Source organism: Halococcoides cellulosivorans (genome assembly GCF_003058365.1).
GTDB classification, from domain to species: Archaea; Halobacteriota; Halobacteria; order Halobacteriales; family Haloarculaceae; genus Halococcoides; species Halococcoides cellulosivorans.
Window position 1 is genome coordinate 1,455,055 of sequence record NZ_CP028858.1, and the last position, 110,619, is coordinate 1,565,673.

A 110,619-nucleotide genomic window follows, 5' to 3' on the forward strand; every position below is an offset into this window, starting at 1 on the left:
CGATCGATCCCCTCGCGAATCTCGGTCTGAACCGCTGGATCGTCGGCCCACCAGGGCGTCTCCCAGAACGACGCGCCGATCACCGCCGATCGGTCGGCATCGATCCTGTCCATGGCGTTGTCGTTCACGTCGAGCAGCGTGCCGTCGGGAGCGAGGACCGCCGCGAGGAGGTTCGGATCGTCGAACACCGCTTCGAAGCGGCGCGCGTAGCGATCACGCTCTCGCTCCGTGGCCTGCCGAGCGGTGACGTCTCGACCGATACCGGCGGCCACAGCCGTCCCGTCTGGCGCTTCGAGTCGGTTCACGACCCACTCGTACGGGATCGACTCGCCGTCGGCCGTCTGAAGCGGGGCCTCGATCCGCACGGAGCCGTCCTCGAACACCCGATCGAGCGCCGCCGCGACCGTTTCTCGGGTGTCGCCCTCGAAGTACCGCAGCGGGTGATGCCCCTCGATCTCGTCGTGATCGTACCCCGTCACGTCTTCGAACGACTGGTTCCATCGACAGTGTCCACCGTCCCGGTCGAGTACGTAAAACACGTCGTCGATCGCGTCGAGCAGGTCCTCGGTGTAGCCGATCTCGGCGTCGGTCTCGGCCTCTCGGGCTGCGAGCCGGTCGGTCATCTCGTCGAGCGCGTCGGCGAGTTGGCCCACCTCGTCGTCGCGGTCGAGGTCGAACGTGACGTCGTAGTCGCCCTCGGTGATCTGCTCGACGCGCTCGATCAGCGCGTCGAGGTCACTCCAGTTGGCGGTCGCGCCCAACAGTACCGGGCCGACGATCGCGAGCGGTGCCACGCTGGTAATCTCGCCGCCCGCGTGGACGCCGAGTGAGAGCCAGCCGAGTCCGACCACGAGACCGACGGCGATAGAGACCCACCGAGCGATCGAGCGCTGTGGGAGGCTGTCCCGCCCGGTCGTCTCGGTCGGCGTCGAACGCAGTCGTTCCATGTCACGCCCTCACGTAACGAGACCTCATTACAGTACGACACGCTTCACTCACAGTAGGCGATGCATTCTCTATCACACCACCGACCGGACGCGCGGTCCAGCCACGGCGGCCGTCCGGCCGCCAGACCGGGGCCGAAATCGGTCCGACCGGCCTGTGTGACCCTGAGACACGCCTGTGTGCTGTCTGAATAGATATAGCCCGACCACGACCGCCCCCCAATACACGTACGAGACACACCGATCCACCTGTATTGCGAACAGAGACATAGAGATGGCAATGGTAGAACGCACTGAACACGACGCCCAGACGTCGCATAGCGACGGACGTGCCGCCGACGAACGCGCAGGTTTCGAGTCCCCCAGCCTCGACCTGGTGTACGCGATTGCGGAGTTCACGGGTTCGGACCCGAAGACGATGCCGCCCCTGTACGATGCGGTCGACACGGACGCCCTGGACACGCTGCTGAACTCCGAGACGCCCATCGAGATCAGCTTCGAGTACGAGGGCCACACGGTCGCGGTCACCGGCGACAGCGATGTTCGGGTCGACGGACGGACCGCCCGTTCGGAGTGAGTCCCACCGAGTACGGCCCCCGTCGACGAGGACGCGTGGATCCGAGACGATCCAACGCGATTCGCTAGCCCGACCCTTTGGGCCCGCCCCGTCGAGTCCGATCGCGAGACTCGCTGAAAGCGATCGCTACGGCTGACAGCGAAGAGATCGACGTCTATCGCGACGGGTTCGAGCAGCCGAAATCCGTGTGACCGTCTCCACGGCGGTCAGGGCGCGTACGTTCCCTCGATCGTGGCCGTCGCAAGCGTCCGCCCCTCCACGGCCGCGCGAAGCGCATCGGCGTCCGCGTCGCGCAGATCGAGATCGCCGTCGACGGCGTACGCCTCGAACCGATAGGTGTGTTCGCCGTCCGGTGGGTTCGGACCGCCGTAGCCGCGTTCGCCGTAGTCGTTGGGCCCCTCCGAGGCCTGTGCGAGCGAGGCGTCTTCTGGGACACCCCCGCGCTCGGCAGGCAGGTTCCAGACCACCCAGTGGTCCCAGATTTTGTCCGCCGGCTCGACCGCGTCGGGGTCGTCCATCACGAGCGCGACGGTGTCGGTTCCGTCCGGCACGCCGGTCCACTCCAGGGGCGGGTTGACGTTGCGCGCGGTGTAGCCGTACTCCCGCGGAATCGGGTCGCCGTCGTCGAACGCTGGACTGTGGAGTTCGAAAGGCACGCTGATCGGCGTCGGGAGACGCCAGCGAACCAACGAGCGCCGTCCCCAAAGGCGTTCACCCGCCGACGATGGCATCCAGAAAGTCGACCCACCGGCGACTGCTCTCGATGGAGTGCTCGCGGTCGGCCTCCGCGATGTCGGGTTCGCGGAGGTTCTTCAGCGCCGCGATCGCGCGGTCGATGCCGACGATTTCGTCTGCAATGCGCTCGGCCTCCTCGACCGAGAGCTCCTCGCTCCGAAGGCGATTCACCATCGCGTCGCGCTTGCTCGTGAGACTCGCTCGTACCGACCGGACGCGGTCGCGCTGGTCGGGCGGAACGACACCCTGGCGTTTGGTCTCCCAGACGAACTCCTTGAGCGCCAACTCGGTGCCGTCGATGGTCACCGTCCGGGGGATCGACTGCCCGATCGTCGATCCGCGGCGCTGAACGCGGTCGATCAGTTCCGATCGTCGGTCGTCGTCCAGTGGCTCACCTGACACAGATCGCGATGAGGCCGGCACCGTCCCGAACCTTTCGGTTCGGGTGAGCGATCGACCGCGCTGAGCCAGCTTTAGGTAGGCGCTGGTGTTTGGGCGGGTATGGACGTTCGACTGCTGGAGGCCACCGACGACCCCGACGACCTGATCTGTCGGGCCGCACGGAACGACTACGCTGCCGACTTCGTCGTCGACGAGGAGTTCGCGACCGTGATGGACGACATCGACGGCGCGACCGTCGCGGAAAAACGCCGGAATCTCATCACACACCTCCTCGATCACGGCCACTTCGGCCCGTTCGAGCACCCCCACGCGACGTTCGGCATCGAGGGGATCAGCCGCTCGTGTATGGCCCAACTCACCAGGCATCGTCACGTGAGCTTCGACGTCCAGTCGATGCGGTACGTCGCCTTCGACGACGTGGATCCGAGTTCGGTCGGCTCGGGCGAACTCGTCGTCGTGCCGCCCTCGACGACCGATCCCGACTGGGTCGGGCGCAATCAGGACGCCGGATCGGTCGACGAGGAGACAATCGAGCACCGTAGCGCAGTCTTCGCTGAGGCCGTCGAACAGTCGGTCACGGCGTATCAGGACCTCCTGGAGTCGGGCATGGCCCCCGAAGACGCGCGCTTCGTCCTCCCCATCGGGACGAAAGTCAACGTCGTCATGACGATGAACGCCCGCATGCTGATGCACGTCGGAGACATGCGCGCGGCAGGCGACGCCCAGTGGGAGATCCGTGAGATGACCGAGCAGATCCTCGAACTCGCCCGCGAGTGGGCCCCAATCTCCTTCGAACACTACATGGAAGAGCTCCACGGACGGAAGAACCGCCTCGCGCCGTAGCGCGTCGCGCCGATCGGCCCACCGATCCGTTCTCCCGTCCGTCGAGGACCGCCCCCAGCCCAGTGTGAACTCACCGCCCGGACAGCCCACGCGGCATATATATCCACATAACTTATCGATCACCAATGGTGAACCACCACAGGATGTCGACAGTGGCGACAGATGGTATCGTTAAAATCCCTGGAAAACACTTATGGGGATTACCCCGTTAGAAAAAAGTGTGAGACGTATGGACTACTACGACCTCGTCCTCGTGGCGATTCCGGTGACGATGATCGGCCTCACGGGGGCGCTCGCCGTGGCTGGCCTCCCCTTCGAGGTCGCACTCGCGGTCGCCTCGGCGCTCGCTGCAGGCGTCGTCGGCCACGCGCTGTTCGTCAGAGCCCCCGTCGCGAGTCACGACGATCGGGCCGGGACAGAACAGTCCCTCTCCTGACCAGTCCATCCCACCCGCGGCCCCGATTGTGGGTCCGATGGGCGAGTCACACGCTCGTCACACCGAGTGCGACGAGCAGATCCACACCGACCGCGAGCGACGCGAGCAGATAGCCCGCGATCGCACCGCCGTTGAGCATCGGGAGGCCCGCGTGGGCCCGCCCGGCCAGGACCATCCGCACGAGGACGGCGAGGCCGACGAACGTCCCGAGCATCGCTCCCAGCGCGGGCACGGTGTACGGCAGGCCACCGATCGTCGAGACGGCGACCCCACCGGGCGTGAACGCCACTGCACTCGCGACCAGCACCGTCGGCATCACCGCGTCACCGAGGCCGATGAAGAGCGCCCCACGATCGAGGGGGTCGCTGTCCGTGGCCGCTTCGCCACTCGCGTCCGCGTCACTGGCCGTCGGGCTCTGCTCGACCGTCGTGTCGCGGTCGTGTGACTCCTCACCGCCGTCGGTGTCTGCGGTATCGTCCCCGATCGACGGGCCGTCCTCCAGAAACGAGTAGCCCCGTTCGATCGGGATGACGAGCACGACCGGGATCCGGAGATCCATAACACCCTCTGCGAGCGTGAGCATGTGCTCGGTCCGGTAGACGCTGATCGCGTCGTAGACGGCCAGCGCGACGAGCAACACGATTGCGGGCAAGACCCCGAAGCTGATGCCAAAGAGGCCCGCCGCGCCCGCGCCCATGAGAACTCCTGCAGCATCGATGACGTACCACTCCGGGTGGACCCACAGCCCCACGGCGATAGCGAGCGCGATCACGCCACCCGCGGCGCTCCCGATCGTCGGCGGGACGCCGAGCAGGCCCCCGAACGCATCGAGGACGAGCCACGCGAAGTAGGCTCCCGTCGCGACGACGACCACCCGAATGACCCAGGTCAACTCGAACTTGATCGCCGCGAGCATAAAGAGCGTCACGACGAGCAACAGGCCGACGTACAGCGCGCTGTTCGTCGGATCCTGAGGGTCCTCGACAGCCTGGAGACCCGCCTCACGGAACGGCTCGACCAGCGCGAGCGCACCGAGTTGCACCAACAGGAAAATCGCAGCGATCCCGCCCGCGGCGACGAGGGCCCGACGATCGATCATGTCCGGTCGTCGGGGTCGACCGAGAAAAGCCACGGGGTTCGATCCGACGCGCAGTCCCCCGCGCCGGGCAGGCGAATCGAACGAAGCCCACGCTCAGCGCCAGTAGAGTCGCTGACCCACCAGTTCGGGCGGGTGGACCCCGTCGGCCGGCGAAATCGCGAGGTAGGGTCGCTCGACCGGGCCGAACACGTCGACCACGCGGCCGATGTCGTCGAGACTGTCGGTGAGGGCAGTCGTCCCGATATCGGGGTGATCGGCGTCGGGGGCGCGACAGACCGCGACGCCGTTGGCGATGGATTCGACGGTGCCAATTCGCTGCATCGCTACGCTCGCAGCGCTCCGACGTAGGCCGCGACGGCCCCGAGCAGGTCGGACTTCCCGGCGTCGTCGGCCTGGGTCACGACCACACGGCCACGCGTCTCGATCTCTCGGGGGTAGGTTTTGTGGCGTTCGATCACCGCGTCGTAGCCCACCTGTCGGACCGCCTCCGCGATCTCGTCGACCGTCGGCTCGGGCACCGCCAGGTCCTGTGGGACGCGGCGGCCCTCCGAGCGGGTACACTGCGCGTCGAGGCCCGCGGGCCAGATGACCTTCTCGACCATGCCGATCCGTCGTCGTCGGGCTCCAAAGGCCTTCCGAGGGCGGGCGACGGAGAGGGCGTCTGGGGCGTCCAAAAGACGACCGTGACGACCGTTCACTCGTCACCGATGTTCTCTGCAAATGAGTCGTTCAACCGCTCGTGGGTGTCCTGCATACTCTCTTCGATCCCAGCGCTCGCGAACCCACCGAGCGACTCGACATCGCGGTCTCGGCGGGCGAATCGGGCGAGGAAAGCGTCCCAGGTCTCGCCATCGTCCTTCAGGTCGGCGAGCGTGGCCTTCGTGTCCTCGGAGACCGGGATCGTGGGGCTCACGCGCGTCAATTGGCCGCCGATCGGTGTAATCGTATCGGCGAGGGGTGACGATCGATCCGACACGCTCGAAGGCCGTGGATCGCCGTTCGAGAACTCGCCCACACCACGATGGCGACCACACCCGAGTACAATCCCGACGCGCCCGACCCGGATCTCGACGCGATCGCGGACACCTACCTCGACGGCGCTGACTTCCTGGTCGGTCGTACGGCGGGCAACATCGTCGCGATGGGGGCCTACCGCCCTCCATCAGACCTCCTCGACGACGTGCTCGACCCATCGCCAGCGACGCAAGAACTCGGATGCCTGCGCGTCCACCCCGACCACCCTCGCGAGGGCCACGTCGAGGCGATCACCGACGAACTCGTCACCCGCACCCGCGAGCGCGACATCAGGGCGTTCGTTCTCGAAACTGGCGCCGAGAACGCCGCCGCGCGCGTTCTACGAGGCCCAGGCGTTCGCGCTGGTCACCGAGCGATCGGTCACCTTCGAGGGGCAAGCGGTGGAGTTGGCGATCTATCGGCGGGACCTCTGAGCGGCCGACGCCACGTCGAGCGCGTCGATCACGCCACGCCCCCGGAGGAGATCGGCGGCGCGGTCGATCGGGGCGCGCGCCGCCCGATCGCGGGCGGCGTCGTGGCCCGCGGCGTCGAGAAACGCCCGCCGAATCCCGTCGTGCTCGAAGACCCCGTGCAGGTAGGTGCCGAGCACGCGATCGGTCGCGACGCTCGCGGGATCGAGCGGCGCGGGGCGATCGCCGGTCGTCGTCTGCCCCGCGTGGATCTCGTAGCCCGCGACGGTGCCGCTGGCGCCCGAAATCGGGCCCCGAGCGTCGATCGAATACCGAGCGCGGCGGATCGTCTTTGCCGCCGCGAACGTCGTCTCGACGGCGAGCAGTCCGAGGCCGGCGACCGATCGGGGCGATCCCCCGGTCTCGCGATCCGCGCGGTGGAGACGCTCACCGAGAATCTGATACCCGCCACAGAGCCCGACGATCGGGCCGGAAAACGTCGCGAGACGATCGCCGAGACCGGCCTCGCGGGCCGCACGCGCGGCCGCGACGGTATTTTTCGTGCCGGGCAGGACGACCGCGTCTGTCGACTCGGTGAGCGCACGGTCGAGTGGCCGGATCACCACCTCGACGCCGGGCATCGTCGCCAGCGGGTCGAGATCGGCAACGTTGGACAACCGCGGGAGTTGGGGCACGACGATCCGGGTCGCTCGGACGTCGGCAGCGGTCGAATCGCCGGCACCGCCACGGTAGACGCCGTCCGTGGGCACGGAGAGGCTGTCTTCGTCGGGCAACCCCGGATCGTCGTGTGGGAGGACCGCGAGGACGGGCACGTCCGTCCGGCGCTCGATGGCGTCGATCCCCGGATCGAGGAGGCTGCGATCGCCGCGAAATTTCGTGACGATCGCACCGACGACCTGATCGCGAACGTCCTCCGGCAGGAGTTCGAGCGTGCCGTAGAGCGCGGCGAACGCCCCGCCACGCTCGATATCGACGACGAGCAGGATCTGCGCGTCGGTCGCCCGTGCGAATTCGACGTTGGGGAGGTCTCGATCGTGGAGGTTGATCTCCGCGATCGACCCCGCGCCTTCCGCGACGACGACGTCCGCCCGGTCGTCGAGGCGGTCGTACGCCGCGAGAGCGGTCTCGCGGGCACGCTCCCAGTACTGCCCGTAGAACGCCGCCGTGTCGGCGTGGGCCACGGGCCGCCCGTCGAGCAGGAGTTGGCTCTCGCTATCCCCCCGGGGTTTGAGCAAGACCGGGTTGTGATCGGTCGAGGGCGGGACGCCCGCCGCGCGCGCCTGGGTGTGCTGGGCGACGCCGATCTCGCCGTACAGCGGGTCGTCGGTCTCTCGAACGGCCTCGGGGCGCACGGCGACGCGCGCGTTGGTCGACATGTTCTGGGCCTTGAACGGCTCGACGTCGAGGCCCCGATCGGCCAGCAGGCGGGCGAGCCCCGTCGCGACGGTCGACTTGCCGACGTGGCTGGCCGTCCCGGCGACGAGGATCGCAGCCATCAGAACTCGGTCCCGAGACGGGCGGAAATCCCCGCGTCGAAGGGATGGGCTTCCTTTGCGATGTGGCTCACGAGGTCGGCCCGGTCGGCGATCGCGTCGGGGCGATCGTGCCCACCGGTCGCGACGACTTCCAGATCGTCGGGCCGGTCGTCGAGAAACCCAGCGACCGCGTCGGCGTCGATCAGCGACCGGTTGAGGGCGTATCCGATCTCGTCGAGGACGAGCATGTGGACGCCGTCGTCGGCCGGCGCATCGAGCGGTCGAGGGCCGTCGGCGGCGTCGATCTCACGCGTTCGATCGAGGGCGGCGCGCGCTTGCGCGGCGTGTTCGTCGTCGCGGCCACCGCGATGCCAGCCCTGCGCCCCTGTCGGTTCGACCGACAGGCCGGAAATCGCAGCCATCGCAGCGTACTCGCCGCGCTCGATGCCGACGCTTCGCGCACCGCCTTTCATGAACTGGAGGACGTGCACGCGATAGCCGCGTCCGGCGGCCCGCATCGCCATCCCGAGCGCGGCGGTGGTCTTGCCCTTTCCGGGGCCGTACCAGCACTGCAGGAGGCCGAACTCCTCGGGCGCGCTCGGCGTGATCGCACTCGTGTCGGCGGCCGGCGGAACGGGGTCGGGGCGGTCGTCGGTCGATGCGTCGGACGTGGAAGCTGTGTCGTCGGTCATGAGTGTGACTCAGATCGTGCGGCGTCGAGAAGTGAATCGAACACGCCGCTCGCCGCGTGGAGGTGGGCGTACGTGCCGACGGTGCTGTACTCGGTGAGGCCGTCGCAGCCGTCGAGACCAGTCCCGTCGGTGTCGAAGGTGTACCGGGCGTCCCGGGCCGTCGCCGTCGAGTAGTGAAACTCGTGGCCCTGGATCGTCGTGTCGGGGGATGCGATCGGTGAGTCGCGTCGTGCGGACAGTTCGACGTGCCCGATCGCCTGTGGCCGGTCGGTCATCCGCACGTCGGCGGGGAGCACGCCCGCCATCGCGTGGCGCTGGCCGTCGACGGTGAGCGATTCCGCGAGGGCAATCAACCCGCCGCACTCTCCGAAGACCGGCAGGCCCTCACTGGCCCGTCGGGCGAGGTCCGCGAGTGCCGGGCTGTCGGCCAGTTCGGGCGCGAACCGCTCGGGATAGCCGCCAGGGAGATACACCGCGTCGGCTGGTGGCAGCGGATCACCACGGGTCGGAGCGAACGGACGGACGTTGGCGCGACGGCCGAGACGTTCCCGGACGCCGGGATAGCAAAAGGTGAACGCGCGATCGCGCGCGACGGCGATCGTCGGGCGGTCGTCTTTCGAGAGGAGCGTCCGCGCAGAGCGGTCGTCGACGCCGCCGCTGGCTCGCGGGCGACGCGCGAGCGCTCGAATCCGATCGAGGCGGAGGTCTTCGGCAGCGCGAGCGAGCGCGTCGCGATCGATCGTCGTCTCCGTGCCCTGGTACAGACCGAGGTGGCGATCCGGAATCGCGAGCGCGTCGTCCGGAGAGATTCGCCCGCAGTCGACGATCCCGTCGGGCAACGCCGCCCTGACCCGATCGAGGTGTGGGCCGTCGCGCGCCCGCTGGAAGATCACGCCGGCGACCTCTGGCGACGCGGGCGCGCGGTCCGCGAAGCGTCGAAACCCCTCGACGGTCGCAGCGATCGACCGGCCGGCGCCGCTCGCGTCGACGACGAGTACGACCGGGAGGCCGAGCGTCGCGGCGACGCTCGCAGTGCTCGCCCGCGTGCCGTCGTACAGCCCCATCACGCCCTCGACGACACACAGGTCGCCCGATCCGCGCGCGTAGTTCGCGAGACAGCCCCGGGGGCCAGAGAGCCAGGGGTCGAGCGTGCGCGAGGGGCGATCGGCGATCGCGGTGTGTTGACTCGGGTCGACGTAGTCCGGCCCGGCTTTCGCGGGCTGGACGGTCACGCCCTGCTCGCGAAAGCCCGCGAGGGCGGCGAGCGTCGTGACGGTCTTGCCGACGCTCGATCCCGTCCCGGCGAGGACGACCCCCGGGATCACGGGTCGAACACCTCCGCGCGGCGATCGGTCCGCGCGCCGGCGTCGGCGGTCGCGACCGAGGCGGGCGGGTCGCGATCGCCCGCCGCGAGCGCCGCGCGAACGGCCTCCCGGACGCAGGCCCGCGCGGCGTCACCGACCGGCGTCGCCGCGCCCGCGAACGCCGCGTCGGGGCCCGAACGATCCGAACCGATGGCGACCGCGTCACTGGTCGTCCCAGTGAAGCCCGTCAGTGCGTGCAGCGTTGCCGTCTTGGCCTCGACCACCGTCGCGAGCAGTGTGGCCTGCGTGCCCCCCGCGAGCGCGCGGTCGGTCGTGACGACCAGGTTGACTGTCCCGGGGTGGAACGGCGTCTTCTCGTCGGTCGCGCCGACGTCGTCGACCTGGCCGGGTGGATCGTCCGCCTCGCTCGGATCGAGCGGGAGCGCCGCGGGGTTGGTCAGCCCCGCGGTCGCGATCACACAGACGCCGTCGAGGCGCGCGCCACGCGCGGTCGCTACGTCGACCGCAGTGAACAGTGTCGGCACGTGATCGAACCCCGCCCGAGCGAGGCGGGCGCGAGCGGCGCGGTCCAGGTCACGCGCCGACCAGTCCGCTGGCACCGACACGATCGCCGCGCCGTCGGCCGCCTGCTGCCCGCCGAGCGGCCCGGTGACAAGCCACGACCCCTCGTGAGCGACCCGGCAGACGCCGTCCCGGATCGCGATCTCAGGCATGGATCGCCTCCAGGAAGCGGTCGTTCTCGGCGGGCGTCCGAATCGCGATCCGGACGTGCGAGTCGAGGCCGTCGAACGTGCGGGCGTCGCGGAGCACGACACCGCGCTCGCGACAGTTCGCGAGGAGGTCGTCGACGGACCCTGGAACCTCGACGAGCACGAACGGAGCGTCCGAGGGTCGAACGTCGAAGCGGTCGTCGAGGGCGTCCGCCAGACGCGCGCGTTCGGCCCGAACGCGCTCGCGCGTCTGAGCGACGAAGGTGCGCTGGCCGAGACAGTGGGCCCCGACGGCGAGCGCGGGCACACCGACGTTCCAGGGCCGGCGCGCACTCGCGAGTGCGTCCCGCCAGTCGTCGGTCGCGACGGCATAGCCCGCTCGCAACCCGGGGAGCCCGTACAGCTTGGTCAGCGACCGGAGCACGACGGTCCCGGGCGTGCCAGCGAGCGTCGGCCGGTCGGTGTAGCCGAGAAACGCCTCGTCGACGACCAGAAGCGTCCCCGCCGCCCGACAGCGCTCGGCGAACGATCGCAGCCGATCGCGCTCTGGACACCAGCCCGTCGGGTTGTTCGGCCGACAGACCACGGCGACGGCGAACGGCCCCGGATCCGCATCGAGCACGGCGCGCGGGTCGCGGGTCCTCACCCGACCGCCCTGGAGTCGAACCTCGCGGGCGTACTCGCCGAAACTCGGCGCTGGGACGAGCGCGCGATCGCCCGCCTCGACGGCGAGTGCGAGCGTCAGGCGAAGCGCCGCGAGGCCACCCGGCGTGGGAATCACCTGCGCGGGTTGAACGTCGACCGCCCGGGCGGCGGCCTGGCGAAAGCGCGCGGGTGGCTCCGGCGGGTACGATCGCGAGCGCTCCAGCGCACGTCGGAAAACCGCCTCGACGCCAGGTGGCGTCCGTGGGTTGACGTTCGCGCTGAAGTCGATCACGTCGGCGGTCGACCCACCGTGCGTGACGCGGTCCAGATCGAGCGCCCGATCGCGGTTCATCGCGCTCCCCCCGGATTCGTGAGATCGGTCGGCGGGGTGAGGACCAGACCGCACTGTGTCACGCCCGACGGCGTCACGCGTACCCCTCCGCGAGCGCGCGGTCACCGGGGCGGTCGACCTCGATCGCGAGCGCCGAATCGTCCCAGACCAGCCACTCGGTCTCGCTCCCATCGACCAGTCCCAGGCCGGTCGGCACGACCGTTCGCCCGTCGATCTCGCGGGTGCGATCGACACTCACGCCGATCGCGCGAACGAGCGCGAGCGGGACCGCGACCGCGAGACCGCGATCGTCGTGGGCCAACCGGAGCCGGCGGACGTGAGCGGCGTCGAGGAAAGGGAGGTCCGCAGTCGCCGTCACGACCGGTCGGACGACCCGATCGAGCGCATAGGAGAGGTCCTCGACGTAGCCCGCGCCGGGCGCGTCGATGATCGGCGGATCGAGCGCCGCACGGGTCTCGGGCGTGGCAGGCGAGGTGACCGCGTAGACGGTCTCCAGGACCGCGTCGAGGGCGTCACGGACGCGCTCGACCATCGGGACGCCGTCGATCTCGACGAGTGGTTTCTCGCAATCAGCGTCGAGGCGCTCGCCCCGTCCGCCACACATCACGAGACCGTCCACACGATCACCCCCGCGTGGACCGCACAGATTCGGGCCGTAGCGTGACTCGCCCCGAGAACGTCGCCGGTCAGTCCACCGAGCGTCCGTCGCGCCCAGGTCCAGACCGCGAGCGCGGCGAGTGTGCCACCAGCGCCGACCGCGACCGGGACGAGCGGGCCCGCGAGGGCCGCTGCGGCGACGAGTGGCGTGCCGATGAGGCCCGCGATCAGAGCGTCGATCCCGCCCGCAGGCTCGATCACCGTCGCGCCCAATCCGTCGGTCGCTGCGGACCCGCCGACCGCGAGCGCGACCATCGCGACACTCGCCGTCGCCTCGCTCGCGAGGACGATCCCCGCCGCCTGGACTGCAGGCCCGTTCGCGAGTGTGAGGCCGGCGGCGACCAGCGCCGCGACGCTGCCGGCGATCGCGAGCGTGCCGCCGACGCCGATCGCGGTGTCGGCCACGATCGCGCGGCGCTCGGCGGGCGAACCGTGGGCGGCCGCCCCGTCCGCACAGTCCGCGAGGCCGTCGAGATGGGTGATCCCGCCGACGGCGACGAGCGCGAGCAGGTACGCGATCGCGACGGTCGCAGACGGTCCAGGCAGTACGACCGCGAGCGCGCCGGCGAGTCCGGTCGGGACCGCCGCGAGGACGAGCACGCCCGGGCGATCGGTGAGCGCAGTCCAGGCGTCGTCGTCGACGCCGACGGGCAAGCGCGTGCCGAACCCGATCGCACCGACGACCGCGGGAATCATCCCACGCCTCCAAGGACGTGACTCCCACGCTGCAGAGCCAGCGGGGCGAGCGCCACCAGAAGCGCCGTCACGAGAATCGCGAGCCAGGCCGCCCGATCGACGACCGTGATCGCGCTCTCGACCTCTCTGGTCGTGGGGAGCGACCCGCTCCCGACGCGGTAGGCCCCGGGCTTCTCGACGGTGACGCCGAGCACCGCAGCGAGCGTCGCCATCGGCCATCCGGCGTTCGGTGAGGCGGGGCGGCGCGCCGTCGAACGCGCCCGCCAGACGGCACCCGGATCGACCGCGGCGAGAGCGATCGCGAGCGCTGCCAGGCGAGCGGGCACGAACGCGACGACGTCGTCGGTCCGCGCGCTCGCCCAGCCGAGCGGCCGGTCGGGATAGCCGATCGTCGCGTCGAGCGCGTCGATCGCGGTGACCGCCGCGGTGCCCGCGGCGGCCGCTGCGGGCGAGTGGACCGATCCGAGCAGAAAGCCCGCGAGCGGGGCGACCAGTCCGTCGGCCAGGTTCTCCGCGACGCTCTCTGCGATCGCGGAGCGGCGCCGAGCGGGGTCGAGATCGTCGGTCGAGCGCCCGACGAGCGCGGCGAGGTCTCCGGACCGATCCAGACACTCGCGTGCGACCGCGAGCAAACGGCGGCGACTCATCGACAGCCAGAGAACCACGCCCGCGACAGCGACGCCGAGCGGAGCGGCGATCGTCTCTGCGACCGCCGTCACACCGCCCGCAAGACCCGCGGCGAGCGCGACGATGACGGCGACGACGCCGACGCCCGCGAATCGAGGGGCCGGCCAGTCACGATCGAGCGTCTCGATCGCCCGGCCGAGCCACGCGACGGGGTGCAATCGGTCGGGGGGCTCACCGAACAGGGTATCGAGCGCGACCGCGAGGACGACCGCCGTCGCGGCCATCATCGACGGCGCCGGACGAGTCCCGCGCCAGCGACGAGCGCGATCGCCCCCGCGGCGGGGCCGAACCCGGGGCCGCCAGCGTCGGTCGGTGCCGCGGGCGTCTGGGTCGTGGTCGTCGCCATCGCCGCGTCGCTATCGCCGGTCGTCGTCTCGGTGCCGTTCACCGTGATCGATGCGTTCGCAGTGCCGTTCGTCGTGAACGATGCGGACGCGCCGTGGAGGTGTCGGGCGATCCGTTCCAGTGGGTTCGTGACGCGCGGGCCGGCCTGGTGGAGGTAATCGCGATTCACGCGGACGATCTGCTCGTCACGAACGGCCGTCGTGTTCGCGAGCGCGGTGCTGTCGATGTCGGTGCCCTCGGGCGCGACGATCCAGTCGGGATCCTCGCGGGCGAGCACTTCGGCGCTGATCTGGCCGTACTCGCTGATGTTCGCGCGGGCCGCGACGTTCTCGCCGCCCGCCGTGGCGATCACGTCACCGATGAACGTGTCGGGACCGGCGGTCCAGCCGCCACCCATCGCGTAGTACACCAGCGGGCGGTCACGGTCGGCGGTCCCCTCGCGCACGTCCGAGACGCGCGTCTCGGTGTCGGAACTCACCGTCGCGGCGGCCTCACAGGCTCCGATCAGGCGACCGGTCGTCCGGGTCTTCTCGGAGACGCCCGCCAACGATCCGACCTGCCGGAAGTGATAGACGGTCAGCCCCGAACTACGGAGGGTCTCGACGGTCTCGGGATCGGTGACGTTCGGGGCCAGGACGAGGTCTGGCTCCTGGGCGACGACGGTTTCGATCTTCGGTTGGCCGGTTTCAGTGACGACGTTGGTGACGCCGTCAGTGCCGTTCAGGTAGGTCGCGTGATACTCACGGGGCATCCCGACGACACGATCCTGAGCGCCGAGCGCCCAGACGGTCTGGGCCGCACTCGGCGCGAGAACGACGATCCGGTCGGGAGACTCCTCGACGGTCACGGTCGTTCCGGTCGCGTCGGTCCGTTCGTGTGGGAACTCACACTCCGCCGCCGTGTCGGCCACCCCGAGCGGCGGGACGGCGGCGACGGCGATCAGGAGAACCGCGACGATGACGATCGGTGTGCGTGTTCGCATCGGCCACCGGTTCCGGCCAGTCCAATAAATACTTACCTAATGCAAGTCGAGTTGCCTTCGATGAACAGGGTCGTCCGGACCGTCCGCTGGAGCGGTGGGCTCGTCGCCGCGCTCGTCGTCGCGACCGTCCTCGCGGCGACGATCGGCCCGGTCGCGCTGGACGCTCAGACGGTCGTTCGAGCGGTGCTCTCGGGGATCGCAGTGCCCGTGCCGCAGTTCGTCGACGGGCGTCTCGCGATCGCATCGACGCCGCTGGCGAGCGCGCCCGAGGGGTCGACGGTCACGATCGTCCGGTCGATCCGACTCCCACGGATCGCGCTCGCCGCGGTCGTCGGCGCGGCGCTCGCGGCGGCGGGGACGATCATGCAGGGCCTCTTTCGGAATCCGATGGCCGACCCCTCGATCGTCGGCGTCTCCGCAGGCGCCGCGGTCGGGGCCGTCGGGGTGATCGTCCTGCCCGCCGCGATCCCGTTCGGCCTGCAGACGGCCGCGTTCACCGGCGCGCTCGTGACGGCGTTCGGCGTCTACCTGCTCGCGACCAGGGGCGGGCGCACACCCGTCGCGACGCTGTTGCTCGCGGGCGTCGCCGTCCAGACGCTGCTCGGCGCGGCGCTGTCCGTCCTCCTCCTCCACGCGGGCCACGACCTCGAACGGGCGATGTACTGGCTGATGGGTGATCTGCGCAACGCCACCTGGGGCGAGGTCGGCGTCACCCTCGCGATCACCCTGTTCGCGGTCGCCGCTCTCCTTCCGTACGCGCGATCGCTGAACGTCCTGTTGCTGGGCGAAGGTGACGCCGCGACGCTGGGCATTCCCGTCGAGCGGACGAAGCGGATCCTCCTCGCGCTGTCGGCAGTCGTCACGGGCGGCGCGGTCGCGGTCGCGGGCGTCATCGGCTTCGTCGGGTTGATCGTCCCCCACGTCATGCGCCTGCTGGTCGGCCCGGATCACCGCATTCTGTTGCCCACGAGTACGCTACTCGGGGCGACCTTCCTCGTCGCCGCCGATACCCTCGCGCGGTCGGGGCCCGCCGAACTCCCGGTCGGCATCGTCACCGCCGCAGTCGGCGCCCCGTTCTTTCTGGCGCTGCTCCGCCGCCGGGAGGTGTCGGACCTGTGAGTCGGTGTCGCGTCGCGGACCTCGTCGTCGACCGTGGCGAGCGGCGCGTCCTCGACGGCCTCTCCCTGTCGCTCGATCCCGGCGAGATCGTCGCGCTCGTCGGCCCGAACGGCGCGGGCAAGACGACGCTGCTGGAGGCGATCACGGGCGTCGTCGACCGCGACGCGGGCCAGATCCACCTCGACGACGACTCGATCGACGAACTGGGCCGACGCGATATCGCCCGGCGGGTCGCGAGCGTCCCGCAGAATGGTGCGGTCGGCTTCGATCTGACGGTCGAAGACCTCGTCGGAATGGGCCGAACGCCATACCGATCGCGGTTCGAACTGTCGATGGGGGCGAGCGATCGCAATGCGGTCGGCGCGGCCATCGATCGGTTGGGCCTCGAATCGCTGGCCGATCGTCCGTTGACGACCCTGAGCGGTGGGCAGCGTCGGCGTGCGTACCTCGCGCGCGCACTCGCCCAGGACGCCCCGGTACTCGCACTCGACGAACCGACCGCGAGTCTCGACATCGCGCACACCCGCGAGATCTTCGAAGCGGTCGTGGATCTGGCAGGCGCGGGGCGCACGGTGATCGCGGCGATCCACGACCTGAGCGTCGCCGCGCGGTACGCCGACCGGATCCTCGTGCTCGCGGACGGTGACATCCGCGCCCGTGGGCGGCCCGCGACGGTTCTCGACTCCGACGCCGTCGAGACTGCCTTTGGAACGTCGGTCGGCGTCGCGACCGACCCGATCACGGGAACGCCCACGATTCGGCCCGTCAGCGATGCGGGCAGCGAACGGATTCACGTCGTCGGCGGCGGCCCAGTCGCGGCCGGAGTGATCGGCCGACTCGCTGACGCCGGGCGAGTGGTCTCGGTCGGCCCGGTCCGAGAGGGCGATGTCGCCGCAGAGGCCGCCGCTGCGCGGGATATGACCAGTATTCGAGTCTCACGAGCGGGCCCGATCGACGAGCGAGCGATCGAACGCACCCGAAGAGTCGTCACCGAGGCCGGGACACTCGTCGTGGCCGGTGTCGCCGCGGGCCACCGCACGATCGCCCAGCGCCTCGCGGCGGCTGCCGATCGATGTGTCGTGGTTGACGACCGGTCCGAGACGGAATCGATCGCTGCCCTGCTCGACGCCTCGGTAGAGACGGCCACGCCGGACGAGATCATCGACCGTCTGTGCGGTGCCCCGACGGATCGAGCCGACCCAGAGCGAGAGCACGGGAGTCCACCGACCGCCGACGATCCGGCACGATCGGGTCAGTTCGTCTCGGAGTCGCGGTGAACCAGGACGAGCCCCGTCATCGAAAGCACAGTTCGGCCCTCGACGGTCGTCTCAACGTCCAGCGCGACCCGTCCCCGCCGGTCGTCGTAGTCTTCACGCGCGGCGACCTCGACGGTCGTGACCAGTCGATCGCCCGGTCGGACCGGCGTCGGCCACCGCAACTGGTCGACGCCGAGACCCACATCGACGGCGACCTCGGAGAGCCAGCACTCGACCATCGCGTCCATCGTGACGGCTGCGGTATGCCACCCACTCGCGATCGGATCGTCGGCATCGCAGTGCATCGGCTGCGGGTCGAACTGTGCCCCGAAGGAGACGATGTCGTCTTCGGTGACTGTCCGGGGCTCGGCCCGGCGACGTTCACCGACCGACAGCGCCGAAAACGTTCGCATACCAGTCCAACGAGGGCCGTCGCGGAGAACCTGTCGGTCGCGAGGTCACTCAGAAACGCAGTCCACCGGCGCGCTCGGCAGCCTCGAGCAGATCAGCGATCGAATCGTCCGGCCCGAGGTCCATCCGGGAGAGCGTCGTCCGGAGCCCCTCGGTCGGATAGGTGATCGGAACTGTCATTTCGAGCAGCAAAATCCCCAGAATCTCGTCGATCGGGGTGTCCCGGTCGAGATGGCGAGCGTACCAGAGCACGAGGTTCTCGAAGACCGCCGTCACGTCGTCGGAGGTCATCTCCCGGCGCTCGACACGTTCGTCGAAGGTGCCAGTGACGTGAAAGCCGTACCGGGCGCTCGTCTCGCCCATGTGCTGTTCGAGAAACTCCTCGACGGCCCCACGGTCGATCACGGGGTCGGGGGCCGACTCCTCACGGGGTTCCGGGGCTCGTTGGGCCGTCGTCGACGGTTTGGACACGTCGAGGTCACCGATCGGATCGTGCGGGGAGACGACGTATCGGCCCTCCTCGATCTCTGCGACGTGTTCGTCGTCGGTGATGTCGAGCTCCTCGGGGGCGAGCACACCGCCCTCGTCGTCCTCGTCGTCTGGGCCCCCTGGCATTGTATACCGTAGGCTACGGGAGAATGCCACATAACTCCGTCGCCGCCGCTCGACGGTCGGGGAACGCGAAAAAGAAAGGACGGCGCTTACAGTTCGACGGACTCTTTGCCAGACAGCGAGTCCGGGACGTTCAGCGTGACGGTCGTCTGCCCACCGGAGCGGGTGTTGACCTGCATGGTGACGGTGTCACCGCTGTCGAGGTTAGAGAGACCCGACTGATTCAGGTCGACCGTGACGATCGCCCGGTCGACCGGGTCGTTCAGCGTCTGATCGTCGAGGATCGATCCGTCGTTGTCACGGAGGGTCGTCCAGCTAAACGTCGCGAACGACGGCGAACTGATCTGATCGGAGACCAGTTGCGTACTCCCGCTGGCCGTAATCCACTGGATCGTCGTGTCGTTGAGGTTCACGTCGGCCGACCCCGGTGCGAGGCGAACGGTCATGTTGGCCTCGTTGATCTGGCCACTATTCACGTTCCCGACCGTACTCACTTCGACGAGTCGGTTGGTGACCTGCTCGGCGGCCTGCTGGCCACTCTGTTCGGCACTACTCTGGAGGAATCCAGCCGTGTTGATCAATACGCCCGCTGCGATCGCCGCGACCAGCACCATCGCGATGAACACGATGAGTGTGCCGATCCCGACCTGACCGCGGTCGTCGGTATCCGTTGTGATTCGTTCGAACATGGTTGATTGCCTGCTTCAGGCGGTACAGATCAGTTACCGCCTAACCCCATTAATACTGACCCCCCTATTATCAGAGTTGAGTATTACGTTCCATCGGAGAGAACAGCGGTATCAGAAGAGAATATCGACCGACGCAGACGGGTTCAGCCTACAGTTCGACGGACTCCTTGCCGGACAGCGAGTCCGGGACGTTCAGCGTGACGGTCGTCTGCCCACCGGAGCGGGTGTTGACCTGTAGCGTCACGGTGTTGCCGCTGTCGAGGTAGTTGAGTTCCGCCTGGCTCAGGTCGATCGTGATGATCGCCCGGTCGACGGGGTCGTTGAGGGTGTTGTCGTCGGTGATAGACCCGTCGTTGTCACGGAGCGTCGTCCAGTTGAACGTCGCGAACGACGTCCCGCTGACCTGGTCAGAGACCAGTTGCGTACTCCCGCTGGCCGTGATCCACTGCATCGTCGTGTCGTTGAGGTTCACGTCGGCCGACCCCGGCGCGAGCCGGACGGTCATGTTGGCTTCGACGATCTGTGAACCATTCACCTCGCCGACCGTGCTCACTTCGACGAGTCGGTTGGTGACCTGCTCGGCGGCCTGCTGGCCACTCTGTTCGGCACTACTCTGGAGGAATCCAGCCGTGTTGATCAGTACGCCCGCTGCGATCGCCGCGACCAGCACCATCGCGATGAACACGATCAGCGTGCCAATCCCGACCTGTCCGCGGTCGTCCGTATCCGTTGTGATTCGTTCGAACATGGGTACTCGTCCGGACGAACCGGACGTTACCTCAGAGTAGTCGAACATTCTACTTAACCGATTCCCCCCTATTATCGATCACGATAACTTATTACCCGAGGTCAGATTGGTTGATCTCAGCAGTGATAGAATGGAACCGAGCCGACACAGACGAGGACAGAACCGCGAACGACACACGACACGAGCGGCGACACCCTCGTCAGGAGCGATACGTGATGAGACTGTAGATGACGAACAGATACCCGAAGGTCGTGAGTCCGCTGTTGACGAGCAACAGCGATCGCGCCCCTTCGAAGTTCGTGATGAACGCGCTAATCATCGTAGCCGATGCACCGGCGACGGCGAGGGCGAAGCCCAGCGAGAGGTGGAGCATCGCCTTCCGTGATGTCTCCGCGTACGCGCGCATCGCCATGCCCACCATGGTGAGCCCAGCGACGACGAAAATCAGCGTGAGGACGGCGTACAGAAGTTCAATCATCGATACATATTCATAGCACTCACCCCCCCATAAATCTCCTCACAAAAATACAGCCAGTGATAATCGGCTCTCAGACGCTGAACGGTCAGCTCTCGGAGAGGGTGCGCCAGGCCTCGTCGAGTTTGTTCGCGACCTCCGAGCGTTCTTCGACGACGATCGACAGCGAGTCGTCGAAGTCGACACGGACCTCGTCGACGTTCCGCCGGTACACCTTGATCCGGCGACGGTCCTCGGAGAGCACGCTGTCGTGGAGTTCGAGGAGATTGTGGTCCGTGAGTTCGTCGATCCGGCGGTACGTGGTCGCGATCGGAATGTCGAGTTCGTCGCTCAGGTCCTGGGCCGATCGCGGTTCGTCGGTGGCATCAAGGATCTCCGCACTGTACTTGTTCCCCAGAGTCCGAAGAAGATCGACCGAGGCCATTTGTTATCAATAGTTGAATTTGTGGGGGCTTAAATCTACTGGGAATCAACCGTGATAGCACCCGGACAGACGATGTGGCAATATCGGCATCGAGAGGACTCAAATAACCCGAAATCGGCCGTTATCAGGGTTGAATCGGGGCGGAGTTTCGGTGAGCCTGGATCGTTCAGAGCGGGTATTCGTCCTCGTTCATCATCGAGAACGCACTGGCGTTCTTGTGGACCTTGATGCCGCCCTGTTCGATCTCGATCGGGAAGATGTCGGTATCGATTTTCTGCTTGCGCATCTTCGCGACCCAGACGTACCGATTGACCCCAGACTCGGTCGGCGTCTGGAGCAAGTAGATGTTGCCGTCGGTCAGGTAGTTCTCCAGGCCGATATCCGATTTGGGGAACACCGCGCCCTGCTCGTTGGTCATCAACGTGGTCAGCCCGTTCTCTTTGAGGATATCGGTGAATTTGAGGAGGTAGGTCCGGCGTTCTTTCTCGTCGTCGAAAAAGAGCTCGAACATCGCGAGCGAGTCCAGCACGACACGCTCGAATTCACTGTCCTTGCAGTCGTCGAGGATCAGATCGAGAGAGGTCGAGAACTCGTTGTCGCTGAGCAGTTCACGCTTGTCGTAGATCCTGATCTGGTCGGAATCGACGTATTCGGCCCAGCGGTCCAGCCCGATCGACTCGGCGGCCTCGCGCAAGTCCTCCTGGTTTTCCTCGAACGAGAGGAAGATGCCCTTCTCGTCGAACTGGTCGACACCGTTGTAGATGAACTGGAGCCCGAAAATCGTCTTCCCGGCCCCGGGGTTTCCGCTGACGAGCGTCGTCGAGTTCTTCACGATGCCCCCGTTGAGAATCGAATCGAGACCGTCGATACCGGTTTTGGTGAGTTCGATCATCTGTGTGTGGGTTCCTTGTCTCGAAAATCTTATCCGAGTGGTCAAAAAACCTTGTTCCTCGATCGGGGGCGATCCACCGCCATCGCCGGGACGTTTATCTTCATCTCTCCGCTACGTGGTCACATGGACGTTGACATTGTACCGATCGGCAACATATCCGGGCCCGTCAAGCGGGAAGCGTCGCGGGCACTCCGATCGGTGTTCGATTTCGACGTTTTCGTTCGCGATACGGAGCCCATCCCGGACTCGGCGTACGACGCCTCACGCGATCAGTACCGGGCCGAATCGCTGATCGATCTGGTCAGCACGGCTGGCCGGGCAGAGAAGAATCTGGGGCTGACCGAGGCCGATCTGTTCTACTCACAACGGAACTTCGTGTTCGGACTCGCCTACCTCCGTGGAGCGGCCGGCATCGTCTCGACGAACCGACTCCGCATGCAATCGGACGGCGGCTTTTCGAACCGATCGGACGACGACGTGTTTGCCGACCGGGTTCGCACCGAAGTCACCCACGAAATCGGCCACACGCTCGGACTCGAACACTGCGACGACGAACGCTGTGTGATGCACTTCTCACCGACGGTCAGAGACGTCGACCAGAAAGACGAACACCTCTGTGGGACCTGCGCGAAGTCACTCGACCCGCTCTGATCGGTGATGGCCGCGGATCCGATGGACCGATACCGCGCGTCCGATCGAACGCGACTCAGCGATCGGTTCTGACGACAGCGCCGGGGTCGGTACGCGCCCCGGATTCGAGAACGCTCCCCGCGTCGATCGACGTGTCGATCCCCGTTTTTACGTCGTCACCCGTGACGACGCCGAACTTCCGGCGGTCCGTCGAGACGCGTTCGCCGTCGATCGCGACCTCGACGGAGGTCTCGTCGTGACGGAGGTTCGCGACGGTCGTCCCCGCGCCGAAATTGCAGTTCCGGCCGATGACGCTGTCACCGACGTAGGAGAGATGCGCGACGCTCGTCCCGGCCCGCACGATCGAGTTTTTGATCTCCACGCTTTGGCCGCCGAGCGAGGCGTCCGGCCCGATCACTGTCTTCCCGCGGATGTAGGCGTTCGGCCCGACCTCCGCCCCCGAGCGGACGATGACCGGGCCTTCGATCACGGTGCGTGCGTCGACGGTCGCGCCCGATTCGACGACGACTGGCCCGCGGAGAGTCGCGTCCTCGTGGACCGAGCCCTCGATCCGGCGGTCGAGGTCGTCGAGCGCGCGCTCGGTCGCGGCCAACAGGTCCCAGGGGCGACCGACGTCGAGCCAGCGATCGAACTCGACGGCCTGCACGTCGTGACTGTCGATCACGCGCTCGAGCACGTCGGTGAGTTCGTACTCACCACGCTGACTCTGGGGAACGTCGAGACAGTCGAGGGCCGCCCCGGGGAACACGTACGCGCCCGCGTTGACGGTGTAGGACTCGGGCGCTGACGGTTTCTCTCGAATGCGGGTCGCGACGCCGTCCGTGACGGTGATCACCCCGTACTCCCGGGGGTCCTCGACGCGCGTGACGCCGACGGCAGGGCCACCGTCGAACAGCGCGGCGAGGTCGTCGGGATCGTACCAGTTGTCGCCGTTGAGGACGGCGAAGGGCCCGTCGAGGCGGTCGCGCGCGGTCCGGACAGCGTCGGCCGTCCCCAGGCGCTCGGGTTGGTGGGCGAACGTCACCGGCACGCCGCGATAGGCCGACCCGAAATACGACCGGATCGCCTCGGCCTCGTAGCCCACGACGACGATCAGTTCGGTCGCTCCAGCGGCGACCGCCGCGTCGGCCACGTGCGCGACGAGCGGGCGGTCACCGACGGGGAGCATGGGTTTGGGCGTCGCGTCGGTCAACGGGCCCATCCGCGTCCCCTCACCCGCCGCGAGCACGACGGTCTGCATACACATCAGTCGGGGATCACGCCCAATAGGGGTGACGAAACGGGCCAGGTCGACGGACGCGGTCCTCCGGGCCGAGAGAACTGATCGCCAGAACCACCGAAGAGTGCTCGGTCCGGGATTCGAACCCAGGTCATCGGCTCGAAAGGCCGATATGATTGGCCGGACTACACCAACCGAGCGCCATCAGACGATTGCGTGCAGGGGCACTTAAACTCGTCTTTCCAGTCCCGCCGTCGGTCCGCCGGCCGTCACTCCAGGATGGCCGCGGCCCGGTCCTGCCAGCGACCGACTCGCGTCTCCGAGAGGTCGGTCGAATCGGCCAGCGACGCCGTATCGGCCTCGACGAGCGCATCGACCGACGACACCCCCGCGTCGATCAGCCGTTGTTCGTAGGCCGGGCCGATCCCCTTGATGTCGGTCAGATCGGGGCCAGTCGAACTGGTGTCGGCGTCGGCCTCGTCCGACTCTGCCTCTTCGATCGGCGTGCTCGAAGACGTGACAGCGTCGCCTCCTCGCTGATCGTCGCCCCGACTCGCCGTCGTGGTGTCCGTCGAGACCGGGTCACTCTCGGCGGTGGCCTCGGCCTCCTCGATGCCGACCGCCGTGGAACTGCCCGCCCCGCCCGAAGCGCCGTCCGATCGGGTGGCACTGCCAGCCCCGCTTCCGGCGGTATCGTCCAGATCAGTTCCAGCGGTGTCGTCGCTGTCGTCTCGACCGACCGCGGAGTCGGCCTCGGTCTCGTGGTCTCCCGGCCCCTGGGCGTCTGCGAAGGCCTCGGGGCCGGCCTGAACGTCGGACTCGTCACCGTCGTATCCCGGGGGGACACCCCATTCTTCTGGGTCCTCTGTCTCCATCGTGGTCCCGCCCTCGCCGCCGTCGGTCGTGTGATCGGGTGGCGAGTCGTCGACAGCCACGTCCACGTCGCTGTTCGTCGATTCCGACCGCGTCGATCCGAGTCCGAGAAGCGATTTGATCCGATCCAGCAGCGTCATGGTCCCAAATACCGGCCGCCCCTACATAAAATCGATCGCCGTGAGACACGAATTCACCGGGCGGCAGTGCCGATCGTCACGATTGCACACCTCCTTCGAGTCAATTCTCCGTGAGGTCCGCCCGGAGGGCCTGCCTCATCGCGTCGACGGGTGGGTCGGCGCCCGTCCAGTGTTCGAACGCGGCCACGCCCTGATACAACAGCATCCACCCGCCGTCGACGGTCGTCGCGCCCGCCGCGGCCGCGTCGGAGAGCAATTGGGTCTCCAGTGGCTGATAGACGGCGTCGAGGACGGTCAGATCGGCGTGAAGGTGCTTGGCCGGCACCGGCGTCTCCGAACTCTCCATCCCGACGCTGGTCGCGTTGACCAACACGCTGGCCTCCGGGACGAGCGAACCGAGAGCGTCGAGGCCGTGCCCGCGCGCATCATCGACGAGGGCAGCGACCTCGTGGGCGCGCTCGACGGTGCGATTGACCACGTCGACCGACAGGCCCGCGTCCGCGAGGCCGACCGTGATCGCCCGGCCCGCACCGCCCGCGCCGACGACGACGGCGTTCCCCGAGAGCGCCCCAGCGTGATCGCGAAGCGCCCGGACCGCCCCGGTGGCGTCGGTGTTGTACCCGACGGGGCGGCCGTCCTCGAAGGCGACGGTGTTGACCGCGCCGATGCGTTCGGCCAGCGGGTCCGGATCGACGACGTCGAGGACGCTCTCTTTGAACGGAATCGTGACGTTCAGTCCGTCCAGGCCGAGTGTCGCCGCTGCCTCGACGGCGCGGGCCCCATCCGATGGGTCGGGTTCGAAGGTGACGTAGCGTGCGTCCATGTCGAGGGCCTCGTAGGCCGCTTCGTGCATCGGTGGGGACAGCGAGTGCTCGATCGGCGTGCCGATCAGCCCGTAGACGTCCATGAACGGGCAACGAACGAGCGACAAAAAACGGCGGCGATCGGACCCACGGCCCCAGGGGATCGAGGCCACCGGCGGGTCGACGGTGTGAATCGAGCGCCGCTCAGATCAGTTCGAACAGCGCGAGGACGTCATCGAGGTCGACCCCGCCGTCACCGTTGAAGTCGTAGAACTCCAGGTTGCCCTGTTGGCTCGCCGTGTCCGTGTTCTGGAACAGCGTGTTCACGTCGGGGAAGTCGACCTTCCCGTTCCCGTTGACGTCTTCGTACTTGCCGTCGCCGTCGGGGTCGGTCGCCGCCGGGTTGGTCGGCCAGTCCGGTTCGTCGGGCGTCGGCTCCGGATCCGCCTCGGGCGGCACGGCCGTGATGCCGTCGACCTCCGCGAGCGCACCGAACAGTGGTGCGCTGTAGTTGATCGCCCACTCGTTGGTCGCGAACGAACAGTGCTGATCGACGTAGGACAAGGCGTTCGGCGTGTCGAGGCCGGCTTCTTCCTCGGTACAGTCACCCTCGATACCTGCGACGTTGTTGTGCGGACCGCCCACGAGCATGCCAGGGATGAGCGTCTCGGTGCTCTGGATCATGCGGTCGTGCGGGGCCTGGGTCGAGGTGCTCCCCCAGTCGGTGACGTACGAATAGCCCGTCGCAGACCGACCGAGCGCGTGGTGGAGCGGCGACATGATCCACTCCGCGCCGTCGGCGTCCGGACCGACGTAGTTGACCGTCGAGGTGTCGAAGCCCCAGCGCCCCTGAACCGCACGGGAGACGCCCGACTTGACACAGCCCCAGTAGTAGTCGTACAGGCCCGTCGTGTAGGCGTCGTTGTAGTCAACCTGCGTGTTGTTGGGATTGTATCGCTGCTGGATCCAGAACTGTTTCTGGAGCGCGGTTCGCGCCGCGGTCACGGCGGAATCGCTGACGTTGTTCTCGATGCCGTACATCCCGTAGGCGTACTGGCCGAGCGAGACGGCGTCGGGCCAGTCGACCGGCTGGGTCGCCGTCTCCGCGGGCAGCGAGACCGACCCGTTGTAGGTCTCGTAGTCCGGGAGGTTGCCGATGGCGTCCGCGTACGTGCTGTCTCCGGTCGTCCGGAGGAGTTCGGCATACGCCCAGTAGCGGTCGCCGGTGTCCGTCTCGTTGCGGGTGTAGCCACCGGACCCGCCGTCCTGGTTGACCGACTTCTCCCAGACGACGTCGGGGTTGTTCTGGAGCCACTCGGCACCAGCCTTCGCCGCGTCGAGCATGTCGCTGGCGAGTTGATCGTCGACACCCTCGAACACGCGAGCGGCGACCGCGAAGGCACCGACACCCTGGGCCGTCCCGGCCGACGAGAGGCCGTACACTTTCCGTGTGAGGTCGGTGTCCTCTTCCGGCGGCACCTCGGGCGACCAGTCGTCAGCGGCGACCTTGAAGTACAGCGCGCCGTCCGAGCGCTGCATTTTCGCGAGGAAGCGCAGCCCCCAGGCGGCCTCCGCGAGCACGTCGGGCATGTCGCCGGCGTGCGGGTCGTCGATACTGTCCGGGATCGCGAAGTCACCGACACCGAACGCGTCGGGGTTGCGCTCGTAGGCGAGCATCAACTGCGCGGCGGTGATACCCGTCGTGATGACGTACTTGCCGTAGTCACCTGCGTCGTACCAGCCGCCGGTGACGTCGATCGTGTCACCGGGGCTGTCGTCGACGAGGAAATCCGACGTTGCGGGCTCGGGGATCACGGCTTCTTGGTCTTGCATGTGGCCCGGCCCGATGTCGAGGCCCGTGACGGGGTCGGTGATGTCGGCGTTCGCGCGTTTGAGCGTATACACGCGCCCGACGTCCGAGAGCACCCGGCCGTAGACCTCTTTGGCCGATCCGACTTCGAACTCGTGGGACTCGTAGCTGCCGGCGACGACCTTGTAGGTACCGCTGGTCGTCAGGCCGGTGAAGTCGGCGTATTTGACGCTGTGGCCCGAACTCTCGACGCCCTCGTAGAACGTGTCCTCGACGGCATCACTGAGCGTCCCACTCTCGACGGCGTCGCCGGTCTCGACGTCGACGACCTCGAACGAGGAGACGCTCGCGAGGTCGGCCTGACCGGAGGAGACGATCGCGACTTTCTGCATGTCGGTGGCATAGCCCACCTGATTCACGCGAATCGCCTTGCTCTCGTCCCACGATGGCGCTGCGAGGGCCGTCCCCGCGCTCGTCCCCAAAACGCCTGCCGCCGTCAGTCCCCCGACTGACTTGAGTACTGTCCGTCTGTTCTGTGGCTGCATATCAACCATACGAATGAATTAACACGGTCCGCGCATAAAAATTTATCTCATTAATCGTTCAAAGTTCTCCCGGAGGGTCGGCGTCGATCGATCACAGCGTCCGGATCGGCGTGGCCAATCGTCGCGTTCCGATCGGCGTCAGCCGACGAGTTCGGCGTGGAGGCCCGAGCGAGGCGTCAGTCCGAGAGTTCGGTCCGCAGCGTCCCGACCGTCGCTTCGCGTTCGGCGTGGGCGTCGTGCTGGTGAATAGATTCTTCGTTGGTTTGAATCATTCGAACGACGGCGTCGTCGGCGAGGTCCGGAAACGTCTCGACGACGCCCTCGGCCATCGCGCGAACGCAGTCCTCGACGAACTTCGCGTCGGCGTGGGCCTCGCGGGTCATGTGGTCCTCGTCGGGTCGTTTCGCCATGTTGTAGATCCGGGCGCTCATCGCGTCGCGAGCCACGTCGATGAGGTCGTTGAGATCGACCGGTGGCGCACCGTCGGCCTCGACCGACAGACGGGCGCGGCCACGCTGGGAGTGACCCGCCTGCGGGACGGCCTCCAGGAACTCGTCGACGACGCTGTCCTCGACACCCAGATCGGACAGGGTCTCGCGGGCGTGCGCGGCGGACATCCCCTGCGAACACGGACAGACGGTCATCCCGGTGACCTCGGCGCCGATCGACTCGCGCGTCCCCGCGTCGTCGGCGGTCGCTGACGCGTGGATGCGTGCGGTCGCCTGTGTCGGTCGATCGGTCGCGGGCGTCTGCTCGCGCATCATGTAGTCGGCTTCCATCTGCACCTCGGCACGTTCCGTGTAGTCGTGTTTGTCGAGGAGGCGCTCCGCGGCGTCGCCACAGACGTCTTCGACGCGATAGGCCGTCCCGGCGACGGCGTCTTCGAGGATCTCGTCGATCACCTCCATGTTGCGGCTCATGTCCGCACCCTTCCTGGAGCTCGGCAGGTCGACGTACACCGAAAACTCCGCCATCAGGACGATCGGCCGGCGATCGGCCCGGCCGAGTTTGACGAGTTTTTCGACGCCGGTGACGCCGACCCGCGTCAGGCCGACCCGTACGTCCGGATCGGTCGCCTGCACGTCCGGCAAGTTCGTACCCATGTGATCGGAGTTCGGTCGAACCCCGGGTAGGGCTTACGGTGGGGGCGACGCTGGCCGCTCGGTGGTCGGCGGGCCACGAATCACGGGTCGTTTTAAGCCCCGCACACGAACCCCCTCTCGATGAAGTCCATCGACGAACTCATCGAGGGTGCGGGCGACCTCGCCGGACGGGGCCTCTCCCGGGGCGAGGTCGCGGACGAACTCAACGTCTCGCGCGAGACCGCCGAGTGGCTGATCGCGCGCAGCGACGCCGGTGAGACGACCGCCGCCCAGCGGTCCGGTCCGAGTCCGACCGACGTCCACGTCGACTGGAGCACGCTCGGCAGTGACAGCGAACGCCTCCACTACATCGGCGCGGCGATGGCCGACGTGATCAGGGATTCGGTCGACGCCGAATCGGTCGACATCACCGTCGGCATCGGGAAATCGGGCGGCCCGCTGGCGACGACCATCTCCGAGACGCTGGAGACCGATCTCGGCGTCTACATGCCGAGTAAGTACTACCACGACGAGGAGGGTCGCACGGGCACGTTCTCGCGGAACTTCGGCGGCGTCGACGACGCGACCTGCGTGATCGTCGACGACAACATCGACACTGGTCAGACGATGACCGAAACCGTCGACGAGATCCGCGCCCGCGGGGGCGACCCCGTCGCGGCCATCGTGCTGACCGACAAGCGGGGCGACGACGCCATTTCGGGCGTCCCGGTCTACTCGATGATCGACATCCTGAACGTCAGCGAGTAACGCGGCTGAGGCCGCGACCGCTCGACCGCCCCAGGCGTGACCGACACGTTTCTCGACGAACCCACCGCAGGACCGAGCGTCGGCTGTGGGCCGAATCGGCGTCGACACCGCCAGTGCGGGCGAGTCCGGACCAGTATATAGCGGTATAGTCGGGTCAGAGCGATCAGAGTCGTCTATAGGGCTCCGCCCCACAATATATCAATCATAGTAGGTGTTTAATGCGTACCTGGCCTCGTCTCGGTCGATGGCGCCCGACTCAGAGCGTCTGTCCGACGTCGTATCGCGCCGCAAGTTCCTCGTCTCGTCAGCGTCCGCCGGGGCGGTCGGTCTCGCCGGGTGTCTTTCGAACAACGAGCAGAGCAGCGACGGAAACAGCAACGACGGCAACGGCGACGATGGCAGCAACGACGACAGCACCGCCGAGAGCGGTGGGGCCGGCGACCTTGCAGGCGACATTCGAATCTCCGGCAGCAGTACCGTGTATCCGGTCGCCCAGGAGGTCAGTCGTCGGTTCCAGGATCCGGAGTTCGAAGGACACGAACAGGTCAGCTTCAACCTCACCCGAGACGGCAGCGGTGGCGGGTTCGAGAACGTCTTCATCCCCGGCGACAGCGACATGAACAACGCGAGCCGGCCGATCAAAGACGAAGAGCTCCAGCGCTGCCGGGACAACGGCATCGAACCGGTCCAGTTCTTCCTCGCCCAGGACGCGCTCACCGTCGTCGTCAACAACGACGCCGACTGGCTCGACTCGATCTCGCTCGAAGACCTCGGGACAATCTGGTCGCCCGACACCGAACCCGAGACGTGGGCCGACGTCAATTCGGACTGGCCCGACGAGCCGTTCGATCTGTACGGCCCGGCGAGCACCTCGGGAACGTACGACTACTTCACCGAGACCGTCATCGGAGAGACCGAGGCCGACCAGCCGATCCGCAGCGACTTCGAGGGCACTGAAGAGGACAACCTGATCGCCCAGGGTGTCCAGGGCAACGAGTACGCGCTCGGGTACCTGCCCTTTGCGTACTACGTGAACAACACAGACCAGGTCAAAGCCCTCAGCCTCGTCGAGGACGGGAGCGACCCGGTCGAACCGAGCCTCGAAGGCGCGAAAAGCGGGAACTACCCGCTCGCCCGGCCGCTGTTCACCTACGGCCACATGGGCAAGATCCAGGAGAAGACCCACCTCCAGGAGTTCATCCGCTACTACATCAACCAATCCGACGAGGACTACATCGCAGAGGACATCGGCTACGTCCCGGCCAACGACCAGATGGTCGAGGACAACCTCGCGAACCTCGACGCCGCCATCGCTGGCGATTACGAGTTCAGCCGGTAATCTCTCGGATCACCGTTTCGCCAGACCCATCGCTGAACCAGTAAATTCATGAGTTCTCGCACATCGTCGGCCCCCGAGTCGCTCCAGCGCGACGCGTTCGTCGCTCGGAAAGAACAGCTCTACGGTTGGTTGATCACGATGAGCGCGGCGTTCACCGTGTTCGTGACGCTCGGAATCGTCCTCACACTCGCCTGGCACGCTGCCTCCTTCTTCACGGAGGTCCCGCTGCTCGACTTTTTGACCGGCACGACCTGGAGTCCGAAGATCAGTGGGGACTTCGGCGTGTTGCCGCTCGTGAGTGGCACGCTGATCGTCACCGTCGGCTCGGCCGCCATCGCGTTGCCCGTCGGCCTGGCCGCTGCGATCTATCTCAGCGAATACGCGAGCGAGCGCGCTCGGTCCGTGTTGAAACCGGCGCTGGAGATTCTCGCCGGCGTCCCCACGGTCATCTACGGGTTTATGGCGCTCGTCTATCTGACGCCGCTGATCGATAGCGTCCTCCCGATCGCCGTGCCAGTGATCCCCGCCGGCCTCCCGGTCCCGGAGTTCACGTTCGTCGTCCCGTCACTGCGGACGTTCAACGCCCTGTCTGCGAGCATCGTCGTCGGCATCATGATCATCCCGATGGTCTCCTCGATCAGCGAGGACGCGCTGCGTGCCGTCCCCGATAGCCTGCGCGAGGCGGCGTACGGACTCGGATCGACGAAGTTCGACGTCTCGACGAAAGTCGTCGTCCCCTCGGCAACCTCGGGGATCGTCGCCTCGTACGTGCTCGCGCTCTCCCGAGCGATCGGAGAGACGATGGCCGTGACGATGGCGATGGGGATGAGCCCACAGATGCCGTACTTCCCGAACGTCCTCCGCAATCTGGCCGAGTCGAGTCAGACGATGACGGCCGCGATGATCCAGATCTCCAGTGCCGACTCGCTCGGCGGCGTCTCGTACGACGCGCTGTTCGCGATCGGGATCGCGTTGTTCGCGATCACGCTCGCGATGAACCTCCTGGCCGAACTCGTCCGGCGACACTTCCGGGAGGCCTACGAGTGATGGCCACCGACAGTGACCACCGCGGGACGCTGTTCGAGGCGTCCGGGACGTGGCGTCGCCGGTTCACAGACCTGGCCTTCGAGGCGTCACTGCTCGGCGCGACGCTGATCGGGATCGTTTCGTTGCTCGTGCTGTTCGGCTACATCGTCTTCGACGCGTTCCAGCCCCTGAGTGCGTCGCTCCAGTGGTATCTGCTCTACGTCGTCACGCTCGTGGCGCCCACCGCCGCGTTCACGCTGTTCGCGAGACGCCATCCGGCCGTCCGGGCCGCGAACGCGACCGCGTTCGCCGTCGTCTTCGGCGCGCTGATCGTGAGTCTGCTCACCTACGTCGTCGTGGACGCGGTCAGCCCCTACGACGTCCTCATCTACCTGGTCTGTGGCACGGTCCCGCCGCTCGTGATCGCTCTCGGGGCCCGCACGACCGCGGATCGAACGTACGCCGGCCCGGCGATACCGGTCGCGGCGGTCGTCGGCATCGCCCTCGGCGCACTCCTCTACGGGGCCGTCCGCCCGATCGTCGGGCTCCTGGCGGAGTGGGTCGCCTTCGTCGGTGTCGTGACGGTCCCCGTCGCCACACTCGTCGGCGTCCTCGTGGCACACCGAGAGACGCCTCGCCGCGGCGCGATCACCGCGACGGCCGTCGTCGTGGGCACACTCGTCCTCGGGGGCGGCCTGCTCTCGGTCGGCGTCGATCCGTCCGTCTGGATCGTCCTCGTCTCGGCGTTCGTGATTCCGGTGGGATACGTCGTCGGCAGGGAGTGCCTGGAGAACCCCGAGGGCCGGATCGGCGTTCTCGGCCCGTTCGTCCTCATCGGAGGCGTCCTCGCCGGATCCACACTCGAACGCACGTTCTCGATCCAGGGCCCGGAGAGCTATCTGACGCCGACGCTGTTGACCAACTCCTGGGACGGCCTGACCGCGAGCAACGCGGGCGTCTACCCCCAGATCGTCGGATCGGTCGTGATCGTCGCGTTCATGGCAGTGCTCGCCTTCCCGCTGGGTGTCAGTGCGGCCGTCTACCTCGAAGAGTACGCGCCGACGACGGGGTGGGGCGGGCGGATCGCCTCCCTGATCGAGGTGAACATCGCGAACCTCGCGGGCGTCCCCTCGGTCGTCTACGGCCTTCTGGGACTCGCGCTGTTCCGGAACACGCTGGGCTTTGGCACCGGGATCGTCGTCTCGGCGTCGGGGACGCTCGGACTCCTCATCCTCCCGATCGTCATCGTCTCGGCCCAGGAAGCGATCCGGTCGGTCCCCGACTCGATCACCGACGCCTCCTACGGCATGGGCGCCAGTCGCTGGCAGACGCTGCGGACCGTCGTCCTCCCCGAGGCCGTCCCCGGGGTGCTCACGGGAACGATCCTCGCGATGGCGCGCGCGATCGGTGAGACCGCCCCGCTGGTGATCATCGCCGTCGCGACGACGACCTACACCGCCCCCGAGGGCCTGTTCTCGGCGGCGACGGCGCTCCCGCTCCAGATCTTCGCCGCACGGAGCAACGTCGATCCCGCGTTCCGCCACGGAATCGTTCCGGCGACCGCCGTCGTCCTGTTGGTGCTCATGCTGGCGATGAACGCGACGGCCGTCCTCATCCGGAATCGCTACGAACGAGACCCCCGATAGAGCAATGTCACACCACGACTCACCGACGATCGAAACGGCTGTCGAGACCAGTGAACCACCGACCACTCGGCCCGAGACGGCCGACCGTACGGCCATCGAAGCGCGTGGCCTGAGTGTCAGCTACGGCGACGAACAGGCACTGCAGGCCGTCGACCTCGAAATCCCCGACCAGCGTGTCACGGCGATCATCGGCCCATCGGGCTGTGGGAAATCCACGTTCCTCCGGTGTCTCAACCGAATGAACGACCTCGTCGAGACGGCGACCGTCGGGGGCGAACTCCTGTTCGACGGGACGGACGTCTACGGGGAAGCGATCGATCCGGTCGCGCTCCGGCGGCAGATCGGGATGGTGTTTCAACATCCCAACCCGTTCCCGAAGTCGATCTACGACAACGTCGCCTACGGCCTGCGGATTCAGGGCCAGACCGACGACCTCGACGGTCGCGTTCGAGAGGCGCTCGAACGGGCGGCGCTCTGGGACGAAGTCGAGGGCCAGTTGGACAAGAGCGCGCTCGATCTCTCGGGCGGGCAACAACAACGCCTCTGTATCGCGCGGGCGATCGCGGTCGATCCGGACGTCCTCTTGATGGACGAACCGGCCTCGGCGCTCGATCCGATCGCGACCGGGAAAATCGAGGACCTCATCGAGGAACTCGCCGCAGACTATACGGTCATCATCGTCACCCACAACATGCAACAGGCCGCACGCATCTCCGATCGGACCGCCGTCTTTCTCACCGGCGGCGAACTCGTCGAGTACGGCGACACCGAACAGATCTTCGAGGACCCCGCGAGTCAGCGCGTCGAGGACTACATCACCGGGAAGTTCGGGTGATACCATGCCACGTCGTGAGTACCAGAAGTCCCTCGACGACCTCCGTGCCGACGTGCGAGCGCTCGCTGACCTGGTCGTGTCCAGACTCGATCAAAGTCTCGATGCCCTCGAAGGCGGCAATCGCGAGGCGGCGCGGGCCGTCATCGACGGCGACGACGAGATCAACGACCGATATCTCGACCTCGAAGCGGACTGTATCGATCTGTTCGCGCTCCAGCAACCCGTGGCAAGCGACCTGCGATTCGTCGCGGCGTCGTTCAAGATCTGCACTGACCTCGAACGCATCGGTGATCTCGTCGCGAACCTGGGCCAGTACGCCCTCGCCGCGGACGGCACGATAGCGGCGGTCGATCTGGGGACGATCGGGCGCGAGGCCCACGCGATGGTCACCGACGCGATCACCGCCTACGACACCGAGGACGTCGCCGCCTGTCGGCAGATCGCAGCGCGCGACGACGAGATCGACGCGCTCTGTCAGCGCGCGAGCGAGCGGGTCGTTCGTGACCTGATCGAGCGGCAGGCGACCGCCGACGGGACGCCGTGGGACGTCGAGCGAGCGCTCGACGACGTCTCGCGCGTGTTACTCACGATCCGTGATCTCGAACGGATCGCTGATCACGCTGTCAACGTCACCGCGCGGACGCTCTTTCTCGTCGAGAGCGATCCGGAGTTGATCTACTGATGGAGACCAGAAAGATCCAGCAGGTCGGCAGCGGAACGTTCACCGTCTCCATCCCCGCGGACTGGGCGGCCGCCCACGACATCGAGGCGGGATCGACGGCCTACCTGTACACCCATCGCGACGGGTCGCTCGTGGTGCGCTGGAACGAACGAGACCAGAGCGACCTCGCGACGACCGACATCGAGGCGAGTGGCCTGGATCCGGCCGCGACCGCACGCACGCTCGTCACCGCGTATGGAGCGGGCTTCTCGACGATTCGACTCCACGCTCCGGGGGGCCTCTCCGACGCCCAGCGGCGTGCGGTCCACACCCGGGCCCGCGATCTCACCGGGGTCGAGGTCACCGACGAATCCGCTGAGGCCGTCGTCGTCCGCGGCCTGTTGAACACCGGCGACGTCTCCGTCCGCCAATCCACGATTCAGTTGCAGTACGTCACGCTCTCGATGTTCGAGTCGGCGCTGGACTGTCTCACGGGCGAGACACCCTCACAGCACGTCGTCGACCGCGACGACGACGCCGATCGGCTGTTCTGGCTGCTCGCCCGGCATTTCAATCGATCGCTCCAGAACATGATCGAACTCGATCGACTCGGCCTCACCCGCTCGGAACTGTTCACGTATTTCGCGACGGCGCGGCAGTTCGAACGGATCGCTGATCACGCCGTCACGATCGCACGGTCCGTCGACCACCGCGATCACAGCGTCTCCGAGGCGCTGGCGACCGAGACCAGAGCGCTCGGGATGGACGCCCGCCAGGTCGTCGAGACGGCCTCGAAGGCGATCGTCGACGATCGGGCGTCGGGACCGCACGACTCGATCGAGGCCGCCGAGCGGGTCGTTCGAGCAGCGCGACGGCTCGACGACACGCTGATCGATCGGGCCCCTCGCGACGCGTCTCTCGTGGCGCGCGTGCTCGATAGCGTGATTCGCACGGCGGAGTGTGGCGCCAATATCGCCGCGCTGGCACTCCGACGGTCGCTGGCCGAAGACTCGGGCCCCAGATCGTGATCGCCGCGCCGCCCGGGCAACTGCGCTGCCCCGAGCAGTCCCAGCCCCGGGCGGCGAGACCTACTCGTGGGCCCAGAACTCGTCGGTGACGGTGACTTCCCGTTTGAACAGCGGCACCTCGTCTTTCAGTCGGTCGATGCCGTCCTCGACGGTCTCGAACGCTTCCCGGCGGTGGTCGGCCAACACGACGACGTAGACGACGTCCTCTCCGGCGTCGACGACGCCAGTCTCGTGGTGGAGGAAGACCTCGTAGACGCCGTCGCGGGCGGTCAACTCCTCGCGAATCGCGGCCATTCGCTCGTCAGCGACCGTCTCGTAGCGCTCGAACTCCAGCCACTCCGTCGGGTCGTCGTCGGCGTCGTCGAGCGTCCGGACTCGGCCGGTGAACGTCGCGATTGCGCCCGCCCGGTCCGCGTCCGGCGACGCCTTCGCGCGGGCGACCAGCGATTCGAGTGTCTCGTACGGGTCGACCGCCTCGGTGGCGTCGATCACGGCGTCGAGGTCGACGTCGTCGGCGGTCTCGCCCGCGGCGATCACGGTCTCGGCGTCGGCGTCACCCAGGGCGACCGTCGGCAGTGTCGCCGTCCCGTACCCCTCGACGAGCGCGTACCGACAGTCGACGGCGAGGCGATCCAGCGCCTCGGTCAGCGACAGTTCCTCGCCGGTGGCGAACCAGTCGCCGTCGTCCGTCAGCCCGTAGGTTTCGGCCGCGCCGGCCGTCCGGTGGCGGGCCGTGTCTGTCCCGTCGGTGTCGAGAGTCGGTTCACACGCGATGTGTTTCACCGTCCCGACCCGGCCCAGGTCGGCAAGGCAGTCGGCCAGACGCTCGATCAGCGTCGTCTTGCCCGCGTCCGACGGGCCGACGACACGGATGACCTTCATCGGCGGCGGTTCGACCGGGAGCCATTTGGGGCTACTGAAGCCCGAAGAGGTAGCCTCTTTTCGCCGGCCGTCCAGGCGGAGACATGGCTCGCCGCGAGTTTCGCACGCTCGACCCGCCCGAGAGCGCCCACGACGCACTCGCCGCACTGGATCTGACCACCGGGATCGAGTCGGTACCGCTCGCTGACGCGCACGGGCGAGTCCTCGCAGAGCGCGTCGACGCGCCCCTCGACGTCCCGGGGTTCGACCGGGCGGCGATGGACGGCTACGCGGTCCAGGCCGCCGCGACGTTCGGCGCGAGCGAGGCCGACCCCGCGACGCTGTCGATCGCCGGCGCGGTCCGGGCCGGGGAGGCCCCCGACGTGACGGTCGCGTCCGAGACGGCCGTCCAGGTGGCGACCGGGGCGGTGCTCCCGCCCGGCGCCGACGCCGTCGTCCCCGTCGAGCGAACCGTCGAGAGTGAGTCGACCGTCGAGGTCGTCACGGGCGTCGCGCCCGGCGACAGCGTCACGTATCGCGGCGCCGACATCGCCGCCGGCGATCGCGCGCTCGGGCCCGGAACGGTCCTCGGGCCGCGACACGTGGGCCTGCTCGCCGCGCTCGGCCGCGAGCGGGTGCCCGTCCGGGGCCGTCTCGACGTGGCCGTCGTCTCGACCGGCGAGGAACTGGTGCAACCGGGGGCGACCCCCGACCACGCCGCCGGCCAGATCTACGACGTGAACGGCCACGCGATCGGTGCCGCCGTGAGCGCGGCCGGTAGCCGGCCGACACACGTTCCACGCCCCTCCGACGACCCGGACCGACTCGAAGACGCGCTCGCTGACGCGGCGAGCGAGGCCGACCTCGTCGTCACCTCGGGATCGACGAGTGCGGGGACCGCGGACCGCCTCTACGGACTCGTCGAGGACCACGGCGAGGTGCTCGTCCACGGCGTCGCGATCAAGCCCGGCCGACCGCTGTTGATCGGGCGCGTGTTCGGGACGCCGTACGTCGGCTTGCCGGGCTATCCGGTCTCGGCGCTGTCGGTGTTCCGCACGTTCGTCGCGCCGGCGCTGCGCGCGGCGACCGGCCGACCCACGCCCGAGACGGCGACACGCGAGGCGACGCTCGCGACGCGGGTCCGGTACGACGGCGGTCGGCGCCGCCTCGTCGCCGTCGGGGTGGTCCCCGACGGTGCGGGCGGCCACGTCGCCTACGCCCCCGCGAAAGGCAGCGGTGCCACGACGACGCTCGTCGAGACCGACGGCGTCGTGGTCATGCCCGCCGAGACGTCCCTGCTCGCGGCCGGCGAGACGGTCACCGTCGACCTGTTCGACGAGACACCGGTCCCCGCGGTGCTCGGCGTGGGCGACACCGATCCCGCGTTCGGGGCGCTGTTCGACGAGGCCTCGACCGGCCGGTTTCTCGCCCGGAGTGTCGACGACGCCGTCCGGTGGTTCGAAGACGACGTTCCGGACCTCCTGGTCGCGCCGACCGACGCCCTCGACGCGGTGGCCCCCGACCCCGTCGATCGCTGGGCGCGGACGTGGGGGCTGATCGTCCCGGCCGGATCGCCCGCCGAAATCGACGGCCTCGCCGCTCTCACCGACGTGCGATTCGCCAACCTCGCGGAGTCGCTGTCGCTCCGGGAGGCTCTCGACGCCCGCCTCGCCGACGCTGTCGAGGCCCCCGAGCGCGCCATCGACGGCTATCACCGCGGACTGCCGGGCATCGAATCGCCGGCCCGCAGCGTCGCAGCGGGCCGGGCCGACGCCGGTCTCGGCCTGCGGGCGACGGCCGAGCGCCTCGGTCTCGGATTCGTCCCGATCGGCACCCAGACGCTCGGCGTCGCCGTGAATCCCGATCGAGCGGGCAAATCGAGCGTCGAGCGGGTCACCGATCGACTGGCCGATCGCCTCCCGGACCTGCTGGCCGAGCGGCCCGGCTACGACCCCGTCGAGTGAGCGCTCACCGACCGCGGTGGGACGCCGCAGTCGGCACCCGACCGCCGACTCAGCGTTTGATCTTCTCGACGACGCGGACGTCGTCGATCGACGTCTCGGGGTACTGTCCATCGGCGTCTTTCTCGGCGGCCTTGACCATGTCCCAGACGACGTCGAGCCCCGTCGTCACCCCCTCCAGGGCCTCCATCTCACAGCCGGTCGGGCCGACCGTCTCGACGGCGACCGTGAGTTCGACGGCCCGGTCCGCGAGGTCGAACGCGACGTCGACGTTCGTGATCGGAATCTGGTGACAGAGCGGGATCGTCTCCCAGGTGTGCTTGACGGCCTGGATCGCGCCGACGCGAGCGGTCGCGAGGACGTCGCCTTTCTCGATGTCGTGCTCGCGAATCGCATCGACGGTCGCGGCCTGGAGGGTGAGTCGCCCGCGGGCGACCGCGCGGCGCTCGCTGTCGGCTTTCGATCCGACGTCGACCATCTGGGCGGCCCCCTCGTCGTCGACGTGGGTGAGATCGCCGGCGTCGATAGCTCCGTCGTCGGGACGGTGAACGTGCCCGTCCGCACCCGCGTCGTGGTCGTCGCCCGCTGCCAGACCGACGACGTGGCCGACGACGGGGACGACGAGGTCGCTGGTCCCGAGGTGCGCGGCGTTCTCGCTGCCGGGCAGGCAAAACACGGGCGTCCGATCGACGATGCCGGCCGTCGCCCGCGTGAGCATCCCGTGAGGACCGACCTCGTCGACCGATCGCGCGCGGAACTGCTCGCCGAACCCCGGAATCGACCGATCGAAGCGGGGTTCGAGCGCCTCGGGGGTCACGTCGTCTGCGGTGAGTCCCGTCCCGCCCGTCGTGACGACGGCGTCGACGCCGTCGAGGAGGGCCGCGACGCGCTCGCGGATCGCAGTCACGTCGTCGGTGACGATGTCACGCCGCCCCACGGTGTGGCCGGCCGATTCGAGCGCCGCCACGACGGCGTCGCCGCTGGCGTCGGTCTCGGGCGTCCGCGTCGAGGAGACGGTCAGGACGCCGACGGCGATCGTCTCGCGGTCGGCCGCGTGGTGGTCGTTCGAGTCCGCCCCGGAGTCGTCGGTCATGACTACGGGGTCGGCGGCAGTGGTGAAAACAGGTCGGATCGCCTCAGTCGTCGTCCGCGACGACCCGCTCGACGTAGCGGTCGTTCCGCACCCACTCGCCCTCGGATTCGACCATGTACTCGCCGTAGAACGGCACGCGATTGGCGACGGTCTCGCGGAACGCCGCCTCGATCTCCGCGCGTGTCATTCCGCCGGTCGATCGGTGGTCGTCGTGGCGGTTGAGACAGCCCTTGAACTGGCCGTCGTGTGTGACGCGAACGCGGTGGCAGTTGGCACAGAAATCGGTGTTCTCGACGGGATCGACGACTTCGACCATCCCCTCACCCGAGGCCGGCGCGTCGGGGCCGGCCGATTCGATCGACGGCGGGGCCGCCTCCTCGCGCTCGGTGACGTAGTACCGACGCCGGCCGTGCATCTCCCGGCGCTCGACGCGTGTCGCGCGGTCGGCCAGCCAGTCGTGGACCCTCGCGATGTCGATTGCCCACTCGGGGTGGCCCGCGATTTCGGGCATGTACTCGATGAGTTGGAGTTGGAGGCCGTCGGTGGCGGCGACGAAATCGACCATCTCCGGGACGTACCCGGCCGTCGGCTCCATCACGACCATGTTGAGTTTGACCGGCGCGAGGCCGGCGTCGAGCGCCGCTTCGACGCCCTCGATGACAGTGTCGTACGCGCCGCTCTGGGTCAACTCCGCGAACGCCTCCCGGTCGAGCGCGTCCTGTGAGACGTTGACGCGTTCGAGGCCCGCGTCCGCGAGCGCCGCGGCCCGCCCGGGCAGGAAGCTTCCGTTGGTCGTGACCGAGACGTCCATCTCCTCGGGGACGCGCCGGACGATCTCAGCGAGGTCGTCGCGGAGCATCGGCTCCCCGCCGGTGAACTTCACGGTCTCGACACCGAACGCCCGCACCACGTCGAGCAGGCGGATCACCTCGTCGGCAGTCATCTCGTCGTCCTGGGGCTCCATCGGTCCGCGCGTGTCACCCAACCCCTCGTTGTGGCAGTACTGACAGTCGAAGTTACATCGGTCTGTCAGCGACACGCGGATGCCGGTGACCGACCGCCCGTGGTCGTCGTCGAGGGGCACGGCTCAGCGTTCCGTCCGTACGGTGTTAAGGGTTGGTCCACCACCGATCGCTGCCGGGCGTCGCTCGGTCCGCCGCTCCGGGTCGTCCAGAGAGCGGGGGCTTCTTGCCCGGGGTGGCCCCAGTCGAGCCATGAGCGACGGTGGCTTCCACGACGTGATGGCCCTCTCGGACGCGCGCCAGCGCCTTCTGGAGCGATGTCAGCCACATTCCCGACGCGACCAGATGGCCGTCGAAGACGCCGACGGCCACGTCCTCGCGGAGGCCGTGCGGGCGGCCCGGGCGGTCCCCCACTACGATCGAGCGGCGATGGACGGGTTCGCGGTCCGGGCGGCCGACACCTTCGGCGCGAGCGAGCGGTCTCCCGTGACGCTCTCGCTGGCGGACGGCCGGGTCGAAGACGGCGAAGCCGTCCAGGTCCACACGGGGAGTGCGATGCCCACGGGGGCCGACGCGGTCGTGATGGTCGAGCAGACCGAGCGGCGCGAGGGCACGCTGCTGGTCTCCGACGCGGTCGCCGCCGAAGAAAACGTCGCCCCGACCGGCGAGGACGTCGCCCGAGACGCGCGACTGTTTGCGGCCGGCCATCGACTCTCGCCCTCGGATCTCGCCTTGCTCAGGACGACGGGTCACGACACCGTGTCCGTCGTCGATCCGCCCCGGGTGAGCGTGGTGCCGACGGGCGAGGAGGTCGTCCCGGCCGGGAGCGATCCGGCGCCGGGCGAGGTCGTCGAGACGAACGGACTGCTGGTCTCGACGCTGGCCGAGCGGTGGGGGGCCACCGCGACCCATCGCGACGTCGTCACCGACGACGAGACCGCGCTGCGGCGGGCGATCGAGGCCGACACCGATCACGACGTGATCGTGACGACCGGCGGATCGTCGGTCGGTGAGCGCGATCTCGTCGCGGACGTCGTCGAAACGGCCGGGTCCGTCCTGGTCCACGGCGTGGCGATCCACCCCGGCCACCCGGTCGGGGTCGGCGTCGTCGACGAGACGGTCGTCGTCATCTGTCCCGGCTATCCGGTCTCCTGTCTGGTCGCGGCCGTCCAGTTCCTGCGCCCCGCGATCGCCGCCCTGGAAGGGGTCGAACCGCGACCGCACCCCACGACCCGCGGTCGATTGGGCGCGAAGATCCGCAGTCGGCCGGGCCGGCGGACGTTCGCTCGCGTTCGAGTCACCGATCGGTCGGCGGACGACCTGCCCACCGTCGAACCGATCCGGACCGGCGGTGCCGGCGTGCTGTCGAGTGTCACGACGGCCGACGGCTGGGTCGTCGTCCCCGAATCGCGCGAGGGGATCCCCGCCGAGGAACGGGTCGCCGTCCAGGAGTGGGAGCGCGTCCCGACGCGCCCACGGTCGGAGTGACGGACGACGGCGACTGATCTTGGGACCGTGACGACCGACGGCGACGGATCTGGGGGCGGCCGTTCGAGGGGGACGCGTCGGTTGTCGGCCCACCAGAGCGCTTTTCTCCGCCAGCGACGACCGCTGTCGTGTGAGTGGACTGGACCTCGACGCCGCGGCGCTCGACCGGTACTCCCGGCAGATCATCATGGACGAGATCGGGGTCGAGGGCCAGGCGGCGCTGTGTGAGGCGTCCGTGCTGGTGGTCGGGGCCGGCGGCCTCGGATCGCCGGCGATCGCGTACCTCGCGGGCGCGGGCGTCGGTCGACTCGGGATCGTCGACGACGACGTCGTCGAGCGCTCGAACCTCCACCGGCAGGTGATCCACACCGAGGCGGACCTCGACCGGCCGAAAGTCGAGAGCGCCCGCGCGTTCGTCGCCGCGCGGGCCCCCGAGGTGACCGTCGAGACCCACGAGACGCGCCTCGACCGAGACGCCGTCGCGGCCCTCGTGGCCGAGTACGACCTCGTCGTCGACGGGTCGGACAACTTCGCGACGCGATTCCTCCTCAACGACGCCTGCACGCTCGCAGACACCCCCGTCTCCCACGGTGCCGTCTACCGTTTCGAGGGGCAGGTCACGACCGTCGACGGCGGCGCGCCGTGTTACCGCTGTCTGTTCGAGGAGGCACCCCCGGCGGACGCGGTCCCCGACTGTGCGACGGCGGGCGTGCTGGGCGTCCTCCCGGGAACGATCGGCACGATTCAGGCGACCGAGGCGATCAAACTCCTCCTCGACTACGGCGAGTCGCTCGCGGGGCGGATGATCGCGTACGACGCCGAGCGGTTGTCGTTCGACGAGATTCCGTTCGCGCCGAACCCCGACTGTCCGGTCTGTGGCGCCGACGCAGTCGACAGTCTCGACGAGATCAGCTACACCGATCGCTACGGCATCGAGACCACCGACACCCCGTGTTGAGAACGGCGACTGCCGACCGTCAGCCCCCGCTCACGGGGGGCAAGAGTGCGAGTTCGTCGCCGTCTGCGACCGGTTCGTCGAGGCCGTCGCCGGTCGCGACGTCCGTGCCGTTGACGAGCACGCTGACGTGGTCAGCGACGGTCGACCCGTCGAGGACTCGCTCGCGGAGGGCCGGCCGACTCGCGACCAGCGCGTCGAGCGCGTCGTCGACGGTCGCCCCGTCGTCGAGTGTGATCGTCACCTCACGCTCGCCGGCAACGTCCGCGAGGTCAGCGAACAGTCGCCATTCCATATGCGCGATCGGGGCGCGATCGGAAAGACCGTTCCGGTCGTGTCGGTCTCGACACCCGTCCGCCGTCGGCAACGCCGCGTGTGCCGGCGCCCGTCCGCCGTCGGAGGCGCCGCGTGTTCCGTGACTCGTCGACTCGGTCGACGGCCGGCCAGTCCAGCCCCGACGCCGAGAGATATTGTCGCGACAATTCAATTGTCTCTGTCAGAGATTACCCAGATAAACCGTTATAGACCGCTCGAACGGCGATCGAGCGGCAGTCCCCGGTATTCTTCGACAGCCTTAATTGAGTGTCTATTCAAGTCTTCGTCGATGAATCACGCGACGGATCGACTCCGGCGATACATGGAGGACGAACTGGGCGAGTGCCGGGACGACGACGTGGAGGCGCGTCTCGAAGAACTCGGATCGCTGGAACGGGCCATCGGAGACCAGCTATCGAGCGACCTCGACGTCCTCTCGGCGCTCGCGAGCGAGACCCGCTATACGCTCGTGCGGGCGCTCGTCGCCGCCCGCGAGGAGTTGTGCGTCTGTGAACTCCAGGGGCTGGTCGATGTCAGCGAGAGCGGGTTGAGTCACGCGCTCTCCGAACTCGTCGAGGCGGGACTACTCACCGGTCGGAAGGACGGCCGCTGGAAGAAGTATCGGGCGACGAACCGGGCGATCGCGATCGTGACCGTCCTCGACGGGAGCGTCGGGTCGGACGCGACCGCCACGGAGGACCAGCGATGAGCGCGGTCGAGCACGACCACGGGCCCGACTGTGGCTGTCCGGACTGTGGCGACCCACGGTCGATGGATTTCCTCGACAAGTACCTCACCGTCTGGATTTTCGGCGCGATGGCGATCGGGGTCGGCCTGGGCTATATCGCCCCGGGCGTCACGGGACCCATCCAGGAGTTCCACCTCGTCGAGATCGGGTTGATCGCGATGATGTACCCGCCGCTGGCGAAGGTCAACTACGGGCAGTTGCCACGCGTGTTCGCCCAGTGGCGCGTCCTGGGCCTGAGCCTGATCCAGAACTGGCTGATCGGCCCGACGCTGATGGTGGGGCTCGCACTGATCTTCTTCGGTGGGATCGTGCCCGGACTGCCCGCGCGCCCCGACTTTTTCCTCGGGCTGGTCTTCATCGGGATGGCGCGGTGTATCGCGATGGTGCTGGTCTGGAACGACCTCGCTGATGGATCGAGCGAGTACGCCGCAGGACTGGTCGCGTTCAACAGCGTCTTCCAGATCCTGACCTACGGGGTGTACATCACCGTCTTCGCGCTCGTGTTGCCCGAAGTGCTCGGGCTGGAGACACTGACCGCGGGGATCGACGCGTTCGAGATCACGGCCAGACAGGTCTTCGAGGCGATCGCGATCTTCCTGGGGATCCCCTTCGCCGCGGGGATCGCCTCGCGGGTCGTTGGCACCCGCACGAAAGGCACCGAGTGGTACGACGAGTCGTTCGTGCCGACGGTCGATCCGCTCACGCTGATCGCGTTGCTCTTTACGGTGATCGTGATGTTCGCGATGCAGGGCGAGCGCATCGTCGGCCAGCCGACCGACGTACTGTTGATCGCCGTGCCGTTGACGATCTACTTTATCGTGATGTTCGTCGTGAGCTTCGCGATGGGCCACCGGATCGGTGCGGACTACTCCACGACGACGGCGATCGGGTTCACCGCCGCCTCGAACAACTTCGAGTTGGCCATCGCCGTCGCCGTCGCGGTGTTCGGCGTCGGATCGAGCGTCGCCTTCACGACCGTCATCGGCCCGCTGATCGAAGTGCCGGTCCTGCTATCCTTGGTCTACGTCGCGCTGTGGCTTCAGCGGACCATCGACTGGCGCGGGCACACGACTGGACAACTCGATAGCACGACACCGACGAGCGCTGCGGACGACACCGACCCCGACACGGAGGACGACTAACATGACAGAAGCGGCTGATCCAACGGATACGACTCGAATCGCCTTCGTTTGCGTCCAGAACGCCGGTCGTTCGCAGATGTCGACGGCGTTTGCCGAACGCGAGCGCGCAGAGCGCGGCCTCGAGGATCGCGTCGAGATCCTGACCGGTGGGACTCATCCGGCCGACGCAGTCCACGACGAGGTGGTCGCCGTGATGGACGAACGCGGAATCGACCTCTCGGATCGGACGCCACGGGCGGTGACGACCGACGAACTCAGTTCGTGTGACGTCGTCGCGACGATGGGCTGTTCGACGCTCGACGTGAGCGCGGTCAGTGACGACGTGGACGTTCGGGACTGGGCCCTGGCCGATCCGGACGGCGAGGACCTCGATCGCGTCCGCGAGATCCGCGACGAGATCGAACGGCGGGTCGGCGCGCTGTTCGACGAACTCAGCGCCGAATAGGGGCCCGCCGGCCGAGAACGTCGTCCGGATCGGCGTGGCGATCGATCGCTCGTCGGTCGGGAGTCACCGTCGAGCAAACCACCCGAGATGTCCGATCGTTTGCAGTCAATATTCGGGTGGGACAGCCATGTTATATACTCGATGCACATATAATATTTATTATGGATGAGCGCGCCCGTTCGACTCTCGACACAGACGATCACGTCGACACGCCCCCACAGACGACGCGACGCGCGGTCCTCACGGCGGGTGGGACGATCGCACTCGGGGGTCTCGCCGGCTGTGTTGCGGTCGATGGGCTTTGGGATCGAGCCAGTGAGCGAGCGATCGGGACCACGTCGGCGTCGCCAGCCAGTTTCTACAGCGGTGGCGCAATCGACGACGTGACGGCGTACAGAAGCGGTCCGATCGACGTCCGGTTCGTCCCACCGACGCTGCGAGCCGAGTCGCGACGGATCGACATCGACGGCTGGAGCACCAGCGCGGCCACGAACGCACAGGACTACAACTCCTCGCGGTCGAACAAGCCGCGGACGACCTACTGGCCCGATCCCGATTCGGACGGCGACGGAATCTCGACGCTCGTGACCGTCCTCGACATCGAGCGGTCGCTGGTGGTCTATGCCGACGCCGCCATCGGGGCCATCGAAGAGCGGTCGGCCGACGACGCGACGGCAGCCCTCGACGCGTTCGTCGACGCGACGACGGCGGTCCAGGCGGCCCTCGACGGCTGTCCGACCGAGCTTTGCAGGACTGTTTCCGACCACGCGGACGGCCGGAAAGATCTCGCCCGGGACGCGACCGACGCCGTGAGCGCGGGCAGGTGGGACAGCGCGCGGCGATCGATCCAGCAGGCCCGGCGGATCGTCCAGAGCGATATCGACCGCATCCACGACGACCTCGACAGCGATGGCGACGGACTCCCGGACGCCACGAAGTCCCTCTACGAGTACCTCGACGGAGAGCCGACGATCGCAGAGCAGTTCGTCGTCAGTCTCCCGGACACCCGCGTTCCCGACGGCCCGGCGCTCGAATCGGAACTCACGCCCAAGCGCGTGCTCGAATATTTCACCGGCGACCGCAACGCCGAGGGCTGTGCCGACAGCGACAGGGCCGCCGCGGTCCATCGGGACCTGGCCTGTCGTGACCTCCTCACCGCGACGATCGCACTCGATGGGGGCGACCTCGACCAGCATCGAGACATCGACACGAAAGACATCCGACGCGGCGTCGCTGCCTTCGGAACCACGAGCGGTGTCGTCGTCACCGGCGCGTCGCCAGCGGCCGCGGTCGCCGAGCCGATGGCCCGGGTCACGAGTGACTGCTGTGCGGCGGACACCTGCTGTTTCGATTACGATTCCTGGGGCGAGGAGATCACCGCCGGAGCGGCGACCGTGACCCCAACCTTCGTCGTCCCCGTGGTCGCGACGCCGCCAGACTGCCCGTCTCCGATCCCCGCGCTCTTGTACGTGCGCCGGATCCGCCACGACGACCAACTGCTCTACGTCGGCGGGTGGCACATCGACGACGGCGCGCTCTACGAGAACAGCGCGACGCTACTGGTCGCCGACGGCCCGAACGTCGTCGCCGGCGTCACGCGCTCGGACATCGAAGACGGCGCTATCGACCTCGTGAAAATGGCAAGCGACGACAGAGTCGTTCGGAAAAAGCCCGGGCGGACGAAATACGCGACCGCGACGGTGACCGGCCGGTACGACCCGGACGCCGAGTACCTTCCGGCAGGGGCTCACTCGGTGTGTCGATCCGACGGAGACCTCTACTGCTGGGGCGTGCAGTCTCGGGAAGCACTCGCGACCCACGACACGACCGACTGCGACGACCGGGACCCCGACGTCCGCCCGTCGGCCGTCACGACGGCGCTCGACGCTCCGGTCCTCCACCTCGTCGAGGCTGGGGACGCATCGAACGACGTGAAGTTCAAAGCGGGGGCCGAGCTGTCGAAATCGGTCAATTAGGGTCAGGCCCGCTCAGCGCGTCGGTTTCCGCGCCTCGATCGTCGCAGAACGGATATACTCGCTCGGATCGTGGTCGTCGTCCCACTCGCTGATAAAGGCCGCACTGTCCGCGTTCGGCTCGACCCGAATATCGACGAATCCAGCGTCCGCGAGCAGGTCCTCGACGGTTTCGACGGTCGAGGCCCCGGCGACACAGGCCGCCAGCGAATCCGGATCAGAGGCGATGTCCTCGGGCAGCGGCGCGGTCTTCACCACATCGGAGACGGCAAGTCGACCGCCGGGGGCAAGTGCGCGAAACGCCTCCGCGAACACCTGGTCTTTGGCCGGCGAGAGATTGATCACACAGTTCGAGATAACGACGTCGACGCTCGCGTCAGCCACCGGTAGGTGCTCGATCTCGCCCAGTCGGAATGCGACGTTCTCCCCGTCGGTGTCTTCGGCGTTGGCCCGGGCTTTCTCGACCATCTCGGGAGTCATGTCGACGCCGATGACCTGGCCCTCCGGCCCGACTTCCCGGGCGGCGAGAAAGCAGTCGAAGCCCGCCCCCGAGCCCAGGTCGAGCACCCGCTCGCCCGCCGACAGATCCGCGATCGCTTTCGGGTTCCCACAGCCGAGACCGAGATCCGCACCGTCCGTGACCGCCGCGATGTCTTCGGGGGAATACCCGAGTCGTTCGCTGTCCGTGCCAGTCGTGTCCTCACAGCACGCGTCGTCGCTCGTCGCCCCCGTCCCCGAACAGCAGGACCCACCGTCGTCGCTCGCGACCTCGGCGTAGCGGTCCCGGACGAGACGGCGCTGGGCGTCTGCATCACGATTCTCGGCCGATCGCTCCGACGGTGTGTCACTCATTGATGTCGAAGTGCGTCGAGGCAGTCGAGAAGCTGTTCGGCGTCGTCAGTCACACCGTAGTATCGCCAGGACCCCTCCTTTCGACGGGTGAGAAGTCCGGCCGCGGACAATCGTGAGAGTGCCTGGCTGACCCCGCTCTGAGAGATCCCGACCGCCGATTCGAGATCGCAGACACACACGTCGCCGTCGGCCGCGCGAATGCGACGGACGAGTTCGTACCGCGTGTCGTTGCCCAGTGCCGAGAGCATCTGGACGTCTGCGTCGATCGTGTCCGTATCGACCGCAGGAACGGTCGTACAACACGCCTCGCCGCCTGTATCGGCATCGTCGGGGCGGACCCCAGCCTCGCTCGTTTCGGAACTCATAGTAGCATATGATGATATAAGCAGATGTAAATATATCGATTGCGATCGTGGACGCCGTCTCGATCACCAGCAGCAGGGTTGGCTTCCATCGCGACCTCCGTCGTTCACGACCATTTCTATTTCAACCCGTTTTGAAACCGATGCGTATATGAGCAGCGGTGTTTTAGATTAGTTTGAAATGGTGGTGACGCAGTGACCGCAGTCGAACTACTCGTCCAAGTACTCCGGGCAGGTGTCGACGAGACGCTGTCCTACCTGACGTTGCACGTCGTCACGTGCCTGGTGCCGGCCTTCTTCATCGCGGGAGGGATCTCAGCGATCCTCTCGGATCACTTCGTGACCAAGTACCTCAGCGCGGACGCCCCGAAACTCCACGCCTACACGCTCGCGTCGGTGTCGGGCATCGCGCTCGCGGTGTGTAGCTGTACGATCCTCCCGATGTTCGCCGGCCTGTACAAGAAGGGTGCGGGAATCGGCCCCGCGACGGCCTTCCTGTTCTCGGGGCCGGCGATCAACGTGCTGGCCGTCGTGTTCACCGCGAGTGCACTGAGTCTCCCGCTCGGTGGGGCAAGGGCCTTTTTCGCCGTGACGATGGCCGGTGCGATTGGCCTGACGATGGCCGCGGTCTTCGGGGAACCCGAAGGCGAGAGTCCGGACGGACGGCCCGTCGCCACCGACGGGGGAGTCGTCACCGAACGCGACCGGCCGCTCTGGGTGACGGGCGGCTTTTTCGGCAGCCAGGTCGCGATCCTATTGATCGCCGCGACGGGACTGCTGACCTGGACGGTCAAAGCGCCGCTGCTCGCGCCGCTGTTCGCTGTCCTCGGATACTTGCTCTGGACCCAGTTCGATCGGAGCGAGATCGACGCGTGGCTCGAAGAGACGTGGTTTTTCACGAAGACGATCTTCCCACTGCTGATCGCCGGAACCTTCGTGATCGGGATCATCGGTGCGATCGCGGCGATCGCCCAGGGGATGGGGCCCCTGGCGACGGTCACGACCGACGCTGGCGAGACGTTCGCGGCCCACCAGGTCGCGCCGGGCCTACTCACTCAGGGGATCTTCGGTGAGACGACCGTCCTCTCGACCGCGCTCGGGGCGGTCATCGGCGCAATCCTCTACATGCCGACGCTGCTCGAAGTGCCGATCATCGGCTCGCTGTTCGGGTACACCAACGGCCTGATGGCCGACGGGCCCGCACTCGCACTCCTGCTCGCGGGCCCGTCGCTGTCGCTCCCGAACATGCTGGTGATCTGGAAGACCATCGGCACGAAACGGACGGCGCTGTACGTCGCGCTCGTCGCCAGCGCGGCCACGATTGCAGGCCTAATCTGGGGCCTGATCATCGCCCCCATTTGACATATCGCTCTCGAACACCCACGGAAACCACACCACACGACTCCACACGACACACCACAACCCATGAACATCGAAGTCATCGGCCCCGGGTGTCCCCGGTGCCAGAAAACCGCGACGCGTGTCGAACAGGCAATCGAGCGACTCGATCGTGACGCCTCGATCGAGAAAGTCGAGGATCAGATGGCCATCATCGACCGTGGCGTGATGCACACGCCCGCCGTCGCCGTCGACGGTGAAATCGAAATCGAAGGCGAGATTCCCGCCGTCGACGAGTTGGTCGAGGTGTTCCAGTCGGCGTAGCACCGCACTCCCGATTGTGGACGCGAACGTGGTCAGCGGCCACTCAGCGGACGGCCTCGGTCGCGGCCCGCATCGCTTCGAGTGCCTCTTTGATCGACTCGACGTCGGTCGCATACGAGATGCGCGCGTGGCCCGCGCCGCTCGGCCCGAACGCCTCGCCGGGCACGACGATCACGTCGCGTTCGAGGACGGCCTCGACCCAGCCCTCGGGGACTTCTGGCATCGCGTAGAACGCCCCCTCGGGCGTCGGTGTGCGCAACCCCATATCCGAGAGCCCATCGAGGACGACGTCACGACGGCGTTCGAACGCCGCGACCATCTCGTCGACGGCGTCCTGAGTCCCGGTCAGCGCCGCCTCGGCGGCGAACTGGGCGGGCGCACTCGCACACGCCTGGACGTACTGGTGGGCACGAAGCATGCGCTCGATACGGTCGTGGTCTGCGGCGACCCACCCGAGTCGCCACCCCGTCATCGAGTACGTTTTCGAACAGGCGTTGACCATCACGACGTTCTCGCCGTCCGCCATCGGTGAGTGGTGATCGACGCCGTAGCGGATGCGCTCGTAGACCTCGTCGGTGAGACAGACAATATCGTGTTCGTCTGCGATCCGGGCGAATGCCTGCATATCGGCCTCGCTCTGGACCGCTCCCGTCGGGTTCGCGGGGCTGTTGACGACGAACATCGCCGTCTCCGGGGTGATCGCATCCTCGACGGCGGCGGGGTCGAGCGAGAGGTCGTCCCGGACGGGGACCGTTCGGGGCGTGGCGTCCGCGAGTCGCGTCAACGCTTCGTAGGAGACGAATCCCGGATCGGGGATCAGCACCTCCTCGCCCGGGTCGACGTGCGCGGCGATCGCGAGATAGAGTGCTTCCGACCCCCCGGCAGTGACGATGAGATTCTCGGGGTCGACCGCGAGATCGTGTTCACGGTCGTGATAGTCGGCGATCGCCTCGCGGAGTTCGGGCCGGCCCTTGTTCGAGGTGTAGGCGTCGGCCTCGCCCGCTCGAATCGCGTCGCTGGCGGCCTCGTGGACGTGATCGGGCGCCGGGAAGTCTGGCTGACCGAGTCCGAGGTTGATCGAGTCCTCGCTGGCGGCCTCGAACACCTCACGAATCCCCGAGATCGACACCTGCTCGACGCGGGTCGCGAATCTGGACATGACCGTCGATCGGCGTCGATCCGGCATAGGGTTGGTGATCGGTGACGGCGAGAGACGGCGTCGAGACGACAGCGAGGAGAGCGACGATCGAGTGGCGATCGAATAGCGGTCGAATGACGATCGAGTGGCGATCTGACGATTAGCGCCGCTCACGGGCGCGATCGACGACACGTTCGAGTCGATCCAGATCCGGTTCGTAGTCCTCCGGGAGTCGAACCGGCAGATCGTCAGTGTCCCGCTCGGCGAGCAATCGAGCGAGCCGTCCGGGATGCTGTTCGGCGATCTCCCCACGATCGAGGTCGGTCGCGGCGAGCACCGCTGCGTCGTCTGCGGTGGCGCCCAGCACCATCATGCGGGCCCGCTCGACGAGGTGGTCCGTTCGATCAGGCGGCAAATCGACGCGTCTGGCGAGTCGTCGCGGATCGGCGTCGGCCAGATCGCCGACGCGCTCGACGTCGCCGTCCGCGAGGCGTTCCTGGAGACGATCACCGACGCCCTTGACCGCGTGAACGGGTTTGCGCGACCACTCCGTGGGCTCACGCTCGGGTCGCTCGTCGTCCGTCCGCCCGTCGTCGGTATTCGAGTCACCGTGGCTCGGCCCATCCCCGTCGTCTTCGGGCAACAGGATCGGATGCTCGTAGGTCTGGCCGTCGGGCCCACTCGACGCTCCAGACTGATCGTCCGAGCCCTGAGACTCCTCGATGGGGGGCAGATCGCCCGCATCGACGGCGTCCTGGAGGCTCTCGACGACCGACGGGTCGAGTCTGGCCCCGAGGTCGTCCCAGGTCAGTCCCGGCACCGGACTGGCCGCCGCGGGGGAGTCCTCGCCGCCGTCACCGGTGCGAGTCGGCAGTTTCCCACCAGGGGACAGCTGTAGGCGGAAGCTCCCGCCCGTTCCGCCGGGGACGATCGAAAGCTGGTCGGATCCGTCGCCCGACGCGCCGGTGTCACCGAGGGTTGGGAGGTTTCCGAGTCCGCCGCCGAGCCCTCCGCCACCTGGACTATCACCGCTCTGTCCACCCTGACTGTCGTCGGACTCTTCGGGAGTTTCGACGCCGAACGGGACCTCGACTTCGACATCGGCGACCCTGAGCGACGGCTGGTCGTCGGGGCGCTCGTCGTTGCGGGCTTCGATCTCGTCGACCGCCTGCTGGAGGTCGCGCTGTACCAGATTCATGACCGCACCGATTCGTGGCATGTTACTTGAAGTGCATACTCGTCGAGAGTTCGCCGACGGCGTCGCCGTTCAGCCCCGCCGGCGGGGCAGCGGCGTCGATCACCGACGCGTCGAGCTGATCGTCGAACGCGACTTTCACGTCGAGGTCGATGTCCTCGACGACCGGTTCGGGCACGCCACCGCTGGCGACCCGCTGGAGGGCGTCTTTCCGTGGCTGACCGATCTCGGTCGCGATCGCCTCGCGGACACGCTCGACCGCGGCCTCGGTGAGAAAGGCCAGCCCGTTACGGACCTCCAGAGTCGCCTCGCGATCGGCCAGCAGGTCGACGCCCAGCTCCGCGAGGGCGTCGTAGCTCCGGGCTCGATCCGGAGGGACGAACTCGGGATGGAGAAAGACCTCGTTCGGTCGGATCGCAGAGTGACCGGGCTGCCAGGTCTCGAGATAGCGATCGAGCGCGTCGCCCGAGAGCGCGTCGCCCAGGAGATCGCGCGGCGGTTCGTCGAGCGGCGGACATCGCTCGGCCAGCACGGCCCGCACCTCACGCTCGTCGGCGAACGCCGCGGGCGGATCGTCGAGTCGGGCTTCGAGGTCCGCGAGGCTGGCCGCCGTGCGGCGCTCGCCCGCGAGTGCGCCCGCCGCGCCGTCCTCGACGAGCCGTGAGAGCACCGTCGAGAGTCGCCCCATCGATCACTCGCTCTCGCCGAAGCCACCGCCTTCGTTCGGGCGGAGTGGCTGGTAATCGCCGCGGATGTTGATCTCGACGCGGCCCATGATGTCGACCGAGGCCTCACTGCTCGACATCTCGCGTTTGGTCATCGTCGAGACCGACGTGTTGTGGTGGTTGGCGTACCCACCGACGTTGAACGACCCGAGCGAGAGCCCGGCGTTGGCTCCCGCACTGGTCGACGAGCGGTCGTACTCCGTGTCGGTCTGGCGGGTGTACTCCGAAGCGTTGGTATTGAAGTTCAGCTTCGTCTCGATCGTCCCGTCGTCGACGACGACACGGACGATGCCCTGCGAGACGAGGTCTTTCAGGGCTTCGAGGCGCGGGCCGGCGATGTCACGGCGGACGCACTTGCGGATCGTGGTCACCTGTTCGCCACTCAACTCCAGGGTCGGCTCCTCGCCCTCGGAGCCGCTCGCGTCGTCGGGAGCGGGAAGCGTCAGATTGAGTTCCTCGGCCTCGTCGCCGAGTTTTCGGTTCAGAATCTCGAGATCGGTCTTCGTCAACGTTCCGGGCTCGTCGGTCGTGCCGACCGCCGTCGTGCCGGATTCCTCGCCGGGGAACTTGCCGATCAGCCAGTCGGTGACGTCGCGATCGATCACCGCCTCCTGTTCGAACTCCGAGACCGACATCGACACCTTCTCCACCAGATCGGCGTACGCCTCCTGCTGGCGAATCATCGAGGTGACGATGGCGTTGAAGGTGTCCTCGATCAGTTTCGAGGTGAACTCGGGGAACTCGATTTCGTCGAGGCGCGTGGCGTTGTCGACCGCGTCGGATGCTGGTGGCATGAACTGTTCCTCGAACGACCACTCGACGGGCGGTCTTATAGGTATAGACGTATCGGCAATTTCGGCAAAGGCTGCCGACGCGCGTGCCGGTCGCAGGATGCGGGCCCCACGACCGACGAGACGGCGACGACGGTCGAATCGACAGGCCGACGAGGCCAGCGAGACGAGGAAGACGGCCGATATATGGGGTGCAATTTTACAGTGGAGTGGAGACTCACATCTCGTGTGACACGAACTCTCCTGAGCCGGATATCGACCGGCGGACTGATCGTCCTCGTCGGACTGGCACTGCTCGCTCGAACGACCGAACTGTTCGACGCGGGACTGGTCTGGACGTGGCTGCCCGCGCTGTTCGTCGTGCTTGGCGTGTGGGCACTTCTCGCCAGCCAGTTCCGCAACCTGACCGGGCCGGTGATGGTGATTGCCGTCGCCGGGGCGGTTCTCGCGCGGAATCTCGACGTGATCAGCGACGCCACGCTCGGTCGGTGGTGGCCACTGCTCGTCGTCCTCTTCGGCGTCTTGCTCGTCGTCGGCCGCTCTCGGCGCCGTCGGTCGAGCCCCGGGGCCACGACCGGCGAGGTGAGCGTGCTGAGCGTTCTCGGCGGGAGCGAACGCCGGATCGGCCCGACGTTCACTGGCGCAGAAGTCCTCTCGGTGTTCGGGGGGTCGGAACTCGATCTGCGGGAGACGGACGTGCCGACCCCGCCGGCAGTTCTCGACACGATCACGCTCTTTGGCGGAACCGAACTCCGCGTGCCCAGCGACTGGGTGGTTCAGATCGACGCGCTCGCGCTGTTCGGCGGGATCGAAGACGATCGACAGGCTCCGAGCGACGGCCCCGCGAGGACCGAGGAGGGCCCCGACCTCGTGATTACGGGGCTCGTGCTGTTCGGCGGCCTCGAAATCTCTCACTGAGCACTCACTCGTTTTCGAGCTTTTCGACGGCCTCTTCGAGGTTGTTGACCATCTGAGCTTGCTCTTCGTTGGCGGCGTAGATATTCTGAGTTTCGCTGGCGACGCGTTCGGCCTGATCGGCCACCTGATCGACGACAGAAGCGACCTCTTCGGCGCTGGCGGCCTGATCGTCGGTCGCCTCTGCGACCTCTTCGATGCCCCGAGAGGCTTCTTCGATCGCCTCGACGATTTCGTCGAGGGCAGACATCGTCGCTTCGGCCTGGTCGATCCCGGCGTCGACCTGTTCGCGCGCCTGATCGAGACTCGTGACGGTCTCGGTCGTATCGGTCTGAATCCCTTCGATCATCGACTCGATCGTCGAGGCGTTGTCCTGGGCGTCTTCGGCCAGGTTCTTCACCTCGTCGGCCACGACGGCGAACCGCTCGCCCTGCCCGCCGGCCTGAGCGGCTTCGATGTTGGCGTTCAAAGCGAGCATGTTGGTCTGATCCGCGATGTCGTTGATCACCTCGACAATTTCGTCGATTTCGTCGACACGTCCCTTTAGATTGTCGAGGTCGTCGGCCAGGTCGACGAACGCGGAATCGATGTTCTCCATCTCGTCGATCGCCGCGTCGGCCGTCTCGGATCCATCGCGAGCGCGCTCTTGGGCAGAGTCACTCGTCGCGGCGACCTCCTCGGCGCTAGAGGCAACTTCCTCGATCGACGCGCTCAGAGTGCTGATCTCGTTGGCGACCTCGTCCATCGAGTCGGTCATCTCCTGTGCGCCCGAACTGATCTCGTCGGAACTGGAGGCCACGTCGTCGGCGTTCTGGCTGAGTTCACCGATCGAGTTCGACACTTCATCGGCGGCGGCTTTGACGTGCGAGATGTCTTTGAAACTCTCGGTGATGCCGACGACCTCGCCGCGATCGTCGGTGATCGCCTCACTGACGAGCAGCGTCTGTCTGGTCTCGCCGTTGGGCAGTTCCTTCTCGACTTCGACCTCGACGCGGCGTTCGTTTCCCTCCATGATCTGGCGCATCGTGCAGTTTTCGGTGCCACAGAACGCGCCCGACATCTGATTCATGCACTTGAGATCCTGACGATCGCAGTCGACGCCAGTCCACTCGGTCATCACGCGATTCTGTTTGACGACGTTCAGATCGCCGTCGATGACGCGCTGGGCCGATCCAGAGGTATCGTACAGTTGGTCGGGATCCTCTTCGAGGACGATTTCGACGTCGGGGAGGTCTTCCTCGACGGGGCCGGCCGGGTCGTTCGGAACGGAAGCCATCTGAGTCCCACCGTCGGACTCGATAGAAGTCGACCCGTCGGGCGATGGCGATTCGTCGGGGTTCTCGGTGTCGGGACGTTCGGGACGGGTTTCGGACGTGTCGGCCGGAGTGCCGACGGCGTCGAGAATCGATTGGAGGGACAGTCGGGGGACCATGAATACTCGATCGAGATATACGACAGACCGACAGAAGGGTGCGCTCGCTAAACTGTAAGGGGGTCTCGAACGTCGACCCTCAATAGTTAGGTTCCAGACTCGTCGGGGCTCGACACGCCGTCGTCGAAAACCGCATCGAGAACGGTCCCGAGAGCCTGGCGGAGGTGCTGGTGGAACGTCGGTCCGGCGATCTGAAGATCCTCGGCCACCTGTTCGCCACTCGCCTCCCGGGGCCACTCGAAGTAGCCACGGCTGTAGGCGATTGCGAGCACCTCTCGCTGTCTGTCGGTGAGGTCGGCGAGGAGGTGGTCCGGTGGGTCGCGCTGGACGTCAGAGCGCTGGGCGAGGACATCGACGTCGGCGAGGCGATCGGCAAGAGCGTCGATCACCGTCTCGATTCGATCGGCACTGGGCACGTGCAGGCTGATCGCGACCTGCTTCCCGATCGGATCGAAACCAGCGATCGCCACGTCGTGGTCCCGACAGACATCGAGCAGTGGTGACGAATCGACGACGAGTTCGATATTCGAGCCGTCATCCGTCCCCTCACCCGATCCAAGGTGCGTTACCCGATCGACCATCGGAAGGTCCCACTCATCGAGCGCAGTCTCGGGGTCGTCGGTCCGCCCGATCAACCGATAGCCCCCCGACGGGCGCTCGACGACCGTCGAGAGGGAAATTTCGCGGTCGATCAGGCGATCGAACAGCGGATCACCCGCGACGGCGACCGACAGTTCGACCCGACCACCGGATCGAAACGCGCGCCGCCGCTCGACACAATCGATGGCGTACGCGACGACGTGTCCGAGATCGGTCAGCATCGCCTGCTCGTCGGCGTGGAACTGATTCGGTCGCCGACCGTAAACCTCCAGAACACCGCGGCGGGAGTTCTCGTGAGTCAGGGGGACGCAGGCGATCGACTGATAGCCCGCCTCGATGACACCCTGCCGCCAGTCGTGTGGCCCGTCGGCGTCGAGGACGGTCGAGGTGACGACGACCGTATCGTCCTCGATCGCGCGCTGACACGGTGGCCCGCCCGCCAGGTCGGCACCGACAGCCGAGTCGCCATGGCACGCCAGATCACCGCTTTCTGGATCACGATCGACGACGGCGGCCGACCAGTCCTCGACGGCGGAGAGTCGATCGACGACGGCCGATTCGATCGCTCGGCGCGTGGACGCGCCGAGGATCGCCTCGAGGACGTCTCTGATCACGGTTTCGATGCGTTCGATACGATCGAGACGGTCGTGGGCCCGATCCAGATCGGCCGTCGTTCGTTGGAACGAGTCACGAAGGCTGGCGATCTCGATCGCCCGATCGACGTGACGCACCAGCGTGTTCAGGAGCGTCTCTTCGAATGCGATCGGCGCGAACGACGCTGGCCGAACCGAGACGATGGCCCCGAACCCGGCGATCGGAACGACGATCTGGATACAGTCGTCGTCGATCCACGGCGATCCTCGCACTCCAGCGGCGGCCGTCCGATTCTCGCTGGCCAGAAACCCCTCCCAGACCGGATCCGATCCCGATCCGATCCGGGCGGGTGGATCGGCCATACCGCACTCGATACCAGTCCGTGCCGCGCGGAACAGTGCGCCCGCCGACTCGTCCCATCGATACACCACGACCGAGGGGCCGTCACGGATGGATTCGAGCGCCGAGATGATCCGGCGGGGCACGTCCCCGACATCCTCGGCATCGAACAGCGATCGCGACACATCGTACAGGGCGACGAGTCGATCCCGCTGATGGCGCTGGCTGAGGAGATAGCCGATTTCCTGACCCAGAAGCCGTGCGAACGATCGTTCGCGTTCGCTCACGGGCCGATCGCGGGCGACTGGACTGCCGAAACAGACCGTTCCCCACAGGTGACCCTGGAGGACGACCGGCGCGCCGACGTAAGCCTCCAGCCCCGTCGCCTCGACCGCCGGATCGTCCCCCAGTCCGAGCGCCCCGACGTCGTGAATCGCGACGACGCCACCACTCGACTCAACGTTCCGACAGAACGTTGCATCGATCGGCAGGCGTGACCCCCGTTCGAACGCTGCGTCCCCAGAGAGGTGTCGCACCTCGACGGTCGACTCGCCAACGTCGGCCACGAACCCGACATCCAGTCCCAATCGCTCGCGACCGATATCGAGCAATCGTTCGATGGTCTCCTCGAAGGGCTGATGAAGATCCGTCACGGCCTCGTTGACCGCCCGAAGCGCCTCCTCGTTCCGTTCGATTTCGGTTTCTCGATCGACGACGCTACTCACGTCCTGAATCGCGCCCCGGACGTGCGTGACGGTCCCGTCAGATTCGACCGGTTCACCCACGGTCCGAACCCATCGATCGGTCTCCTCGCTCTCGATGCGGGCCTGCAGGTCGAAGCCGACTCCCTGCTCGGTCGCCCACTCCAGCGCCCGTTCGATCCGGTGGCGATCCGCAGTGTGAAACGTATCGAGCGCTTCCTCGAAAGACGGATTTTCGTCGTCCGTGCGTCCGTGCAGTCGGTACTTCTGGTCGGTCCAGTGAACGCGCCGGTCGCTCACGTCGTACTCCCAGGCCCCCACGTCGAGCAGTCGGTGAGACAGCTCGTAGAGATCCGTCCGCCGACCCGGTCCGGGCGGTCCGTCGGGACCGTCCGATCGATCGCGCGCTCGATCGAGACAGCGGTCCAGCCGGTGGGCGAACAGGTCATCGCGATCCGGATCGGTCCAGTCGAGTACCGCCGTCGCCCCCGCATCGATGGCCGCACTGGCCCCACCGTCGTGGACGATGGCGAGAACCGGAACAGCGCCGACCGAATCGATCGTCGAACAGTGGTCGTCTGCGGGGCAGTCCACGACAGCAGCGTCGACCCGCTCGGCGGACAGCCCCGTCTCCGGATCCGCGCCCGTCTCGACAATCGTGGCTGTGGACTCGACGAGGTCGGAGATTTCGCCCGCCCGAGACGAATCGGGGCTGAGCACAGCGACACGACCCCGAGGGCGGGGTTCTTTCGGCGGTCGTTCGGGAGACACACCGGACCCAAACGATGCCGGACGGTTAACAGTTACCTATTTTTCAAGTATTTCTGATATTCAGGTCATTCGCCAGTCACGTCGGCCAACCCATCGATCGGCCGATCGGGCGTCAACTCGTCGAGTTCCGGTGGTGCGCCGAGTTGAGCGTCGAAGTCCTCCGGATCGCGGAGTTTGGTCCGCCCTCGATGGACCGCGATCTCGTCGTTCAGATGGAGTTTGATCGCTTCGAGCAACGCTTCGGCCTCCAGGGGTTGGCCACGACGTTCGAGGTCTTCGACCTCGGCATCGGGCGGCACGTTGAACGCGCGCTGGCAGATGATCGGGCCCTGATCGAGATCGGTCGTCACGTAGTGGGCCGTCACGCCCGCGATCCGGACGCCGTCCTCGATGGCCTGCAGATACGCACTCGCGCCCGGGAAGGAAGGCAACAGCGACGGGTGGACGTTGATGATCCGAGACTCGTACCGGAAGACGACTTCCGGCGAGAGGATGCGCATGTAGCGTGCGAGGACGATCAGGTCCACGTCGTACTCTGCGAGGAGGTCGAGGATCTCGCTCTCGTCGGGCGTGCCTTTCTCGTCGCCCACGTCGTGAAAGGGCACGTCGTACTGGTCGGCGAGTCCTTCGAGATCGCTGTGATTGCCGATGACCACCTCGACGTCCGCGCCCAACTCCCCGTCGGCCCAGGCGTCGAAGATGGCCTCCAGACAGTGCGATTCTTTCGTGACGAGCACGGCGATGCGCTGGGTCTCCCGTTCTTCGGGGAAGCGAACGGTGATGTCGACACCCAAATCGTCGGCCAACGCCTGGATGTCCTCCCGGAGCGTGGCCTCCGTACAGACCATCTCCCGGGTGTCGACCAGCATCGTCATCCGGAACAGTCCCTCACGGACGGCCTGGTCGAGGTCCTCGATGTTGGCCCCGCGCTCAAAGAGTAGCGAGGTCACCTCAGCGATCAGTCCGGTGTCGTCGTCACCGACCACCGTGATTTCGGTGAACTGGTCGGTCACGATTGGGCCCCCACGCGTCGGTACATGCCACCGAGTTGTGGGTAACCGGCACAAAGGGTTTCGCTTTCGGGTGGCCCCGATCGTGGGTGGGCCAACCGACGTCCGCTCTCGATCGGGTCTCGATCAGTACGACTGGACGTCGAGGCCCTCGACGCGGTCGAAGTGATCGACGTTTCGGGTCAGCACTGGTTCGTCTTCAGCCATGGCTGTGGCGGCAATGAGACAGTCTTCGCGATCGATTCGCTCGCCGCGATTCACGAGCTGGCCGGACAATTTTCCGGCCTTCCGCGCGATGGCCTGATCGGCGTCGACCACGTGTTTCGAATCGAGAACGTCGAGAATCCGCTGTTCGGAGCCATTCGCCGTCGAGCGGACGACGCCCTCGTACAGTTCGAGCACCGTGATCGCGGCGACCTTCTGTGGGCGTGACTCGGCTTCGATCAGCTCCAGTCGGCGGAGGGCGTCTTCGTCACCACGGAGCACGTCGACGACGAAGGATGTATCCTGGATCATTCGAACTCCTCGGCGAGTCGGTCGCGTCGCTCGCGCGATTGCGCTCGACCCTCCTCGATTGTGTCTTCGATGTCGGTCGCCTCCTCCTCGGAGAGGATTCCGGCGACCTCGGTCCAGGATCGCTCGCCCGCGAGTCGCTTGACCGTGTCGCTGAAACTCTCGCCCGCTTTCTTCTGAGCCTTGAGTCGCTCGTAGGCTTCCTCGTCGAGCGAGATGGTCTTGGTCGCCATCGTAATACACAGTACTGTATGCACAGGTATAAATGTCGAGGACCGATCGGAGGGCGGTGGAGTACTCTGAGCGCCGCCGACTCCAGCGTCAGTCACGCCCGAGAACCGCCCGGAACCGCTCGCCTGCGGGGTCGTCGCGCTCGATGGCGTCGAGAATCGGGTCGCTCAACCACTCCGAATCGACGTATCGATCGTGGACCGGGAGCCGCTCGTCGAGCGAGACGCCCCCGGCGTCGGCGATGGCCCGAAGTCGGTCGACCGCCGGCCACGCGTGGTCGGGGTTGACGTGGTCGTCGGTGACCGGCGAGACGCCGCCGAGGTCGTCGATCCCACAGTCGAGCAGTTCTTCGGCCGGGAGCAGATTCGGCGGGACCTGCACGCTCACGTCCTCCGACAGCGCGACACGCGCCATCGCGACGACGCGGCGCATGGTCTCGCTATTTGGCGTCGCACCCGACCAGCGGTCGTTCTCCCGCACGGGTTGGACGATCACTTCTTGAATGTGGCCGTGGCGGTCGTGCATGGCGGCGATGGCGGCAAGCGATCGCGCTCGATCGCGCCAGTCCTCACCGATGCCCACCAAAATGCCAGTCGTGAACGGAACCCCCATCTCGCCCGCGAGATCGATCGTGCCGAGGCGACGTGCGGGGACCTTCCCGCGCGGACCGTCGTGAGCGCGGATTCGGGCGGTCGTTTCGAGCATGACGCCCATCGAGGCGTTCAGATCGGCGACCGCCGCGAGTTCCGCACGGGTCTGATCGCCGGGGTTCGCGTGCGGGAGCAAGCCCTCGTCGAGGGCGATTGCACAGGCCCGCCGGAGGTAGTCGTGGATCGTCTCGTACCCCCAGGAGTCGAGCGTGGCGTGGAGGTCCCCATACCGCTCGTCGGGATCGTCACCGAACGTGAACAGCGCCTCCGTACAGCCAGCCTCGGCCCCCTGCCGGCAGATCTCGCGAATGTCCGATTCGTCGAGCAGCGTCGCCTGGCCCGGCGGGTCGTAGAACGTACAGTACGTACAGGTGTACCGACACGCCGTCGTCAGCGGGACGAACACGTTGCGCGCGAAGGTGAGCCGATCCGCCGGGGCGACGTCGTCGGGACTGACCGCACAGAGCGCGTCGACGGTCCGATCGTCGACCAGTCGCTCGGGATCGATGCGTGGACCCGGACGCGTCGCTGGCATGGATCGTCGTTCGCCCGAACGGGCGAAAAGCTGTCCGTCCCGGCCCGACCTGTCGCGATCGCGGTCAGTCCTCGACGATCGGTTCGAAGCGATCGTCCGTCTCCCTTTCAGCGTCGGTCTCCGCCGTCGTCTCGTCGCCAGTGTCGCTCACTCCGGTCCCACGGGCATCGCCGTCTCGCCAGGTGCCGCGGCTGAACCAGCCCAGTGCGATCACCGCGCCGACGACGTTCGAGACGACGAACGCGATCCAGATGCCCGTCTCTTCGAGCGGCGTCATCGCGAGGACGGCCGCGACCGGGAGGCGCACCCCGGCGAGGACGCCCACCGCGATGATCGCCGCGATCACGGTCTTGCCCGCGCCACGGAACCCACCGCCAAAGGCTCGCATGATCCCGATACAGCCGAAAGAGAGCGCAGTCACGCGCAGGAAATCCGTCCCGACGTCGACGACGGCGGGGTCGTCGGTGAACACCGCGACGATCGGGCGGGGGACCAGAAAGATCGCAACACCGACCGCCGAGAGCACGGCAAAGAGCCCACCCGCCGCGAGGTAGTTCGCCCGGGCCGCCCGATCTGGCTGCCCCGCACCGATGTTCTGGCCCGTCATCGTCTCGACGCCACGGGCGACCGCGACCGCAGGCAGGAAGATGACCGAGAACACCCGCGTGCCGATCCCGTATCCCGCGACGACTTCCGTCGAGAACAGGCCGACGACCACGAGCAAGAGGTTGACCGAGACCGCTCGGCCGGTGCCCTCGATCGACGCCGGAATCCCGAGACGGAGGATCGTCCGGAGATAGGACAGATCGGGGATCATGTCGCGCGCCCGGATGCGGACGCCACGCCACCCCGAGGCCATGATCGCGATGCCGACGAGCATCGCGAGACTCCGCGAGAACACCGTCGCCACCGCCGCGCCCTGGATGCCCATCTCGGGGAACGCGACCGTCCCCACGAGCGGGGCGGCCTCCACGAGCGTCCAGCCGTTGATGAGAAACGGGTCGAGCGCGACGTTGAGCACGACCGTCCCGAACATCACGATCATCGGTGTGATCGTGTCGCCGACCCCGCGCATCAGGGAGATGAACACGAAGAAGCCGAACATGAACGGCAGGCCGAGCGCGATCACCTGCATGTACGCGGTCGCGCCAGGCAAGACCGTGGGCGACGCACCGAGGAGATCGAGGTAGGGTCCGACGAACGGATAGCCGACCAGTCCGACGACCGCAGAGACGCCGATCGCGAAGGTCACCGTCTGAGACGCGGCGTACTCGGCCTCGCGTGGCTCGTCGGCCCCGGTATGCTGGGCGACCAGGATCGATCCCGCGACGGCCAGGCCCATCCCCAGCGAGATGAGCAAAAACACCATCGGAAACGCAAACGAGATCGCCGCGAGTGCCTCCGTGGAGTACTGGCCGAGCCAGTAGGTGTCCGCGAGGTTGTACGCCGTCTGGAGCAGGTTCGTCACGACGATCGGTGCCGACAGCACGACCAGCGGTTTGAGAATGCCGCCCTCGGTGAGATCGACCTGCCCGAACGTCGACTGACTCATCGATCGCCCCCGGGCGTCCAGTCGAGTCGATCCGCGAGATCGACCTCGATCGTCGCTCGCGTCGTCGCGGGATCCTCGTCGAGTGCGACCGCGCGAACGAGTGCGCCGTCGATCGCCGTTACGACGCTCCGCGCGACGGTATCGGGGTCGGCCGCCGCGAACTCCCCGGCGTCGACCCCCTCCCGAACGGCCCCGGCGACCGCCTCGTGAAGGCGGTCGTCGAGGGCGCGAAATCGCCGTCGATAGTCGGGTTCGTAGGGGGCCCGCGCCTTGAGTTCGACCAGTGCCGTGCCGAACCCACCGTCCGGGCCGCCCGCCGGGTCGAAGACGGCGTCCAGAACGCCCTCCAGACGGCGCTCGGGCGGCGCGTCGGCGTCGGGAAGCCTGGCTTCGAAACGGTCGATTCGATCGTCGAGAAACGCGGCCAGCAGTGCGGCTTTCGTGTCGTAGTGGTAGTGGATCGCCGCCGAGGACACCGCGGCCTCGTCGGCGATATCCTCGACCGTGAGATCCGCGAGGCCGTGCTCACAGAGAGCCCGGCAGGTCGCCTTCATGATCTCGTCGTCCGGGTCGTCCATATCGAACTTACTGACTGGTCAGTCAAAAGCCCGGCGCGAGAGGCCGTCTCGTGACAGTCGACCCCACGCACACTCAGTCAGGAACGCTCGACGGTGACGCGTCCGCCGTCGGCGCGGAGGGTGACGCCGTGAGTGCGGAGCCACTCGTGGACCCGACCGCTGCCGTGCAGCAGGACTTCCACCAGATCGCTCGGTTCGTCGATATCGGTCGCGAGACGCATCGAATCGACCGTCGTAGTGGACGCGCCGACCGCCCGAGCGGCCGCGCGGTGGTCCCGGCAGGAGACACCGTGGTAGTCGACCCGAACGTCCGGTTCTCGCACGAGCAGCGCGTTCGTCCCACCGCCGCGTCCGGGGGCGACCACCACGTCGCCCGACGTCGCGCGGAAGCGATCGAGTGCGTTGGGCGTGAGAATCCCGAGATCGGCCATCACGATCGCACACGGGCGTTCCCAGTCGTCGAGGACGCTATTTACCGCCGCCGACAGCGAGCGGTCGTCGACGCGGACGGTCGCGTCCGACCGATCGACCGGTGCGGTCGCGAGCACCGTCGGCTCGAAGCCCGCCGCGTGGAGCGCCTCGACGACGTGATCGAGCATGACGTCCGCAAACGCGCGGCGCTCGTCGGCGTCGAACAGCACGGACAAACGGGTTTTCGGGTCGCGAGCGTCGAACGGAACGATTGCGCGCATCCGCTAGCCGAGACGGTCGTAGTCGTCTTGCTGGGAGCGCCAGTAGTAGATGCCGCCCACGAGTGCGAAGATCACGAGGAGCGCGACGACCCCGATCGCGACGTTGCGCATCATCTGGCCCTGTTGGGCCCCGCTCCGTGCGCTGTCCGCCAGGCTCTGGGCGTTCTCGAAGTTCGCGTTCTCGAACGACGAGACCGCACCCTGGAAGTCGCTGCCAGCGGCGCCGGCATCGGCGGCAGCGTCGATCGCGTCGCGCGCATCCGAACTCTCGGCGGTGTAGTGGTGGATCTCGTCGGCGTACAGTTCGTTCTCGTTCTGGCCGGTGACCGAGGTCAACTCGATCGCGGTGAACGTCTGGGCCGGATCGTAGCTGTACTCCTCGACCGCGGGAACGGTCCCGGTGATCGAGACGATCACGCGCTCGTAGTTCTGATCGCCCGCGATCTCGGCCTCGAAGGACTGACTCCCCTCGACGAACGAGGTGTCACTCTCGCCGCTGGGTTTGACCATCTCGATGTCCCAGCCGGTGACGTTTTCGAGTTCGGTCGTCCCGTTGAGCGTCCAGCTGGTCGAATCGGAGTACAGCTCCGTGATCTCGTATTCGATCGTGACTTCAGTCCCGACTTCGGCCTCGTCGGGGCCCTGTGACTCTTCGATGGTGACCGCCGCGGCGGTTCCGACCGCGGACAGCGCGACGATCACGACCGCCAGCAGGGCGAGCCCTTCAGAACAACGGATCGAGTTCATCATCGTCGTCTTCCACCAGTTGTTCCAAGTGCTCTTCGCTTTCGGCCCGGATCTCGTCGATGTTGTCCTGGGCCTCGATCGCCACCTGCTGGAGTTCCTTGATCCGCGGAACGTTGTGAACGCCGCTCAGCAGGATGACCGACGCGACGAATCCCGAGTCCGAGACGGGGTAGTCGCCACCGCGGACCTCCATCGATCCGGTCTGCTCTTCGAGCCATTTGCGCCCGCGCTCGATCCCCTTCCGATTGAGGTGCCTGGGTGGGCCAGAGAGGACGAGCAGCGCACGCTCGGCCCCGGTGATCTCACAGGGCAGCGTCAACCGACCGAGCGCGGCCTTCCGGACGAGCGACGTGATGCGATTCGTCGTGTTCGCCGAATCCATGCTGTCCTCGCCCTCGCCGGTGATCTTCGAGAGCAGGCCGTTGGAACTCTGAGCCTCGACTTCCTCGGCGGCGTAGCCGACCGTCGAGACGCCACCGCTCGCGAGGGTGTTGATGATCTCACTGCTGTCGACGACGCTCTCTGCGACTTCACCGTGAGATTCCACCTCGCCCGCACCGAACAGGATGCCGAAGCGTGTCACGATCTCGTCGTTGATCTGTTCGTAGCCCGATTCGACGGACTCGCCAGTCTTGCGCCAGGCGTCGTTGTCGAACACGAGGAGGTTGTCGACCTCACGGACGAACGTCTGGAACGATCGGGCGGCGTTGAGAGTGTAGATCCCACCTTCGTCGCTGCCCGGGAGCACGCCGAGTCCGTAGACGGGTTCGGTGTAGATCCGCTTGAGGTGTTTCGCCAGCACGGGCGACCCACCCGATCCCGTCCCGCCGCCGAGACCGGCGACGATCATGAACGCGTCGACCTCGTGGACCGGAATGTTGTCGACCGCGCCCTGGATCTCGTCGATGTCCTCCTCAGCGATCTCCGCGCCGAGTTCGTTGTCCGCGCCGACGCCGTGCCCCTTTACGCGGGCCTGCCCGATGAGGACGCGATTCTCCTCGGGAACGCGTTCTAACCCCATCAGGTCGGCTTTGGCCGTGTTGACCGCGACGGCCGAGCGGACGATGTTGCTCCCAGTTCGCTCGTCGTATTCGAGGAACTTGTCGACGATCTTCCCGCCGGCCTGGCCGAAGCCGATCATCGCCAGTTTCATGCTAGATGCTCACGTTCCAAGACACAAGTATTCAGCGCATAAATTTTGTGTCCCTCCTCTCAGACCTGAAAACTGGGATCGGTCACCGTCCTGCGGTGGTCTCGCGACGAATAGACGAGCGTCTGGGGATGCCGTACGTGAGTGGCCGTCGAATTCCCGCCGCCTCAGTCGGGCAATCGATCACGGATCGCCGCCAGATCCGGCGGACTGGCGTGTTCTGCGACCCGGTATCCGGCGAGCCCGACGAGCATGAAGGTGGCCCACGCTGCGGGCTGGAGGACGGGCGCGAACTGATAGAGGGTCTCCGCCCCCAGGTATCCCCCGTCTGGCTGGGTCGTCAGCTCCACGACGTACCGGTGGATGTGAACGAAAAACACCGAGAGCACGGGAATCCAGGCGACCCCGTCGGGGCGATCGAGTTCGTTCGCGAGCAGCACGATCGCCGGAACGATCAGGACGATGAGGTCCTGACTCTCCGATTTCGGGGCCAACAACGGGATCGCCGCGACGCCGAGTGCGAACGTGGCGTGCCGCGCGCTGACGGCATCGGCGTCGCGAGCCGCGAGCGTCAGCCCGATCACCGAGAGGATACCCAGGATCTTGACGTGGAGGGCGTACCCACCGAGCAGATACATCGGAGCGTAGGCCGCCGAGGCGTCCCAGGCGTACGGCGGCATGCCCTCGCCCCATCCCTTCCCCCACGTGATCACGTCGAGATACTGGAGGTTCTGATCGATGCCGAACAGAGTCAGCGACAGCAGACCCAGGGCCACGCCGGCCGTCATCGCCCCTGCGAAGCGCTCCCGATCGCGGAGCAGATGGGCCCCAGAGGTCGCGAAAAACAGCTTGAGACTGCTTCCAAGCGTCGTGAACGCACCGCTGGCGAACTTGAACCAGTCTCGCGTCCGCTCGCTCACCGCGCGGTCCTCGTACAGCGACCGATCGGTCTCGGCGCGCTCCTGGAAATAGAAGGCGAAGGCGAGAAACGCGGTGACGAACGTGGCCGTCTGGGCCCACCGGAAGTTTCGGATCGCCGGCTGGAACGCGAAGATCGCGATCAACAGTGCGAACCGCTCCCAGATCCGGAGCCGATAGCCGAGCGTGCGGGCCATCGCCTCGACCCCGACCCACAGGAAGACGATCGACGTGGCCCCGAACAGCATGGCGCCCGGTGTGAACCCCGTGGTCGCGAACGGCAGAAAGTACAGTGCCGTCACCGGCGGATAGAGGAACTCTCCGAAGTAGCCGCCGTCGTCCTGAGGGACGTACATGATCTGGCCCGACTGCCAGCGATCCAACGCCGTCGTATAGGCGCTGAAGTCGTTGAACGTGTAGGGAAGACCGATCTCCATCTGCTGGAGGAAATGCTCGACCGGGAGCCAGCCGAGAAGGGTTACGATCGTCACGACGGAGATGGCGACGAACAGTGGTCGCTCACGCCGGTATTCCCAGAGGTGACCGAGGATCGAAGCCATTATTTGATATCTAACGATCGAGAAAAAAGATCTGACGGAACGCCGACGGTCGACGACCGAGCGGCCACCACCGCGCGAGGGCTCACCGGCGGTCGAGATACGCCTCGACAGTCGTCAACTCACCAGGTTCGAGGTCGAACGCCGCGATGTCGTTGTCCCGTGTCACGTTGTCGGACTGCAAGGAGCGGTACTGATCGAGGCCCATCGGAGCGCCGGGGACCGCGTCAGCGATCGAGAGGCCGATTTTCGCGAGCGCCATCGGAATCGGAACGACGTGGGTCCGCCGCAGGAGGCGCGCCAGCGCCGCGAGCGAGAGGCGCTCGGGGCCACCGATCTCGTAGGTCTCGCCCGCGCGATCGTCGTCGAGCACACAGTCCGCGAGAATCGGCGCCAGATCCTCGACCCAGATCGGTTGGAACTGCATGCGGCCGCCACCGGGCAGCGGCGCGATGCCGGGCGGCGTAATCCGCTTCGTGAACGCGAGGAACTCACCGCCCGCGCCGAAGACGACCGAGGGGCGGACGATCACCCAATCGCGATCGGACTCCCGGACGGCGGTCTCGGCGCGCCCTTTCGCGCGGAGGTAGGCGGTCGCGCCGTCGGGGTCGGCCCCGAGCGCACTCATCTGGACGAACCGATCGACGTCGGCCGCGGCGGCCGCCGCGAGCAGCGTCTCGGTCCCGCCGACGTGGATGCGCTCGTGGGCCGTCGCGCCGCCTCGTGGGGTGCGCAGCGGTGAGAGCGCGACGAGGTTGACGACTGCGTCTCGCCCCTCGGTAGCGGGCTCCACACTCGACGGGTCGGTCACGTCCGCCGCGACCGTCTCGACGCCGTCGGACAGGACGCTCGGGTCGGGGTCGCGAGCCAGCGCCGCGACGTCGTGCCCGCGCTCTGCGAGGACTGTACACAGGTGGCGACCGATGAACCCGTCGCCACCGGCGACGAGGACGTTCATGCCCGAGGTGACTGCCGGGCTGAAGATAAGGCTGCCGGCGACTGCGATCGGCTTCGGCGCTCGGCGGGCCGGGGGCCGGGACCGAGTCGCCGGTGAGCAGGCAAGCGAGCCACTCGCCGGTGGGCAAGCGATCCAGTCGCCGGTCGGCAGGCCAGCCAATCTTCGGTGAGCAGGCGGGCGATCCACGCGATTAAGTGGCCGGCTCACCTCCGACCGATCGATGACTGGGCAGGCCCTGGCCCACGCGTGGTCACCCCCCGGCACGCGTGCCCCTCGGTCCGGAGGCGATCGGTGATGGCCGACTGGACCGAGCGGTATCGCCCCACGACCCTCGACGAGATCCGGGGCAACGACTCGGCCGTTGCCGATCTCCGAGAGTGGGCCGACACCTGGGACGATCACCGCGAAGCCGTCGTCGTTCACGGCTCGCCCGGCGTCGGCAAGACCTCCGCCGCGCACGCGCTGGCGAGCGACGAGGGCTGGCCGACCATCGAGTTGAACGCCTCGGACAGCCGCACGAAAGACGTGATCGAGCGCGTCGCGGGCGAAGCCGCCCGCAGCGGCACGCTCACCGAGGGCGAGGCGGGCCGCCGACTCGTCGTCCTCGACGAGGCCGACAACCTCCACGGTAACGTCGACCGCGGCGGGACGCGCGCGATCACGAGTCTCGTCAAGGAAGCGGAACAGCCGATGGTGTTGATCGCCAACGAGTTCTACGACATGTCACAGGGCCTGCGGAACGCCTGCCGGGACATCGAGTTCCGCGACGTCGGCGCGCGATCGATCGAACCCGTCTTGCGTGACATCTGCCGGAAGGAGGGCCTGGAGTTCGACTCGGCCGCGATCGAGACGATCGCTGAGACCAACAGCGGCGACCTGCGCGGCGCGATCAAGGACCTCGAAAGCGCCGCCGAAGGGGCGAGTGCGGTCACCCTCGACCGCGTCGTCACGAGCGATCGCGACCGATCGGAGGGGATCTTCCCGTACATGGAGTCGCTGTTCAAAGAGTACGAGCCTCAAGAGGCACTCCAGAGTTCCTACGATGTCGACGAGACACCCGACGACCTGATCAACTGGATCGAGGACAACCTCCCCAAAGAGTACGAGGGCGACGCGCTCGCGAGTGCCTACGACTTTCTCGCGAGTGCCGATCGCTGGCTCGGCCGCGTCCAGGCCACCCAGAACTACTCGTTTTGGCGATACGCCGGCGACACCATGACCGCGGGCGTGGCGGCCGCCCGCGACGATTCCGGTGGCGGGTGGACCCGGTACGGCCCACCGAGTTACTGGTCGAAACTCGGGCGGACCAGCGGGACGCGCGCGACACGCGATGCGATCGCCCGGTCGATCGCTCACGTCGAAGGCGTCAGCCAGGCGACCGCGCGCCGAGAGGTCGTCCCCTTCCTCGCGGCGATGACCCACCACTGCCGGAATCGCGATCTGACCGTCGCGATGGCCGCCCGCTACGACATGGACGAACCCCAGGTCGCCTTTGTCACCGGCAGCGGGAAAGACACCAACAAGGTCAGCGATATCGTCGACGACGCCGTAGCGATGCGTGGCGATCCCGACGAGGACGCCCAGCGCGTCGCATCGACCGACACGGGGACCGACTCGGCCCCCCAGACCGCATCGACGACGGCGACCGAGTCGGACGGTTCGGCCGACGCCGAGGGGTCGGCCGACGCCAACGACGAAAACGGGGCCGACGACAGCCAGACCGGACTGGGCGATTTCACCTGATCGCCGCCGCTCCGACCGACCGGATTTAAGCCGCGGGCGGTCGGAGCGTCGACCGATGAGTACGACAGCCGCGGTCGACACGACCGACGCCGAATCGTTCGACTGGCTCACGCTCGACGAGGACGAAGAGGTCCTCTGGGTGGGCGAACCCCACGTCGCGAGCATCGTCCCCGCGCTCGCGATCGGGGTCGTCCTCGCCGTCATCCTGATCGGCATCCCGATCATCGTCGGCGCGTATCTCGGCCGCAAGAACACCGTCTTTCTGATGACGACCGACGGCCTGTATCACAAGAAAGGCATCCTCTCGCGAGACGTCCAGAAGATCGGCTTCGAGAAGATCCAGAACATCTCCTTTTCGCAGGGCGCACTCGGCGCGTCGATCGGATACGGCACGGTCGACATCTCGACGGCAGGCGGCAGCGGCGTCGAGATGCAGTTCCGAGGCGTCGAGGACCCCAAATCGGTCCAGGAGCGCATCAACACCCGTATCCGGCGCGCCCAGGGCCGCGACCACGACGCCGACGAGGACTCATCCGAGGACGTCCTCGACGAGATCCTCACCGAGTTGCGAGCGATTCGCGCGGCGGTCGGGGGCGACCAGGGCGATCGTCCAGCCGACATCGCCGCTGGCGAGCAGCCCACGGGCGAGGAGGCGTGGGCGCCGAAAGACGATCGGGGGCCGACCGACCAGAGCGATGAGTGATGACGCTCGACCCGACTGGCTGCCCGCGACGGACGAACGACTCCAGTACGTCGGTGGCCCACGGACGAAGGCGGCGATCCCGGCGGGCCTGATCGGGGCCGCATTCGTCGTGATGGGCGTCGTCGGTCTGATCGCCCCCGGGCCGATCCCTCGGGCCTGGCCGTTCACGCTGGGCGCGCTCGGCGCGATCGGACTCGGGATCGCGATGCCAGTGTGGACGGTCCTGTGGCTGAAACACACCGGGTACGTCGTCACCGAGAGCGCGCTGTACACCAAGCGCGGTATTCTGGGCCGGACGGTCACCAGCGTCGGCTTCGAGACGATCCAGAACGTGAAGACGAGCCAGAGTGTCACCGGGCGACTGTTCGATCACGGCACGATCGCCGTCGAGACCGCCGGCAGCGGCGGGACCACGTCGATGGAGGGCGAGACCACCCCCGTCGGCCCCGAACTCGCCTTCAAATACGTGAACGACCCGCGATCGATTCAGCGGCTGATCGACACGAGCGCGACGGGTAGTGAGCGTTCGGACGACCGGATCCCCGGATCGACCACCCAGTGGCAGGCCGTGCTCGACGAGGTCCGCGCGTGGCGACGCGCGGTCGAGCAGTCACAGTGAGTGGGCCGGAGCGAGACGACGAGACCGTTCGCGCCGTCCCGCGCCTCAGAAGTCGATCTGTTCGCAGTCCTTCCAGAACCGCCCAGATGGCGATCCGGGCCGGAATCGCGACAGCCAGACCGGGGTCTCCGCGCCTTTTTCGGGCTCTCGGGGGGCTTCCTCGCCACCGAGGTCGGTCGCGACCCAGCCCGGATCGACCGAGTTCGCGATCAGCCCCTGATCGCCGTAGGTCCGGTCGAGTTCGACGGTGAGTGCGTTGATCCCTGCTTTCGACATCCGGTAGGCCGGCATTGCCGACTCGATCGGGTCGGTCAGAATCCCCACACCCGAGGAAACGTTGACGATCCGGCCGCCCGGTCGATCGAGCAGGTGTGGGAGTGCGTGTTTGGCGACCAGCGTCGGGCCACGGAGGTTCACGTCGAGCACGTGGTCGAACGCGTCGGCCTCCAGATCGACGACGCCGTCGCCCGTGCCGCCGACGCCGGCGTTGTTGACGACGATGTCGAGGCGGTCGTTGACCGCGACGATGTCCGCGATCGCGCTCTCGATCGTCGCCTCGTCGGTCACGTCGCATTCGACGGGCGTGACGCCCTCGGGCACATCGTTGTCAGTGTCGCGCACGCCGCCGTAGACCGTCGCCGTCAGGTCCACGAGGCCGGCAGCGATCTCGCGGCCGATCCCACGGTTCGCGCCGGTGACGAGTGCGACCTGTCCAGCGAGGTCGTCGTACAGTTCGGGTGCCATACCGGGGAAAATAGTGGCGGTGGCTTGTGGATGGCGGTCTCGACTACTCCGACCAGGACGCGTCCGAGAGCGTCCGCTGGACGGCGTCGCTGCCGACGGCCTCCGCGAGCGCCATGTAGCCCGCGCGCTCGTGGCCGTCGCCCGCGTTCGCGACGAGGCGGGAGACGATGAACTCCGGGGTGGACTGGCCGATCGAATCGAAGCGGGGCTGGTAATCGACCGCGAGTTCCAGGTCCGGCGTCAACCCTTCGGCAACGATGCCGTCGATCCGTGCGGCGTCGGGCAGCGGCGCGAGGTCGTCGGCCAGGTGGGTGACGAACACGCCCATTGCGTCGTGCCCGACCGTCAAATCGACGAGGCCGTTGAGCAGGTCCGCCGCACTCCCGGGTTCGGTGATCGCCTCGAACTCGTCGACCAGGAGGAGTGTGCGACCCTCGGCGGTCACCGGCGGGACCACGTTTTCGAGCGTCGTCTCCAGGACGCCCGCGTTGAAACTCGCGTGCCGGCGGTGGAAGACGATCCGATCGACCAGGCCGACGGTGGCGTGTTCGGCGGGCACCGGCAGGCCCATGCGCGCGAGCACGGCGACCTGACACAGCGTTTCGAGCAGGGTCGTCTTCCCACCACTGTTCGCGCCGGTCAGGACCGCGACGCGATCGCCCGTCGGCGGACGTGAACTGGACCGACCGGCGGGCAGATCGTGATCACCGACCGCGTAGGTGACCGGCTGGACCGTCGCGCCCGCCGCCGCGAGGTCCAGATTTCGAGCGTTCGCGACGGCCAGGCCCGCCTCGTCGGTGATTGTCGGCGCGGTCAGATCGAACGCCGCCGCGAAGCGAGCGACCGAGAGATCGAGCGCCAGATCGCCGACTGCGTCCCGGGCGCGTTCGACGGTCGCTTCGGTCTCGGCCAGCGTGTCCTCGTGGTCGGCCCGAAGGTCGGCGAGTCGCTCGTCGACGGCCGCGCGCAGGTCCGCCCGGAGCGCGTCGAGCGCGCCCGTGACGAACGCATGCGCGTCGGTCGCCTCGACCTCGGCCGCCGATCGCACGCGGTCGTGATCGACGCCGGTCTCGCTCACCACGTGATCGACGAACGCCGCGCGCACGTCGCCCGCCCGAGCGGAGTCGCGGATCGCCTCGACGGTCGTCTGGGGCGCCGCCGCCAGATCGGCGACCGAATCCCGCTGCTCCCGCAGGGTCGCGAGTCGATCGTCGCTGGGATCGCCCGCGAGCGCGGCGAGCGCTCGCTCGGCCTCGTCGAGGGCCGCGCCGTCGAGCGTATTCAGCGCCTCGACCGCCGGGCCCGAGAGGTCGATCGCGCGGAGCGCGCCGGCGGTCCGGACCGTCGCGCGGTCGCCGTCGAGTCCGCCGTCGGCGAACGCGTCGAGGACCGCGTCGCGATCGGCCTCCGAGAGGCCTTCCCACAGCGAGCGGGCGTCAGCGACGGCGGCCTGGCGGTCCTCGATCGCGGTCCGCGAGTCCAGCGGTGTGAGCACGCGCACGCGATCCGCGGCGCGATCGGAGACGGCGTATTCGGCGATCACGGCGAGCAATCCTTTGTACACCTCGCGAGCGTCACGCGTCGCGAGCAAGTCCATCGCCGCGCCGCCCGCAGCGTAGCGCAGAATGCGTGTCACCCGGCCCGCCGACAGGCCCGCCGCGGTGAGCGTCTCGACGTCGGCCGCTTCGATGGCCTCGCGGGCCCGATCGGCCCCGAGTGCTTCGCGGAGGCGGGCGCTGGTCTTCGGCCCGATCCCCCAGTACGATTCGAGATCCATACGCGGACCTGGGTCGCGGGGCTGAAAAGCAGGGGCGATTCCGGGCGGACAGGCGGCCGTGGAACGATCAGATCAAAAGCTGGCGGCCTCGCGCGCGCGTGGGAGCCCACACCAGACGCGGCGTCGGCGATCAGTCCCGAAAGAGGCCCCGAGCGTGCCGATAGATCGGCGTGTCGAGCCACGAACGATCGGCGGCGATCGTGTCGAGGCGATCGAGGGCGTCCTGTCGGTCGAGGGCGTTGCGCTCGACGAGTGCTTTCAGGACGATGGGCGAGGTGACCACCTCGACAGGGGCCATCGCCTGCAGTTCCGGAAGTGCCCGATGGTCGTCGGTGAGGATCATTCCGGCGTCGATCTCCCTCACGAGTGTCAGGCAACTGGCCTCGCCGGCGTCGATCCGGGCGGTGTCGATCGATGAGTCGGCAACCGAGTGGACACCCAGTTCGTCACGGCAATCGAGCACGGTTTCGGCCGCTCGACCCGACCGGTCGTCGTATTCGGCTGTCGATTCGAGTTCCGCGATCACCAGATCTGTCGTGTGAACCTCGAACTCCTCGACGAGCAGCGCCATCACGTCGCCGCTGGCCAGGGAGACGAGAGCACTCGTGTCCGCGACGATCATTTCTCGTCCCGACCGAGGTCGGCGAGGTCTGCAGCGAGGTCGTCACCACGGTCGAGCAGCGCTTTCGAGGCCCGGATCGACTCCGCGTCCTGTCGTCCGACGACCGACGCGAGCACGTCGAACTCGATCTCGTCGTCGAGAAAGAGCTCCACGACGGCTTCGGCGAACTGCTCGTCGCGCTCGGCGTCTGCGAGGTACTCACGAAGCGCCTCGGAGACGACCTCCGTCCGATTTCGGTGAGTCACTTGCGCCGCGAGATCGGCCTTCTCGACGAGTTCGTCGGGGAGCCGGAAGTTGACACGCGTCGTTCCCATGGTCGTATCTGTACGTACGTTGTACCCACAACCACTTCACCCTTTGGCTGAGGACGCCGATCAGTACCGCCAGGGCACGTCCGAGAAGTCCGGGTCACGCCCTTCGAGGAAGGCGTCCCGCCCCTCTGCGGCTTCGTCGGTCCGGTAGGCCAGCCGTGTGGCCTCGCCGGCGAAGACCTGCTGGCCGATCATGCCGTCGTCGGTCATGTTGAACGCGTACTTGAGCATGCGCATCGCGGTCGGGGACTTGCCCGCCATGGTCTCCGCCCACTCCAGCGCGCGCTCTTCGAGGTCGTCGTGGGCGACGACTGCGTTGACCATGCCCATCTCGGCGGCTTCTGCGGCGTCGTAGGTCTTCCCGAGGAAGAAAATCTCGCGGGCGCGTTTCTGCCCGACCTGTTTGGCGAGATACGCCGATCCGAAGCCGGCGTCGAACGAGGCCACGTCGGGGTCGGTCTGTTTGAATTTCGCGTGCTCGCGGGAGGCGATGGTGAGATCGCAGACGACGTGCAGCGAGTGGCCACCGCCGACGGCCCACCCCGGGACGACGGCGACGACGGGTTTGGGCATGTGTCGAATCAGGCGCTGGACTTCCAGGATGTGAACGCGCCCGCCGTCGCCGGATTCGCCGGCCGAATCGTCGCCCTGCTCAGGCTGGTTCGCTGACTCGTCGTACCCGTAGCCCGCATCGGAGCGGACCGACTGGTCGCCGCCGGCCGAAAACGCCCACCCGCCGTCGTCGGCGGGCCCGTTCCCGGTCAGGAGGACCGTGCCCACGTCGGACTGTCGCTTGGCGTGTTCGAGCGCGCGGAGCAACTCGTCGACGGTCTCCGGCCGGAAGGCGTTGCGCACGTCGGGGCGGTCGAACGCGATTCGAACCGCACTCACGTCGGTCCCGCGGTGGTAGGTCAGATCGTCCAGGTCGAGATCGATCGGCTCCCAGTGGTCGGGATCGAACAGTGCTGAGACCATACGCGGGGACAGAGCCCCGAGACCAAAAGCGCTCGCCGCGTGACGAACCGGCAGGATTAACTTCCGATCGGGGAAATCCGCGACCGATGACACTCTCGATTACCGACGCGATTCGAGACGGCCTCGAAGACTTCACCAGACCGGCCGTCCCGATCGCCGTCGTCGCCTTCGCCGTGTTCAACGTCCTCTCCAGTATCACCGTTCAAACCACACTCCAAGGCATCTTCCAGACGATTCTCGGAATCGTCGGAGTCTCACTCGATCGGATCTACGAGGAAGCCGCATCGAGCGGGGAGGTCCCCGAATCGATGGGCCCCGCCGACATATCGATCCTCCAGGAGGGCCTGGACGGCATCTTCCCGCTGGGCATCGGCGCGCTCCCAGGGCCAGTCGCAGTCCTCGCCGGGATCGTCGGCTTTCTGGTGATCGCACTGCTGGCCGAACTCGTCTATCTGGTCGTGGTGCGGCGGGTCGCTGGCGATAGGTTCGGCAAATCGACCGTCTCACGGTTGCATTTCGTGCTCTTCCACGGCGTCCTCGCGGGACTGATCACGATGGTGCTCGTGTTCGGTGCGATCCCTTTCGCGATCGTCCCCGCTGTGATCTTCGCCGTGCTCTTTTCGTTCGTCCCCCAGATCGTCGCACTCGAAGAGGTCAACGCGTTCCGTGCGATCGCGGATAGTGTGGGCGTCGTCTGGGAGAACGCGCTCCGCGTGTTCGCGCTCGCCGTGATCGTCTTCGTGGTGACCCGGATCGCCTATTTCGTGGTCGGCGTCGTCCCGCTCGGTGCCTGGCTGTCCCAGATCGTGTACGGCCTCCTCGCGGCGGTGTTCTCGGTGCTCTGGCTGACGATCGCGACCGAAGCGTACCTCCAGATTCGGTCTGCAGAACACACGTCCGGGGCCTGACCGTCGATCAGTCCAGCGACTGCGGGCCCGTCGACTCACCGCCGCCGAAATCCGCCAGTTCCGATCGCGACGGCTCCTCTCGGCGGCGGTCGTAGGCCTCGCGCCACTCCTCGATCACTTCGCGACTCGACGCGCCGTGACTGGTCAGTCGTTCCCGAACCTGGATCAACGCGGGCGTGTTCATCGCGTCACCCGAGACGATCGCCTGGCCGGGTGTCAGGCCCGGGAGTTCGCGCAGCACGTCCTCGCCGGCGGCTTCGACCGACTGTTCGATGGCGTCCTGATCGGCCGGATTGTTGATCTGCATCGTAACCTGTGTGCCACACTGGCTGAGCACGTCCGGATCGATCTTCGAGGGGCGCTGGCTGACGATGCCGAGTCCGAACCCGAACTTGCGGCCCTCCGACGTTATCTTTCGCATGATCCCCAGCGACGGCGCGTCCCCACCCGACGGCGCGAACCGATGGCCCTCCTCGAAGATAGCAAAGAGTGGGTGCTCGATCGACGACTCCCGACCGCGGACGGCGTCGAGGCGCTCACGATAGAGGCGACGCAGCAGGACCGTCGTGACGAGTTGCTGGTTCCACCGGTCGAGTGTGTCCATCTGGAGGACGGTACACTGGCCGGGGTCGACGATGTCGTCGAGCGGGACGTTCCGCTCGGGATCGAAGAGCGCGTTGCGCTGGATCGACCGGCGGAGTCGCCACTCCAGGGCCCCGACGCTCGGATCGTCGGCCCCGTAGATGCGCTCCATCTCCGCGACGAGTTCGTCGACCCCCCAGGTCTGGCTCTCCGCGCGCTGCATGGCTCGCCACGCGGAGGCGAGGCGTTCCTGCATCCGATTGCTCGGATCGTCGAGGATCGCCATCACGTCACCGATCGTCAGCTCCGAGATCCGGACGTGGAGTCGGTCGGGGTCGAAATAGACGACGTCGGGCTCGTAGCCGTCCGCGCCCTGGAACGATTCCGCGCCTTGCATCTCCGCGAGGGTGTCGTACTCGCCGTGGGGGTCGAAGACCAGCAGCGACGCCCGGGCGTCGGGCTGCATCATCTCCTCGATCAGGACGGAGGCGGTGTACGACTTCCCGCTGCCGGTCGCTGCGAGGATCGCCAGGTGCGTCGAGACGAACTCCTCGATCGGAAGGTGAACGGTGGTCGCGCCCGCCGACCGGTTCAACAGCCAGCCCACCTCCGCGATGCCGTCGAGGGTAGTGACGTCCCGGGAGTCGGTCGCACACCCCAGGTTCGGGAGGACGGTTTCGAGTTGGCGATCCGGCGCGATCGCGATCGGCGTGCCCGGCCGGGGCAACTGCCGGGGGTTCGCGAACGTCGTCATGTCGGTGTCGTAGTAGCCAACGACGGTCGCGCGCAGGCGATACAGTTCGGTGTCGTCGCTCGCGCCCAGCGTCGCCGCGACGGTCTCGGGCCCGACGCCCGGATCAGCGAGGTAGCCGTCCGGGAGTCCGCGAATGAGTTCGCGATTCGTGACCCGCGCGATCACCGACCGGTCGGTGCCGTCGACCGCGACGGTGTAGGTGACGAACTCACCGGTCTTGATCGACTCCTCGGCGGGCGCGACGAAGACGAACTCGTTGGCGCCGTCGCCCGGCCCGGCGACCGTGCCGATGGGGTCGGCCATCAGACCAGCCCCCGCTGCTGGCGGGCCTGCCAGGTGACCTGCTCGTCGACGACGTCGAGGACGCGCCGCGACTCGTCGTCGAGATCCAGGCCGCGCAGGCGCTCGATCAGCGCCTCGACGACTTCCGCGCCCAGATCGCCCGCGACTTCGAGCAGGCGGTCGACGTACGCCAGGCGAAGGTCGCCGTCGACGTGGTGGAACGCCCGGACCATCGCGTCGGGACAGGCCCTGACCGTGTCGTCGACCGACAGGGTCCAGCGTGGCATCTGGTGGCTCGGATCGCTGATCGTGCCATCGTCGCCCAGGCGAGCGGTCCCGAGCAGCGCGACGCCGGCGAGGGTGGTGCGCTCCTCGACGTATGCGGGCGTGAACTGCGCCTGGTCGTCCTGGGCGAGACGCGGGCCCGTTCGGCCCTGATCGGGGTCGACCAGGCGGGTGTCGTAGATCACGCCCACGACGGCCCGCTGGGTCCCGTCGATCTCTGTCGCGATATAGACTGGCTGGCCGAACTCGCGTTCGTGTGGTTCGGGCGGCCGTTCGCAGTCGCGATCACCGAACACCTCGACGGTGTAATCGAGGTGGCTGTTCGAAGAGAGGATGCTGCCGATCCGGACTGGCTCGTGGGTCGTGTCTGAGTGGGAGTCGTCTGTCATCGTCGTCTGAGCTCCTTACTGCGTGCTTTCGCCGTCCATTCGAGTGGAACGTCGTTCGATTCGGCCCAGCGGCCGACCAAGCGCTGGAACTGCTGGCGATCCGCACCATCGAGCACGGCGTCGCTGTCGGCCTGCTGGAGGATTTCGGGATAGCCCCGGCCGACGCCCGCCTCCGCGCGGACGACCGCGACGGTGTACTCGAACATCGTCTCGTAGCCCGCGGGCCCGTCTGCGCGACAGAGCCACCCCGGGAACTCGATCCGGTCGAGCGCCGACCCCGGCGGGACGTCGAGATACGAAAAGCAGATGTCGTCCTCGAAGGCGTACGCCTCGCCTCGATAGGTCGTTTCGAGGGCGTCGACGCTGCCGTCGCGTTTCGAGACGAACGGAATCGTCCGATCGCCCCAGGGGCTCGTCAGATCAGCGAGTACGTGGGCGTCTGGGACGACTCGATCGTCAGCGAACCGGTCGGGCTCCAGCAGGCGAACCATCTTCACGAGTTCGGTCGCACTCGAATCCGCGACGTAGCCCACGAGCGGCACCTCGTGGTACTCGCTCGCGGCGATCACGCGACTCAGCGTCTCGAGATACCGATCGCGTGTCTCGGGGGCCAGCGGGTTCGCAAAGGAGGCGATCAACGGGCCGTCGTAGATCGCGACCGGCGGGCGGTCCAACTCGCCAGCGTCGCGGGCCGCCGCGAGCGCGGCGATCCGGTCGACGAGGACACAGCCCTCGTGTTCGAACCGGGCGTGCCCGACGAGTTGGGAGTCGACGAACCGGTAGTCGCCCTCGTCGGACTCTCGCGTGATCGCGTCTGGCGTGAGCAGTCGGCCCTCGATATCGCGGTCGAGGCGACCCTCGGGGCGGTGGTAGTTGAGTGCCCACGCCGACTGGACGTACGCGAGCGGAACGGAGAACTGCGTCGTCGGCGGGAGTTGGGAGCCATCGACCGCCAGCACCGGAACGTCTTGCAGGACCTCCCGAGCCCACGCGTTGACATCCTCGTGGTGATCGAACGCGTCGCTCGCCCGATGGGGAACGATCAAACTCTCGCTCTCATCGAACGCCGGCGTCGGGACCGCCCCCGGATAGGAGTGCTCATCGAGCGCCGCTCGAATCTCCGCGCTCGTCCACTCGGTGGGCAGGCGCTCGATGGCATCGCGATACCGGGCGATCCGGTCGGAGTCGTCGTCGAGATAGGCTTCGATCGCCCCGGCGTTCGCATCGAGTGCGGCCGCGACGCGTCGTTCGTCCAGCGCCATCAGTCGAGGACGACCTCCGAGGCCTGCCCGGATTTCTCGACGGAGACCGTCGCGTCGGTCATCGAGTCGAACGTGCGATCGTGGCTGATCACCGCGAGTTGCTCGAAGCTGTCGAGTCGTTTGAGCTGTGTGACGAGATTGCGCTTTTTCTGGCGGTCGAGATTCGCCGTCGGCTCGTCGAGGAAGGCCACGCCGACGGCAGCGATCTGTTCGAGGATCGCCAGCCTGACCGCGAGCGCGGCGGCCATCTTCTCACCGCCGCTGAGCGTCGAAAACGACTTTCGGACGTCGGCGTCGTGGACGACGATTTCGTAGTCGCTGGTCCACTCCAGGGTCTCGCTGGCCACGCCACGGATCGTACGGAACAGTTCGTTCGCGCGCGCCCCGATCCGCTCGGTGATGATCTCGCGGAGCTTCGGGCCCGCCTCGCGGACGTTCTCGCGGATCCAGGCGGCGAACTGTGCGTCGGCGCGGAGTTCCCGGAGGTCGTCGATCGACGCAGCGCGGTCCTCGACGAGTGATTCCAGCCGGTCGATCTCCTCGCGAACGTCGGCCAGGCGCTCGCGTTTGGTCGCGACCGTCCCGCGAGCGCGTTCGATCTCGGCGTCGAGGTCCTCGATCGTCGCCTGGAGTTCCTCGAATCGCTCGGCGTCGAACGCCTCGCGCGCGTCGTCGAGGTCGGCCGCGAGATCGCTGCGCTCGTCGTGCAGGTCGTCGAGTGTCGCGTCCAGTTGTTCGACTGTCTCGCGGCGATCCGCGACGGTCTCTGCCAGTTGTCGGTTCGCGACGAACGTCTCGTGAGCGTCCTCGGTCGCGGCGATCGTCTCCGCGACCGCGTCGAGGTCGTCGTCGAGGGTTTCGTAGTCGGCCAGTTGGGCCTCGATCGCCTCGCGGCGCTCTTCGGCCTCGGCCAACTGTTCGCGAGCCTCGTCGAGCCGATCGGGGACGTCGCCGTGTTCTTCGAGCCGGAAAACGGCGGTCTCGTAGGCCTCGTGGGCGTCTTCGAGGGCGTCGCGCTCGGCGGCGAGGGCCGACCGGTCTTCGAGGTCGTCTTCGATGGCCTCCAGGTCTTCGCGGGCCTCGCTGCGCTCCTCACACAGCGACTCGTGTTCGGTTTCGAGCGATTCGAGTTTCTCGCGGTGCAGATCGAGGGTGTCGACGCGACGCTGGACCTCCTGGGCGGCCTCGTGGCGCTCACGAAGGTCGTCGATCTCGGCCGCGAGCGTCGCCCGCTCCGTGTCGATTTCCTCAAGACGCTCCTGACGCTGGTCGATCGCGGCCTCGCGATGCTCGGCGTCGAGCGGGCGGTCACAGGTCGGACAGGGGGCGTCGACGGCGGTGTCCGAGAGGCGGTCGAGTTGGGCCTCGATGCGGTCACGCTCGGCAGCGAGGGTTTTGCGCTGCGTTTCACGCTCGCGAATCTCGCTCACGATCGAATCCGGATCGGGCGTCGACTCGCGCTCGGACTCGATCGTCTCGACGGTCTCACGCGTGTCCGCGATGTTGGCCTCTAGACGTTCGATCTCGTCGTCCAGGTCTGCGATCCGCTCACGAAGCCGCTCGGCCTCCGCTTCGCGGTCGTCCAGCGCGTCGAGTCGTTCGTCGAGGGCCTCGTACCGGGCCCGATCTTCGGCAGTCTCCTGAATCGTCGCTCTGGCCGCGTCCAGTCGGTCAGCGACCTCCTCCAGACGCTCCACGTCGGCGTCGAGTCCCGAGATCGTCTGTTCGACGTCGTTGTGTTGCTCTCGCAGTGCGTCCCGTTCGGACTGACGCTCGGTGAGTTCCTCACGGCGCTCGACGGCCGCGACGTACCGTTGGTGATCGTCACGGGTGGCGTCACAGGTCTCGGCGGCCTCTCGGGCGGCGTCGAGTTCCTCGCGAGCAGTCGCGAGTTCACTCTCGGTGGCGTCGATCTGCTGATCGAGGCGATCGAGATCGCGGTCGAGGTCCTCGATCGCGTCCTGGCACTGGTCGAGTTCGTCGTGGGCCTCGCGTGTCTCGGCCAGCCGGGACTCGCGCTCCTCGATCGTCGCCTCGATCTCGCTGATCTCCTCACGCAGGGCGGCCGCTTGCTCGCGTTCGTCGGGCAGCGACTGCACCTCCCCGGTGAGCGTCTGGATCTCGTCGCGCACTTCGCGTTCGCGAGCCTCGATCGCGTCGGGAACCTGTTTCAGCCGTTCCCAGGACTCCTCGTAGGCCTCCAGGTCGAGCAACGCATCGAACGTGCGGGTCCGATTCGCCGGCGTCTGGGCGAAATCCGAGAGAAATCGGGTCTGGGGAACGCCGATACAGGACTCCCAGAGACTCTGGAGCGCGTCGCCGTCCTCGACGCCGAAGCGAGCACACAGCCACTCGCGGAGTTCGGTGACCGTACCGAGATCCAGATCGACCCACTCCTCGGTCGACGCGTCCCACCGGTGGACGCCATGAGACGAGCGGCCGGCCGATCTGGTCACGCGGAATCGCTCGACGCCGTCGTCGGTCGTCTGCTCGAAGGTGACTTCGACCGTCCCCGAACTCGCGCCCTCGCGGACGAACTCCCTATTCGTCATGGGCAGCGAGTCGAAAAGCGCGAACCCAATCGCCTCCTGGATCGTCGACTTGCCCGCGCCGTTCTCGCCCAGGATCGCCGTCACGCCGCCGTCGAACGGCACGGTCGTCCGGCCCTCGTACGATTTGATGTCTTCGAGGGCAATTTCGGTGATCTTCATCGATCGGCCTCCGTGTAATCCGTGAGTGTCGGGCCCGCGTCCTCGGACTCACCGGTGTTCTCGGCAGCCCCGGGCGGGTCGTCGGTCGTCGTCTGGGCCGCATCGGCGTCGTCACCGTCTCTCGATTCGTCGGACGCGCTCGGGTCGCTCTCGTCGCCCGGCCCGTCGTCGCCCGTCGCCGGGTCGTCGACGGCCACGGAATCGGTCTCGTCGCCGGTGTCGGGCCCCTGACCGCCAGTGGCGGCCGTCGGCACCACGGAGTCGTCAGCCGACTCCCCGGCAGCGTCCCCGTCGTCGAACGGGTCTTCCTCGATGTCGAGGACGACCTCGTCTGCGCGATCCGGGAACAACTCGCGCCGGGCCGCACTCACCGCGTCACGAACGTCGTCGGGGGCCTCGTCGACCTGGGCCATCCGGTGGGCACTGTCGAGCACGTCTGCGACCGCGTCGGCGTGGTCGTCGTACGGTGACTCCCGAGCGATCGTCTCGAAGACCCGCCGTTCGAGCGCATCGGTGTTCAGCCGGCCGTCCTCGAAGACCGGTTCGTCGATGTCAGCGACCAACTCCTGGACCGACGCCGTCCGAATCCCGGTGTTCACCTGGACGTACAGCGCGCCGACCGAATCTTCGACCCAGTCCGCGAGTTCGTCCGGGCGGAACGCGCCGCGCTCGAACTGCAACGTGCCGGTAAACCGCAGATCGACGATCGGCGCTCGGGGGTCACCACGCGCCGTGAATCGGTCCTGACTGCAGTGGGCGTCGATCGCGGACTGTTCGGCCCGGACCTGATCGTGGACCGCGCTCGTCAACGCGCCCGCCGAGTCGTGCGGCGTCACGTCGATCACGATCCGATAGTAGGGACGACGCTTGGTCGGGACGTGCTCGACCGCGAAGGCGGAACTGGGGTCTCCATCGACCTCGGCCTGCCCGTCGATCGCGCCGTCCGAATCGCTCGCGCCGTCTCCGTCGCCAGGGATCGACACCCGATAGTAGCCGTGGTCCCAGTCGTCGCTGCCCTCCCGGGTGGAGTGGGCCTCCGGCGATCCCGGATTGTAGATCCAGTCGCCCGATTCGTAGCGCTTGTGAATGTGCCCGAGCGCGAGGTAATCGACGACCTCGCGGACCGGATCGAGATCGGTATGCGAGATGGATCCGCCGAGCGAGGGCACCTCCTCCTCGATGCCGAAATGCGCCAGGAGGACGACCATCGCGGGGTCGCCGTGGGCCGCGTTCGTGGCGCGAATCCCGTCGGCGGCGGCGTCGAGTGCACGAGCGGTTTTCGCACCGCGGTACTGCAACCCGAACACACGGATCGGGCCGTCCAGTCCGGCCTCGACGTCGTAGAAGCCAGCGTCCTGGCCGGGACCGGCGGGATCGTAGGGTTCGAAGGTCGTCGCGTCGGGATCGAGGTGCGCGCGCAAGAAGACGATCTGGCCGCGCTCGTGGAGGTAGTTCAGCCAGGTGACCTCGCGTGGCGTGAGGTTCTCGTCGTGATTGCCTCGCGAGACGAGTACCGGCACGCTGTCGGGAATCCGATCGAGGTCGCGCTCGATCCGATGGAGCACCTTCGGTCGGAGGTCCCGCGAGTGAAACAGGTCGCCGGGCAGGACGATCGCGTCGGGATCGTCCGCCAGCATGGCGTCGATGGTCGTGCGCGTGGTCGACAGCATGTCGTCTGCACGTTGTTTGAGTCCGTACTGGCGGTGGCCGAGGTGTGTGTCCGCGAAGTGTGTGATCGTCGGCATCGTTGGATGGAGGCGGACCCGGACCGTCTTGTGGGCCCGCCAGGTCGGACGGATCTGTGAGCCCGCGACGCATAAAGCACCGCCAACCGCGGCGGAAGTGCCTGGGGGTATCGGCCGAACCCGGGGGCCGCCAGCAGGACTTTCCGCTGAGGCGGCGATGAGCACGTATGACCGACGAGCCAGTCACCGCCGACCCGCCCGACAGTCCGTTTCGCACGACGGGCGTCGATCACGTCACGATCTGGGGATCGAACGCCGAGGATACGATCGCGTTCTATCGCGACCTCCTCGGAATGCCGCTGGTGCTCCGCCAGCCGAACCTGGACGACCGCCGCCAGACGCACCTGTTTTTCGACATCGGAGACGGGCGACTGTTGACGGTGTTCGTCAATCCCGATCGCGAGTCGAATCGCGGGCGACAGCCGACGCCGACCGGCGGGGTCCACCACCTCGCCTTCTCGGTCGATCCAGGCGAGTTCGAGGAGGTGCTCACGGCGCTCGACGACGCCGGCCACGGCTACAACGTCTTCGACCGGGGGATCTTCTACTCGGCATACACCACCGACCACAACGGCCTCGTGATCGAACTCGCGACCGACAAGTACGACGTGCCCGCCGACCGCCGCGGTGAAGTGCTCGCGAAAGCCCAGGAAATCCGCGAGGAGGCGGGCGCGGAGTTCGCCGAGGAAGAGCATCTCGAAGCCGCACTCGACGAGTTAGGCATCGAGGCGACCGCCGCGGAGTTGCCCGACGCCGCGACGGGTGCGGACACCCGGTAGTTCGGTCGGCCGCCGGCGTCCCGAATTCCTCCGCGACGAACGACTCCCAAAATAATATCTGTATTCAGTTTTATTATTGAGACATCGTCCACGCCTGTGGGCGGGAGGGGAGCAGTCCGTTTCGGGGGATCATCATGACTATGGGACACACCGACGACGGCGATCGGGATCGCGCGGAACCAACGGACGTCTCGCGGCGGCGATTCCTGCAGAGCGGGGCCGTGACGGGGGCGCTGGCGGTCGGCGCTGGGGCCGGCCTCGCGAGCGCGGCGACGAGTATCGACGACGCCTCGATCGAGTCGTTCGCGCCACTCGCGGTCGATCCGGACAACCGGATCGTGCGTGGGGACACCGGCGAGGTGTTCACGATCCGTGGCCTGAACGTGCCAGATCCAAAGCGGATGGCCATCACCGAGCAGATGCGTGGCAAGACGATGAACGGCCTGATCAACATGATCACGGACACGACGAACGGGTGGCATCCGCGGGCCATCCGAATTCCGGCCCAACCGTGCGACATCGGTGAGCACCCCATCGGGAACACGGGCCCGACCTGGGAGGAGTTCGCGCCCGAGGTCATCGAGAACGAGACCAACGAGTTCATGACGATGGATCGGACGCTTCAGCGTCCGCCGCAGCCACCGGCGTTCACTCAGGAGCAACTCGAAACGTATCTCCAAGAGTACTACGACCCCGTCGTCGAACACTGCAAGGAGCGCGGCGTCTACTGCATCGTCGACTTCCACCGCCACTGGCACGAACAGCCGCCGGGCGACGGTGAGGGGTCGGGTCCGACCGGGATGGGGCCCGAAGGCGCCGCCGAGGCCGAGAACCACCTGCCGTACGACAGCGAGTACACCAACTACTGGGCGTCCAACGCGTTCTACGGAACGGATCACCCGGCCTCCTGGGGCTACGTCGACCAGACGTTCCGGAACAGCATGGACGCCGAGTACGTCACCGAGGAGATGATCGACAGCGGCGAGACGCCGTACACCCAGTGGGAGGTCAACCAGGCGTTGGTCGACGAGGCCCTGATGTTCTGGGACACCGTTGCCGAGCGGTACGCCGACGAACCCCACGTCGTCTTCGAGCCGTTCAACGAACCGACCGCGCCCGGCATCTGGGGGCCAGTCGAGGACTACGGCGCCTACATGATGAAACCGCTGTGGCACACCTTCGTCGACGAGTTCGCCACGCCACTCATCGACACGATCCGGGAGCACACGCCGGACACCCACATCATGATGGGGCTCCCTGGCTGGTGTCAGGCCACGCAGGCCGTCCACTGGCGACCGCTGCCCGACGATAACCTCTCGATAACGTGGCACAACTACGCGGGCCACGGAGTCAGCAGAGAAGCAAACTGGCTCAACGAGAAGTGCGTCGGCGAGGGCTGCTGGGAGCCCGAACAATCCCAGGGCTTGCAGGAAGCGATGGACGTTCACCCCGTCGCAGTCACCGAGTTCGGGTGGTTCGACCGGGAGTACGCGGATCAGGTGCTGTACGACGACCAGATAGAGATCGACAAGTGGATCAGAGGATCCATTCCACCCCAGCAGAGCACGGAAAGTTACGGCAAACCGTTCATCGAGGCGATGGAGTCCGACGACCGCATCTCCTGGGTCGCGTGGTGTGCCGACAATCGCTGGCTCCCGACGATGTTCAAGCCCATCACGACGAATCAGAGCGACTTCGAGTTGACGAACGGAAACTACTACGAGACGCCCGACGACGAGTTCCCGGTCAACTGCGAGGAGTTGCCCTGCGAGTGGGAACTCTGGGACGATCCGAACATGGGCCAGTACGTCAAAGACACACTCGCCGAGCACAAAGACGACCGCGTCCCGTTCCCGAGTGAGTACAACCCGACCGACCCCGACGGTGACGGCCTGTACGAGGACGTCAACGAGAACGGGAAAGTCGATTTCAACGACGTGAACGAACTGTTCCAGCGCATCACCGCAGCGGGGATCGAAGACGACCGGCGATTCGACTTCACCGGCGACGGCACCGTCGACGTACAGGACGTCCTCGCGCTGTTCGAGATGGTCTGACCGCGTGATCGGTTCAGTCCGACGTGTCGTGGCCCACTTCCGAGAGCCAGAACGGCTGGCTCTCCGGCCCGAATGGACCGAACTCTTTCATGTAGGGTTTGGCGTCGACGACCGGTCGTCGCTCGCCCAGATGGACGTCACCGAGGTCGATCCAGCAGTCGCCAGCGTCGGAAATCCGCCCGGTGGTCACCGCCAGCGGTGACGGTGCGGGCCCCGCCCAGCGAAATCGATCGCCCGCGGCCGTCACGTCGTTCCACCGGGGCGGGTCGCCGTGGACGACGACGACGGCGTGCGAAAACGACTCGATGCCCCGGAGTCCCTCGCCCTCGAAGCGGTCGGCATCGAGGTCGATCCGGGCGGTCGCGTCTCCGATCGGACGGGCGCGCCCGATCGGTTCGATGTCGACGGCGACGAACGGCGACTCGGCCATACGTCTCCCTGGTCGGTACGGAACCATAAACCCGGGCGACGCGTCAGACGACCGTCAGACGAGTGGCTGTCGCCCACCCCGGATTCGGGAACCGACACATCAAAGGTCGGCCTGGGCGAGCGTTCGCCTATACATGACTGACGGGATGACGGTCCACGACGACCGACTCGCCCGGCAAATGGACGCAGGCGAGTTCGTGCTCGCCGTCGTGACCGCGACCAAGCCCGACTTCTACAAGCAGGCCCCGGTCGTGACCGCGGCGATCGAACGCGGCCTCCCGGTGTTCGTCCTCCACACCGGCCAGCACTACGACGATCACGTGGGCCACGGCCTCAGCGAGTACGACCTCGAAGAGCGCGTCGCGGTCGATCTGGGCATCCGTGGAGGACTGACCGAGAAGACCGCACAGGTCAACCGACGGATCGGTGCGCTCGCCGAGCGCCTCGACGAGGACTGGCCGGACACGACGGTGCTGCCGATGGTCCACGGCGACACTCACGCGGCGGGGATCGTCCCGCAGGCGTGGATGTTCGCGACCAACCAGGCCGTCGCGCACAACGAGGCCGGTCTCCGGGGGATGTCGCCCGACTACGACGACCACGCCGATCCCGCGGCGTTCGTCGACGCCCAGTGGTCCGGCGAGTGGTCGATCAATCGTGCGGAACCGTTCCCCGAGCAGTACGACACGTTCGTCGGGTCGGCGGCGTCGATCTATCAGTTCGCGCCCGTCGAGTTGAACCGCGAGCACCTCGAACGCGAGGGGTATCCCCGCGCGGTCGACGGCCGCGAGCGCATCCCCGTCGTGGGCAACTCCGTGGTCGACGCCATCGAGATGAAAGGCGACGACGACCTCGACCGGAGCGTCTTCGACGTCTATCCCGTCCTCGAAGAGCGCGACGACTGGCTCCGGGTCGACATCCACCGGCGGGCGAACCTGTTGCCCGAACGGTTCACGGCGATCGTCGAGGCGGTCATCGCACTGGTCGAGGACGGCTACAACGTCAACTTCGTGGAGTTGCACGCGACGAAGACCGCCCTCGAAAACTACGGTTATCGCGATCGGCTCCAGCGACTGGCCGACGAGCGCGAGAACTTCCTGTTTACCGGGCTCTGGAAGAAACACGCCCACGTCTACGAGTTCCTCCGCTCGGGGCAGTGTCTCGCGGAGTTCACCGACTCCGGCAGCATGCAAGAGGAACTCAACGAGATCGACGAGGCGATCTGTCTGACCGCACGGTACAACACCGACCGCCCGGAGACGGTCTTCGAGGCCGAGACCAATCTGCTCGTCCCGCCGATCGGCGGCGAGTACGTCACCGATCTGATCGAGTACGTCCTGGAGACCGACAGCGTGCGCGAGCGGATTCAGACCGGGCCGAAACTCTATGGGAATGCGGTCGGCGAGACCATCGTCGACTTTCTCGACGAGCGTCGCGAGGAGGAGCCGTTCGACTGGGCGCACGAACGCGTCGGCTTCGAGAGCAGCGATCAGGACTTCGCGTATCTCTGAGGCGGGTCGTTCACTCGCCGGTCTCGCCCAGGTCGGCCAGCACGGTCGCCGGCAACTCACCGAGCGCGACGCCCTCCTGTCTGGCGTAGACCACCGCGGCGGCCTCGATCGGGACCGCGAGATCGCCCTGGAGACGATTGATTTCGGCGACGGCGGTCCGTTTCTCGACACCCGCGCTCGTCACGCGTTCGAGGACGCGTTCGAACGTCGAGCGCTGCTGGAGGATCGACTCGTCGGGGACGAACCCCTCGGGCAAGTCGACGGTGGCGGGGTCGATGTCGATCGTGAGGGTGTCGTCGTCCTGGTCGAGCAGGCCCTCCGATCGGGCGACGTCGATGACGCGCTCGGCCTGATCCGGTGAGAACCAGTCGCGATCGAGCGAGAGCGCGACGACGAACTCGCTTTTCGACATCGCGGTCGTCCCGCGATCGCGATAGGGTGCGGCGACGGTACCTTCGAGACTCATCGTGCCCTCCCGACCCGGATGGGGGGCCAGCGGACTCGGAACACGCCAGATCGATCGCGTGCGTCGGGCCTAAACGCACCGGTCGCCATCCGAGGGGTTCAAGTACGGGCTGGGACTTCCTTCGACTATGCAATTCCAGGGCCGTTCAGACCGGAAACGGACCGGCGGTCGTCGCCGCCCCGTTCGCGACAAGCGCAAATCCGACCTTGGCAGCGAACCGACCGAACCGCAGGTCGGCGAGCCGACACTGAAGACCATCGACGCCCACGGCGGGACCCAGAAAGTGCGTGCGATCCGCACGAACGTCGCCAGCGTCGCCGACGGCGACACCGTCGAGGAGGCCGCCATCGAGAACGTCGTCGAGAACGCCGCCAATCCAAACTACGCGCGCCGAAACATCGTCACGAAAGGCGCGATCGTCGACACCGACGTCGGCCAGGCGCGGGTCACCTCCCGGCCCGGACAGGACGGCCAGGTCAACGCCGTCCTCGTCGACTGAGCCACTGTTCGCCGCGACCGTCAGGACCTTTCCCGACAGTCTCGAACCGCGAGCTATGACCATCGCGATCCTCGGTGGCACCGGTGACATCGGAGAGGGACTGACACTCAGATTCGCGCGCGACACCGATCACGACGTGATCGTCGGGTCACGCGACGCGGAGCGGGCGGCCGAGCGTGCCGCGACCTATCGCTCCCAACTCGACAAGCACGGTCGCGCCGCCGATATCGACGGGCGCGCCAACGCGGCGGCCGCGGCGGCAGCCGACATCGTCGTCGCGGCGGTCCCGCCCTATCACCTCCGCGAGACGATCGAGAGCGTCACCGACGGTCTCGACGACGAGACGGTTCTCGTGACGCCCGCAGTCGGGATGAGCCGCGACGACGCGGGCATGCACTACGACCGGCCCGGCGCGGGCAGCGTCACCGAACTCGCCGCGAGCGCCGCGCCGGATCGCGTCGCGGTCGTCGGCGCGGCCCACACGCTTCCGGCGGCCAGACTCGCGGATCTGGACGCCGAGTTGGGGATCGACACCGTTCTCGTCGGGCCCACGGAGCCCAAAGCCCGGGTCGCCGCCCTGTTCGAGGCGGTCGAAGGGCTTCGCCCGGTCGACGCCGGCCCACTCGCCAACGCCGCCGAAATCGAGGCGGTGACACCGCTTCTCATCAACGTCGCACAGAACACGGACGGTCTCGACCAACTGGGCGTTCGCTTCCAGTAGAAGAACTGACCGAAACCACGGCCGACGCTATTCGTCGTCGCGGAACCGCTCGGTCGACTCGATCAGCGGGTGGCGGGCGTAATCGACGATTTCGACGTCGGCGATCCGGTCGACGCCGGCGTCCGCGGCGGCCTCTTCGAGTTCGAGGGCGACGTGCTCGTCGGTCTCGATGACGTACGCCTCCATCTGTTCGATCCCGAGTTCGCGGCCCGCCGTCGAGCGGTGGTGGCCGTCAGCGAGCAACAACTCGCCGTCGTTGTCGACGACGACCAGCGGTTCGGCCAGGCCGCGCTGGAGTTCGTACTGTCGGCCCTGGAGCTCGTCGCCGTACACTTTCGACTGGGTCGGCCGCAACTCGTCGATCGAGACGTCGCGGCGGGCCTGGTCGGTCTCGACGCCGTGGGCCTGTTCGATCGTCGATTTGAGTTCGGCAACGGTGTCGGGCGTGGCGCGCTCGATCTGGCTGCGGATGACGTCCGCGTTCGAGATGATCCCGATGAGATCGCCCGCCTCGTCGACGACGGGTAATCGCTGGATCCCCGAGCGGAGGATGACACGCGCGGCGGCGTCGACTTTCATTTCCGGCGCAGCGACGAGAAGATCCCGGCTCATCACCGTCGCGATCGCACTCTCGTCGTTGGCCAACAGGAGGTCACTCGCACTGACGAACCCCTCGATGTGACCGTCGTCGGTCACCGGAAACCCGCTGTACTCGTCCTGGGCGGCGATTCGTTCGGCCACCGCGGCGACCGTGTCGTCGGGGTGCACCGTGGCGACCGCCCGTGTCATGTACTCCTCGACCGTCGCGGACTCGGGAGCGATCGTCGTCATTCGTCGCAGGTCTGGCCGGCACCGGAATCAATGCGTCGATCCGCTCACCGGGAGTCGCCGTACTCGCTGGGCGGGTCGAACACCGACTCGCTGGGGACGGCCTCCCGGTCGTCGAGTGCGAGATCACGCACCGGCCGGTCGTCGATCGCTTCGAGAAAGCGGTCGACGATGACGCGCTCGACGATCGATCCGACGTCGTCGGCCTCGTCGCGGTCGACCAGGAGGCCGATCTCGATCTGGCCGCCGGCCATGTCGGCGTGGCCGCCCGCGCTCCCGATCCGGTCGAACGCCTCGCGCAGCGCGGTGCCGACGTCGAGGTCCGTCCCCCGGGCGCGCGCCGAGAGGTGGATCGTCCCGTCGACGAGGCCGTAGACCAGCGTGGTCGTGATATCCTCGATGCCGAGGAGTTGATCGGCGGCCTGTGCGAGAATGTCTCGGTCGCCAGGGTCGCCCACGAAACTCGTCACGATCGATCCGTGGCGACGGCGGTTCGTGATCGCTCGGCCGATCGTGTCGAGCGCGGACGGACTCATGCCGGGGTTCTCGATCCGCTGGAGGACGGTCAGATCGGCGGCCTCGACCAGTCGGGCAGCGGCCTCCAGATCGCGCACCGACACTTCACGACTGAACTGGGCGGTGTCGACTCGCTGGCCGAAAAGCAGCGCGGTCGCGAGCGACCGATCGAGATCGACCCCGAAATGGTCGAGGTAGTCGAGCATGAGCGAACTCGTCGCGCCGACGTCGCTGTCCAGATCGACGTACCGGGCGTCCACAGGTGCGTTCGGTGGGTGATGATCGATGACGATGTCGATCGGTGTCGAACGGTCCAGTTGGTCGTTGATACCGGGCCGGGCGTGATCGACGAGAGCGATCGCGTCGGCGTCAGCGATCGCGTCGGTCGAATCGAGTCGGCACAACTCGACGTCCAGGAGGTTGACGAACGCGCGATTTTGCTGGTGACTGATCGACCCGAAGTAGTTGATCTCGGCGGGACAGTCGAACTGCTCGGCGACAGCCGCGAGTGCCATCCCGCTCGCGATGGCGTCGGGATCTGGGGTGTCGTGAGTGAGGATCGCGAGGTCGTCGGCGGTGGCGAGGATCGGGCGGACTTTTGCGAGGTGGCGACGCCGCGGTGCGGTCGCATCCACGACCGCCGTGGCCACTGCCGCACTCGGATCGAAGACGGCATCCGTCCGAGAGGCAGCCCCGAAGCCCACCACGTGCGTGTCGGGATGTGCAGTCTTGATCGCGTCACCGACCATCTCACAGTGCTCGGTCACTGCCGCGGACTGGACCGGTTCGGGGAGGTCGGCGTACGTCGATGGGACGGTCGGGTCCGCCTGGTGGACGGTCAGATCGGCCTGCTCGATCGCCCACTCCGCGAGATCGCCGTCCTCGGTGATCAGGACGGTCTCGACGCTGGTCTCGCTCAGTCGCGAGCACAGCGCTTTCGTGTGTGCGCCCGCCCCGACTACCAGCCGCGATGCCATGGCGACCGACTCGGTTCCCTGACGCCTTCAACCCCCGTTATTTCAGCCGCTCCTGGAGGACCGAGGGATGAGCGGCGCTGACACCCTCGACGGTCAGGATTTCGTCGTCGATGACCGTTCCGAGGGCGTCACCGTCACACGCCCGGACTTCGGCCATTACGGTGTGATCGCCACTGGAGGTGAACAGCGATTCGACGTGATCGACGGTTTTGAGGTCGCGAATCGCGTCGATGTAGCGCTCGCTTTCGAGGTCGATCCCGACGAGGGCGATCGATCGATCGGTGAGTTTCTTCGGGTCGACGTCGGCCGAATAGCCGACGATGACGCCCTCGTCTTCGAGTTGGTCGACGTATTTGCGGACGGTCGGCTTCGAGACGCCGGCGCGGTCGGCAATCTCCGTATACGACGCTTTGGCGTCGGCTTCGAGAATAGAGAGGATATCCCGCGCCGTCGATTCCGAATTCATGGCTCGATCTTTTCGATGCCCGAAAAAATACCTTGCGAACGGGGAAACGCCGGTCGGGATCGACGGCTCAGGTGTGCTTTTTCACGAAGTCGATCGAGCGCTCCCACTCGCCGTCTTCGAAGTACCGCTGAGCGAGGGGCTCGGCGGGCATCTCGCCCTGTTCGCGTTTCTTCTGGCCGTAGGAGGGCCGGCCGTCTTCGACGTAGAACCGACCGGTGAGGATCTCGCCCTCGTAGAGTTTGTCCTCGACCGTGCGCATCATCGCGTTCGCCTCGCCGTGATCGCTCACGTCGAAGTCGTACTCATCGGAGTCCTGAACGTCCGTGTAGGGAACGTAGGACTTGGCGTCTTTGTTCCAGGTCGGACACTGCGTGAGGAAGTCGATGTGGGCGAACCCGTCGTGTTCGATCGCTTCCGCGACGATCTCCTGGGCCTGCCGGGGGTTGGTCGCGGCCGTCCGGGCGACGTACGTCGCGCCTGCGGTGAGCGCGAGCGAGAGCGGCCGGATCGGTGATTTCGCGTTGCCCGAGGGCTGGGTCTTCGAGGTGTGGCCCATCGGCGACGTCGGAGAGGTCTGGCCTTTCGTCAGCCCGAAGATCTCGTTGTTGAACACGATATACGTCATATCGTGGTTCTCCCGGGCCGAGTGCAGGAAGTGGTTCGCGCCGATGCCGTAGCCGTCACCGTCGCCGCCCGCCGCGACGACTTCCAGATCGGGGTTGGCGAGTTTCGCGGCGCGAGCGACCGGGAGCGGCCGGCCGTGGATGGTGTGGAACCCATAGGAGCCGAAGTAGCTGTTCAGCTTGCTCGAACAGCCGATGCCCGTGACGGTGAGCACTTCCTCGGGCGAGCGGCCGATGTCGGCCATCGCACCCTTGAGCGCTTTGAGGACGGCGAAGTCCCCACAGCCCGGACACCACGTCGGCTGGGGCTCGACGCCCGGCGTGAACTCTTCACGGTCGATCTCTCGGTCCTGGTCGATGGCGCTGAACGTACTCATGTTAGTCACCCGTGGCTGGGACGAAGGTGGTCGCGTCGTCGGGCGCGTCCCGGTCGCCCGCGGCGGTGTTCTCGACGGCCTCGACGATCTCGCGCGGTTCGAACGGGTTGCCGTTGTACTTCAGCAGCGAGGACAGTTTCTCGCCGTAGGCCCCGAGTTCCTTCTGGACGAGACCTTTGAACTGCCCGCTGGCGTTCATCTCCACGACGACGACCTCGTCGACGCCCTCGATGAACGCCTCGATCTCAGGTGCGGGGAACGGCTTGATCTGGGAGACGCCGAGCGCGGCGACCGACTGGCCGTCGGCGTTCAGCCGATCGACGGCCTCGAAGACCGTGCCCTGCTGGCTGCCCCAGGTGATGACGCCGTAGTCGGCGTCGGCCGGACCGTGACGGGTCACGAGCGACTCGTCGCCCGCGAGGTCTTCAGCGATGTGCTCGAACTTCGAGAACCGCCGATCGACCTGGTCTTTGCGGTTCTCGGGATCTTCGCAGATGTGGCCCCACTCGTTGGTCTCGTTGCCCGAAGTGAGGTGACGACCGCCTTTCTGGCCCGGGACCGAGCGGGGGCTGATCCCCTTCTCGGCGTCGCGTTTGAACCGCGCGAACGTGCCGGAGGCGTGGTGGGCCGCCTCCGCGATTTCGTCTTCGCTGAGGATCGTCCCCGGATCGGGGTGCGTCTCGCGATCGAAAAACTCGACGGGAACGTTCCGCAGTTCGCCTTCGAGTTTCTGGTCGTACATGATGATCGCGGGCAACTGGTACTCGTAGGCGACTTCGAAGGCCCGTCGGGTCTGCTCGTAACACTCCTCGGCGTTCGCGGGCGCGAACACGACACGCGTCGAGTCGCCCTGGCTCGTGTAGAGGACGTGTTCCAGATCGGACTGCTCGGGTTTGGTCGGCATGCCCGTCGAGGGGCCCGCGCGCTGGGCTTCGAGCAAGACGACCGGCGTCTCGGACATCTCCGCGAGGCCGAGCGGTTCGCTCATCAAAGAGAAGCCACCGCCCGAGGACCCGGACATCGCCTTCGCGCCCGTGTGAGAAGCACCGAGTGCGAGGGCCGCAGCGGCGATCTCGTCTTCGACCTGTTCGGCGATCCCCCCGACTTTCGGGAGGTGTTTGGACATGATCGAGAACACTTCGGTCCAGGGCGTCATCGGATAGCCCGCGATGAACCGACAGCCCTCGTCGATCGCGCCGTAGGCGATGCCCTGCGAGCCGTTGAGCAGGGCCTGCTCGCCTTCGGTCTCGCCGTCGGGAACTTCGAGGTCGTGGGTGAACTCCCACTCCTGGGTCTGTTCGTAGGCGTCCGAGAGCACGTCCAGGTTGGCGTCGAGGATGTCGCCGTCCATCGACTCGCCCATCAGCGTCTCGAAGTACGAGGGATCGATGCCGAGCAGCGCGGCGGTGACACCCACGCCCGCGGTGTTGCGCATCACGTCGCGCCCGTGCTCGCGGGCGATTCCCCGCAGATCCGTCGGGTAGAGATGCCAGTCGTTTTCCTCGGCGCGCGTTTCGAGGTCGAGGTCCGCGACGTCGTCTTCGTCGAGCATCCCCTCGTCGTAGATGACGATACCGCCCTCGCGCAGTTCGTCGAGGTTCTCCGCGAGCGGTTTGAGCTTCTCGTTACCGTAGTACGCCTCGTCTTCTGTGCTCCGGGCGAAACTGTCGCCCAGCGCGAGCAGTACGTTGTAGCCGTCGCCACGCGAGCGGACTGGCTCGTCGCTCGCACGCACTTCGACGTAGGTGTGGCCACCCCGGATCCGTGAGGGGTAGTGTCGGTGTGTGAATACGTGAAGGCCCGCCCGCATCAGTGCCTTGGCGAAGTTTCGGCTGGTCGAGTCGATCCCGTCGCCCGACCCGCCAGCGATCCGCCAGACGAGGTCATCTTGTGTCATAGTTGGTATGTTAGTTCCTCGGCAGCGCCGTATCAAAATCGTGGAGGGGGGAATGGAAAAACGTTGCCGAAAGGGCAATAAAGATTAAATAGTGATAGTTCCTACGTGAGTGCCATCGTTTCGATCGGCTCGGACGCCGCTGGAAGCCTGATTTCTGGGTCGCGACCGCACTCGGCAATGAGTCGCCCGACTGAGAGGTATTCGTTTCTCCCGCCACGTTCTGAAACCACGCGGACGAACATTCCTGTCACTATATCATAATTCGGACGGGATCGTCCGTCACTCGGTCGGGCCTCGAATCGTCACTCGGTCGCAGTTCGAACGATCTCACGCACACGATCAGAAACGGCCGCTGGCGGTTCGCTGGCGTCGACCCGGACGAACCGCTCGGGATCGGTAGCGATGCGATCCTCGTAAGTTGTGGCGACTGCTTCGAGATGCTCCAGGCGCTCGAACTTGTTGGCGGCCGCGCTTCGTTCGAGGGCAACGCGAGGCTCGACGTCGAGATAGATCGTCAGATCGGGCGAGCGTGACCAGTCGGCGTGCATCGCGTCGATCGTCGCGGCCGGATCGTCCAGGCGGTCGGCCAGCGTCACCGACTGGTAGGCCACCCGGGAGTCGACGTATCGGTCGCTGACGACGCATTCTCCGCGGTCGAGTGCGGGTCGAATCACTCGGTCGAGGTGGTCGGCGTGATCGGCCATATACAGAAAGAGTTCGGCCATCGGGTCGGCGTCGTCGGTCTCGATCGACCGCTGGACGGCGTCTCCGTACCACGAATCGGTCGGTTCGCGCGTGAACACCGCGTCGACGTCCTCTTTGAGCGCTCGCCAGACCGTCGTCTTGCCGGATCCGTCGATTCCCTCCAGCGTGATCAGCATACCGTCGCTGCGACCGGACGAAAAAAACCTCTTCCGGGACGGCCGGTCGTGGACCGTCGACAGTCAGGCGTCAGGACTCGACGGTCTCGATTGCGGCGCCCGGCACGTCGCGTTTGACGCTCTCGATGCCGTCACGGGCCCCGCTTCGGGAGGCGTACCCCTGGCCGCTGTCCAGCAAGATATTGCCGTTGCGGTGGCGGCATCGCCAGCGGTGTTTCCCACCGCGGTCCTCGTAGATCTCGAAGGTCGCCTGCCCGATCTGGAGGGCGTTGGCCTCGGGTGCGTATTCGAGGACGTGCTCGATGGCGTCTTCGGCCCCGCTCCGAGACGCGTAGCCCTCGCCGCTGTCTGCGACGATCCGGCCGTTCGACGCTTCGAGTCGCCAGCGGTACTCGTCGGCGGCGTCCTCGTAGACCTCGACGTCGTACTCGTCGATGGCTTCACGGAGGCGATCGACCGCGCGGTTCGCGTCGTTGCGACGGCTGTAGCCCTGGCCGCCGTCCGCGAGGATCTCGCCGTTGCGGTGGACGAGGCGCCAGCGCCACTCGCTGGCGGCGTCGCGGTAGACCTCGAAGCCCGCGGGGTCGAACCAGAGGTACGACGCCGGGCCGACCGTCGACTGCAACCGATCGATCGCACGGCGGGCGTTCGACCGAGAGGCGTAGCCCTCACCGCTGTCACCGATGATCTCGCCGTTCGAGTGCCTGATCCGGAACCGCCACTCGCCGCCGGCGTCTTCGTACAGTTCGATCGTCGACTGGCTGTCTGCGTCCTCGAACATCTCGATGGGGTCGGTCTCGTCGGGGAGTTCGTCGACGGTGTCGATCAGGAGCGTGCTCGCGCCGAGGGCGTTCGATCGGACGCTCTGGATGCCCTTCTGGGCGTTGTGTTGTCGGGTGTAGCCCTGCCCGCCGTCCGCGATGACGTTGCCGTTGCGGTGGCGGAGTCGCCAGCGCCACTGCTCGCTGCGGTCCTCGTACAGTTCGAACCCCCCCCCCCATACTCGCTCGGAGCGCCGCGATCTCGGCCGCCAGGTCGTCGCGTTCGGCCGCGGCCGTCTCGGCGTCCGATCGGGCCTGATCGCGGTCGGCCGTGGCCCGGTCACGATCGGCGGCAGAGTCGTCGCGCTCGCGACGCGCAGTCGCGAGGTCGTCTTCGAGGGCGGTCTCCCGACCGTCGTCCCCGGTCCCGACGAGCAACGGGGCGATCACGCCGCCGATCGCGACGACGAGCAGCCCACTCGTGTACAGGCCGAGCACGGGTTCGTACCCACTGTCGAGCGCCCAGTTCTGTGGGTAGATCAGCACGAACCACACGATCGCGAGATATCCGATCGCCTGGCCGGCGTAGGCGGCGTAGTTCGCCCAGGGCTGGAGGGGGAGTCTGATCACCGGGCCAGCGAACAGCATGACGAGGCCGACACCGGCGAGCGCGACGCTCACCTCTCGGAGCGACATCGACGCCCCGCCCGGGGCGGAACTCACGAGGAAGCTCGTGATCCCGACCGTTCCGAGGATCAATCCGACGACGAACACCCAGTAGCCCCGTACTTCGTCGTGAGTTGTCGGCACCCCCACCCGATTCCGATAGATCGATTCGAGCCTGCCCTGACTGGCTTCGGTGGCCATACCGGTTCGTCTCGGGCCGGTGTAATATATTATATGGCAGATATTTGAACGGAATTCGATCGGCACCGTGGGGACTGCTCCGTCTTTGGCCCCTCGATTCGACACCGCACCACAGGATTTAAGTCTAAATAGGCAATATTTAATGTGAGGTGTATCGGTGAAAAGAATTCGTCCGTGCCACGCCGGGCTCGGGCAATCGTAACCAACTATGTCAGAGAAAAATACAGCAGCAGACGGGGGAACAGGAGTGAACGGATCGGTCAATCGACGGACGTTCCTGAAGACGTCGGGGGCCGCAGGAGCGATGGCCGTCGGACTCGGGGCCGGGTTCGCGGGGACGGCAGCCGGGGGCCTCGCAGAGTTCAGCGAGCTCTCTGTGGACGCTCAGAACCGGATCGTTCGAGACGACACCGGCGAGGTGTTCAAGATCCGTGGCCTGAACGTGCCCGACCCGAAGCGGATGGCCATCACCGAACAGATGCGTGGCAAGACGATGAAGGGCCTGATCAATATGATCACGGACAACACGAATGGATGGCACCCGCGCGCCATCCGCCTTCCGGCCCAGCCCACCGACATCGGTGAGCACCCCAACGGGAACACAGGTCCGACCTGGGAGGAGTTCGCACCCGAGGTCATCGAGAACGAGACCAACGAGTTCATGACGATGGACCGTCGGCTGATGCGGCCTGCCCAGCCCGACGAGTACCCGAACGGGGCGTTCACCCGCGACCAGCTCGAAACGTATCTCGAAGAGTACTACGACCCCATCGTCGAACACTGTAAAGATCGTGGGGTCTACTGTATCGTCGACTTCCACCGCCACTGGCACGAGCAGCCGCCGGGCGACGGTGAGGGATCGGGTCCGACCGGGATGGGCCCCGAAGGCGACGCCGAGGCCGAGAACCACCTGCCGTACGACAGCCCGTACACGCTGTACTGGGCGTACAACGAGTACTACGGCGAAGACGAACCCGCGTCCTGGGGCTACGTCGACCAGAAGTTCCGGAACAACATGGACGCCGGGTACGTCAGCCAGGAGATGATCGACAGCGGCGACACGCCGTACACCCAGTGGCAGGTCAACCAGGACCTCGTCGACGAGGCCCTGATGTTCTGGGACGTCGTGGCCGAACGGTACGCCGACAAGGAGCACGTCATCTTCGAGCCGTACAACGAGCCGACTGCGCCCGGTATCTGGGGCCCGGTCGAGGACTACGGCGCGAACAAACTGAAACCGCTGTGGGACGTCTTCGTCGAGGACTTCGCCACGCCGCTCATCGACAAGATCCGAGAGTACACCACAGACAAGCACATCATGATGGGTGTGCCCGGCTGGTGTCAGGGCACGCAGGGTGTCCACTGGCGGGAGTTCCCCGACGACAACCTCTCGGTCGTCTGGCACAACTACGCCGGTCACGAGGCCAGCAAGCAAGAGAACTGGCTCAACGACGAGTGTATCGGGCAGGGCTGTTGGGAGCCCGAGGAGTCCCAGGGCCTGCAGAACGCGATGGACGTCCACCCCGTCTCGGTCACCGAGTTCGGGTGGCAGGACCCCGAATACACGATGGACGAGCTGGGTGAGGAAGTCAACATCAGCAAGTGGCTCCAGGGATCCACCGCTGGCAAGGGCTCGACCAAAGAGTACGGGAGGCCCATGATGGAGGCGATCGAGACCGACGACCGGATCAGCTGGGTCGCGTGGTGTGCCGACGCGCGCTGGCTGCCGACGATGTTCCGCGCCGACTTCAAACTCCAGGAAGGGAACTTCGAGCTCACCAACGGGAGCTTCTACGAGACGCCCGAGTCCGAGTTCCCGGTCAACTGTGAGGACATGCCGTGTGACTGGAAGCTCTGGCAGAACCCCAACATGGGTCAGCACGTCAAGGACGTCCTCGCAGAGTACAAAGGCGACAACGTGCCCTTCGAGACGACCGAACTGGACGGCGGGACCGGCGGCGGGTCCTTTGGCGAGGACGCGACCGACCCCGACGGTGACGGTCTCTACGAGGACGTCAACGGGAACGAGCAGATCGACTTCCCCGACGTGAACGCGCTGTTCCAGAACACCAGCAACACGGACGACACGAGGTTCGACTTCGACGAGGACGGTGACGTCGACCTCGATGACGTCCTCACGCTGTTCGAGATGGTCTAACGGCCGGAATCACTCTCTCGATTTCTTTCTCTCTGTTTCGACGATCGATCAGCGACGGCGTCGCGTCACTCGATCACGTCGGTGACCGTCAAGGCCTCACGGGCCGCCGATCGGGAGATGCCGTCACCGAGGATGGTGTACCGATCGCGGATCCGGTGGGCCGTCGCGAGCGCGTCGACGGCGGTCTCGGGGTCGATCCCCAACTCGGCGGCGGTCGTCGGGGCATCGATCGCGGTGAGCGCCGCGCGAATGTCCTCCCAGAACCCGTCGGGGCCGCTGTGGAGATACGCGACGACGATCGTTCCGACGCCGACCTGGTGGCCGTGGAGCGCGGGGTCGTCGGCCAGGCGGTCGAGTTGGTGGCTGAACAGGTGTTCCGCGCCACTGGCCGGGCGTGAACTGCCGGCGATCGACATCGCGACCCCCGAGGAGAGCAGCGCCTTGACGACGATCCAGGCCGACTCTTCGAGGCCCTGTTTGATCGAGTCGGCGTTCTCGACGAGCATCTCGGCGGTCATCCGCGAGAGCGCGCCGGCGTATTCGGAGTACGTCTCGTTGCGCAGGCGGCGCGCGAGTTCCCAGTCTCGGACCGCCGTATAGTTCGAGATGATGTCCGCACAGCCGGCGGTGGTGAGCCGCCAGGGCGCGTCCGCGAGCACCCGCGTGTCAGCGATCACCGCGAGCGGCGGGTCGGCAGCGACGCTGTGGCGGGTGTCACCGTCGGGCATCGAGGCCCGGCCGCTGACGATGCCGTCGTGGCTGGGCGCGGTCGGCACCGAGACGAACCCGACGCCGATGTCGTCGGCGGCCATCTTCGCGATGTCGATCGGTCGACCGCCACCGATCGCGAGTAGATAGCCCGCGTCGCACTCACGGGCGGCTTCGATCGTCGTCTCGACGGCGCTATAGGAGGTTCCTTTGGGCTCGACGACCGCGGGGTCGTGCCCGCTGGCCGTGAGTTGATCGAGCACGCGGTCGCCGGCGACTTCGCGTGGGATCGGGCCCGTCACGACCAGTGGCCGACCGTTCAGTGCGGGGTCGTCCAGCGCCTCACCGATCGAGTCGAGCACGTCGTGGCCGACGCGGACCGTTCGCGGCAGGCGAATCCACGTCGATTTTTCGAACATGGGCGACCCGACGGCGGCCTGGCCCCTAACGATTGCGCCCACGGCCGCGGGCCCGCCGTCGTCACAGCGGCGTCTGTCCGGTGCCGATCACCGCACCGACATAGAGCGTCGCGACCAAAACGAGCCAGACCGCGTCGACGAAGTGCCAGTAGTACGCCACGGTCGTCACGCCGGTGTGACGCTCGGCCGAAAACTGGCCCCGGAGCGCCCGGGCGAGCACGAGACCGATCATCAGCACGCCCAGTGCGACGTGCAGGCCGTGAAGGCCGGTCAGCCCGTAAAACGCGCTGCCGTAGATCCCCGCGAGCGCGAACCCTTCGTCGAGGAGGTGGCTGTATTCGAGCGCCTGGCCGCCCAGGAAGACGACGCCCAAAAGGAAGGTCGCGGCCATTCCCACCCGAAAGCCACGGTGATCGCCCGCCTGGAGACGCTTCTCTGCGAGGTGGAAGGTCCCACTAGACGTGATCAGGAGGACGGTGTTGACCGCGAGGATGGCTCCGAGCAATCCGCCGGGGAGGTCTGCGGGTGGCCACGCGCCCGCCCGGACGAACAGGTAGTAGGTGTAGACGGCCCCGAACGTCGCGACGTCGGTGAGCAAGAAGATCAGCATACCCCACCGAAGGTGGCCGCCGTCACCGTGGACCGCTTTGTTCGTCCAGTCGGCAACGAAGGCGTGATACAGCCACCCGCCCAGGCCCGCGACGAACACAGCAGCCCCGATCAGGGTGACGCCGACGCCCACAGGCACGCCCGGACCGACGTCTCGTCCGGCGAGAATGACCAGCCCGATGCCGAGATACAGCACCGCCGATCCGGCCGCGGCGATGATCGGCCACCAACTGGCCTCGCCGTACCCCCGCGGTAGGTCGCGGACGGCGGGCAGCGGCCCGTGGCCCTCTGACTCTGTCATGTCATCGTATCGGCGGTCCTGGAGTAAAAGCCTGGAGGTACCGGCGGTTTCGGTCGAGGCTCGCGGCGCGGGCCCGCGAGGTCGAGTCGGGATTCAGGTCTCGGATCGAGACGCGGTCTGATTCGCGACCCAGTCGTCGTAGTCGGATTGGGTCGTGACCGTCAGGTCAGCGAGCATGTCGCTGTGCCCGGCCCCACAGAACTCCGCACAGTAGAGGACGTAGGGTTCGTCCCGGACGGCGGCGGGCCTGATCGTCGTCTCGATGTAGTTCGTCCGGCCGGGGATGGCGTCCATCTTGAGGCCCAGCGCGGGCACGTGGACGGAGTGGACCACGTCCGAGGAGTGAATGCGCATCACGACCGTCCGATTGGCGGGCACGGTCAACTGATCGGTCGTGTTGAACCCATGCTCGGGATACGAGAACGTCCAGCCCCACTGGTAGCCGATCACGTCGACGACGACCGGATCGCCCGTCTCGATGGTCTCCTGGACGGACTCCTCGGTGGCCGTCACCGACGGTGCGCCGAGTGCGCTGTACGCGAGGATACCCACGACGAGCAAGACGACCGCCGTCGCGGCGGTCCACGCGATTTCGAGTCGGCGGTTCTCCTCGGTCGGTGTCGCGGACTCCGATTTCCTGAACTTCCAGATCGCATACGCCAACAGCCCCTCGACGAGCAGGGTGATCGGGATCGCGATCGCGAGCAAGATATTGCTCAGCCCGGAAATCGTCTCCGCGGAGTTCGTGAGCGGATCGGCGGCCACGACCCCCGCGCTCGCGAGGACGAATCCCCCTGTGAGGACCGCGACGAGCGGACGCACGAATCTCATTACCGGATCTAGCCGACTGGGCGTTATATAGGTGCGTAACCTGGCAAAAGACCGGGGATTCGGGGCGCGGTGCGGTCCTCTCCCGTCGCATTCCTCCCGCAAATTCGTCGGATCCGGGGGCCCTAAGTACGACACGCCCCTCGGTGGGCGTGTGACTCAGCGGGTCGTGACGCGATTCGTCGGCGGACTCGTCGCTGCGATCAGTGGCCTCTATTTGTTGATCGTCCTCGGTGCGACCCAGTCGCTGACCGGCGCAGCGGACGCCTGCCGGAGTTGGCCGGGATGTCATGGGACGCTCGCGATCGGATCGGTCGATCTGGGGATCGTCTGGGCCCACCGGTTCGCCGCCGCGGCGGTCGGCGTCCTCATCGTCGCGCTCGCGGCACTCGCCTGGCTTCACGGCGAGCCACGACGCGTCCGGGTGGCACTCACCGGGGCGGCCCTGCTCTACCCCGTTCAGATCGGGATCGGCGCCGTCCTCGCAGTTCGTGGATCGGTCGGATCGACCGGGGGCGCCGCGGTCCACCTCGGCGTCGCACTCGTCATCTTCACCGCACTGGTCGCGGCGCTGGCCTGGACGCTCGAAGCCCGGACGGCGGACCGGCCCTCCCGAGAGTCGTCGGGCCCCAGTCGACGGGGCGACCGCGACCCGGGCCCCGTCACGACGGGCCCGCTCGCGACCCTGCGGGCGTATCTCACGCTCACGAAACCGAAGCTGATGTGGCTGCTCGGCCTCGTCGCCGCGGCGTCGATGGCGCTGGCCGCCGGCCCCGACCTCGCCGTGCAGACCGTCGTGTTCACGCTCACGGGTGGCGTGCTCGCTATCGGGGCGTCGGGGACGTTCAATCACGTCCTCGAACGCGACGTCGACCAGGAGATGAACCGGACCGCGGATCGGCCGTTACCGACCGCCGAGATTCCCGTCCGGAACGCCGTCGCCTTCGGTCTCGTGCTCACCGCTCTCTCGCTGGTGACGTTCTGGCAGGTCGGCGTCCTCGCGACCGCACTCGGGGCGATCGCGATCGCGTTTTACTCGATCGGATACACGCTCGTCCTCAAACCCAACACCGTCCAGAACACCGTCATCGGCGGGTTCGCGGGCGCACTCCCCGCGCTGATCGGCTGGGCCGCGGTGACCGGCACGGTCGGGTGGGGTGGGCTCGCACTCGGGGGCGTGATCTTCCTCTGGACGCCCGCGCACTTCTACAACCTCGCCTTAGCCTATCGCGACGACTACGCCGCCGCGGACATCCCGATGATGCCGGTCGTCCGCGGAAACGCGACCACGCGCAAACACGTGCTGGGATGGCTCGGCGCGACGCTCGTCGGCGCGGTCGCCCTCGGCGCGATCGGTGGGCTCGGCCCGCTGTACGCCGTCGTCACCGCCGCCGTGGGCGCGGTCTTCCTCGTCGCAGTGGTCCGACTCCACGCCGAGCGTGATCGACCGGCGGCGATGCGAGCGTTTCACGCCTCGAACGCCTTCCTCGGCCTCCTGTTGGTGACCGTCGCGATCGACGCGCTGGTGGTCTGAATGCGGCTCGCACGCTCAGACTGGCCGACGACGCGCTCGCCCGACTGGCTGTCGAGTTCGCGTCTCATCTGGCTCGGCCTGCTTCTCAACGTCGAACTCGCCGTGATGGCGGGGTACGAACTGCTCGCGGGGAGTGTCCTCACCGATCCGCTGGCCGCGCTGCTCCCCTGGATCTGGATCGATCTGGCGATCGTCGCCGTCGCGTGGGGGCCCCGCCCGCGGCGCTGGACGCGCCTCGCGATCGGCGTCGGCGTCGCGTACGCCGCGCTCCTGGTGGTGTTCGGCGGTCTCGTCGGTCCCGCTGGAACGGGTGGGCTCACCCTCCACTGGCTCTCACCGGGCTACGGACCGGCGCTGACCTACACGGACGATCCGGTATCGGTGCGCGTGCTCCCCTATCACGTCGTGGGCTACGCCGCACTCGCTGTCCTCGTCGCGCGCACCGTCGCGGACACGTCGGTGACAGCGCTCTCGGGGGTGCTGGGCCTGTTCACCTGCGTGTCCTGTTCCTGGCCGCTCGTCGCGGCGCTGATCGCCGGGCTGGGTGGCTCGACTGCCGGGATCGCCACGCTCGCGGGCGCGCCCTGGCTCGGGACCGCGGCGTTCGTCGTTGCGATCGTCCTCCTCTCCTGGCGGCCCACGATCGGCGGCGCGTGAGGACGCGTCGCGATCGAAATTCCCCGCGACCGGAACGCTTTCTGAGGCCTGTGGCGTCGATCACTTATGGATGCGGTCGTCGACGCGACGGGGCTGGCGAAGCGTTTCGGGGAGACGGTCGCGCTCGACGACGTCGACCTCACGATCGAACGCGGCGAGATCTACGGGCTGATCGGGCCGAACGGCGCGGGCAAGACGACGCTCGCACGCGTCCTCCTGGGCACGCTCGCCCCCGACGCGGGGCAGGTCCGCCTGTTCGGCCAGTCGCCCGACGCGGTCGATCCGGCCCGGATCGGGTATCTTCCCCAGTCGTTCGACCCGCACGACCGACTCACGCCCGCCGAACTCCTGGCGTACTACGGGGGGCTGTACGAGGGGGCTCAGTCGGTCGCAGACGTGCTCGCGACGGTCGGGATCGATCCCGCGACGACGACCCGCTACGCCGACCTGAGCGGCGGTGAACAGCGTCGAGTCTGTGTCGCGACCGCGCTGGTGAACGATCCCGACCTGCTGGTGGTCGACGAACCGACGACCGGGATCGATCCAGCGGGACGGCGCGCGTTGCGGGAGGTGTTCACCGACCTCCGGGCGGCGGGCACGACCGTCCTCCTCTCGACACACGACATGAACGAAGCCGAGGCCGTCGCTGATCGGGTGGGGATGCTCGCGAACGGCCGCCTCGTCGCTGAAGACGCCCCCGACGCGCTGGTCGCCGCTCACGGCGGCGCGTCCAGACTCACGATCCAGACCGACGCTCCACCGGACGCACTCGACCGACAGAGCGTCGAACAGACCGAAGAGGGCCTGCAGATCCCGGCGGTCGATCCCACCCGGATCGGCGCGATCGTCGATCGGATCGACGACGCGTATCGCGTCGAGGGGCTGACCTGGACCGATCCCGATCTGGAGGACGTCTATCTCGCTCTTGCCGAACCAGGCCAGGAGGCATCGCGATGAGTCGCACTCGTCGGATTCGTGCGGAGAGTCTGGCTGCGCTGCGATCGTTCCTGCGCCGTCGGACGGCAGTGTTTTTCACGTTCGTCTTCCCGATCGTCCTGATCGCGATCTTCGCGGGGTTGGTCCGGACCGGCGGGGCCGGCCTCTTCGGGGAGTCACCGGGATCGTACGTTCCGGCGTATCTCGCGGTCGTCGTCGTGTTCACGCCGCTCTCGCGGGTCGCCAGCGAGGTGGTTCGCCACCGCGAGGGCCGCCGGTTCGAGAAACTCGCGACGACGCCGCTCGGCCCGGCGGAGTGGCTACTCGCCCAGACGCTCGTCACCGTCGCGTTGGTGAGTCTCGGCGCGATCGCCGTGCTCGTCGCGTTGCTCGGGGTCGGGTCCCGAGTGCCCCTGTCGCCCTGGCTCGTGGTATACGTCCCGATCACGACGGCAGTGTTCTGTGGGCTCGGCGCGATCATCGGCTCGCTGGCCGACGATCGCGACGGTGCGATCGCCGCCTCGAACGGCATCGCGCTCCCGCTGGTCTTGCTCTCGGAGACGTTCGTCGCCTCGGCGTCGCTGCCCGCCTGGTTCCGGCCCGCGATCGAACTCAGCCCGGTCACCTACTTCGCGCGGGGCCTGCGGGCCGCCGGCGAAAGCGGCGCGATCGGGTGGCCGGGATCGGTTCCGGCGTCGGCCGCCGTCCTCGTCGTCTGTGCCGTCCTCACGCTCGGAGTCGCCGTCCGGGTGTTGCCCTGGCGATCGACCGCACCCTGACCCGCGCGGGAGAGCTTTTTGAGTGCGGGGCGGGTAGACACAGCTATGAGTACGAACGCGACGGTGCGGGAGGTGATGACCCAGGACTACGTCGGCGTCAGCGAGTCCGACACGCTGGCCGAGAGCGTCGACGTCGTCCTCGATTCGGATGCCGACGGGGCTATTGTCCTTCGAGGGCAAGACCCCATCGGGATCGTCACCAAATCGAGTGCACTGCGCACGCTGATCGACGGCGTCGACGCGCCGGTCGTGGCCGACGCGATGATCGATCGCGTCCCGACGATCGACCCCGAATCGACCGTCGGGGCCGCGATCGACGAACTGTCCGCGAAGACGATTTCGATGCTCGCGGTCAGTGACGGCGACGAGATCGTCGGCGTCGTCTCGACGCGCGACCTCCTCGCGGCGGTCTC

Annotated in this window: 110 protein-coding genes, 1 tRNA gene and 2 pseudogenes (2 of these 113 cut by a window edge); 38 read left to right on the forward strand and 75 right to left on the reverse strand. The window is 67.1% G+C overall.

Annotated features, from left to right (window positions below):
* Window positions 1-947, reverse strand: partial view of a bacterio-opsin activator domain-containing protein gene (locus HARCEL1_RS07145; RefSeq protein ID WP_108381868.1) — the 5' end (the start) only. Its footprint begins 2,278 nt before the window's first position; 947 of the gene's 3,225 nt are visible here — the first part of the coding sequence; it begins with the start codon at window positions 945-947; the stop codon falls past the left edge of the window.
* Between the two features lie 277 nt (window positions 948-1,224).
* On the opposite strand from HARCEL1_RS07145, the gene HARCEL1_RS07150 reads away from it, so the two are divergent.
* Window positions 1,225-1,521, forward strand: a complete 297-nt coding sequence (locus HARCEL1_RS07150; protein ID WP_159077051.1) for a HalOD1 output domain-containing protein — start codon at window positions 1,225-1,227, stop codon at window positions 1,519-1,521.
* A gap of 206 nt (window positions 1,522-1,727) precedes the next feature.
* Here HARCEL1_RS07150 and HARCEL1_RS07155 read toward each other — a convergent pair whose 3' ends face one another.
* Window positions 1,728-2,177, reverse strand: coding sequence for a YbhB/YbcL family Raf kinase inhibitor-like protein (locus HARCEL1_RS07155; protein ID WP_233357305.1), 450 nt, complete (start codon window positions 2,175-2,177; stop codon window positions 1,728-1,730).
* Window positions 2,178-2,232: 55 nt separating this feature from the next.
* Window positions 2,233-2,658 (reverse strand): DUF5788 family protein, encoded by a 426-nt coding sequence (locus HARCEL1_RS07160; protein ID WP_108381870.1) that lies wholly within the window; start codon window positions 2,656-2,658, stop codon window positions 2,233-2,235.
* Between the two features lie 99 nt (window positions 2,659-2,757).
* On the opposite strand from HARCEL1_RS07160, the gene thyX reads away from it, so the two are divergent.
* A complete protein-coding gene (thyX, locus tag HARCEL1_RS07165; RefSeq protein WP_108381871.1) occupies window positions 2,758-3,501 on the forward strand; it encodes an FAD-dependent thymidylate synthase in 744 nt (247 codons plus the stop codon).
* Between the two features lie 229 nt (window positions 3,502-3,730).
* Complete coding sequence (locus tag HARCEL1_RS07170; RefSeq protein ID WP_108381872.1) at window positions 3,731-3,937, forward strand: hypothetical protein; 207 nt, start codon at window positions 3,731-3,733, stop codon at window positions 3,935-3,937.
* 46 nt (window positions 3,938-3,983) lie between these two features.
* Here HARCEL1_RS07170 and HARCEL1_RS07175 read toward each other — a convergent pair whose 3' ends face one another.
* From HARCEL1_RS07175 to HARCEL1_RS07235, 13 genes are all read right to left on the reverse strand, one after another.
* The gene (locus HARCEL1_RS07175) at window positions 3,984-5,036 is read right to left on the reverse strand and encodes a presenilin family intramembrane aspartyl protease PSH (RefSeq protein WP_108381873.1); all 1,053 of its coding nucleotides are present in this window, start codon (window positions 5,034-5,036) and stop codon (window positions 3,984-3,986) included.
* A 93-nt stretch (window positions 5,037-5,129) separates the two neighbouring features.
* Window positions 5,130-5,357, reverse strand: a complete 228-nt coding sequence (locus HARCEL1_RS07180; protein ID WP_108381874.1) for an H/ACA ribonucleoprotein complex subunit GAR1 — start codon at window positions 5,355-5,357, stop codon at window positions 5,130-5,132.
* A gap of 2 nt (window positions 5,358-5,359) precedes the next feature.
* Window positions 5,360-5,638 carry a signal recognition particle subunit SRP19 gene (gene srp19, locus HARCEL1_RS07185; protein ID WP_108381875.1) on the reverse strand — a complete coding sequence of 93 codons (279 nt, stop codon included), beginning with the start codon at window positions 5,636-5,638 and terminating at the stop codon, window positions 5,360-5,362.
* 92 nt (window positions 5,639-5,730) lie between these two features.
* The gene (locus tag HARCEL1_RS07190) at window positions 5,731-5,949 is read right to left on the reverse strand and encodes a hypothetical protein (RefSeq protein WP_159077052.1); all 219 of its coding nucleotides are present in this window, start codon (window positions 5,947-5,949) and stop codon (window positions 5,731-5,733) included.
* A gap of 516 nt (window positions 5,950-6,465) precedes the next feature.
* Complete coding sequence (locus HARCEL1_RS07195) at window positions 6,466-7,977, reverse strand: cobyric acid synthase (protein ID WP_233357306.1); 1,512 nt, start codon at window positions 7,975-7,977, stop codon at window positions 6,466-6,468.
* Complete coding sequence (locus HARCEL1_RS07200) at window positions 7,977-8,648, reverse strand: cob(I)yrinic acid a,c-diamide adenosyltransferase (RefSeq protein ID WP_108381878.1); 672 nt, start codon at window positions 8,646-8,648, stop codon at window positions 7,977-7,979. Before HARCEL1_RS07200 ends, HARCEL1_RS07195 begins: the two co-directional genes overlap by 1 nt.
* A complete protein-coding gene (locus HARCEL1_RS07205) occupies window positions 8,645-9,970 on the reverse strand; it encodes a cobyrinate a,c-diamide synthase (RefSeq protein ID WP_108384149.1) in 1,326 nt (441 codons plus the stop codon). The genes HARCEL1_RS07200 and HARCEL1_RS07205 overlap by 4 nt, the downstream gene beginning before the upstream one ends.
* Window positions 9,970-10,686, reverse strand: a complete 717-nt coding sequence (locus tag HARCEL1_RS07210; protein WP_108381879.1) for an adenosylcobinamide amidohydrolase — start codon at window positions 10,684-10,686, stop codon at window positions 9,970-9,972. The genes HARCEL1_RS07205 and HARCEL1_RS07210 overlap by 1 nt, the downstream gene beginning before the upstream one ends.
* A complete protein-coding gene (cobD, locus tag HARCEL1_RS07215; RefSeq protein ID WP_108381880.1) occupies window positions 10,679-11,680 on the reverse strand; it encodes a threonine-phosphate decarboxylase CobD in 1,002 nt (333 codons plus the stop codon). The genes HARCEL1_RS07210 and cobD overlap by 8 nt, the downstream gene beginning before the upstream one ends.
* Window positions 11,681-11,753: 73 nt before the next feature.
* Entirely contained in the window at window positions 11,754-12,299 is a 546-nt protein-coding gene (locus HARCEL1_RS07220; RefSeq protein WP_233357307.1) for an NTP transferase domain-containing protein, read from the reverse strand.
* The gene (locus tag HARCEL1_RS07225) at window positions 12,284-13,033 is read right to left on the reverse strand and encodes an adenosylcobinamide-GDP ribazoletransferase (RefSeq protein WP_108381881.1); all 750 of its coding nucleotides are present in this window, start codon (window positions 13,031-13,033) and stop codon (window positions 12,284-12,286) included. The genes HARCEL1_RS07220 and HARCEL1_RS07225 overlap by 16 nt, the downstream gene beginning before the upstream one ends.
* The gene (locus HARCEL1_RS07230; RefSeq protein ID WP_233357308.1) at window positions 13,030-13,944 is read right to left on the reverse strand and encodes a CobD/CbiB family cobalamin biosynthesis protein; all 915 of its coding nucleotides are present in this window, start codon (window positions 13,942-13,944) and stop codon (window positions 13,030-13,032) included. Before HARCEL1_RS07230 ends, HARCEL1_RS07225 begins: the two co-directional genes overlap by 4 nt.
* Window positions 13,944-15,047, reverse strand: a complete 1,104-nt coding sequence (locus tag HARCEL1_RS07235) for a PGF-CTERM-anchored ABC transporter substrate-binding protein (protein WP_108381883.1) — start codon at window positions 15,045-15,047, stop codon at window positions 13,944-13,946. The genes HARCEL1_RS07230 and HARCEL1_RS07235 overlap by 1 nt, the downstream gene beginning before the upstream one ends.
* A 60-nt stretch (window positions 15,048-15,107) precedes the next feature.
* On the opposite strand from HARCEL1_RS07235, the gene btuC reads away from it, so the two are divergent.
* Both btuC and HARCEL1_RS07245 read left to right on the forward strand, forming a co-directional pair.
* Window positions 15,108-16,166 carry a vitamin B12 ABC transporter permease BtuC gene (gene btuC, locus HARCEL1_RS07240; RefSeq protein WP_233357309.1) on the forward strand — a complete coding sequence of 353 codons (1,059 nt, stop codon included), beginning with the start codon at window positions 15,108-15,110 and terminating at the stop codon, window positions 16,164-16,166.
* Entirely contained in the window at window positions 16,163-17,443 is a 1,281-nt protein-coding gene (locus tag HARCEL1_RS07245) for an ABC transporter ATP-binding protein (protein ID WP_108381885.1), read from the forward strand. Before btuC ends, HARCEL1_RS07245 begins: the two co-directional genes overlap by 4 nt.
* On the opposite strand, the gene HARCEL1_RS07250 is transcribed toward HARCEL1_RS07245, so the two are convergent.
* The 7 genes from HARCEL1_RS07250 to HARCEL1_RS07280 form a co-directional block, all read right to left on the reverse strand.
* Window positions 17,419-17,835 (reverse strand): MaoC/PaaZ C-terminal domain-containing protein, encoded by a 417-nt coding sequence (locus HARCEL1_RS07250; protein ID WP_108381886.1) that lies wholly within the window; start codon window positions 17,833-17,835, stop codon window positions 17,419-17,421. The genes HARCEL1_RS07245 and HARCEL1_RS07250 overlap by 25 nt on opposite strands.
* 49 nt (window positions 17,836-17,884) lie before the next feature.
* On the reverse strand, window positions 17,885-18,448 hold the full coding sequence (locus HARCEL1_RS07255; protein WP_108381887.1) for a DUF7500 family protein: 564 nt from the start codon (window positions 18,446-18,448) through the stop codon (window positions 17,885-17,887).
* An 86-nt stretch (window positions 18,449-18,534) separates the two neighbouring features.
* The gene (locus HARCEL1_RS07260) at window positions 18,535-19,134 is read right to left on the reverse strand and encodes an archaellin/type IV pilin N-terminal domain-containing protein (protein WP_108381888.1); all 600 of its coding nucleotides are present in this window, start codon (window positions 19,132-19,134) and stop codon (window positions 18,535-18,537) included.
* Window positions 19,135-19,282: 148 nt separating this feature from the next.
* Entirely contained in the window at window positions 19,283-19,882 is a 600-nt protein-coding gene (locus HARCEL1_RS07265) for an archaellin/type IV pilin N-terminal domain-containing protein (protein WP_108381889.1), read from the reverse strand.
* Between the two features lie 199 nt (window positions 19,883-20,081).
* Window positions 20,082-20,360 carry a DUF7521 family protein gene (locus tag HARCEL1_RS07270; protein WP_108381890.1) on the reverse strand — a complete coding sequence of 93 codons (279 nt, stop codon included), beginning with the start codon at window positions 20,358-20,360 and terminating at the stop codon, window positions 20,082-20,084.
* Window positions 20,361-20,445: 85 nt separating this feature from the next.
* Window positions 20,446-20,781, reverse strand: a complete 336-nt coding sequence (locus HARCEL1_RS07275; RefSeq protein WP_108381891.1) for a winged helix-turn-helix domain-containing protein — start codon at window positions 20,779-20,781, stop codon at window positions 20,446-20,448.
* Between the two features lie 166 nt (window positions 20,782-20,947).
* On the reverse strand, window positions 20,948-21,673 hold the full coding sequence (locus HARCEL1_RS07280) for an RAD55 family ATPase (RefSeq protein ID WP_108381892.1): 726 nt from the start codon (window positions 21,671-21,673) through the stop codon (window positions 20,948-20,950).
* Window positions 21,674-21,796: 123 nt separating this feature from the next.
* On the opposite strand from HARCEL1_RS07280, the gene HARCEL1_RS07285 reads away from it, so the two are divergent.
* Complete coding sequence (locus tag HARCEL1_RS07285; RefSeq protein WP_108381893.1) at window positions 21,797-22,324, forward strand: archaemetzincin family Zn-dependent metalloprotease; 528 nt, start codon at window positions 21,797-21,799, stop codon at window positions 22,322-22,324.
* A 55-nt stretch (window positions 22,325-22,379) separates the two neighbouring features.
* Here the strand turns inward: HARCEL1_RS07285 and glmU are convergent, their stop codons facing one another.
* From glmU to mptA, 6 genes are all read right to left on the reverse strand, one after another.
* Window positions 22,380-23,564 carry a bifunctional sugar-1-phosphate nucleotidylyltransferase/acetyltransferase gene (gene glmU / locus HARCEL1_RS07290; protein WP_108381894.1) on the reverse strand — a complete coding sequence of 395 codons (1,185 nt, stop codon included), beginning with the start codon at window positions 23,562-23,564 and terminating at the stop codon, window positions 22,380-22,382.
* A 104-nt stretch (window positions 23,565-23,668) separates the two neighbouring features.
* Window positions 23,669-23,743 (reverse strand) — tRNA-Glu (locus tag HARCEL1_RS07295).
* Window positions 23,744-23,812: 69 nt separating this feature from the next.
* Window positions 23,813-24,556 carry a helix-hairpin-helix domain-containing protein gene (locus tag HARCEL1_RS07300; protein ID WP_108381895.1) on the reverse strand — a complete coding sequence of 248 codons (744 nt, stop codon included), beginning with the start codon at window positions 24,554-24,556 and terminating at the stop codon, window positions 23,813-23,815.
* A 100-nt stretch (window positions 24,557-24,656) separates the two neighbouring features.
* Window positions 24,657-25,463, reverse strand: a complete 807-nt coding sequence (locus tag HARCEL1_RS07305) for a shikimate dehydrogenase (protein WP_108381896.1) — start codon at window positions 25,461-25,463, stop codon at window positions 24,657-24,659.
* 100 nt (window positions 25,464-25,563) lie between these two features.
* Complete coding sequence (locus tag HARCEL1_RS07310; protein ID WP_108381897.1) at window positions 25,564-27,723, reverse strand: glycoside hydrolase family 9 protein; 2,160 nt, start codon at window positions 27,721-27,723, stop codon at window positions 25,564-25,566.
* Between the two features lie 167 nt (window positions 27,724-27,890).
* On the reverse strand, window positions 27,891-28,817 hold the full coding sequence (gene mptA / locus HARCEL1_RS07315; RefSeq protein ID WP_108381898.1) for a GTP cyclohydrolase MptA: 927 nt from the start codon (window positions 28,815-28,817) through the stop codon (window positions 27,891-27,893).
* 120 nt (window positions 28,818-28,937) lie between these two features.
* Here mptA and HARCEL1_RS07320 point away from each other — a divergent pair, with 120 nt between their 5' ends.
* From HARCEL1_RS07320 to HARCEL1_RS07350, 7 genes are all read left to right on the forward strand, one after another.
* The gene (locus tag HARCEL1_RS07320; RefSeq protein ID WP_108381899.1) at window positions 28,938-29,564 is read left to right on the forward strand and encodes an orotate phosphoribosyltransferase-like protein; all 627 of its coding nucleotides are present in this window, start codon (window positions 28,938-28,940) and stop codon (window positions 29,562-29,564) included.
* A gap of 244 nt (window positions 29,565-29,808) precedes the next feature.
* Window positions 29,809-30,903: a PstS family phosphate ABC transporter substrate-binding protein gene (locus tag HARCEL1_RS07325; protein WP_108381900.1), complete on the forward strand. Its 1,095-nt coding sequence runs from the start codon at window positions 29,809-29,811 to the stop codon at window positions 30,901-30,903.
* Between the two features lie 48 nt (window positions 30,904-30,951).
* Window positions 30,952-31,950: a phosphate ABC transporter permease subunit PstC gene (gene pstC, locus HARCEL1_RS07330; protein WP_108381901.1), complete on the forward strand. Its 999-nt coding sequence runs from the start codon at window positions 30,952-30,954 to the stop codon at window positions 31,948-31,950.
* Window positions 31,950-33,575, forward strand: a complete 1,626-nt coding sequence (pstA, locus tag HARCEL1_RS07335) for a phosphate ABC transporter permease PstA (RefSeq protein WP_108381902.1) — start codon at window positions 31,950-31,952, stop codon at window positions 33,573-33,575. Before pstC ends, pstA begins: the two co-directional genes overlap by 1 nt.
* Window positions 33,576-33,579: 4 nt before the next feature.
* A complete protein-coding gene (gene pstB / locus HARCEL1_RS07340) occupies window positions 33,580-34,410 on the forward strand; it encodes a phosphate ABC transporter ATP-binding protein PstB (RefSeq protein ID WP_108381903.1) in 831 nt (276 codons plus the stop codon).
* Window positions 34,411-34,414: 4 nt separating this feature from the next.
* A complete protein-coding gene (gene phoU / locus HARCEL1_RS07345; protein WP_108381904.1) occupies window positions 34,415-35,092 on the forward strand; it encodes a phosphate signaling complex protein PhoU in 678 nt (225 codons plus the stop codon).
* Complete coding sequence (locus HARCEL1_RS07350; protein WP_108381905.1) at window positions 35,092-36,099, forward strand: PhoU domain-containing protein; 1,008 nt, start codon at window positions 35,092-35,094, stop codon at window positions 36,097-36,099. Before phoU ends, HARCEL1_RS07350 begins: the two co-directional genes overlap by 1 nt.
* 60 nt (window positions 36,100-36,159) lie before the next feature.
* Here HARCEL1_RS07350 and HARCEL1_RS07355 read toward each other — a convergent pair whose 3' ends face one another.
* Window positions 36,160-36,981, reverse strand: a complete 822-nt coding sequence (locus tag HARCEL1_RS07355; RefSeq protein WP_108381906.1) for a molybdopterin synthase — start codon at window positions 36,979-36,981, stop codon at window positions 36,160-36,162.
* A gap of 83 nt (window positions 36,982-37,064) precedes the next feature.
* Between HARCEL1_RS07355 and HARCEL1_RS07360 the strand changes: the two genes are divergently transcribed.
* On the forward strand, window positions 37,065-38,924 hold the full coding sequence (locus HARCEL1_RS07360) for a molybdopterin-binding protein (protein ID WP_108381907.1): 1,860 nt from the start codon (window positions 37,065-37,067) through the stop codon (window positions 38,922-38,924).
* Window positions 38,925-38,973: 49 nt separating this feature from the next.
* On the opposite strand, the gene moaC is transcribed toward HARCEL1_RS07360, so the two are convergent.
* The 3 genes and pseudogenes from moaC to moaA all read right to left on the reverse strand — a co-directional run bounded on the left by moaC (window position 38,974) and on the right by moaA (window position 41,098).
* Window positions 38,974-39,447: a cyclic pyranopterin monophosphate synthase MoaC gene (moaC, locus tag HARCEL1_RS13745; protein ID WP_267894700.1), complete on the reverse strand. Its 474-nt coding sequence runs from the start codon at window positions 39,445-39,447 to the stop codon at window positions 38,974-38,976.
* 90 nt (window positions 39,448-39,537) lie between these two features.
* Window positions 39,538-40,014 (reverse strand): annotated as a pseudogene (locus HARCEL1_RS13750) (MogA/MoaB family molybdenum cofactor biosynthesis protein); the annotation flags it as partial.
* 43 nt (window positions 40,015-40,057) lie between these two features.
* Window positions 40,058-41,098, reverse strand: a complete 1,041-nt coding sequence (moaA, locus tag HARCEL1_RS07370) for a GTP 3',8-cyclase MoaA (protein ID WP_108381908.1) — start codon at window positions 41,096-41,098, stop codon at window positions 40,058-40,060.
* Window positions 41,099-41,228: 130 nt separating this feature from the next.
* On the opposite strand from moaA, the gene HARCEL1_RS07375 reads away from it, so the two are divergent.
* Entirely contained in the window at window positions 41,229-42,464 is a 1,236-nt protein-coding gene (locus HARCEL1_RS07375) for a molybdopterin molybdotransferase MoeA (protein ID WP_108381909.1), read from the forward strand.
* 130 nt (window positions 42,465-42,594) lie between these two features.
* Complete coding sequence (locus HARCEL1_RS07380) at window positions 42,595-43,422, forward strand: HesA/MoeB/ThiF family protein (RefSeq protein WP_108381910.1); 828 nt, start codon at window positions 42,595-42,597, stop codon at window positions 43,420-43,422.
* Window positions 43,423-43,441: 19 nt separating this feature from the next.
* Here HARCEL1_RS07380 and HARCEL1_RS07385 read toward each other — a convergent pair whose 3' ends face one another.
* Window positions 43,442-43,714, reverse strand: coding sequence for a ubiquitin-like small modifier protein 1 (locus tag HARCEL1_RS07385; RefSeq protein WP_108381911.1), 273 nt, complete (start codon window positions 43,712-43,714; stop codon window positions 43,442-43,444).
* 309 nt (window positions 43,715-44,023) lie between these two features.
* Between HARCEL1_RS07385 and HARCEL1_RS07390 the strand changes: the two genes are divergently transcribed.
* From HARCEL1_RS07390 to HARCEL1_RS07405, 4 genes are all read left to right on the forward strand, one after another.
* Window positions 44,024-44,443, forward strand: a complete 420-nt coding sequence (locus HARCEL1_RS07390; RefSeq protein ID WP_108381912.1) for an ArsR/SmtB family transcription factor — start codon at window positions 44,024-44,026, stop codon at window positions 44,441-44,443.
* Window positions 44,440-45,624 carry an ACR3 family arsenite efflux transporter gene (gene arsB / locus HARCEL1_RS07395; protein ID WP_108381913.1) on the forward strand — a complete coding sequence of 395 codons (1,185 nt, stop codon included), beginning with the start codon at window positions 44,440-44,442 and terminating at the stop codon, window positions 45,622-45,624. The genes HARCEL1_RS07390 and arsB overlap by 4 nt, the downstream gene beginning before the upstream one ends.
* Before the next feature lies 1 nt (window position 45,625).
* Window positions 45,626-46,069, forward strand: a complete 444-nt coding sequence (locus HARCEL1_RS07400) for an arsenate-mycothiol transferase ArsC (protein ID WP_108381914.1) — start codon at window positions 45,626-45,628, stop codon at window positions 46,067-46,069.
* Between the two features lie 161 nt (window positions 46,070-46,230).
* Window positions 46,231-48,045: a hypothetical protein gene (locus tag HARCEL1_RS07405; protein ID WP_108381915.1), complete on the forward strand. Its 1,815-nt coding sequence runs from the start codon at window positions 46,231-46,233 to the stop codon at window positions 48,043-48,045.
* Between the two features lie 12 nt (window positions 48,046-48,057).
* Here HARCEL1_RS07405 and HARCEL1_RS07410 read toward each other — a convergent pair whose 3' ends face one another.
* Together HARCEL1_RS07410 and HARCEL1_RS07415 are read right to left on the reverse strand one after the other, a co-directional pair.
* A complete protein-coding gene (locus HARCEL1_RS07410) occupies window positions 48,058-48,894 on the reverse strand; it encodes an arsenite methyltransferase (RefSeq protein ID WP_108381916.1) in 837 nt (278 codons plus the stop codon).
* On the reverse strand, window positions 48,891-49,259 hold the full coding sequence (locus HARCEL1_RS07415) for an ArsR/SmtB family transcription factor (RefSeq protein ID WP_108381917.1): 369 nt from the start codon (window positions 49,257-49,259) through the stop codon (window positions 48,891-48,893). Before HARCEL1_RS07415 ends, HARCEL1_RS07410 begins: the two co-directional genes overlap by 4 nt.
* A 192-nt stretch (window positions 49,260-49,451) precedes the next feature.
* Between HARCEL1_RS07415 and HARCEL1_RS07420 the strand changes: the two genes are divergently transcribed.
* The gene (locus HARCEL1_RS07420; RefSeq protein WP_108381918.1) at window positions 49,452-50,618 is read left to right on the forward strand and encodes a permease; all 1,167 of its coding nucleotides are present in this window, start codon (window positions 49,452-49,454) and stop codon (window positions 50,616-50,618) included.
* A gap of 63 nt (window positions 50,619-50,681) precedes the next feature.
* Entirely contained in the window at window positions 50,682-50,918 is a 237-nt protein-coding gene (locus tag HARCEL1_RS07425; RefSeq protein WP_108381919.1) for a thioredoxin family protein, read from the forward strand.
* A gap of 43 nt (window positions 50,919-50,961) precedes the next feature.
* Here HARCEL1_RS07425 and HARCEL1_RS07430 read toward each other — a convergent pair whose 3' ends face one another.
* From HARCEL1_RS07430 to HARCEL1_RS07445, 4 genes are all read right to left on the reverse strand, one after another.
* Window positions 50,962-52,077, reverse strand: a complete 1,116-nt coding sequence (locus HARCEL1_RS07430; RefSeq protein WP_108381920.1) for a pyridoxal phosphate-dependent aminotransferase — start codon at window positions 52,075-52,077, stop codon at window positions 50,962-50,964.
* Window positions 52,078-52,216: 139 nt separating this feature from the next.
* Complete coding sequence (locus tag HARCEL1_RS07435) at window positions 52,217-53,275, reverse strand: hypothetical protein (protein ID WP_108381921.1); 1,059 nt, start codon at window positions 53,273-53,275, stop codon at window positions 52,217-52,219.
* Between the two features lies 1 nt (window position 53,276).
* Window positions 53,277-53,939 carry a hypothetical protein gene (locus tag HARCEL1_RS07440; RefSeq protein WP_108381922.1) on the reverse strand — a complete coding sequence of 221 codons (663 nt, stop codon included), beginning with the start codon at window positions 53,937-53,939 and terminating at the stop codon, window positions 53,277-53,279.
* Between the two features lie 3 nt (window positions 53,940-53,942).
* Window positions 53,943-54,770, reverse strand: coding sequence for a hypothetical protein (locus HARCEL1_RS07445; RefSeq protein ID WP_108381923.1), 828 nt, complete (start codon window positions 54,768-54,770; stop codon window positions 53,943-53,945).
* A gap of 225 nt (window positions 54,771-54,995) precedes the next feature.
* On the opposite strand from HARCEL1_RS07445, the gene HARCEL1_RS07450 reads away from it, so the two are divergent.
* Window positions 54,996-55,685 carry a LiaF transmembrane domain-containing protein gene (locus tag HARCEL1_RS07450; protein ID WP_159077053.1) on the forward strand — a complete coding sequence of 230 codons (690 nt, stop codon included), beginning with the start codon at window positions 54,996-54,998 and terminating at the stop codon, window positions 55,683-55,685.
* A 4-nt stretch (window positions 55,686-55,689) separates the two neighbouring features.
* On the opposite strand, the gene HARCEL1_RS13755 is transcribed toward HARCEL1_RS07450, so the two are convergent.
* The 13 genes from HARCEL1_RS13755 to HARCEL1_RS07515 form a co-directional block, all read right to left on the reverse strand.
* Entirely contained in the window at window positions 55,690-57,114 is a 1,425-nt protein-coding gene (locus tag HARCEL1_RS13755; RefSeq protein WP_233357310.1) for a methyl-accepting chemotaxis protein, read from the reverse strand.
* A gap of 86 nt (window positions 57,115-57,200) precedes the next feature.
* Window positions 57,201-60,068, reverse strand: coding sequence for a GAF domain-containing protein (locus tag HARCEL1_RS07460; protein WP_159077054.1), 2,868 nt, complete (start codon window positions 60,066-60,068; stop codon window positions 57,201-57,203).
* Between the two features lie 116 nt (window positions 60,069-60,184).
* Window positions 60,185-61,132, reverse strand: a complete 948-nt coding sequence (locus HARCEL1_RS07465) for a formyltetrahydrofolate deformylase (RefSeq protein WP_108381926.1) — start codon at window positions 61,130-61,132, stop codon at window positions 60,185-60,187.
* A 123-nt stretch (window positions 61,133-61,255) separates the two neighbouring features.
* Window positions 61,256-61,645: a type II toxin-antitoxin system VapC family toxin gene (locus HARCEL1_RS07470; protein WP_108381927.1), complete on the reverse strand. Its 390-nt coding sequence runs from the start codon at window positions 61,643-61,645 to the stop codon at window positions 61,256-61,258.
* Complete coding sequence (locus HARCEL1_RS07475; RefSeq protein WP_108381928.1) at window positions 61,642-61,875, reverse strand: antitoxin VapB family protein; 234 nt, start codon at window positions 61,873-61,875, stop codon at window positions 61,642-61,644. The genes HARCEL1_RS07470 and HARCEL1_RS07475 overlap by 4 nt, the downstream gene beginning before the upstream one ends.
* An 88-nt stretch (window positions 61,876-61,963) precedes the next feature.
* Window positions 61,964-63,058, reverse strand: coding sequence for a 7,8-didemethyl-8-hydroxy-5-deazariboflavin synthase subunit CofG (gene cofG, locus HARCEL1_RS07480; RefSeq protein ID WP_108381929.1), 1,095 nt, complete (start codon window positions 63,056-63,058; stop codon window positions 61,964-61,966).
* A gap of 64 nt (window positions 63,059-63,122) precedes the next feature.
* Window positions 63,123-64,610 (reverse strand): MATE family efflux transporter, encoded by a 1,488-nt coding sequence (locus HARCEL1_RS07485; RefSeq protein WP_108381930.1) that lies wholly within the window; start codon window positions 64,608-64,610, stop codon window positions 63,123-63,125.
* Window positions 64,607-65,188: a TetR/AcrR family transcriptional regulator gene (locus tag HARCEL1_RS07490; RefSeq protein WP_108381931.1), complete on the reverse strand. Its 582-nt coding sequence runs from the start codon at window positions 65,186-65,188 to the stop codon at window positions 64,607-64,609. The genes HARCEL1_RS07485 and HARCEL1_RS07490 overlap by 4 nt, the downstream gene beginning before the upstream one ends.
* A gap of 77 nt (window positions 65,189-65,265) precedes the next feature.
* The gene (gene cofC, locus HARCEL1_RS07495) at window positions 65,266-65,880 is read right to left on the reverse strand and encodes a 2-phospho-L-lactate guanylyltransferase (RefSeq protein WP_108381933.1); all 615 of its coding nucleotides are present in this window, start codon (window positions 65,878-65,880) and stop codon (window positions 65,266-65,268) included.
* Window positions 65,881-65,883: 3 nt separating this feature from the next.
* Window positions 65,884-66,627 (reverse strand): hypothetical protein, encoded by a 744-nt coding sequence (locus tag HARCEL1_RS07500; protein WP_108381935.1) that lies wholly within the window; start codon window positions 66,625-66,627, stop codon window positions 65,884-65,886.
* Window positions 66,605-67,780 (reverse strand): tubulin/FtsZ family protein, encoded by a 1,176-nt coding sequence (locus HARCEL1_RS07505; RefSeq protein WP_108381937.1) that lies wholly within the window; start codon window positions 67,778-67,780, stop codon window positions 66,605-66,607. Before HARCEL1_RS07505 ends, HARCEL1_RS07500 begins: the two co-directional genes overlap by 23 nt.
* A 164-nt stretch (window positions 67,781-67,944) precedes the next feature.
* The gene (locus HARCEL1_RS07510; RefSeq protein ID WP_108381939.1) at window positions 67,945-69,255 is read right to left on the reverse strand and encodes a glycosyltransferase family 87 protein; all 1,311 of its coding nucleotides are present in this window, start codon (window positions 69,253-69,255) and stop codon (window positions 67,945-67,947) included.
* Between the two features lie 82 nt (window positions 69,256-69,337).
* Window positions 69,338-70,210: a complex I NDUFA9 subunit family protein gene (locus HARCEL1_RS07515; protein WP_108381941.1), complete on the reverse strand. Its 873-nt coding sequence runs from the start codon at window positions 70,208-70,210 to the stop codon at window positions 69,338-69,340.
* 294 nt (window positions 70,211-70,504) lie between these two features.
* On the opposite strand from HARCEL1_RS07515, the gene HARCEL1_RS07520 reads away from it, so the two are divergent.
* The 3 genes from HARCEL1_RS07520 to HARCEL1_RS07530 are packed head-to-tail and all read left to right on the forward strand — an operon-like array spanning window position 70,505 to window position 73,275.
* Window positions 70,505-71,953, forward strand: a complete 1,449-nt coding sequence (locus HARCEL1_RS07520; RefSeq protein WP_108381943.1) for a replication factor C large subunit — start codon at window positions 70,505-70,507, stop codon at window positions 71,951-71,953.
* A gap of 55 nt (window positions 71,954-72,008) precedes the next feature.
* On the forward strand, window positions 72,009-72,656 hold the full coding sequence (locus HARCEL1_RS07525) for a PH domain-containing protein (RefSeq protein WP_108381945.1): 648 nt from the start codon (window positions 72,009-72,011) through the stop codon (window positions 72,654-72,656).
* The gene (locus HARCEL1_RS07530) at window positions 72,649-73,275 is read left to right on the forward strand and encodes a PH domain-containing protein (protein ID WP_108381947.1); all 627 of its coding nucleotides are present in this window, start codon (window positions 72,649-72,651) and stop codon (window positions 73,273-73,275) included. Before HARCEL1_RS07525 ends, HARCEL1_RS07530 begins: the two co-directional genes overlap by 8 nt.
* 45 nt (window positions 73,276-73,320) lie before the next feature.
* On the opposite strand, the gene HARCEL1_RS07535 is transcribed toward HARCEL1_RS07530, so the two are convergent.
* The 5 genes from HARCEL1_RS07535 to HARCEL1_RS07555 form a co-directional block, all read right to left on the reverse strand.
* The gene (locus HARCEL1_RS07535; protein WP_108381949.1) at window positions 73,321-74,019 is read right to left on the reverse strand and encodes an SDR family NAD(P)-dependent oxidoreductase; all 699 of its coding nucleotides are present in this window, start codon (window positions 74,017-74,019) and stop codon (window positions 73,321-73,323) included.
* Between the two features lie 43 nt (window positions 74,020-74,062).
* Window positions 74,063-75,796 (reverse strand): MutS-related protein, encoded by a 1,734-nt coding sequence (locus HARCEL1_RS07540; protein WP_108381951.1) that lies wholly within the window; start codon window positions 75,794-75,796, stop codon window positions 74,063-74,065.
* Window positions 75,797-75,926: 130 nt separating this feature from the next.
* Window positions 75,927-76,418, reverse strand: a complete 492-nt coding sequence (locus tag HARCEL1_RS07545; protein WP_108381954.1) for a hypothetical protein — start codon at window positions 76,416-76,418, stop codon at window positions 75,927-75,929.
* Complete coding sequence (locus HARCEL1_RS07550; RefSeq protein ID WP_108381956.1) at window positions 76,415-76,732, reverse strand: ribbon-helix-helix protein, CopG family; 318 nt, start codon at window positions 76,730-76,732, stop codon at window positions 76,415-76,417. Before HARCEL1_RS07550 ends, HARCEL1_RS07545 begins: the two co-directional genes overlap by 4 nt.
* A gap of 60 nt (window positions 76,733-76,792) precedes the next feature.
* Window positions 76,793-77,704 (reverse strand): 1,4-dihydroxy-2-naphthoyl-CoA synthase, encoded by a 912-nt coding sequence (locus HARCEL1_RS07555; RefSeq protein ID WP_108381958.1) that lies wholly within the window; start codon window positions 77,702-77,704, stop codon window positions 76,793-76,795.
* A gap of 86 nt (window positions 77,705-77,790) precedes the next feature.
* Between HARCEL1_RS07555 and HARCEL1_RS07560 the strand changes: the two genes are divergently transcribed.
* Complete coding sequence (locus HARCEL1_RS07560) at window positions 77,791-78,612, forward strand: hypothetical protein (RefSeq protein WP_108381961.1); 822 nt, start codon at window positions 77,791-77,793, stop codon at window positions 78,610-78,612.
* Window positions 78,613-78,619: 7 nt separating this feature from the next.
* Here HARCEL1_RS07560 and HARCEL1_RS07565 read toward each other — a convergent pair whose 3' ends face one another.
* From HARCEL1_RS07565 to HARCEL1_RS07585, 5 genes are read right to left on the reverse strand one after another with little or no spacing between them, the layout of a single operon-like run.
* Window positions 78,620-80,251 carry an ATP-binding protein gene (locus HARCEL1_RS07565; protein WP_108381963.1) on the reverse strand — a complete coding sequence of 544 codons (1,632 nt, stop codon included), beginning with the start codon at window positions 80,249-80,251 and terminating at the stop codon, window positions 78,620-78,622.
* Complete coding sequence (locus tag HARCEL1_RS07570; RefSeq protein ID WP_108381965.1) at window positions 80,251-80,904, reverse strand: hypothetical protein; 654 nt, start codon at window positions 80,902-80,904, stop codon at window positions 80,251-80,253. The genes HARCEL1_RS07565 and HARCEL1_RS07570 overlap by 1 nt, the downstream gene beginning before the upstream one ends.
* Entirely contained in the window at window positions 80,901-82,166 is a 1,266-nt protein-coding gene (locus HARCEL1_RS07575) for a DNA double-strand break repair nuclease NurA (protein ID WP_108381967.1), read from the reverse strand. The genes HARCEL1_RS07570 and HARCEL1_RS07575 overlap by 4 nt, the downstream gene beginning before the upstream one ends.
* A complete protein-coding gene (locus HARCEL1_RS07580; RefSeq protein ID WP_108381970.1) occupies window positions 82,166-84,877 on the reverse strand; it encodes an AAA family ATPase in 2,712 nt (903 codons plus the stop codon). The genes HARCEL1_RS07575 and HARCEL1_RS07580 overlap by 1 nt, the downstream gene beginning before the upstream one ends.
* A complete protein-coding gene (locus HARCEL1_RS07585) occupies window positions 84,874-86,622 on the reverse strand; it encodes a metallophosphoesterase (protein ID WP_233357311.1) in 1,749 nt (582 codons plus the stop codon). The genes HARCEL1_RS07580 and HARCEL1_RS07585 overlap by 4 nt, the downstream gene beginning before the upstream one ends.
* Before the next feature lie 167 nt (window positions 86,623-86,789).
* Between HARCEL1_RS07585 and HARCEL1_RS07590 the strand changes: the two genes are divergently transcribed.
* Both HARCEL1_RS07590 and HARCEL1_RS07595 read left to right on the forward strand, forming a co-directional pair.
* The gene (locus HARCEL1_RS07590; RefSeq protein ID WP_108381972.1) at window positions 86,790-87,401 is read left to right on the forward strand and encodes a VOC family protein; all 612 of its coding nucleotides are present in this window, start codon (window positions 86,790-86,792) and stop codon (window positions 87,399-87,401) included.
* Between the two features lie 140 nt (window positions 87,402-87,541).
* Entirely contained in the window at window positions 87,542-89,458 is a 1,917-nt protein-coding gene (locus tag HARCEL1_RS07595) for a cellulase family glycosylhydrolase (RefSeq protein ID WP_159077055.1), read from the forward strand.
* A 13-nt stretch (window positions 89,459-89,471) separates the two neighbouring features.
* On the opposite strand, the gene HARCEL1_RS07600 is transcribed toward HARCEL1_RS07595, so the two are convergent.
* Window positions 89,472-89,888 (reverse strand): hypothetical protein, encoded by a 417-nt coding sequence (locus HARCEL1_RS07600; RefSeq protein WP_159077056.1) that lies wholly within the window; start codon window positions 89,886-89,888, stop codon window positions 89,472-89,474.
* Between the two features lie 133 nt (window positions 89,889-90,021).
* Here HARCEL1_RS07600 and HARCEL1_RS07605 point away from each other — a divergent pair, with 133 nt between their 5' ends.
* Complete coding sequence (locus tag HARCEL1_RS07605) at window positions 90,022-91,398, forward strand: UDP-N-acetyl glucosamine 2-epimerase (RefSeq protein WP_108381979.1); 1,377 nt, start codon at window positions 90,022-90,024, stop codon at window positions 91,396-91,398.
* Between the two features lie 10 nt (window positions 91,399-91,408).
* On the opposite strand, the gene HARCEL1_RS07610 is transcribed toward HARCEL1_RS07605, so the two are convergent.
* Entirely contained in the window at window positions 91,409-91,864 is a 456-nt protein-coding gene (locus tag HARCEL1_RS07610) for a DUF2240 family protein (RefSeq protein WP_108381981.1), read from the reverse strand.
* A 127-nt stretch (window positions 91,865-91,991) separates the two neighbouring features.
* On the opposite strand from HARCEL1_RS07610, the gene HARCEL1_RS07615 reads away from it, so the two are divergent.
* Together HARCEL1_RS07615 and npdG are read left to right on the forward strand one after the other, a co-directional pair.
* Window positions 91,992-92,363: a 30S ribosomal protein S8e gene (locus tag HARCEL1_RS07615; RefSeq protein WP_108381984.1), complete on the forward strand. Its 372-nt coding sequence runs from the start codon at window positions 91,992-91,994 to the stop codon at window positions 92,361-92,363.
* Window positions 92,364-92,418: 55 nt separating this feature from the next.
* Complete coding sequence (gene npdG / locus HARCEL1_RS07620; protein WP_108381986.1) at window positions 92,419-93,084, forward strand: NADPH-dependent F420 reductase; 666 nt, start codon at window positions 92,419-92,421, stop codon at window positions 93,082-93,084.
* A 27-nt stretch (window positions 93,085-93,111) separates the two neighbouring features.
* Here the strand turns inward: npdG and HARCEL1_RS07625 are convergent, their stop codons facing one another.
* The 7 genes and pseudogenes from HARCEL1_RS07625 to HARCEL1_RS07655 all read right to left on the reverse strand — a co-directional run bounded on the left by HARCEL1_RS07625 (window position 93,112) and on the right by HARCEL1_RS07655 (window position 101,277).
* Window positions 93,112-93,915 carry a CBS domain-containing protein gene (locus tag HARCEL1_RS07625; protein WP_108381988.1) on the reverse strand — a complete coding sequence of 268 codons (804 nt, stop codon included), beginning with the start codon at window positions 93,913-93,915 and terminating at the stop codon, window positions 93,112-93,114.
* Between the two features lie 44 nt (window positions 93,916-93,959).
* On the reverse strand, window positions 93,960-95,405 hold the full coding sequence (locus tag HARCEL1_RS07630; protein ID WP_108381990.1) for a DHH family phosphoesterase: 1,446 nt from the start codon (window positions 95,403-95,405) through the stop codon (window positions 93,960-93,962).
* Window positions 95,406-95,442: 37 nt separating this feature from the next.
* Window positions 95,443-95,871, reverse strand: coding sequence for an HTH-type transcriptional regulator LrpA1 (gene lrpA1, locus HARCEL1_RS07635; RefSeq protein WP_108381993.1), 429 nt, complete (start codon window positions 95,869-95,871; stop codon window positions 95,443-95,445).
* 67 nt (window positions 95,872-95,938) lie between these two features.
* Complete coding sequence (locus HARCEL1_RS07640) at window positions 95,939-96,871, reverse strand: thiamine pyrophosphate-dependent enzyme (protein ID WP_108381995.1); 933 nt, start codon at window positions 96,869-96,871, stop codon at window positions 95,939-95,941.
* A 1-nt stretch (window position 96,872) separates the two neighbouring features.
* The gene (locus HARCEL1_RS07645; RefSeq protein WP_108381998.1) at window positions 96,873-98,768 is read right to left on the reverse strand and encodes a 2-oxoacid:acceptor oxidoreductase subunit alpha; all 1,896 of its coding nucleotides are present in this window, start codon (window positions 98,766-98,768) and stop codon (window positions 96,873-96,875) included.
* A 302-nt stretch (window positions 98,769-99,070) separates the two neighbouring features.
* Complete coding sequence (tmk, locus tag HARCEL1_RS07650) at window positions 99,071-99,649, reverse strand: dTMP kinase (RefSeq protein WP_108382000.1); 579 nt, start codon at window positions 99,647-99,649, stop codon at window positions 99,071-99,073.
* 70 nt (window positions 99,650-99,719) lie between these two features.
* Window positions 99,720-101,277, reverse strand: a pseudogene (locus HARCEL1_RS07655) (DUF1508 domain-containing protein).
* 208 nt (window positions 101,278-101,485) lie between these two features.
* Here HARCEL1_RS07655 and HARCEL1_RS07660 point away from each other — a divergent pair.
* Window positions 101,486-103,435, forward strand: coding sequence for a cellulase family glycosylhydrolase (locus HARCEL1_RS07660; protein ID WP_108382003.1), 1,950 nt, complete (start codon window positions 101,486-101,488; stop codon window positions 103,433-103,435).
* 65 nt (window positions 103,436-103,500) lie between these two features.
* Here the strand turns inward: HARCEL1_RS07660 and HARCEL1_RS07665 are convergent, their stop codons facing one another.
* The 3 genes from HARCEL1_RS07665 to coxB form a co-directional block, all read right to left on the reverse strand.
* Window positions 103,501-104,562, reverse strand: a complete 1,062-nt coding sequence (locus HARCEL1_RS07665; protein WP_108382005.1) for an NAD(P)-dependent glycerol-1-phosphate dehydrogenase — start codon at window positions 104,560-104,562, stop codon at window positions 103,501-103,503.
* 61 nt (window positions 104,563-104,623) lie between these two features.
* Window positions 104,624-105,472 (reverse strand): cytochrome c oxidase subunit 3, encoded by an 849-nt coding sequence (locus HARCEL1_RS07670; protein ID WP_108382007.1) that lies wholly within the window; start codon window positions 105,470-105,472, stop codon window positions 104,624-104,626.
* A 93-nt stretch (window positions 105,473-105,565) separates the two neighbouring features.
* On the reverse strand, window positions 105,566-106,303 hold the full coding sequence (coxB, locus tag HARCEL1_RS07675) for a cytochrome c oxidase subunit II (protein WP_108382010.1): 738 nt from the start codon (window positions 106,301-106,303) through the stop codon (window positions 105,566-105,568).
* Window positions 106,304-106,454: 151 nt separating this feature from the next.
* Between coxB and HARCEL1_RS07680 the strand changes: the two genes are divergently transcribed.
* From HARCEL1_RS07680 to HARCEL1_RS07700, 5 genes are all read left to right on the forward strand, one after another.
* Window positions 106,455-107,834 (forward strand): heme o synthase, encoded by a 1,380-nt coding sequence (locus HARCEL1_RS07680; protein WP_108382013.1) that lies wholly within the window; start codon window positions 106,455-106,457, stop codon window positions 107,832-107,834.
* The gene (locus tag HARCEL1_RS07685; protein ID WP_108382016.1) at window positions 107,835-108,491 is read left to right on the forward strand and encodes a DUF7546 family protein; all 657 of its coding nucleotides are present in this window, start codon (window positions 107,835-107,837) and stop codon (window positions 108,489-108,491) included.
* Window positions 108,492-108,557: 66 nt separating this feature from the next.
* The gene (locus tag HARCEL1_RS07690) at window positions 108,558-109,448 is read left to right on the forward strand and encodes an ABC transporter ATP-binding protein (protein ID WP_108382018.1); all 891 of its coding nucleotides are present in this window, start codon (window positions 108,558-108,560) and stop codon (window positions 109,446-109,448) included.
* Window positions 109,445-110,206 carry an ABC transporter permease gene (locus HARCEL1_RS07695; RefSeq protein WP_108382021.1) on the forward strand — a complete coding sequence of 254 codons (762 nt, stop codon included), beginning with the start codon at window positions 109,445-109,447 and terminating at the stop codon, window positions 110,204-110,206. The genes HARCEL1_RS07690 and HARCEL1_RS07695 overlap by 4 nt, the downstream gene beginning before the upstream one ends.
* A 45-nt stretch (window positions 110,207-110,251) precedes the next feature.
* A protein-coding gene (locus tag HARCEL1_RS07700) for a CBS domain-containing protein (protein WP_108382024.1) crosses the window boundary here: on the forward strand, window positions 110,252-110,619 show its 5' portion. It continues 175 nt past the right edge of the window; only the first 368 of its 543 coding nucleotides appear in the window; its start codon is at window positions 110,252-110,254; the stop codon falls past the right edge of the window.

What these genes read in the sequence shown, in the direction of transcription:
- HARCEL1_RS07150 (WP_159077051.1), top strand. Translation starts at nt 1,225, where the DNA reads ATGGTAGAACGCACTGAACACGACGCCCAGACGTCGCATAGCGACGGA.
- thyX (WP_108381871.1), top strand. Translation starts at nt 2,758, where the DNA reads ATGGACGTTCGACTGCTGGAGGCCACCGACGACCCCGACGACCTGATC.
- HARCEL1_RS07170 (WP_108381872.1), top strand. Translation starts at nt 3,731, where the DNA reads ATGGACTACTACGACCTCGTCCTCGTGGCGATTCCGGTGACGATGATC.
- HARCEL1_RS07175 (WP_108381873.1), bottom strand. Translation starts at nt 5,036, where the DNA reads ATGATCGATCGTCGGGCCCTCGTCGCCGCGGGCGGGATCGCTGCGATT.
- HARCEL1_RS07180 (WP_108381874.1), bottom strand. Translation starts at nt 5,357, where the DNA reads ATGCAGCGAATTGGCACCGTCGAATCCATCGCCAACGGCGTCGCGGTC.
- srp19 (WP_108381875.1), bottom strand. Translation starts at nt 5,638, where the DNA reads ATGGTCGAGAAGGTCATCTGGCCCGCGGGCCTCGACGCGCAGTGTACC.
- HARCEL1_RS07195 (WP_233357306.1), bottom strand. Translation starts at nt 7,977, where the DNA reads ATGGCTGCGATCCTCGTCGCCGGGACGGCCAGCCACGTCGGCAAGTCG.
- HARCEL1_RS07200 (WP_108381878.1), bottom strand. Translation starts at nt 8,648, where the DNA reads ATGACCGACGACACAGCTTCCACGTCCGACGCATCGACCGACGACCGC.
- HARCEL1_RS07210 (WP_108381879.1), bottom strand. Translation starts at nt 10,686, where the DNA reads ATGCCTGAGATCGCGATCCGGGACGGCGTCTGCCGGGTCGCTCACGAG.
- cobD (WP_108381880.1), bottom strand. Translation starts at nt 11,680, where the DNA reads ATGAACCGCGATCGGGCGCTCGATCTGGACCGCGTCACGCACGGTGGG.
- HARCEL1_RS07225 (WP_108381881.1), bottom strand. Translation starts at nt 13,033, where the DNA reads ATGATTCCCGCGGTCGTCGGTGCGATCGGGTTCGGCACGCGCTTGCCC.
- HARCEL1_RS07230 (WP_233357308.1), bottom strand. Translation starts at nt 13,944, where the DNA reads ATGGCCGCGACGGCGGTCGTCCTCGCGGTCGCGCTCGATACCCTGTTC.
- HARCEL1_RS07235 (WP_108381883.1), bottom strand. Translation starts at nt 15,047, where the DNA reads ATGCGAACACGCACACCGATCGTCATCGTCGCGGTTCTCCTGATCGCC.
- btuC (WP_233357309.1), top strand. Translation starts at nt 15,108, where the DNA reads ATGAACAGGGTCGTCCGGACCGTCCGCTGGAGCGGTGGGCTCGTCGCC.
- HARCEL1_RS07250 (WP_108381886.1), bottom strand. Translation starts at nt 17,835, where the DNA reads ATGCGAACGTTTTCGGCGCTGTCGGTCGGTGAACGTCGCCGGGCCGAG.
- HARCEL1_RS07255 (WP_108381887.1), bottom strand. Translation starts at nt 18,448, where the DNA reads ATGCCAGGGGGCCCAGACGACGAGGACGACGAGGGCGGTGTGCTCGCC.
- HARCEL1_RS07260 (WP_108381888.1), bottom strand. Translation starts at nt 19,134, where the DNA reads ATGTTCGAACGAATCACAACGGATACCGACGACCGCGGTCAGGTCGGG.
- HARCEL1_RS07265 (WP_108381889.1), bottom strand. Translation starts at nt 19,882, where the DNA reads ATGTTCGAACGAATCACAACGGATACGGACGACCGCGGACAGGTCGGG.
- HARCEL1_RS07270 (WP_108381890.1), bottom strand. Translation starts at nt 20,360, where the DNA reads ATGATTGAACTTCTGTACGCCGTCCTCACGCTGATTTTCGTCGTCGCT.
- HARCEL1_RS07275 (WP_108381891.1), bottom strand. Translation starts at nt 20,781, where the DNA reads ATGGCCTCGGTCGATCTTCTTCGGACTCTGGGGAACAAGTACAGTGCG.
- HARCEL1_RS07280 (WP_108381892.1), bottom strand. Translation starts at nt 21,673, where the DNA reads ATGATCGAACTCACCAAAACCGGTATCGACGGTCTCGATTCGATTCTC.
- HARCEL1_RS07285 (WP_108381893.1), top strand. Translation starts at nt 21,797, where the DNA reads ATGGACGTTGACATTGTACCGATCGGCAACATATCCGGGCCCGTCAAG.
- glmU (WP_108381894.1), bottom strand. Translation starts at nt 23,564, where the DNA reads ATGCAGACCGTCGTGCTCGCGGCGGGTGAGGGGACGCGGATGGGCCCG.
- HARCEL1_RS07300 (WP_108381895.1), bottom strand. Translation starts at nt 24,556, where the DNA reads ATGACGCTGCTGGATCGGATCAAATCGCTTCTCGGACTCGGATCGACG.
- HARCEL1_RS07305 (WP_108381896.1), bottom strand. Translation starts at nt 25,463, where the DNA reads ATGGACGTCTACGGGCTGATCGGCACGCCGATCGAGCACTCGCTGTCC.
- HARCEL1_RS07310 (WP_108381897.1), bottom strand. Translation starts at nt 27,723, where the DNA reads ATGGTTGATATGCAGCCACAGAACAGACGGACAGTACTCAAGTCAGTC.
- mptA (WP_108381898.1), bottom strand. Translation starts at nt 28,817, where the DNA reads ATGGGTACGAACTTGCCGGACGTGCAGGCGACCGATCCGGACGTACGG.
- HARCEL1_RS07320 (WP_108381899.1), top strand. Translation starts at nt 28,938, where the DNA reads ATGAAGTCCATCGACGAACTCATCGAGGGTGCGGGCGACCTCGCCGGA.
- HARCEL1_RS07325 (WP_108381900.1), top strand. Translation starts at nt 29,809, where the DNA reads ATGGCGCCCGACTCAGAGCGTCTGTCCGACGTCGTATCGCGCCGCAAG.
- pstC (WP_108381901.1), top strand. Translation starts at nt 30,952, where the DNA reads ATGAGTTCTCGCACATCGTCGGCCCCCGAGTCGCTCCAGCGCGACGCG.
- pstA (WP_108381902.1), top strand. Translation starts at nt 31,950, where the DNA reads ATGGCCACCGACAGTGACCACCGCGGGACGCTGTTCGAGGCGTCCGGG.
- pstB (WP_108381903.1), top strand. Translation starts at nt 33,580, where the DNA reads ATGTCACACCACGACTCACCGACGATCGAAACGGCTGTCGAGACCAGT.
- phoU (WP_108381904.1), top strand. Translation starts at nt 34,415, where the DNA reads ATGCCACGTCGTGAGTACCAGAAGTCCCTCGACGACCTCCGTGCCGAC.
- HARCEL1_RS07350 (WP_108381905.1), top strand. Translation starts at nt 35,092, where the DNA reads ATGGAGACCAGAAAGATCCAGCAGGTCGGCAGCGGAACGTTCACCGTC.
- HARCEL1_RS07355 (WP_108381906.1), bottom strand. Translation starts at nt 36,981, where the DNA reads ATGAAGGTCATCCGTGTCGTCGGCCCGTCGGACGCGGGCAAGACGACG.
- HARCEL1_RS07360 (WP_108381907.1), top strand. Translation starts at nt 37,065, where the DNA reads ATGGCTCGCCGCGAGTTTCGCACGCTCGACCCGCCCGAGAGCGCCCAC.
- HARCEL1_RS07375 (WP_108381909.1), top strand. Translation starts at nt 41,229, where the DNA reads ATGAGCGACGGTGGCTTCCACGACGTGATGGCCCTCTCGGACGCGCGC.
- HARCEL1_RS07385 (WP_108381911.1), bottom strand. Translation starts at nt 43,714, where the DNA reads ATGGAATGGCGACTGTTCGCTGACCTCGCGGACGTTGCCGGCGAGCGT.
- HARCEL1_RS07390 (WP_108381912.1), top strand. Translation starts at nt 44,024, where the DNA reads ATGAATCACGCGACGGATCGACTCCGGCGATACATGGAGGACGAACTG.
- arsB (WP_108381913.1), top strand. Translation starts at nt 44,440, where the DNA reads ATGAGCGCGGTCGAGCACGACCACGGGCCCGACTGTGGCTGTCCGGAC.
- HARCEL1_RS07400 (WP_108381914.1), top strand. Translation starts at nt 45,626, where the DNA reads ATGACAGAAGCGGCTGATCCAACGGATACGACTCGAATCGCCTTCGTT.
- HARCEL1_RS07405 (WP_108381915.1), top strand. Translation starts at nt 46,231, where the DNA reads ATGGATGAGCGCGCCCGTTCGACTCTCGACACAGACGATCACGTCGAC.
- HARCEL1_RS07410 (WP_108381916.1), bottom strand. Translation starts at nt 48,894, where the DNA reads ATGAGTGACACACCGTCGGAGCGATCGGCCGAGAATCGTGATGCAGAC.
- HARCEL1_RS07415 (WP_108381917.1), bottom strand. Translation starts at nt 49,259, where the DNA reads ATGAGTTCCGAAACGAGCGAGGCTGGGGTCCGCCCCGACGATGCCGAT.
- HARCEL1_RS07425 (WP_108381919.1), top strand. Translation starts at nt 50,682, where the DNA reads ATGAACATCGAAGTCATCGGCCCCGGGTGTCCCCGGTGCCAGAAAACC.
- HARCEL1_RS07430 (WP_108381920.1), bottom strand. Translation starts at nt 52,077, where the DNA reads ATGTCCAGATTCGCGACCCGCGTCGAGCAGGTGTCGATCTCGGGGATT.
- HARCEL1_RS07435 (WP_108381921.1), bottom strand. Translation starts at nt 53,275, where the DNA reads ATGCCACGAATCGGTGCGGTCATGAATCTGGTACAGCGCGACCTCCAG.
- HARCEL1_RS07440 (WP_108381922.1), bottom strand. Translation starts at nt 53,939, where the DNA reads ATGGGGCGACTCTCGACGGTGCTCTCACGGCTCGTCGAGGACGGCGCG.
- HARCEL1_RS07445 (WP_108381923.1), bottom strand. Translation starts at nt 54,770, where the DNA reads ATGCCACCAGCATCCGACGCGGTCGACAACGCCACGCGCCTCGACGAA.
- HARCEL1_RS13755 (WP_233357310.1), bottom strand. Translation starts at nt 57,114, where the DNA reads ATGGTCCCCCGACTGTCCCTCCAATCGATTCTCGACGCCGTCGGCACT.
- HARCEL1_RS07470 (WP_108381927.1), bottom strand. Translation starts at nt 61,645, where the DNA reads ATGATCCAGGATACATCCTTCGTCGTCGACGTGCTCCGTGGTGACGAA.
- HARCEL1_RS07475 (WP_108381928.1), bottom strand. Translation starts at nt 61,875, where the DNA reads ATGGCGACCAAGACCATCTCGCTCGACGAGGAAGCCTACGAGCGACTC.
- cofG (WP_108381929.1), bottom strand. Translation starts at nt 63,058, where the DNA reads ATGCCAGCGACGCGTCCGGGTCCACGCATCGATCCCGAGCGACTGGTC.
- HARCEL1_RS07485 (WP_108381930.1), bottom strand. Translation starts at nt 64,610, where the DNA reads ATGAGTCAGTCGACGTTCGGGCAGGTCGATCTCACCGAGGGCGGCATT.
- HARCEL1_RS07490 (WP_108381931.1), bottom strand. Translation starts at nt 65,188, where the DNA reads ATGGACGACCCGGACGACGAGATCATGAAGGCGACCTGCCGGGCTCTC.
- cofC (WP_108381933.1), bottom strand. Translation starts at nt 65,880, where the DNA reads ATGCGCGCAATCGTTCCGTTCGACGCTCGCGACCCGAAAACCCGTTTG.
- HARCEL1_RS07500 (WP_108381935.1), bottom strand. Translation starts at nt 66,627, where the DNA reads ATGAACTCGATCCGTTGTTCTGAAGGGCTCGCCCTGCTGGCGGTCGTG.
- HARCEL1_RS07505 (WP_108381937.1), bottom strand. Translation starts at nt 67,780, where the DNA reads ATGAAACTGGCGATGATCGGCTTCGGCCAGGCCGGCGGGAAGATCGTC.
- HARCEL1_RS07510 (WP_108381939.1), bottom strand. Translation starts at nt 69,255, where the DNA reads ATGGCTTCGATCCTCGGTCACCTCTGGGAATACCGGCGTGAGCGACCA.
- HARCEL1_RS07515 (WP_108381941.1), bottom strand. Translation starts at nt 70,210, where the DNA reads ATGAACGTCCTCGTCGCCGGTGGCGACGGGTTCATCGGTCGCCACCTG.
- HARCEL1_RS07520 (WP_108381943.1), top strand. Translation starts at nt 70,505, where the DNA reads ATGGCCGACTGGACCGAGCGGTATCGCCCCACGACCCTCGACGAGATC.
- HARCEL1_RS07525 (WP_108381945.1), top strand. Translation starts at nt 72,009, where the DNA reads ATGAGTACGACAGCCGCGGTCGACACGACCGACGCCGAATCGTTCGAC.
- HARCEL1_RS07530 (WP_108381947.1), top strand. Translation starts at nt 72,649, where the DNA reads ATGAGTGATGACGCTCGACCCGACTGGCTGCCCGCGACGGACGAACGA.
- HARCEL1_RS07535 (WP_108381949.1), bottom strand. Translation starts at nt 74,019, where the DNA reads ATGGCACCCGAACTGTACGACGACCTCGCTGGACAGGTCGCACTCGTC.
- HARCEL1_RS07540 (WP_108381951.1), bottom strand. Translation starts at nt 75,796, where the DNA reads ATGGATCTCGAATCGTACTGGGGGATCGGGCCGAAGACCAGCGCCCGC.
- HARCEL1_RS07545 (WP_108381954.1), bottom strand. Translation starts at nt 76,418, where the DNA reads ATGATCGTCGCGGACACGAGTGCTCTCGTCTCCCTGGCCAGCGGCGAC.
- HARCEL1_RS07550 (WP_108381956.1), bottom strand. Translation starts at nt 76,732, where the DNA reads ATGGGAACGACGCGTGTCAACTTCCGGCTCCCCGACGAACTCGTCGAG.
- HARCEL1_RS07555 (WP_108381958.1), bottom strand. Translation starts at nt 77,704, where the DNA reads ATGGTCTCAGCACTGTTCGATCCCGACCACTGGGAGCCGATCGATCTC.
- HARCEL1_RS07560 (WP_108381961.1), top strand. Translation starts at nt 77,791, where the DNA reads ATGACACTCTCGATTACCGACGCGATTCGAGACGGCCTCGAAGACTTC.
- HARCEL1_RS07565 (WP_108381963.1), bottom strand. Translation starts at nt 80,251, where the DNA reads ATGGCCGACCCCATCGGCACGGTCGCCGGGCCGGGCGACGGCGCCAAC.
- HARCEL1_RS07570 (WP_108381965.1), bottom strand. Translation starts at nt 80,904, where the DNA reads ATGACAGACGACTCCCACTCAGACACGACCCACGAGCCAGTCCGGATC.
- HARCEL1_RS07575 (WP_108381967.1), bottom strand. Translation starts at nt 82,166, where the DNA reads ATGGCGCTGGACGAACGACGCGTCGCGGCCGCACTCGATGCGAACGCC.
- HARCEL1_RS07580 (WP_108381970.1), bottom strand. Translation starts at nt 84,877, where the DNA reads ATGAAGATCACCGAAATTGCCCTCGAAGACATCAAATCGTACGAGGGC.
- HARCEL1_RS07585 (WP_233357311.1), bottom strand. Translation starts at nt 86,622, where the DNA reads ATGCCGACGATCACACACTTCGCGGACACACACCTCGGCCACCGCCAG.
- HARCEL1_RS07590 (WP_108381972.1), top strand. Translation starts at nt 86,790, where the DNA reads ATGACCGACGAGCCAGTCACCGCCGACCCGCCCGACAGTCCGTTTCGC.
- HARCEL1_RS07595 (WP_159077055.1), top strand. Translation starts at nt 87,542, where the DNA reads ATGGGACACACCGACGACGGCGATCGGGATCGCGCGGAACCAACGGAC.
- HARCEL1_RS07600 (WP_159077056.1), bottom strand. Translation starts at nt 89,888, where the DNA reads ATGGCCGAGTCGCCGTTCGTCGCCGTCGACATCGAACCGATCGGGCGC.
- HARCEL1_RS07605 (WP_108381979.1), top strand. Translation starts at nt 90,022, where the DNA reads ATGACTGACGGGATGACGGTCCACGACGACCGACTCGCCCGGCAAATG.
- HARCEL1_RS07610 (WP_108381981.1), bottom strand. Translation starts at nt 91,864, where the DNA reads ATGAGTCTCGAAGGTACCGTCGCCGCACCCTATCGCGATCGCGGGACG.
- HARCEL1_RS07615 (WP_108381984.1), top strand. Translation starts at nt 91,992, where the DNA reads ATGCAATTCCAGGGCCGTTCAGACCGGAAACGGACCGGCGGTCGTCGC.
- npdG (WP_108381986.1), top strand. Translation starts at nt 92,419, where the DNA reads ATGACCATCGCGATCCTCGGTGGCACCGGTGACATCGGAGAGGGACTG.
- HARCEL1_RS07625 (WP_108381988.1), bottom strand. Translation starts at nt 93,915, where the DNA reads ATGACGACGATCGCTCCCGAGTCCGCGACGGTCGAGGAGTACATGACA.
- HARCEL1_RS07630 (WP_108381990.1), bottom strand. Translation starts at nt 95,405, where the DNA reads ATGGCATCGCGGCTGGTAGTCGGGGCGGGCGCACACACGAAAGCGCTG.
- lrpA1 (WP_108381993.1), bottom strand. Translation starts at nt 95,871, where the DNA reads ATGAATTCGGAATCGACGGCGCGGGATATCCTCTCTATTCTCGAAGCC.
- HARCEL1_RS07640 (WP_108381995.1), bottom strand. Translation starts at nt 96,871, where the DNA reads ATGAGTACGTTCAGCGCCATCGACCAGGACCGAGAGATCGACCGTGAA.
- HARCEL1_RS07645 (WP_108381998.1), bottom strand. Translation starts at nt 98,768, where the DNA reads ATGACACAAGATGACCTCGTCTGGCGGATCGCTGGCGGGTCGGGCGAC.
- tmk (WP_108382000.1), bottom strand. Translation starts at nt 99,649, where the DNA reads ATGCTGATCACGCTGGAGGGAATCGACGGATCCGGCAAGACGACGGTC.
- HARCEL1_RS07660 (WP_108382003.1), top strand. Translation starts at nt 101,486, where the DNA reads ATGTCAGAGAAAAATACAGCAGCAGACGGGGGAACAGGAGTGAACGGA.
- HARCEL1_RS07665 (WP_108382005.1), bottom strand. Translation starts at nt 104,562, where the DNA reads ATGTTCGAAAAATCGACGTGGATTCGCCTGCCGCGAACGGTCCGCGTC.
- HARCEL1_RS07670 (WP_108382007.1), bottom strand. Translation starts at nt 105,472, where the DNA reads ATGACAGAGTCAGAGGGCCACGGGCCGCTGCCCGCCGTCCGCGACCTA.
- coxB (WP_108382010.1), bottom strand. Translation starts at nt 106,303, where the DNA reads ATGAGATTCGTGCGTCCGCTCGTCGCGGTCCTCACAGGGGGATTCGTC.
- HARCEL1_RS07685 (WP_108382016.1), top strand. Translation starts at nt 107,835, where the DNA reads ATGCGGCTCGCACGCTCAGACTGGCCGACGACGCGCTCGCCCGACTGG.
- HARCEL1_RS07690 (WP_108382018.1), top strand. Translation starts at nt 108,558, where the DNA reads ATGGATGCGGTCGTCGACGCGACGGGGCTGGCGAAGCGTTTCGGGGAG.
- HARCEL1_RS07695 (WP_108382021.1), top strand. Translation starts at nt 109,445, where the DNA reads ATGAGTCGCACTCGTCGGATTCGTGCGGAGAGTCTGGCTGCGCTGCGA.